81 protein-coding genes and 1 tRNA gene (2 of these 82 running past the window's edge) are annotated in these 115343 nt (G+C 43.4%); 36 read left to right on the top strand and 46 right to left on the bottom strand.

Features of this window, described 5'->3' with window-relative positions; translation table 11 throughout:
- A protein-coding gene (gene ppc, locus J0L60_02720; GenBank protein ID MBN8545022.1) for a phosphoenolpyruvate carboxylase crosses the window boundary here: on the top strand, positions 1-1148 show its end. Its footprint begins 1615 nt before the window's first position; 1148 of the gene's 2763 nt are visible here — the last part of the coding sequence; its start codon lies off the left edge, out of view; it ends in the stop codon at positions 1146-1148.
- On the opposite strand, the gene J0L60_02715 is transcribed toward ppc, so the two are convergent.
- Both J0L60_02715 and J0L60_02710 read right to left on the bottom strand, forming a co-directional pair.
- The gene (locus J0L60_02715) at positions 1149-1637 is read right to left on the bottom strand and encodes a dCMP deaminase family protein (GenBank protein ID MBN8545021.1); all 489 of its coding nucleotides are present in this window, start codon (positions 1635-1637) and stop codon (positions 1149-1151) included. It abuts the gene before it with no gap.
- 252 nt (positions 1638-1889) lie between these two features.
- Positions 1890-4238, bottom strand: coding sequence for an ammonia-forming cytochrome c nitrite reductase subunit c552 (locus J0L60_02710; protein ID MBN8545020.1), 2349 nt, complete (start codon positions 4236-4238; stop codon positions 1890-1892).
- Between the two features lie 272 nt (positions 4239-4510).
- Here J0L60_02710 and J0L60_02705 point away from each other — a divergent pair, with 272 nt between their 5' ends.
- Together J0L60_02705 and J0L60_02700 are read left to right on the top strand one after the other, a co-directional pair.
- Positions 4511-4990 (top strand): hypothetical protein, encoded by a 480-nt coding sequence (locus tag J0L60_02705; protein MBN8545019.1) that lies wholly within the window; start codon positions 4511-4513, stop codon positions 4988-4990.
- A 123-nt stretch (positions 4991-5113) separates the two neighbouring features.
- Positions 5114-6022 (top strand): hypothetical protein, encoded by a 909-nt coding sequence (locus J0L60_02700; GenBank protein ID MBN8545018.1) that lies wholly within the window; start codon positions 5114-5116, stop codon positions 6020-6022.
- 77 nt (positions 6023-6099) lie between these two features.
- Here J0L60_02700 and mgtE read toward each other — a convergent pair whose 3' ends face one another.
- A complete protein-coding gene (mgtE, locus tag J0L60_02695; protein MBN8545017.1) occupies positions 6100-7479 on the bottom strand; it encodes a magnesium transporter in 1380 nt (459 codons plus the stop codon).
- Positions 7480-7806: 327 nt separating this feature from the next.
- Here mgtE and J0L60_02690 point away from each other — a divergent pair, with 327 nt between their 5' ends.
- Positions 7807-9897 carry a T9SS type A sorting domain-containing protein gene (locus J0L60_02690; GenBank protein MBN8545016.1) on the top strand — a complete coding sequence of 697 codons (2091 nt, stop codon included), beginning with the start codon at positions 7807-7809 and terminating at the stop codon, positions 9895-9897.
- Between the two features lie 356 nt (positions 9898-10253).
- Positions 10254-10325, top strand: a tRNA-Lys gene (locus J0L60_02685).
- A 60-nt stretch (positions 10326-10385) separates the two neighbouring features.
- Here J0L60_02685 and J0L60_02680 read toward each other — a convergent pair.
- A complete protein-coding gene (locus J0L60_02680) occupies positions 10386-10658 on the bottom strand; it encodes a hypothetical protein (protein MBN8545015.1) in 273 nt (90 codons plus the stop codon).
- Positions 10659-10909: 251 nt separating this feature from the next.
- Here J0L60_02680 and J0L60_02675 point away from each other — a divergent pair, with 251 nt between their 5' ends.
- From J0L60_02675 to J0L60_02650, 6 genes are all read left to right on the top strand, one after another.
- Entirely contained in the window at positions 10910-11131 is a 222-nt protein-coding gene (locus J0L60_02675; protein ID MBN8545014.1) for a DUF433 domain-containing protein, read from the top strand.
- A 206-nt stretch (positions 11132-11337) separates the two neighbouring features.
- Positions 11338-12396 (top strand): serine hydrolase, encoded by a 1059-nt coding sequence (locus tag J0L60_02670; protein ID MBN8545013.1) that lies wholly within the window; start codon positions 11338-11340, stop codon positions 12394-12396.
- Positions 12397-12456: 60 nt separating this feature from the next.
- Positions 12457-13485: a D-cysteine desulfhydrase family protein gene (locus J0L60_02665; GenBank protein ID MBN8545012.1), complete on the top strand. Its 1029-nt coding sequence runs from the start codon at positions 12457-12459 to the stop codon at positions 13483-13485.
- A complete protein-coding gene (locus J0L60_02660) occupies positions 13482-14594 on the top strand; it encodes a beta-lactamase family protein (GenBank protein MBN8545011.1) in 1113 nt (370 codons plus the stop codon). Before J0L60_02665 ends, J0L60_02660 begins: the two co-directional genes overlap by 4 nt.
- Positions 14595-14996: 402 nt before the next feature.
- A complete protein-coding gene (locus J0L60_02655; GenBank protein ID MBN8545010.1) occupies positions 14997-17609 on the top strand; it encodes a T9SS type A sorting domain-containing protein in 2613 nt (870 codons plus the stop codon).
- A 226-nt stretch (positions 17610-17835) separates the two neighbouring features.
- Positions 17836-20190, top strand: a complete 2355-nt coding sequence (locus tag J0L60_02650) for a T9SS type A sorting domain-containing protein (GenBank protein ID MBN8545009.1) — start codon at positions 17836-17838, stop codon at positions 20188-20190.
- A 64-nt stretch (positions 20191-20254) separates the two neighbouring features.
- On the opposite strand, the gene J0L60_02645 is transcribed toward J0L60_02650, so the two are convergent.
- The 5 genes from J0L60_02645 to J0L60_02625 form a co-directional block, all read right to left on the bottom strand.
- Positions 20255-20539, bottom strand: coding sequence for a hypothetical protein (locus J0L60_02645; protein MBN8545008.1), 285 nt, complete (start codon positions 20537-20539; stop codon positions 20255-20257).
- Positions 20539-21609, bottom strand: coding sequence for a hypothetical protein (locus J0L60_02640; GenBank protein MBN8545007.1), 1071 nt, complete (start codon positions 21607-21609; stop codon positions 20539-20541). The genes J0L60_02645 and J0L60_02640 overlap by 1 nt, the downstream gene beginning before the upstream one ends.
- Positions 21610-21622: 13 nt before the next feature.
- On the bottom strand, positions 21623-22060 hold the full coding sequence (locus tag J0L60_02635) for a hypothetical protein (protein ID MBN8545006.1): 438 nt from the start codon (positions 22058-22060) through the stop codon (positions 21623-21625).
- A 106-nt stretch (positions 22061-22166) separates the two neighbouring features.
- The gene (locus J0L60_02630) at positions 22167-23807 is read right to left on the bottom strand and encodes a T9SS type A sorting domain-containing protein (protein ID MBN8545005.1); all 1641 of its coding nucleotides are present in this window, start codon (positions 23805-23807) and stop codon (positions 22167-22169) included.
- A 118-nt stretch (positions 23808-23925) separates the two neighbouring features.
- Positions 23926-26052 (bottom strand): TonB-dependent receptor, encoded by a 2127-nt coding sequence (locus J0L60_02625; protein ID MBN8545004.1) that lies wholly within the window; start codon positions 26050-26052, stop codon positions 23926-23928.
- Between the two features lie 184 nt (positions 26053-26236).
- On the opposite strand from J0L60_02625, the gene J0L60_02620 reads away from it, so the two are divergent.
- The 9 genes from J0L60_02620 (at position 26237) to J0L60_02580 (ending at position 37247) form a co-directional block, all read left to right on the top strand.
- Positions 26237-27583 carry a sigma-54-dependent Fis family transcriptional regulator gene (locus tag J0L60_02620; protein ID MBN8545003.1) on the top strand — a complete coding sequence of 449 codons (1347 nt, stop codon included), beginning with the start codon at positions 26237-26239 and terminating at the stop codon, positions 27581-27583.
- A gap of 252 nt (positions 27584-27835) precedes the next feature.
- Positions 27836-27913: a K(+)-transporting ATPase subunit F gene (gene kdpF, locus J0L60_02615; protein ID MBN8545002.1), complete on the top strand. Its 78-nt coding sequence runs from the start codon at positions 27836-27838 to the stop codon at positions 27911-27913.
- Positions 27914-27920: 7 nt separating this feature from the next.
- A complete protein-coding gene (gene kdpA / locus J0L60_02610; protein MBN8545001.1) occupies positions 27921-29624 on the top strand; it encodes a potassium-transporting ATPase subunit A in 1704 nt (567 codons plus the stop codon).
- A 5-nt stretch (positions 29625-29629) separates the two neighbouring features.
- Entirely contained in the window at positions 29630-31666 is a 2037-nt protein-coding gene (gene kdpB / locus J0L60_02605; GenBank protein ID MBN8545000.1) for a potassium-transporting ATPase subunit KdpB, read from the top strand.
- 9 nt (positions 31667-31675) lie between these two features.
- Complete coding sequence (gene kdpC, locus J0L60_02600) at positions 31676-32245, top strand: potassium-transporting ATPase subunit KdpC (GenBank protein ID MBN8544999.1); 570 nt, start codon at positions 31676-31678, stop codon at positions 32243-32245.
- On the top strand, positions 32246-33391 hold the full coding sequence (locus tag J0L60_02595) for a sensor protein KdpD (protein ID MBN8544998.1): 1146 nt from the start codon (positions 32246-32248) through the stop codon (positions 33389-33391).
- On the top strand, positions 33372-35207 hold the full coding sequence (locus J0L60_02590; GenBank protein ID MBN8544997.1) for a PAS domain S-box protein: 1836 nt from the start codon (positions 33372-33374) through the stop codon (positions 35205-35207). Before J0L60_02595 ends, J0L60_02590 begins: the two co-directional genes overlap by 20 nt.
- Positions 35208-35322: 115 nt before the next feature.
- The gene (locus J0L60_02585) at positions 35323-36588 is read left to right on the top strand and encodes an AAA family ATPase (protein MBN8544996.1); all 1266 of its coding nucleotides are present in this window, start codon (positions 35323-35325) and stop codon (positions 36586-36588) included.
- Between the two features lie 2 nt (positions 36589-36590).
- Positions 36591-37247 (top strand): TIGR02646 family protein, encoded by a 657-nt coding sequence (locus tag J0L60_02580; GenBank protein MBN8544995.1) that lies wholly within the window; start codon positions 36591-36593, stop codon positions 37245-37247.
- Positions 37248-37292: 45 nt separating this feature from the next.
- On the opposite strand, the gene J0L60_02575 is transcribed toward J0L60_02580, so the two are convergent.
- The gene (locus tag J0L60_02575) at positions 37293-39341 is read right to left on the bottom strand and encodes a T9SS type A sorting domain-containing protein (protein ID MBN8544994.1); all 2049 of its coding nucleotides are present in this window, start codon (positions 39339-39341) and stop codon (positions 37293-37295) included.
- Positions 39342-39485: 144 nt separating this feature from the next.
- On the opposite strand from J0L60_02575, the gene J0L60_02570 reads away from it, so the two are divergent.
- Positions 39486-40022 (top strand): dihydrofolate reductase, encoded by a 537-nt coding sequence (locus J0L60_02570; GenBank protein MBN8544993.1) that lies wholly within the window; start codon positions 39486-39488, stop codon positions 40020-40022.
- On the opposite strand, the gene J0L60_02565 is transcribed toward J0L60_02570, so the two are convergent.
- The 12 genes from J0L60_02565 to J0L60_02510 form a co-directional block, all read right to left on the bottom strand.
- Positions 40023-40406, bottom strand: a complete 384-nt coding sequence (locus tag J0L60_02565; protein ID MBN8544992.1) for a RidA family protein — start codon at positions 40404-40406, stop codon at positions 40023-40025.
- A gap of 59 nt (positions 40407-40465) precedes the next feature.
- Complete coding sequence (gene uvrA / locus J0L60_02560) at positions 40466-43297, bottom strand: excinuclease ABC subunit UvrA (GenBank protein MBN8544991.1); 2832 nt, start codon at positions 43295-43297, stop codon at positions 40466-40468.
- Between the two features lie 536 nt (positions 43298-43833).
- Positions 43834-44784, bottom strand: coding sequence for a hypothetical protein (locus tag J0L60_02555; protein ID MBN8544990.1), 951 nt, complete (start codon positions 44782-44784; stop codon positions 43834-43836).
- Between the two features lie 123 nt (positions 44785-44907).
- Entirely contained in the window at positions 44908-45273 is a 366-nt protein-coding gene (locus tag J0L60_02550) for an MmcQ/YjbR family DNA-binding protein (GenBank protein ID MBN8544989.1), read from the bottom strand.
- A 50-nt stretch (positions 45274-45323) separates the two neighbouring features.
- Positions 45324-46070, bottom strand: coding sequence for a hypothetical protein (locus J0L60_02545; protein MBN8544988.1), 747 nt, complete (start codon positions 46068-46070; stop codon positions 45324-45326).
- 127 nt (positions 46071-46197) lie between these two features.
- On the bottom strand, positions 46198-46455 hold the full coding sequence (locus J0L60_02540; protein MBN8544987.1) for a hypothetical protein: 258 nt from the start codon (positions 46453-46455) through the stop codon (positions 46198-46200).
- A 157-nt stretch (positions 46456-46612) separates the two neighbouring features.
- Positions 46613-48565, bottom strand: coding sequence for a response regulator (locus J0L60_02535; protein ID MBN8544986.1), 1953 nt, complete (start codon positions 48563-48565; stop codon positions 46613-46615).
- Between the two features lie 15 nt (positions 48566-48580).
- A complete protein-coding gene (locus J0L60_02530; protein ID MBN8544985.1) occupies positions 48581-49021 on the bottom strand; it encodes a response regulator in 441 nt (146 codons plus the stop codon).
- Positions 49022-53620, bottom strand: a complete 4599-nt coding sequence (locus J0L60_02525) for a heavy metal translocating P-type ATPase (protein ID MBN8544984.1) — start codon at positions 53618-53620, stop codon at positions 49022-49024.
- A gap of 235 nt (positions 53621-53855) precedes the next feature.
- A complete protein-coding gene (gene cydB / locus J0L60_02520; GenBank protein ID MBN8544983.1) occupies positions 53856-54884 on the bottom strand; it encodes a cytochrome d ubiquinol oxidase subunit II in 1029 nt (342 codons plus the stop codon).
- Positions 54885-54886: 2 nt separating this feature from the next.
- Positions 54887-56248 carry a cytochrome ubiquinol oxidase subunit I gene (locus J0L60_02515; GenBank protein ID MBN8544982.1) on the bottom strand — a complete coding sequence of 454 codons (1362 nt, stop codon included), beginning with the start codon at positions 56246-56248 and terminating at the stop codon, positions 54887-54889.
- A gap of 172 nt (positions 56249-56420) precedes the next feature.
- On the bottom strand, positions 56421-58034 hold the full coding sequence (locus tag J0L60_02510) for a peptide chain release factor 3 (protein ID MBN8544981.1): 1614 nt from the start codon (positions 58032-58034) through the stop codon (positions 56421-56423).
- Positions 58035-58401: 367 nt separating this feature from the next.
- Here J0L60_02510 and J0L60_02505 point away from each other — a divergent pair, with 367 nt between their 5' ends.
- Genes J0L60_02505 through J0L60_02475 form a run of 7 tightly spaced genes read left to right on the top strand, consistent with a single transcriptional unit; the run spans position 58402 to position 64909 of the window.
- The gene (locus tag J0L60_02505) at positions 58402-59280 is read left to right on the top strand and encodes an ATP phosphoribosyltransferase (GenBank protein MBN8544980.1); all 879 of its coding nucleotides are present in this window, start codon (positions 58402-58404) and stop codon (positions 59278-59280) included.
- A 7-nt stretch (positions 59281-59287) separates the two neighbouring features.
- Positions 59288-60571, top strand: coding sequence for a histidinol dehydrogenase (gene hisD / locus J0L60_02500; protein ID MBN8544979.1), 1284 nt, complete (start codon positions 59288-59290; stop codon positions 60569-60571).
- Positions 60568-62244: a histidinol-phosphate transaminase gene (gene hisC, locus J0L60_02495; GenBank protein MBN8544978.1), complete on the top strand. Its 1677-nt coding sequence runs from the start codon at positions 60568-60570 to the stop codon at positions 62242-62244. The genes hisD and hisC overlap by 4 nt, the downstream gene beginning before the upstream one ends.
- Positions 62241-62837 carry an imidazole glycerol phosphate synthase subunit HisH gene (gene hisH / locus J0L60_02490; protein MBN8544977.1) on the top strand — a complete coding sequence of 199 codons (597 nt, stop codon included), beginning with the start codon at positions 62241-62243 and terminating at the stop codon, positions 62835-62837. Before hisC ends, hisH begins: the two co-directional genes overlap by 4 nt.
- A complete protein-coding gene (gene hisA / locus J0L60_02485; protein ID MBN8544976.1) occupies positions 62831-63547 on the top strand; it encodes a 1-(5-phosphoribosyl)-5-[(5-phosphoribosylamino)methylideneamino]imidazole-4-carboxamide isomerase in 717 nt (238 codons plus the stop codon). Before hisH ends, hisA begins: the two co-directional genes overlap by 7 nt.
- Positions 63537-64292, top strand: a complete 756-nt coding sequence (gene hisF / locus J0L60_02480; protein ID MBN8544975.1) for an imidazole glycerol phosphate synthase subunit HisF — start codon at positions 63537-63539, stop codon at positions 64290-64292. The genes hisA and hisF overlap by 11 nt, the downstream gene beginning before the upstream one ends.
- The gene (locus tag J0L60_02475; protein MBN8544974.1) at positions 64289-64909 is read left to right on the top strand and encodes a bifunctional phosphoribosyl-AMP cyclohydrolase/phosphoribosyl-ATP diphosphatase HisIE; all 621 of its coding nucleotides are present in this window, start codon (positions 64289-64291) and stop codon (positions 64907-64909) included. The genes hisF and J0L60_02475 overlap by 4 nt, the downstream gene beginning before the upstream one ends.
- A 48-nt stretch (positions 64910-64957) precedes the next feature.
- Here the strand turns inward: J0L60_02475 and J0L60_02470 are convergent, their stop codons facing one another.
- Entirely contained in the window at positions 64958-65974 is a 1017-nt protein-coding gene (locus J0L60_02470) for a pirin family protein (GenBank protein MBN8544973.1), read from the bottom strand.
- Between the two features lie 50 nt (positions 65975-66024).
- Positions 66025-66753: a DUF255 domain-containing protein gene (locus J0L60_02465; GenBank protein MBN8544972.1), complete on the bottom strand. Its 729-nt coding sequence runs from the start codon at positions 66751-66753 to the stop codon at positions 66025-66027.
- 157 nt (positions 66754-66910) lie between these two features.
- Between J0L60_02465 and J0L60_02460 the strand changes: the two genes are divergently transcribed.
- On the top strand, positions 66911-67381 hold the full coding sequence (locus J0L60_02460; protein ID MBN8544971.1) for a tryptophan-rich sensory protein: 471 nt from the start codon (positions 66911-66913) through the stop codon (positions 67379-67381).
- 53 nt (positions 67382-67434) lie between these two features.
- On the opposite strand, the gene J0L60_02455 is transcribed toward J0L60_02460, so the two are convergent.
- Entirely contained in the window at positions 67435-69219 is a 1785-nt protein-coding gene (locus J0L60_02455) for a phosphoenolpyruvate carboxykinase (GTP) (protein ID MBN8544970.1), read from the bottom strand.
- Between the two features lie 195 nt (positions 69220-69414).
- Between J0L60_02455 and J0L60_02450 the strand changes: the two genes are divergently transcribed.
- From J0L60_02450 to J0L60_02435, 4 genes are all read left to right on the top strand, one after another.
- Positions 69415-70185, top strand: a complete 771-nt coding sequence (locus tag J0L60_02450) for an ABC transporter permease (protein MBN8544969.1) — start codon at positions 69415-69417, stop codon at positions 70183-70185.
- Positions 70186-70598: 413 nt separating this feature from the next.
- Complete coding sequence (locus J0L60_02445) at positions 70599-71732, top strand: hypothetical protein (protein ID MBN8544968.1); 1134 nt, start codon at positions 70599-70601, stop codon at positions 71730-71732.
- Positions 71726-73234, top strand: a complete 1509-nt coding sequence (locus J0L60_02440) for an AAA family ATPase (protein ID MBN8544967.1) — start codon at positions 71726-71728, stop codon at positions 73232-73234. Before J0L60_02445 ends, J0L60_02440 begins: the two co-directional genes overlap by 7 nt.
- Before the next feature lie 346 nt (positions 73235-73580).
- Positions 73581-78503, top strand: coding sequence for a hypothetical protein (locus J0L60_02435; protein ID MBN8544966.1), 4923 nt, complete (start codon positions 73581-73583; stop codon positions 78501-78503).
- 44 nt (positions 78504-78547) lie between these two features.
- Here the strand turns inward: J0L60_02435 and J0L60_02430 are convergent, their stop codons facing one another.
- The 20 genes from J0L60_02430 to J0L60_02335 all read right to left on the bottom strand — a co-directional run bounded on the left by J0L60_02430 (position 78548) and on the right by J0L60_02335 (position 106251).
- On the bottom strand, positions 78548-81730 hold the full coding sequence (locus J0L60_02430) for a hypothetical protein (GenBank protein ID MBN8544965.1): 3183 nt from the start codon (positions 81728-81730) through the stop codon (positions 78548-78550).
- Between the two features lie 934 nt (positions 81731-82664).
- Positions 82665-83852 (bottom strand): aminopeptidase P family protein, encoded by a 1188-nt coding sequence (locus J0L60_02425; GenBank protein MBN8544964.1) that lies wholly within the window; start codon positions 83850-83852, stop codon positions 82665-82667.
- A gap of 92 nt (positions 83853-83944) precedes the next feature.
- Positions 83945-84898, bottom strand: a complete 954-nt coding sequence (locus J0L60_02420) for a PhoH family protein (protein MBN8544963.1) — start codon at positions 84896-84898, stop codon at positions 83945-83947.
- Between the two features lie 106 nt (positions 84899-85004).
- A complete protein-coding gene (locus tag J0L60_02415; GenBank protein ID MBN8544962.1) occupies positions 85005-85697 on the bottom strand; it encodes a LysM peptidoglycan-binding domain-containing protein in 693 nt (230 codons plus the stop codon).
- Positions 85698-85712: 15 nt separating this feature from the next.
- Positions 85713-85970, bottom strand: a complete 258-nt coding sequence (locus J0L60_02410; protein ID MBN8544961.1) for a hypothetical protein — start codon at positions 85968-85970, stop codon at positions 85713-85715.
- Between the two features lie 99 nt (positions 85971-86069).
- Positions 86070-86759 (bottom strand): DNA repair protein RadC, encoded by a 690-nt coding sequence (gene radC, locus J0L60_02405; protein MBN8544960.1) that lies wholly within the window; start codon positions 86757-86759, stop codon positions 86070-86072.
- A 9-nt stretch (positions 86760-86768) separates the two neighbouring features.
- Positions 86769-87932 carry an ABC transporter substrate-binding protein gene (locus J0L60_02400; GenBank protein ID MBN8544959.1) on the bottom strand — a complete coding sequence of 388 codons (1164 nt, stop codon included), beginning with the start codon at positions 87930-87932 and terminating at the stop codon, positions 86769-86771.
- Entirely contained in the window at positions 87895-88806 is a 912-nt protein-coding gene (locus tag J0L60_02395; GenBank protein MBN8544958.1) for a tetratricopeptide repeat protein, read from the bottom strand. Before J0L60_02395 ends, J0L60_02400 begins: the two co-directional genes overlap by 38 nt.
- On the bottom strand, positions 88803-90341 hold the full coding sequence (gene guaA / locus J0L60_02390) for a glutamine-hydrolyzing GMP synthase (protein MBN8544957.1): 1539 nt from the start codon (positions 90339-90341) through the stop codon (positions 88803-88805). Before guaA ends, J0L60_02395 begins: the two co-directional genes overlap by 4 nt.
- Positions 90342-90437: 96 nt before the next feature.
- Entirely contained in the window at positions 90438-90821 is a 384-nt protein-coding gene (gcvH, locus tag J0L60_02385) for a glycine cleavage system protein GcvH (GenBank protein ID MBN8544956.1), read from the bottom strand.
- Positions 90822-90836: 15 nt separating this feature from the next.
- Positions 90837-92183 carry an acetyl-CoA carboxylase biotin carboxylase subunit gene (gene accC / locus J0L60_02380; GenBank protein MBN8544955.1) on the bottom strand — a complete coding sequence of 449 codons (1347 nt, stop codon included), beginning with the start codon at positions 92181-92183 and terminating at the stop codon, positions 90837-90839.
- A 30-nt stretch (positions 92184-92213) separates the two neighbouring features.
- Positions 92214-92681 carry an acetyl-CoA carboxylase biotin carboxyl carrier protein gene (accB, locus tag J0L60_02375; GenBank protein ID MBN8544954.1) on the bottom strand — a complete coding sequence of 156 codons (468 nt, stop codon included), beginning with the start codon at positions 92679-92681 and terminating at the stop codon, positions 92214-92216.
- Positions 92682-92707: 26 nt separating this feature from the next.
- On the bottom strand, positions 92708-93271 hold the full coding sequence (efp, locus tag J0L60_02370) for an elongation factor P (GenBank protein MBN8544953.1): 564 nt from the start codon (positions 93269-93271) through the stop codon (positions 92708-92710).
- Positions 93272-93482: 211 nt separating this feature from the next.
- A complete protein-coding gene (locus J0L60_02365) occupies positions 93483-95651 on the bottom strand; it encodes a T9SS type A sorting domain-containing protein (protein MBN8544952.1) in 2169 nt (722 codons plus the stop codon).
- A 38-nt stretch (positions 95652-95689) separates the two neighbouring features.
- On the bottom strand, positions 95690-96973 hold the full coding sequence (locus J0L60_02360; protein MBN8544951.1) for a T9SS type A sorting domain-containing protein: 1284 nt from the start codon (positions 96971-96973) through the stop codon (positions 95690-95692).
- Between the two features lie 153 nt (positions 96974-97126).
- Complete coding sequence (locus tag J0L60_02355) at positions 97127-99193, bottom strand: T9SS type A sorting domain-containing protein (GenBank protein MBN8544950.1); 2067 nt, start codon at positions 99191-99193, stop codon at positions 97127-97129.
- Positions 99194-99234: 41 nt separating this feature from the next.
- Entirely contained in the window at positions 99235-101301 is a 2067-nt protein-coding gene (locus J0L60_02350; GenBank protein MBN8544949.1) for a T9SS type A sorting domain-containing protein, read from the bottom strand.
- A 47-nt stretch (positions 101302-101348) separates the two neighbouring features.
- Entirely contained in the window at positions 101349-103514 is a 2166-nt protein-coding gene (locus tag J0L60_02345; GenBank protein ID MBN8544948.1) for a T9SS type A sorting domain-containing protein, read from the bottom strand.
- Positions 103515-103640: 126 nt separating this feature from the next.
- Positions 103641-105716 carry a T9SS type A sorting domain-containing protein gene (locus tag J0L60_02340; GenBank protein MBN8544947.1) on the bottom strand — a complete coding sequence of 692 codons (2076 nt, stop codon included), beginning with the start codon at positions 105714-105716 and terminating at the stop codon, positions 103641-103643.
- A 10-nt stretch (positions 105717-105726) separates the two neighbouring features.
- Positions 105727-106251: a T9SS type A sorting domain-containing protein gene (locus tag J0L60_02335; GenBank protein ID MBN8544946.1), complete on the bottom strand. Its 525-nt coding sequence runs from the start codon at positions 106249-106251 to the stop codon at positions 105727-105729.
- Positions 106252-108239: 1988 nt separating this feature from the next.
- Here J0L60_02335 and J0L60_02330 point away from each other — a divergent pair.
- Together J0L60_02330 and J0L60_02325 are read left to right on the top strand one after the other, a co-directional pair.
- On the top strand, positions 108240-110228 hold the full coding sequence (locus J0L60_02330; GenBank protein ID MBN8544945.1) for a WG repeat-containing protein: 1989 nt from the start codon (positions 108240-108242) through the stop codon (positions 110226-110228).
- A gap of 86 nt (positions 110229-110314) precedes the next feature.
- Complete coding sequence (locus J0L60_02325; protein ID MBN8544944.1) at positions 110315-111835, top strand: T9SS type A sorting domain-containing protein; 1521 nt, start codon at positions 110315-110317, stop codon at positions 111833-111835.
- A gap of 79 nt (positions 111836-111914) precedes the next feature.
- Here J0L60_02325 and J0L60_02320 read toward each other — a convergent pair whose 3' ends face one another.
- Positions 111915-114683, bottom strand: a complete 2769-nt coding sequence (locus tag J0L60_02320) for a T9SS type A sorting domain-containing protein (GenBank protein ID MBN8544943.1) — start codon at positions 114681-114683, stop codon at positions 111915-111917.
- A 282-nt stretch (positions 114684-114965) separates the two neighbouring features.
- Between J0L60_02320 and J0L60_02315 the strand changes: the two genes are divergently transcribed.
- Positions 114966-115343 carry the 5' portion of a hypothetical protein gene (locus J0L60_02315; GenBank protein ID MBN8544942.1) on the top strand. 270 nt of this gene lie beyond the right edge of the window, so 378 of the gene's 648 nt are visible here — the first part of the coding sequence; it begins with the start codon at positions 114966-114968; the stop codon falls past the right edge of the window.

Here is a 115343-nt window from a genome sequence, read left to right as displayed (position 1 = left end):
ACGATTTACAGGAATCAACCTCAATTCTTAAAGAACTCTTTGATCTGAGAGTCTTTCGAAGACATCTAAGGCTAAGGGGCAGAGTACAAAAAGTGATGATTGGCTACTCCGACAGCAACAAGGACGGCGGAATCGTAACTTCCAATTTCGAACTCTTCAAGGCTCAGAGAGGTATTTCACAACTTTGCAGCGAATATAAAATAGAGCCGGTTATTTTTCATGGCAGGGGAGGCAGCATCTCCCGCGGTGGCGGTCCTGTTTATGATTCCATTATGGCAAATCCTCAAGGAACGCTTCAGGGGAAGATTAAAATAACCGAACAGGGTGAAATGATCTCAGCAAAATATCTCATCCCCGAAACCGCCTTGAAATCACTCGAAATTACCACCTCAGCCGTTATACTCAAAACTGCGGAACCTGCTCCGGACCCGCAGGAAGAACTTCTGAGGAATCAGAATATCACCCTTTTTGATAAGATATCAGCCTCGGCATATAAAAAATACCGCTCTCTGGTCGAGCATCCCGGGTTTACGGAGTATTTTCGCTCTGCAACCCCCATTGATGTCATTGAACAACTTGAGATCGGTTCCCGACCGGGATCCAGAAGAGTTACCGGTGACCTCTCGGCTCTCAGGGCAATTCCCTGGGTTTTTGCATGGACACAAAACCGGAACACAATTTCAGGCTGGTTTGGATATGGCTCGGCAATTGAAGATGCCATTATTAACGAGGATGCTTCAGAAGCTGAACTCGTAAAACTCTACAACAACTGGGATTTTTTCAAAGTCTTGACGGAAAATGTAGAAATGGTTCTTTTTAAGACGGACATGATGATCGGAAGGGAATATTCTCTGCTGGCAAAAAGTCCGGCAGCACCGGAAATATTCAGGATGATTAAGGATGAATACGACAGGTCGGTAAGTGCCGTTCTTCTTCTCACAGGTGAGAAATATCTTCTCGGCAACAATAAAAACCTCCAAAGAAGGCTTCAACTTCGGAATCCCTATATTGATCCCGTAAGTTTTATTCAATTAAGGTTTATCCGTGAGTGGCGAAAAGGGAACGATCATGCAGAAAACGACGATCTCACGACACTTCTTCGTTCGACCGTGAACGGTATTGCAGCAGGAATCAAAAATACGGGCTGATTAGTGTTCACCTTTTTCGGAGAGATTCAGTTCGAACCCGGGAATATACTGTTCATATTCCACCCCCGCCAGATCCAGCAGTTTTCTTGATGCGATCCAAATCGGGTCATCGTGATATTTATCCGAGGCGTAGATTACTTTTTTTATCCCGTTCTGTATAATTGTCTTTGTGCATTCGTTGCAGGGGAAAAGAGTGCAGTATAAAACACAATCGTGAACAGATTTATTGGCGTTGTAAATGGCATTTTCTTCGGCATGTACTACAAACGCATACTTCGATTCCGTAAAGCCACCACTTCTTGACCATGGAAGTTTCCCCTCGTCGATCCCTCTCGGGAAACCGTTGTATCCCAAACCCACAATTACCTTGTTCTGATCAACAATTACTGCACCTGCCTGAGTGTTCGGGTCTTTCGATCTCATCGCCATCAGGTATGCCATCTGCATAAAACATTCATTCCACGATATCGGGTCACGGGGTTTTGTCATCTGTAACTTCCATTTTTTTATCACTAAATTTAACTGTTATAAGATCAATTGCAAAGGGATAAAACCTCACAAGCCTCCGGAAATATCAAAGCAGGATAATAATAAAGCAAAGCGTTCATCACATTACTGCATTATTGCATTATTGGATTACTGCATTAAAAAAAAAGCTGCCCCCTTTTCAGAGAGCAGCTTCAAAAGATAGGGTAGAATGTATCAGATCAAAAATAATACCTGATACCTAATACCTAATACCTACTTCATTACCACCATTTTGCGTGTGATAACCTGGTTGCCGAACTGTAAGCGATAGAAATAAACGCCTGATGAAAGACTTGTAGCATCAAAAGCGATGTCATATCTTCCGTTGGTCATTTGTTTGTTTACAAGTGTAGCAACTTCAACACCGGAAACATTGTAAACTTTCAGGGTAACCATTCCGTTTTCAGGAATTTCGAAAGTTATCTTTGTTGAAGGGTTGAACGGGTTAGGATAGTTCTGACCAAGACTTAAAGTATTAGGCAGAGTAATCTCAACTTCGATTTCTTTGGTGTAGGTGGTTGTTCCGTCGAGGTCAACTTGTTTCAGTCTGTAGCTGACTTTTGATGAGTTCAGTTTTACAGCTTCTTTATCGGTATATGAGTAGTTTGTTATTTCGGTTGAGTTTCCTTTACCGTTAACAAATCCGATAGTTGCCCATTCGCCGTTTTTGGCTTTTCTCTCAACCGAGAATCCCTTGTTGTTGGTTTCGGTTGCGGTAGCCCAGTTTACTGTTACATTGTTATTAACAACAGCAGCACTGAAGTCAGTAAGTTCTACAGGAACAGGTCCGCCGAGAGCAGCGATTGATCTCTGAAGAACACTGATAGCAAATTTAGGATTATGAATTCCTCTTGAGTGATCATAAGCGATAAGCTGGTAGTTCCAGTATGCTTTTCTTTCAGTAAGGTTGTTGTTTGCGTTGATCATTGTGTAGGAAATTGAATCGAGACCAACTGGTGGTAACCAGATTCTAAGGGTTCTAATGAGACCGTCAACTTCAACCTGGAATGGTTCGACCTGTCCGTCCATGTCATAATCAACTGAAGCAATGATTTCTGCAAATGAGTTTATGTTGCCATGGCATGATTTACATGCTGTGGTGTTGTCATATCCGGTTTCAGGATTGTTCATTCTCCATGTATGGCTTCCAACTTTGTCTTTGTTGGCTGCGGTTGTGTCTTTAGCCATGTGGCAGGTAACGCACGCACCGGCAGTCGATTTGTGTGCAAGACTTGACGGGTAAGCTGATGTGAATACAGCAGCATTCTGACCAAGAAGGTTGTCTGTCTGTGATGAGTGGTGAGGTCCCCAGGTAGAGTTAACTGTACCTGCAGGAACATAGGTAACATTGTCTCTGCGTGCTTTGTGGCAGTTCATACAAAGTTTGCCTTCACCTGTAACAACAGCTGAATAGTTAAAACCGTTGCCAAGAGTATCACCAACAGTTGGTGTATATCTTAAGCTGGCAGTGTTTGTTGTTCCGTGAGGATCGTGGCACATTGAGCAGCCAAGATCTGTCTGGTTTGCTTCAGTCCAACCGGTTGTGTTGGTTGTTCTGCCGTATGAGTAGTTGATGTAACCTTTTGCATCGTGGCAACGGATACAGTTACTCAATGAGTTGTTCTGTGAGGTAGTTCCCTGTGCAAATGAGTTCGACCATACTGCTACTGAGTGTCTTGTTACAGCAAACTGATTGTAGGTTCTGTAATAAGGCGGTGAATCATGGCATCTCATGCAAGCGCCTGCTTCATAGTTGATGGCGATGTTTGCTGTGCTAGGAGCTGCAGCGTGCTGGCTGCCTGCACCGTGGCACATTTCGCAACCAACATTGGCTGTATTAACAAGTACGCCACCATTAACTGCTCTAAGGGTATCCCATTTCAATGGATTTGGAGGTCCTGAATAGACATATCCGTTTGCAGCGGCCAAATCATCAAATCCACCATTTACTGATGCGAGATTATGATCTGTTCCGGTTGTATGGCATTTCAAACAGTAAGCAGCAAATGATGAAGGACCGGTGGTCATCTCTTTTTTAAGTGCGAGACCGTGTTTCGAGTCTTTCCATCTGTTGAAAATGCCGCTGAAGGTTGGGTTTGAAGAGTGGCAGGTCATACATTTTGGGAATGTACCGGCGATACCGTCAAATCCACCAACACCAACATAATTACCGGCTACAAATGTCATTGTGGTGTCATGTGTGCCGCCTGTGGTGGTGACTGAAAGATTAACTACATAGTTACCAACTACATCTGGCTTCAAGCCAACCATTGTCGGCAGAAGATTTTCGATTGTAGCTGTGGAACCAGCGGGTTTATTTGTCAATGTAAAAGTGAACGCCGTGATCGGTAATGTATTTGCAATATTTCTTGGTGAGAAATAGAAATAAGTACCATTAGCGGTAACTTTAGCTCCGGAAGAAACGGAGTTGGTGCTCAAACCTAATGTCGTCAACCTTGCTTCTGACATTGGCTCGGAAAAGATTTTTGCTCTGGGTACTTGCGCGTACACTGCTGCGGTAAATGATACAGCTACCAGAATGAAAAGTAGTTTTTTTAGCATTTTTGCCTCTATAAATTAAAGTGCTGGTGTAATTAAGCAATTCTCGTGCCAATGTTGAATTTTTATGCATATGTGCTGTAATGGCTTGTTTTAGTGTATAATTTTTTTACAAACAGGAAAAAATTCTAATAATGAAGAAAATTTTTTTCAATAATTGGAAATTTTTATCTGATTTGAGAATGTAAGTTGTAACACGGGTTGTTTTGTTATGAGGAACATCTTTGCAAGATTTACCTTATGTATATTATGATATCAAAAATCAGGAATTTTCCATGACACATTTTACCCGTTTATTACTCCTGTTTTTCGTGGTCTTCATACCGGCCATTCTCGCTCAGGAAACCGTTCAAATCAAAAACTTTGGTGAACTTCTCTCCACTCTTGACAAGGGAGCCCAGGTCAGGGTTGTCTTTCATTATGCGAAATGCCGGCTGGTGATCGATTCCACTGAAGAAAAATCTCCCGATGTAACCGGAGGAATGGGAATAGATGAGTTCGAATACTTCCCTGCAGGTTCGATCAAAAACCCCAAAGGGTACCTCGCATTCAGCAAGGCCGTACTCATCTCCCACAGAAAATATGGATATGTCACCAATTATGTGAAGTGTCGCGTCTTCGAGGATAATTCTGTTGAAGTAAATGCCCGCTACATCACTCCTGATAAATTTGAAACCGTGATGAATGAAACATTTCATTGCACTATTTCCAATGGTGAGAACGGCGAGGGGGTGCTTTTCTTTACACAGGATTGATTCTGTTTCTGTCGAAGGGTAAAAATTTGGTGAATTTAAACCATTTTAATTCAGGTTTTATCTAACAGACAGAACAACAATTATTTAATATCTCTCACACAATAAGAAACGGAGACGCTTTCTATGAATAACAGATTAAGAGCACTTTTCGCCCTGCTACTGGTTATCCCCTTCTTCCTGATGATTTCGGGATGTAAAAAAGGTGAAAATCCAACTGAAGTGCAGGTGGAAGCCGCAGCAACGCAGGACGCAGCAGCATCAATAGCAGCCTCACTGGCAATTAACGACGGCGGAGCTCTCGAACAAATGTCTGACATGATGGCAAGTGCTACAAAAGAAGGACTGCAAAACGAGGTGGTTAACTCTCTTTTTGGTTTCCGGAATGGCTCTGTAAATGTTGAAAAGGTCTATGACTCTCTTACAGGCTGGTGGACGGTAACCGTAACCCGCACAAAAGGCGACCCTAACGGACTCTATCATGCAAACTATGTTCGCGTGTATAAACACAGATTCCTGAACAAAAACGGCGTTTTTCAAAAACACTATATTGTCGATCTGAACGGTACACCTGATACTGCCTACTCTGTAAATCAGGAAATTGTCAGCGGAACCGGGGAACTGGTAAGACCGGGCGTATCCCGCAAGCTTCTCACTCTCTCTGCCGGATGGACCACAACAGACGCCAACACTTCCATTGTCACAGTTAATACACTTCCGGCCTCCCCTCTAAGAAGAGCCGTCTCTGATACCATCACCAGAGGAAATGCCGTCCGCACACTTAACAACAACCTTACATTAAACTTTACCAATGTTAAGGGGCCAAGAATAAGGACACTAAACTGGCATCGTGCAATAAGCGGAACAATCACCGGCACCTACACAGCAACAGTTACATTTCTGAAAGGTGAAGTTTACAGAGAAAAAGTTATCAACCGGGAAATAAACATTACTCTCGGCGGTGATAAAATTCAAATGAATGTCGGTGGCACCAAATTCCTCCTCGATCCTGTAACAGGTGAGCTGACACAATAAGGAAATTTTAGTTGAATGGAAAAGGCGGGCTGCAAAAAATGTGGTCTGCCTTTTTTATTTTGGGTGTTACCCCGGTATTAAAGAAGTGTACCCCTGAGGAAAAGGGCGGCACAGGTGAAGTAGATGATTATTCCCGTCACATCCACAAGTGTGGAAACAAAGGGGGCTGACGAAGTAGCGGGATCAAAACCCAGCCTCTTAAGCAAAAGCGGCAACATTGCACCCACAAATGTACCCCAAAGAACAACCCCGATCAGGGCACTTGATACACTCAGTGAGATTAAAAACCAGTAATCGAGATGACTCAGGTTCAGCACCTCAAGTATGGCAATTCTGAAAAATCCGATTACGGCAAGGATCAGTCCGAGAAAAAGCCCCGTTATGAATTCTTTTTTCATCACTCCCCACCAGTCACCTATCGATATTTCACCAAGTGAGAGGGCACGGGTGACAAGAGTGGCTGCCTGCGATCCTGAATTACCCCCCGAGGCAATAACCAGCGGAATAAAGAGGGAAAGCACAAGTGCCTTTGCAAGCTCCTCTTCGAAAATTCCTATCGCAGACGCTGTAAGACTTCCGCTGACAAAAAGTACTGCAAGCCAGCCGACCCGTTTTTTTATCATCTGCGGAATTGTAGTGTCTACATATGAATCCTCCAAAGCAGAAACGGCACCCAGTTTCTGGATATCCTCGGTAGCCTCTTCTTCAGCAACATCCAACACATCATCCACGGTAATGATGCCAATCAGTACACCGTCTGAATCAACCACGGGAATCGAAAGTTTGTCATATTTCTTGAAAACCTCTACTGCCTGTTCCTGATCTTCCGAAGCGCTAAGACAGACAAAATTGTTATCCATCAGATCATACACCTTTTTGTGAAGTGGATTCAACAGAAACTCCCTGATTCTGATGTCATCCACGAGCTGCCCTCTTTCATTCACGACATAAATCGTGTTCAGGGTTTCAGAATCCTCACCGTTTTCACGAATGTAGTCCAGCACTTCCTTTATCGACCAGTCTTCCTCTACTGCTATGTAATCGGGAGTCATCAGACGGCCGATAGAGTTTTCGGGATAACCAAGCAACTGTTTTGCGACTGCCCTTTCCTCGGTTGAGAGGAGGGACATCAGTTGTTTTGTAATGCTTGCCGGAAGTTCTTCAAACAGTGCGGTACGATCATCAGGCGACATCTCGTTCAGGATGTTCGAAACCTCTTCATTCCCCATCGCTTTAAGAAGATTCATCTGATCTTCAATCTCAAGGTATTCGAATGTTTCTATCTCCACATCTTTGGGGAGTACTCTGAAGAAAACGGCACAATCGGTATCGGGAAGGCAGGAAATGAGGTCAGCCAGGTCTGCAGGAGTCCATTCATCTATAAGTTCTTTAATCGGCGAGAGATTCCTTTTACGGATTAACTCGCTGATCTCGGGCTGGAGTATTTTTCCAATCATAGCTTCTCCTGCATTTTTTTGAGAAGACGGGAATTAGTTGGCTGCTGTTGGTGATTACACTGGTATACTGATATCAAATTTTTTCAAAAACAGACTCTAAAATTAAGGAATTTCGGGGCTACTAAAAAGTCAATTTGAAGTTATTTTTGTATTTACACTTAGTATAATACCAGCTAATTATCATTAGGATTTTAATAAAAAATTTCCGATACTTCAATAATTGATTTTTTTCGATAGAATTAACGGACTTACGAATTTTATTTCGGCATCAGGATTGATGCGGCACAAAATGACTATTGAACATCACTTTTTTTAGGCAGGTAAAAAATGAAAGCACAGACTTCACTTCTATTTATACTCACCCTCTCATCCATTCTTAATGCCCAATGGTTCTGGCAAAATCCGCTTCCTCAGGGAAACTGGCTTTTCGATGTAAAGTACACAAATCCGGAGACCGCGTTGGCGGTTGGTGCTGATGGCACAATAATAAAGACTACCAATGGCGGCGAGAATTGGCACAGGATGGAGGCGAATACAGGTTATTATTTGCATGGCTTGTTTACATTAAACTCACAAATCAGTTTTGCAGTGGGCGACCATGGAACCTTCCTTAAAACCACCGATGGCGGCAGTTACTGGGAAGTTTCGGATGCAATTGTGAATAAAGACCTGATTGATGTTTTCTTCATAAACGAAATGACGGGGTGGGCAACAGGGTGGGGAGGTGTAATCATGAAGACGACTGATGGCGGAACCTCTTGGAGCACTTTCCGTAATCAACCGGAGATCAAGCTGGAATCAATTTTCTTTATCGATCAGAACACAGGTTGGGCAGCCGGACAGTCAGGCTATATCCTTAAAACAACTGACGGTGGTAATTCCTGGCAGACACAAACCACAGGGACACTGGAGACTTTCTATTCGATACAGTTCTTCGGTTCACAAAATGGATGGGCGTGCGGAGGTGGTGCCGGAACGATTATGAAAACCACGAATGGTGGAACCTCCTGGACCAGGATAACCACGGGTTCGACCCGGTATCGTATGGCGCTCCAATTCATCGATTCCCTGCACGGCTGGGCTCTAAGCGACAAGTTCAATGTGTCAAGAACCACCGACGGCGGTAATACATGGAATGAGTCAATAACAGGGGGCACCTGGTTCCTGAGAGGGATGCATTTCGCAAATTCATCAACAGGATGTGTAGTCGGACAGTATGGCCAGTTGTTTCTTACCTCCGATGGAGGAGCAACCTGGAGCTCCAAACCACGGGTTACTTCTGCCACACTTTACTCGTCTAGTTTTACCGATTCCCTTAACGGCTGGATGGTGGGTCTGGGCGGGACTATAATCCACACATCCAACAGCGGATCAACCTGGGAGGTCCAAAACAGTGGCACAACTCAACCTTTGAGGGCGGTACAGTTCGTGGATAACATGAATGGATGGGCTGTCGGAGGAGAGGGTTATGTCTGGAATATTCTTAGGACCACTAATGGGGGTGTAAGCTGGTCACTACAGGAGAATACCACTGAATACCCTTTACATTCATTGAGTTTTGTTGATTCTCAGACAGGATGGGTTGCCGGTCACTCTGGAAAGATAAGGAAAACCACTGACGGGGGGCAAACCTGGATCCCCCAATTCAACGATACTACAAGTTCAATAATGGAGATTAGATTTATAAACAGTCAGACAGGTTGGTGCATCGCGGATGGCGGAGTGATCTACAAGACAACCAACGGGGGAGGAAACTGGCAGGGGATCTATGTTGGAACCGTGACAATGTACTCTTTTTGCTTCGTAAATGAACTAACAGGTTGGGCATGTGGTTGGAATGGTACGATTCTGAAAACAACAAATGGAGGTATCTCATGGGTTCGTCAGCATTTGGAACCCGGACTTTTGCTCGAATCGATCGATTTCGCGGATGAGATGTCTGGTCGGGCAGTCGGTGCAAATGGAACCCTCTTTTTCACCACAGACGGGGGTGACACCTGGGGAAAACAGAATAGTGGAACGACATACGCATTTTATACGGTAGAAATGTTTGATCGACAGACAGCATGGATTGCAGGGTCTTACGGCTCCATTCTGAAAACCACTGACGGAGGTGGTGTGGTTTCTGTTGACGAAATTGTAACATCCACACCGGTCTCATTTGAACTCGGGCAGAACTACCCAAATCCATTTAATCCGGAAACCATTATCTCTTACACACTACCTGTCACCGGTGAAGTAACAATAATTGTATATAACACTCTCGGACAAAAAATCGCCACACTTGTTGAAGGCATACAAGAAGCAGGCAATCACCGGGTCACCTTTAAGGCAGATAACCTGCCAAGCGGGGTCTATTTTTACAGGATGGCATCGGGAGGGGTGAGTTTAGTGAAGAAGATGGTTGTTATGCGATAGCATTGAAAAGATTCCTTATTGTTAATGGTTTGTGTTCACAGGAGCAGTCGGGAGATATCTTCTAAAATCGCATTATATCGTCCAAATTTCCGGCTATGATGCTTCTCGAATTCTATCTTTTCCCCCTTTCAAATTGAACACTTCAATCTTTTGCCACTATTTTTTCAAATAGACCTCTTTAAATAACGACTGACGCTAAAAAAACATTTTGAATTTATTTTCCATGTGCTTATATTTGTAAGCTAATTTTGATTTTTTATTCAAAGTTGTAGTTGGGCACGTAGCTCAGGGGTAGAGCATTCCGATTTATCGGAAGCGTCGGTGGTTCGGGCCGAAAAAGTTTTTTATTGTTTGTTGGGCACGTAGCTCAGGGGTAGAGCATCTGCCTTTTAAGCAGAGGGTCGGTGGTTCGAGCCCACCCGTGCTCACAAGAAAAGCCTTCAGAGAAATCTGAGGGCTTTTTTGTTTTAAATACCTCAACTATCCAATTATTTGAAGTGGTGCTTGGGATTGGTTTTTCGCGAAAACTTATGTTTGGGAGGTTCGCGCTCGATTTCAACATTATCAGAATCCTCTGTTTCAGAATTCTCATCTACCCGTGATTCATCTTCGAAAGCAACCAGATCGGGATTAATCGACATGTTCTCGATAGTTTCGGGGTCGAGATAAGAGTCTTTCTGCTTCCTGAAGAGAGCAATACTGACGGGTGGGACAACTATAAAAAAGACAAGCGTTACGATTATTACAAGAGAGTCGCTCATATTAAACCGGGAAGATTACGAAATTATACTATCCAAAATTAAAAATAAATTAGTAGATCTACTAATTTTTATACAGAATTAACACTAATTTAATGATGAATGGTAGCAACCAGGCCGAAACCAGCGGGTTCTGCAGAGGCTATTCTGTCGGGAGAATCCAAAGAGGATTAAATCAATTACTGTGTATTTTTTATATTGTATCTGAAATTTAGTGGTTTTGGATGTAATTTAATTCAATACGAGACTTGAAAATGAAATATGATGATATCATAACAATTCAGAGCGAAAAACGATTTGGTAAACCTTGTGTGAGAGATACCAGAATCAGCGTCTATGATGTATTGAGCTGGCTTGCTTCAGGAATGACAATGCAGGAGATACTTGAAGATTTTCCTGAATTAACCCATGACGATATTCTGGCGTGTCTGGCTTTTGCCGCTGAAAGGGAACACCGAAAAAAAATCGCGATATGAAATTACTAATCTCAGATTCTACTGAATGAAAAAGGGCACATCATTTCATTTCTAAGTGATCTTGAGGATCAAACGAAACATTGCCCCCTCCTCCCCTCCTGGATTGTATTACAAAAAATATTTTGTAATTTTAGTCATCTTTAAATTTTATTATGTTTGACCGGATGAAGCGATATCAGCTTCGTTCACAAACAAGAGATGAAAAAATGAAAAATCTCATTAATTCAGTTAAAATTTCCCTTCTTTTTCTTTTTGTGATCCTCAATTTATCCTGCTCAAAGGAGAACTCCTCCAATCCTGTAGAACCGGTGGATCAGACAAAACTTGACGCAGCTTTTTCACGGGCAGCCGGTATGACAAATCTTAAAAGTCTTGTTGTCTCCAGAAATGGAACGATAGTAAAAGAGGCGTATTTTAACGGTGGCGGCGCTGATCTTACGCATGATGTAAGATCTGTAACAAAAAGTGTGGTTGCCATTCTGACGGGAATTGCAATCGATAAGGGATTGATTAAATCTTCAGAACAGCCAATCGACAGCTTTATCAGGCCCCTGGTTCCCGATCTCTCAACTGAAAAAGGGAACATCACCATTGGCCATCTCCTCTCGATGAGCAGCGGTTTCGAGTGGAATGAGCTAAATTCTGAATTCGGTTACAACAACTGGGTGCTTGCTGAAAATCAGGTTCAATATCTTTTTGCAAAGCCGTTAACTTCGTTACCGGGACTGACTTTTACTTATAACTCTGCAGCTTTGCATATCCTGTCGGTGATTATTTCCCGTGCTGCCAAAATGCAAACCCTCGAATTTGCAAATATTCATTTCTTTGAAAGACTTGAAATGGGTGCGAGAAACTGGCAGACAGACCGGCAAGGTTACAACAACGGTGGCGCCGGATTGGAACTTACGCCCCGCGAGATGATAAAAATCGGAAATTTGATTCTCGACAAGGGTGAGTATATGGGACGAAGAATAGTCTCTCAGGAATGGATCACCCGATTGAAAGCTCACCAGATTTCCATTGCAGACAACACGATGAATTATGCAAACGGATACGGATTTGGCTGGTGGACTGGGGAAGGTTCAAAAGGGAAGTATGCTTTCGCGAACGGTTGGGGAGGGCAGTTTATCGTGGTTGTACCGGACTATAAACTGGTGATCGTGGCGACCAATAAATGGAGCGGTGTTGGATCCTCTGTTGCGAATCAACAGTGGATGGCAACCATGAACCTCATTATGTCGGATGTCCTGGGGGCTTTTAATTGAAATCCCTCCCCAGTTCTTTTTATTTTTGACTGATCATTTAACAATTATTCAGAGATCAAAATGTTTGAAAAAATAAACAGACTCCCGTTGGCCAATCTCCCAACTCCACTGGAGCCCGCCGAAAAACTTGCTGCACATCTCGGGCTGAAGTCTTTTCTTTTTAAGAGGGATGATCTGACTGGTCTGGCGATGGGGGGCAATAAAGCCAGGAAACTTGAATTTGAACTCGCAAGCATAGTTGCAGGCGGGTATGACACAATAATCACGGTGGGAGGACAGCAATCGAACCATGCAAGAATGACCGCCGCAGCCTGCCGGAAACTCGGAATTGATGTCAAACTGGTTCTCGGTGGAAAAGATTTTACTGAATTTAAGGGGAATCTGCTTCTCGATACCCTTTTTGGTGCCGATATCAGATATATTTCCGGAAGTGATGAGGATGATGATCTTCAGACGCTTCAAATGAAGTGGTGCGACGAACTGAAGGCAGCCGGTAAAAAGCCGTATGCGCTTCCTCTCGGTGGCTCAACTCCCCTCGGAACGCTTGGATATGTAAAAGCCATGGAAGAGTTGAGAGGTCAACTCGAGGATGACAAGGTGCAGATATTTTGTCCCGTTGGTTCATGCGGAACTCTTGCCGGAACTGTTTTGGGAGTTGCACTTTTCCTGCCCGGAGCAGAGGTATATGGAATCAGTGTTTCCCGTACTAAAGAGGACATCTACAGAAGGACAAGGGAATTGATGAGGGAGGCTGCCCTGTTAATCGATGCTGACCCTGCCCTGTCGAAAAGAGAGTTTTTTGTCTATGACTGTTACCACGAGGAATACGCAAAGCATATCAAAATTGCGAAAGATGCAGCGGAGGTTTGTGCCATGCTCGAAGGGATTATAGTCGATCAGGTATATACCGGCAAAGCTATGGCGGGGCTGTTTGATCTCGCGGTTAAGGGGGTGTTGAACAGGGAGGAACCTGTGATATTCCTCCACACCGGCGGGATGCCCGAGGTGTTTTCAGATACACTCTTGTATGGAGAATACGAAAAATGCCGGAAGTACAGTGTCGAAGAGGTACAGGAGATGAAAAAATGATGTGGAGACGCTTCCCGGGTTTCGGCATGATTTTATTTTCTGTTATAATTCTTTGGACTTTTGGTCTTGAAACATACGGACAAGACTGGAAATCCACCCGTGAAATAATAGCCAAAGTAGACAGCATGATACCGGCATTTCAAAAAGAGTTTAAGGTGCCCGGAGTATCTTTGGTTCTTATCAGGGATAACAAAATAGTATATTCGCGCGGTTTTGGAGTAAAGGATGTGCAAACGAATGAACCCGTGACAGATGAAACGATGTTTGAAGCCTGTTCGATGACGAAACCTGTGTTCTCATATCTTGCGATGAAGCAGGTCGAATCGGGAAATCTTCGACTTGATACTCCGGTCTGGACGATTTTTGACGATCCCGCATTTCAGGGGCAGGAATTAAGAAAGAAGATTACGGCAAGGATGCTCCTCTCACACACTTCCGGTCTGCCCAACTGGCGTCAGGGTGATGATGAAGAGAACGGTTATCTACCCGTTGAGTTTGAACCAGGCACAAAATTCGGCTACTCGGGTGAAGGGATGTATTACCTTCAAAAAGTTGTCGAGAAAATAACCGGAAAATCTCTCGAAGTGTTGGCAAAGGAAACTCTGTTCGACAGAAATCTGATGAGGAATTCGAGTTTTGTGTATCTACCCGAATTTGAGACAAGGCTGGCTTCGGGTCACGACACTTCCGGCAATTTCAAGCAGAAAACCTCGTACAAGAGAGCAAATGCGGGCTATTCCCTCTACTGTTCAGGGAGGGACTACGCTTTGTTCCTTCTGGATGTGATGGCGAATGACCGTTCCGGTGGAGATGCCCTCGCGTCAGGGTATATCGATCAGATGCTCACTCCCCAAATAAAAGTAACGACCAGAGAACCACAGGTCAGGCCCGGTAAATCAAACGGCATTGAGACCTTTCGTGGGCTTGGCTGGGTAATCGATTCCACTCTCGAGGGGGATATCTGCTACCACAGCGGTGCCAATGGTTCAGGATTCAAATGCTACTCGCAGTTTAACCGCAAAAAAGGTTCAGGAATTGTTATTATGACAAACAGTTCAGGCGGTCTCGGTGTTTGGGATAGTGTGATAAGAGCGATAGGGGATATTTAAATGAAATTTTATTGACCGGGTCAAAAATAATTCAGTAAATGTGATCAATAATACTTGTTTTTTTATAATTTATAATTATTTTTACTCCCGGGTATTTATTTCACTTGCCCGTGGTTTATGGTGGAGTTTGTATAATCGTGAGGGTTATTTTCCGGAGAAACCTGTTTAACCCGTTGCACTTTTGGGTGCTTTCTTCTCCAAATGCTTTAGTCGCCTTTCTAATCATCATCATCTGACCGTGGTGGACAGTCTTATCTGCAATTTTGCAAAAACTGTTCTTCCCGTCTCTTGTTTTTAATCTCCAATCCCTAACTGTGTGTCATCGACCATCAATTTTTATTGAGTGATGACTTTTTTCGTGGTGAGACGACAGGGGTGCTCGCTTAAGAGAAGGAGAATAAAATGAAAAGAATTTCACTGATTTTGTTTGTACTGTTGGCTTTTTCTGGTCACCTGCTTGCGCAGATCGGCGGTTATGCAGTCGATTTGGATGGCACCGATGACTATATCGACCTGCCTGACGGAGTATATTTCGATGACAATACCTATACTATTGAAGCATGGGTATACCTGCGGGATGCCGGATTTCAAAAGCGACTCATTGACTTTGCCAACGGCCCCAGTTCAAACAATGTGATTCTCTCGTTGCGGGGGACTAATGAGTATCCCCGGTTTGAAATTTACAATAACAATCTGTTCACAAGCGGGGTTTCGGGAAATACACAAATACCCCTGAATCAATGGACGCACATTGCGTTGGCTTGTTCCAGCGGGTATGCCAGAATGTATATGAACGGATTGCTCATAGGGGAAGTTGCAACAAGCGGTCTAAGGGCTATATCCCGTTCATCAAACTTTATCGGTAAAAGTAACTGGTCTGGCGATGGAAGCGCGAATATGAAAATAGACGAGTTCAGGTTCTGGAAAACGGGCAGAACTGCCGAAGAAATAAAAAGGTACATGTATAAAGAACTGACCGGTAGTGAAGACAGCCTTCTTGTTTACTACAAAATGAGTAACGGTTTGGGAACCACTGTTTCTGATAATAAAACCGGCGGTACTACCGATGGTAACCTTGTCAGCGGTCCGGTCTGGAAAGCCTCAGGTTGTTTCGCGGATCCAACGCATGCAATTGATTTTGACGGAGCTGAATACATTTCTGCAACTCTCAGTACTGCCATTGGATCATCTTTCACGGAGGAAGTATGGATCTATCCAACTGATGCATCGTTGCAGTATCGCGGTATAATTGGCTATCATCCGGGGTCACCACCCTCCAGAACTCCAAGTATTTATACATACGGACTGAATGTTCACTTTGGATTTGGTAACGGCACCACCTGGTACAGCGAACTTACCACCAGTAATCCACTCACAATGAACCGGTGGAATCACATTGCAACTACTTTTGATGGCACCAATTACCGTTTGTATGTAAACGGGAAAGAGGAGATGAATTATACAGGTGCCTCGGGTAAAACGCCGGTAAACACAACAGACTTCAGGATAGGGATCGTAGATAATTATTTCCTTGGTAAGGTGGATGAAGTTAGAATCTGGTCGGTTGCCCGCTCGGCTCAGGAGATCAGGGACAATATGATGCGTCCCCTCAGAGGTGATGAAACCAACCTGAAGGCATACTATCGTTTCGAAGAAAGAGAAGGCACTACGGTTTATGATCTCTCTTCAAACGCACAGAACGGAACCATGGTAAATATGGAACCGGCAACTGATCGTGTGACTTCCTATGCTTACAATACCTGGATCGGTTCTGAAAGCACTGCCTGGACAAACTCTGCGAACTGGAGTCTCGGTACCGCTCCTGATAACACTCAAAATGCAGGTGCCTACAAGTGGAATCTGGGAAACGAATTGAATTTTAGTGGCACACCGGCAGTAAACAATCTTTTGGTCTCTTCAGGTTCTGCGCCTGTACTTGGTTCGGCTCTCTCCATAGCCGGGAATTTTGTACTCGAAAGCGACCTCAACCTCAATGGACAGCAGATTTCTCTTGGATCCACAGGATATCTTGTTGAAGGATCAGGCAGGCTCTTCGGAACCACCGGGAGTATCTCTGCAAGCAGGACCCTCTCCAACATCACTTCCGAGAATGTTGCAGGACTTGGAGCTCTAATCACCTCGTCGGCAAATATGGGATATACTACTATCAGTCGCGGGCACTTCTCGAGGATTGCTCACGGTACAGGGAGTGTGTTGAGATGGTATGATATTACTCCGACAACCAATACCGGTTTGAATGCCACGCTTGTTTTTAACTATAATTCACTCGAACTTGGTTCCGTGACCGAAAGTAAACTCGTCCTCTTCAAGTCAACAAACAGCGGTACTGACTGGACTAAAATGAATGGTACTGTGGATGTGGACAATAACAAGGTTACACTTACAGCAATTGATGCTTTTTCTATTTGGACTGCTGCTGATTCAGACAATCCTCTTCCTGTTGAACTTGTGAATTTTTCTGCATCTGTAACCGGAATAAAGGTATTTCTGAACTGGGAGACAAAAACAGAGATCATGAACGCCGGTTTCGAAGTGGAAAGGAAAACTCCGGGATCACAGTGGCAGAAGATCGCCTTCATTGAGGGTCACTACACCACCAACTCTCCAAAGTACTATTCCTTCACCGATCAGCCTTCTGTAAACGGTACCGTTTTCTATCGTCTGAAACAAATTGACACAGATGGCAGTTTTGAATATTCTGCAGAAATAAAAGTTGAATTTGGATTGCCGACAGAGTTTGCACTCTATCAAAACTTCCCGAATCCTTTCAACCCTGAGACTGTAATCAGTTACGCGATGCCCGTGACCGGTGAGGTGAATATCTCGATTTACAACGCTCTTGGAGAGAGAATCATTACTCTGGCTGATGGCGTACAGGAGGCAGGCAACTATAAGGTGAGCTTCAAGGCGGAAAACCTTCCGAGCGGGTTATACTTCTGCCGGATGACATCCGGGAAATTTACTTCCACACGCAAAATGATGTTGCTCCGTTAAAAAATATTTTCCTTTATCAACACCTTTTCCGGGGTAGATTTTACATCTGCCCCGAAGAAGTTCCTCCCTTTTCGTTCTATTTATAACCTTAATAAATAATAACCTGATCAGGTTAAATAAAAAATACCACTTTAGGAAACCGCAAAATAATTTTTTGTGTTTTGTATATTGCATATGTAAATTCGTGGTCGTTTTTAACCTGTTTTATTAATCAAAAGGAATCAAGATGCCAGGAGCAGCACTTCGCCTTTTATTACTTTTCACACTATTTAACAAAATTATTTTTCCCCAGTTGGCCGGAAGCGGAACTGAAAGTGATCCTTTCTTAATCAGCGATGCGGGCGACTTTAATTATATTCGCGAAATCGATACCACAGGAATATGGTTTTACAAACAAACGGTGAATCTTGAATTGCCCGGTTCAGGCTCAATGGACATCCGGGGGACATACGATGGAAATAATTTTACCGTTTCCAATTTTGCCAGTTCTCTCTTCGAAAATGTATCAGGTACAGTTAAAAATTTGAACATCGTTCTTGCAACGGGTTCTGTTTTTGTACACAGTGTTTTGGATGGAGGGAAAGTACAGAATTGCACCGTAACGATACCGGATAGTGTGGGAATATACTTCGGGGGTATCGCGATAACTTCAGCAGGATTAATTGAGGACTGTAGAGTGATAATGCTGGGTAGCGGACACATTACCGGCACTGAAGTTTATAGCTCAGGTGGAATTGTCGGGAATCAGATTGGCCCCAATTCCGTAATCAGGCGATGTTCCGTGACAGGAGGCAAAATTACGGGCGGGCTTACTCGTGGAGGCATCGCAGGTGAAGCTGTAAGGATAGAACAATGCCTGGCGCTCACAAATGTTGAGGTTGGTCCTCTCTCAGGAAGCTACTCGGGAGGCATCGCGGGGAAACTCCTCTCTTCAACCTCTCCCGCTTTCAACGGTTTAATCGAAGATTCATATTTCAGAGGGGCAGTGACAGGTTACAATGGCACTGCAAGCTTCATCGGCCAATTCCGTGGTGGAATTGTCGGCTACGCGATGGAAAATACTTCAATAATCCGGTGCTATACTTCATCCTCTCTTATGGCCCGGTCAAATTCAGCGCCCGCAGTGGGGTTTGTCGAAAACAATGTTACCATTACGGATGTTTTATGGGACGCTGAAGTGCAGGGCTACTTCAATCAACTCAGGGCTTTACAATTCGACGGCATTGATGATCATGCGATTATTCCTCTCGATCTTACTGCTTTCCCCGAAGAGTTTACAATCGAAGCGTGGGTTTACTGGGCAGGCGGCGACCCGGGGCAGAGGGTTTTTGATTTTGGAAACGATACAAGCGGGTATATGTATTTCACTCCTTCATACGGTGGGAATCCCAGGTTCGCAATCACGACAAGCGGCGTTTCAGGCGAACAGGGGATTAATGCTTCCGCACCTCTTGCACAGAATACCTGGAACCACATCGCGATTACCATAGACACTCCCTCAACTACAGCAAGACTATATATCAATGGCGTGTTAGCGGATTCAAATGAGGCACTTGCACCACGACCTTTTAATTTGGGAGCCACTTTCAATAATTACTTTGGGCGTTCACAATTCGAAGCCGATCCATACTTTAACGGAATGATCGATGAGGTGCGGATCTGGTCTGTGGCGCTCAACAAAGATACTATTAATGAGTGGAAGTATCGATACGTAACCTCAGATCACCCAAATTGGGGAAACCTTGTTTCTTACTATAAATTGAATGAAACATCCGGCACAACCATTGTGAATCAGATCGACCCGGTTTTGGACGGTACGCTCTTCGGTGAACCTGCATTCACAGCCGACCTCGGTGCCGCTCCAGTAGACCGCGGAGTAGCTAAATGGACCTCGGAAATGAAAGATCAGAGTGTTTTCATTGCTGCGAACTATAATACTTCTGTCTGGTCAAGAGAAGAGGGCTATAATGATGGCTACATGTATCTCTTGTGGGAAAAGAACGGGCTTAACCCCCTGCCGGTCGAGTTGATATCATTCACAGCCCGCGCGACTGCCGCCGGTATCACCCTCAACTGGGAAACCGCAACTGAAATCTCCAACGCAGGTTTCGAAGTGGAAAGGAAAACACCGGGATCACTTTGGCAGAAGATCGCCTTCATTGAGGGTCACTACACCACCAACTCACCAAAATACTATTCGTTCACCGATCAGCCTTCTGTAAATGGTACCGTTTTCTATCGTCTGAAACAAATTGACACAGATGGCAGTTTTGAATATTCTGCAGAAATAAAAGTTGAATCCGGAATCCCTCAAGAATATTCATTGAGTGCAAACTACCCGAACCCGTTTAATCCGGCAACAACGGTTGATTACTCCTTACCTGTTGGTGGATTTGTGAGTGTAAAACTATACAACTCACAAGGCAGGGAAGTTGCAACGATTTTTAATGAGTCTAAAGAGGCAGGATACCATAGTTTCACGATAGATGCAGCAAAATATTCCCTTGCATCAGGTGTTTACTTCTACAGAATCTCGGCAGGCAATTTTACCATGACCAGAAAGATGCTCCTTTTGAAATAGTTTCATATGATACCCCGTGCAGGTATTTTAAATGCCTGTTCGGGGGCATTCAGCTTCACTAAGACTACAAATCTTTCGGAAGTTTTTGGATTATCCTGTCGAATACACGCTCCCTGAGCCATTTATATTTTGGAACAAAATTAATCAGGACTCCCGAAAGAATCAGAATTACACCAATAGCAACAACTTTTGTGCTGATAAATATTCCCAAAGCAACCAGGGCAATAGATGGCAGATAGTAAATCATAAACTCTACAAATCCTCTAAGCATGATTACTGACATTTTCCATAAAACATATAAAATGCCAATACCGAGAAGAATCCCCAAAGATATGAGTACCGCTTCCATTATGCTGCCTCCAATCCCCGGACAATATTGGATATCATGTTCAGTTTTTTAATAAATGCTCTCAACTCACTTTTTGAATAAAGTTTGACGCTTACCTCAGTTGTTCCACCCGGGTAGTCGATTTGAAACAGCTTGTCTTTTCGTAAAAAATACAGTATCAGATAAAACACTCCTGCAAAAAAGAATGGAATAAGAGGCCAGGAGAGTCCCAGACAAATTATAGCCCGGATCAGATAGGGAGTAGGTTTATATTCGATGAATCTGGCTCCCCTGATATCTTTAAGCTCCACTATCTGGCTGCCTGAAAGTCTGAGCCCGCCTTTATACAACCTTCCATATGCGTAAACTCTTTTGTTTGAAACAACCATTATATTTTTTGAGAGACTCCCCTTTAGCAGTCCCGTTATGTATCCCTCGCCCAAAGCGAAGACAGCTCTCTCGTCCCAATCGTGCAACATTTTTCGGATATTAACATCTGAGGGAAGAGAGACAGAATCTGGAAACACCCTGTCGATTGCAGGGTTGCTGTTCCCTTCGGCCATAATTGATCTCTCAATGAAGACACAATGTTGAAAATCATATAACTCGGCCGCAGAGAAAAATTTGGCAAGGGTGGCAATTGACCCGCCGGGGTATTCAACAATAAACATTTTCTGTTTCCCAAAAAATGCGTCAAATAAAAAACCAATTGAAAATTGAATAAGCAGGATGGTAAGCGCTATCACTACCACATGCAAACCAAAATTACGATGGAAATTGTTGCTTAAAGAGAGAGCTATACCGGCTATACCAAGAGGGAAAAAAATCAACCCCAGTATCTTGCGAATCCAAAACTCTGTAGTAACAAACTTTACACCGGTGACTTTACGAAGGGGGACAATTTTATTCTCTGTCGCCCGATTCAGAGGCAGGGAAAATTGTACACCCCTGAAGTATATTCGTTTGTCGGTAAGGATTATAAAAGTGGAAGCCAGTGACCCGTCCATCAATGAGGCAATATAGCCTTGTCCGACTACCTTGATGATTCTTTCTTCAGGGTCGAGTAAAACCTTTGAAAAATCTGTCGCCATTGTTTCCCCGCAGTTACCGGTAAGGTTGCCGGCTGTCTTGAAGTTTGTAAATGGCCTTTTGGAACTCCCTTATCTCTCTCGGATCATACCAACTTGCTTTTACGGCGACATATCCACCCGGGTGCTCAATTATGAATAGCCTCTTGCGAAAAAGAAAGTAAAGAATCAAAGGAATGATCAAAAAGAATAAGATCAAAAGCCGCGGATTGCTCAACTGGACATACCTGGTACCCGTGATATCGGCAACATTGATTATCGATTCCGAATAAAAACTTTGTCCAAACAGGTTGAAGACCCGCCCCTTTTGGTATACTCTCTCGTTACTAAGCAACAGAACCCCGTTGCTTATATCTCCCTGCAGAATACTTGCGACATAACTCTGCCCCAAGACAGACACAAATTGCTCGTTCTGTGTGACAAAAATCTTATTAAGTTGTTCATTTGTAATCATATATCTTCCGGAAAATATTTATGCAAAGTTTTAACTTCCTGAAGAGAATATAGAATGAAAAGAAGCTTATTCGGAAAAAATGGGTTTATGCCGGAAAATTAACTCCCTACTTCAAAAGCAAAATCTTCTGCACCAGTCTCTTGTTCCCGGCGAAAACCTGCACGAAATAGACTCCCGAGGGGAGACCTGATCCGTCTATTGTGAAGTGGTGGGTGCCCGGTTCTTTTGTTCCGTTGAAAATGGTTTTGATGAGTGCTCCGCGGCTGTCATACAGGGTAATCTGAAGATCAGATGATGCAGGGATATCGAGAGTGAATCCAGTTTGCGGATTGAAGGGATTTGGTGTTGCATTTCCCATTCTGAAATCTGCCGGGGTTTCTAAAGAGTTTTCTTCGATTCCGACTGTGGAAAGGGGGATTTTAATTGTTTGAATCTGATAAATGCCCGAGCGGTTGTCCATCCAGAAAGGATGAAGGGTGTTTTGCCGGTAAACTATTGAGATGTTGTCTCCCTGATATCCCTGTCCCAATCCGCCAATCGGGGTTGGCTTAAAATTTCTGTCTGAAATCTCATACTCTGTCCATGTGGTACCATGGTCGAGAGACCTTGCAAGAAAAACGCCTGCGGAGTCAGAGGTTGTCGCTCTGTCATCGTAATAAATCACATTGATCCCGCCGAACTCATCCACCGTCATCGCAGGAAAGAACTGGATTTTACCGTTGTTTAGCGGATCCTGATTTACTCGAATTCCACCCGACCAGGTAGCTCCTCCGTCCGTCGAGCGATTAAATATGATATCGGGATCAGACCCCGCCACAGAAGTGTTTTTTTGGGTGGTGATTACATAAAGCCAGCCGTTTGACACTCCGCCCGAAAGATCGATGGCAAGCTGGGGATTGCTGTTTACTCTAATATTCTGTTTTGTCGGGAGTACCCCCTGAATACCATTGGTTACAAAAGCGTTTTCGGTTACAGTCCAGGAAGTGCCACCGTTGGTGGATTTTGCAAAACCTGTGTATTTTTCCGTAAATGGTGAGACAGATGTAACCGCTGCCCAGACTGCATAGACCACTCCGGAGTTATCAACCACAAGTCCACCCCCGTAGTTTCTGTCAGTTGGAGAGTTGATTTGTTGTATTGCCGACCAGTTTTGTCCACCGTCATCGGAATAAACAAAAACCAAAGGGTAAGGGGGGCTGTATCTCACCCATGCGACATAAATTCTTCCATAATAAGGACTTGCCGGAGAATTATCGGAAGCAAGCCACGCCCTTTCGAGTTCAATATTTGTAATTGATTTTGCATTCGACCATGTCCTTCCCTGATCAGTTGATCTGTGCGAATAAAGTCCGTAAAGGGGTATTTTACCGTTTCGGGTCAGGACAAATGTGCCGTTTTTATCGATAACCACCCCCGGGTCACCACCGTGAAAAGCTATCGAGGGACCACCCGAACAGGTATCGCTTCCGAAAAAGGAGGTTCCACCATTGGTCGAGACATATATACCCTCACTGACAAAAAACTGCGGGGAAAAACTGATGGCATTTGCTGATACAAATATCATGTCAGGGAAGTTGTGATTAACGGTAGCCACGACTTCAGTTTGTGTGACTGCAGAAGGAAATATAGGATAGTTGGGGATACCCAAACGGGTATAATTTTGAGCTGAAACAACGGTTAATAAACATAGAAATGCAAAGAGGTGGAAAACCTTCTTAAAAAAGTATCCGGTATGTATAAGTGACATTTAATATTCCGTTATTTTATAAAAACCGCAGAGGACGCAAAGATCGCAAAGGGGCACGAATGCCCCTCATACGGAAAATTACTGCATTACTACATTATTGGATTACTGCATTACTGCATTAAAACCTGTATCCCATTGTAAAAGATATAAACGCATTTCTTGGTTCACCGAGTTCATAAAATCTGGCAGAAGTTGAATTTATGTTAAGGAAGGCTGCGTATCTTTTATCGAGGATATTATTTACACCACCCGAGAGCATGAAATTGAGATTTTTAACCTTGAGATCGAGACCAAGAACGGAATTCAACAGAGTGTAGGAGGGGTTGCTTTCCGAATTTGCATCGTCTGTGTACATGTCAGAGATATGCACTACAGACCCCTTAACAAATCCTGTAAGATTTTCAGTCAGGTCTTTGCTCCATGCTGCCGAGAAGTAGAAGTTGTGCTTTGGAACTGAGGGCACAATCTTACCCGAGAAATCTTTATCCTGGGTTACAAAGTTACCTTGATTGTCCAATTTAATCACTCTCGCAGTATATGTATCGTAGTTGAAACTGCTGAAGGTGTAGGAAAACTTGAACACAAGAGCCTTTAAAATGGCTGTTTCAGCACCAAGTTCGATACCCGTTCTGTTGGTTTTTGCAGAATTACGATAGAAAACACTTCCCAAAACTTCAAAAGGAACAATTTCATTATCGATCATGATATTGAAAAAAGTACCCTCGAAGAAGAGGTAGTTGAAGAGTCCCTGAGAGAAAATCAGGTTTCCCTTGGCACCAAACTCAAAGTTTTTTGACTTCTGTGCCTCGAGATCAGGGTTGTAGATTTTTCCCTGGTTCGAACTTGTCGGATAGTTGTCAAGTTCGTTGCCGGCAGGGGAGTCGAAACTTAGCCCGTATGAAGTATAAAGGGAAAGATATGGTGTCAGTTTATAATTCAGAGCGAGTTTGGGTGTGAATGCCTCATATTTTTTTCTGTCATCCTGCGAACCCAAAAGCCTGTTCTTAGCCGCAAATGTTACATTATCATATCTGCCCGTCAGAAGGAGAGCAAATTTGTCAGGGATAAGTTCGAATCTTTCCTGGAGGAAGAATCCTGCATTCTGAATCGTTTCATCGACCAGGGTGAGGAGATTGTCACCTTTCATACCGTTGATGTTGTTGTATTCTTCGATAGGACCTGTCTGGTAGAAAAGGTCGCCGCCGACTGAGAAGGTATTGCTGAATCCGGCGATTTTTGACTTGTTGGTATATCTCGTCGAAGCTCCCATCCCGTAGCGGTTGAAGATTCTGACGGTTTTTTGGGCTCTTTCGAAATATTTAAGTGTGACATATCCCGTTATTTCAAATTCGTTGTTCCTTTTTTCATCAAACGAAGTCTCGAATTTGATCCCCAATCTTCCTTTGTTTGAGAGTCTGTAATAATCATAGTCTTTTTCGGTCTTCGCAGCCTGGTACGGGTCGAGGTCAAATTCCGATTTTTTCAGGGAACCGGGGAGTTTGATTGTTCCCGTGGCGGAGTAACCAAAGAGAGAAAGTTTTGATACTTCTGTCAATTTTGTTTCAAGGACTGTATTAAGGATATTCCAGAAATCCTCGGAATGTTGTCTGTAACCCGCAAAGTTGTGGTAATTATATGAAACCATAAATTTTGTATCATCCGATTTTACACCGAGTTTTACTCCATTTCTCCTTAGACCGAACTCCCCGAATTCATTGAACTGTGTGACAAAAGATGAGGGGAAATTGATCTCATTGATGAAGTTCACCACTCCCCCGGGGGCATTTGTATAGAGAGATGAAGCACTTCCGCGAACAAGTTCTATTGATCCGATGGAATTGAAGTCGATTGCCTCGATGCGGGTTTGTCCGTCGGGTTCCGACTCGGGAATACCGTCAAGCAAAATTCTTATACCTCTGATTCCGGAGTTGGACCGGCTTCCAAATCCTCTGATTGACATTCTGACATCATGGTTTCCGTAGCGGGATTGCATGAAAAGTCCCGGGACACCCGCCAAAACCTCATTTACAGATGTTTTTTTATCGAATGTGTATGCACTGTTGTCCATTCTGTAAACAGGGTAGGGGATATCAATAATTTTTTCACCGACTCTAGTTGCGGTGATGACAACATCATCGAGGCGGTATTTCATCTCGATGGTGTCTTTTGGTGCTTTGGTTTCTTTTTGTGCAAAAACTGCACTTAAACCAAGTACAAAAATGACTAAAAAGAAGAGTTTTTTCATTTATTTTACTTTCATAAAAAAATATTGTGCGGAATTAAACTTAAGTATATTTTGTGAAATTGAGTTTGAAGTGAACAAAAAATACCCTGATTTACGGGAGAATTTTAGTGACGAAGATTGGAATTCATTGTAAATTCAACAAAAACCTGTAATATTACCGTTAAAAAAAGAGATAATCAGAAGCATGAAGAAAAAGATACTCGTCGTTGATGATGAAGTCGAACTGAGGAAGTTGATTGTAAAACTTCTGACACTCGAGGGATACGCTGTAACACAGGCAGACAGTGGAGAAGGTGCTTTGGATTTGCTGCAGAAAGAGGAGTTTCCGGTTGTACTCACTGATTTGAAGATGCCGGGTATGTCGGGACTTGATCTCCTGTCACGGGTAAAGACGATCGACAGCACTATCGAAGTGATTTTGCTTACCGCTTATGGTAATATTGAAGACGGTGTGGAATCGATCAAAAGAGGTGCTTTCGATTATATAACCAAGGGTGATGAGGACAACAAAATTCTTCCCGTGATCGCAAAAGCTTTTGAAAAGATCGAATTAAAAAAGAAAATTCATCATCTCGAACAAAAAATCGGTTTGGGGCACAATTTCGATTCGCTTACGGGCAGCAGCACTGCGATTCAACAGATCAGGGAAATGGCAAAAAAAGTGGCTGCTACCGATGTCCCCGTTTTGATCACAGGTGAGACAGGTACGGGGAAGGAGATTCTTGCCCAGGCAATTCATAACGGAAGCAACCGCTCGCAGGCTCTATTGCTAACAATAAACTGTTCCGCCATACCAAAAGACCTGATTGAATCGGAGCTGTTTGGGTATAAGGCAGGTGCTTTTACGGGTGCAGCCAAAAACAAAAAGGGGCTTTTCGAGGAAGCCCATAACGGTACGCTATTTTTGGATGAGGTGGGTGAACTTGAACCGCTTGCCCAGGCTAAACTTCTAAGGGTGATCGAGACAAACTCGTTCATTAAGACAGGCGATACCCTCCCCACGCATGTGGATGTAAGGATAATTGCTGCCACAAACAGAAATCTTGAGGAGGAGATCGTCAAAGGGAATTTCCGTGCCGATCTCTATTACAGACTTAGTGTTTTCAGCATGATAATACCGCCACTTCGGGAGAGAAAGGAAGATATCAGGGAACTTGCTCTCGAGATCACCAACTCTCTATGCTTCAAAATGAACCGCCCAAAAGCTGAAATGGAAGAAAGGTTTCTCCGTCAGCTTGAAAACTATTCATTCCCCGGGAATATCAGGGAGTTAAGAAATGTAATTGAAAGATCGCTCATCCTTTCCACTGACGGGAAATTGAAGGAAACCCACCTCCCGTTCGAGCTTATCTCTGCAGCACCTCCCGCACTGGAGACCGAAAATCTGGAGCTGGTGGAAAAGGAACATATTCTCAACATTCTGCGAAAATTTGACAACAATAAAACACGCACGGCAGCAGCTCTTGGCATCGGTGTGGCCACTCTCTACCGCAAACTGGAAAAATACGGAATAGAAACAGACAGCGACTAACCCGGCTCCACCCTCTCATTTTAACACGGTTACCCTCTCATTTTGATAGGGTAGTGTCACCATATCCATCTAAAAACCCCCATTTACACCCCTTTTTACATTAAATATCATTCTGGCACGCTTTTAGCACATACATCGTAAAAACGAGGTAATGAAATGGAAACTTTTGTATTGCTGTTTGCCGGGATGGTTTTTTTCCGGATGATGAAACTTCTCGTTGTCTTTTTCAATAAACTGTGAGGAGAAACCAAAATGATCGCTCTGCTTGTCCTGAGTATTATGCTGTTGCTCTATCTGTTCTATGTCCTGATTAACCCGGAAGAATTTTGAGGCAGTTGTGTACACCGATATCATAACAGTAATTCTGATTTTTGTCTGTTCAATTGCAGCGGCTTACCCTCTAGGGAGATACATCAGCCATGTATTCAAAGGTGAACCTGTGTTCACCGACTTTCTGAAACCGTTAGAAGAAAGAATCTTTCACTATGCGGGAATTGACGCCCTCCACGAGATGGGGTGGGTGGAAAACTCAATGGCTCTCCTTCGGATAAATTCATTTTTCTTCATCTTTGCTTTCCTCGTGCTGATTTTTCAGGGGGAAACAGGGTTGTTGAATCCTGCGAATATCGCATCGATGGACCCGTACCTTGCCTTCCATACCGCTGTCAGTTTTGTGACAAACACAAATCTCCAGCACTATTCAGGAGAAGTAAATCTGTCGTATCTGTCACAGATAGTCGTGGTATGTTTCCTTCAGTTTGTTTCGGCAGCCTCTGGTATAGCAGTGTTTGCTCTTCTGCTTGTTGGTCTTGTCAAACGGCACTCGAAGGGGATGGGCAATTTTTATCTCTTTTTTGTCAGAAGTGTAACTCGAATTCTCCTTCCACTTTCCCTCGTGATGGCGGTGCTGCTGATTCTTGCCGGTTCCCCGAACAACTATTCACCCCCCGTACAACACAATGGTTTGGAGCAGGACAGTATAACTGTGGCGATGGGACCCGTTGCAACAATCACCTCAATAAAGCAAATCGGAACAAACGGCGGCGGATATTATGGAGCAAATTCTGCTCATCCTTTTGAAAACCCGAACTCAATCACCAACTTCCTTGAGAATTTTGCAATTTTACTCCTTCCGATGGCACTGGTTTTCACATTCGGTTTTTATTTAAATCGGATCAGGATGTCGATACTCTTTTTTGGAGTGATGACTCTCCTTTTTATCGTTTTTGCTACGGGTGCAATCGGGATCGAATCTGCCGGTAACCCTCATGTTGCTCAGACGGGAATCAGTCAACCACAGGGAAACATGGAAGGAAAGGAAACAAGATTTGGGTCTGTTCTCTCCGCTCTCTGGGGAGTCTCAACCACCTCCACTTCCAACGGGTCGGTCAACTCGATGCTCGACAGTCATATACCGGGAGCCGGTGCCATTTATATGGTAGATATGATGATCAATGCGATTTACGGAGGTGTCGGGGTGGGGATGCTCAATTTCTTCCTTTTTATCATAGTCGCCGCTTTTATCGCCGGACTTATGGTCGGGAGGACTCCCGAATTTCTCGGCAAAAAAATTGAAGCCAAAGAGATAAAAATTGCGGCGCTGGTCATACTTTTGCATCCGATTCTGATACTGACCGGAACAGCAATTTCTTCATATGTGGCTTCTGTTAATCCGGGCACTGGCTGGATCAGCGGCTCATCCTTTCACGGATTTTCACAAATGCTCTACGAGTTTACTTCAGCGGCGGCAAACAACGGCTCGGGATTTGAGGGACTTGGTGACAACACCGTTTTCTGGAATCTCACCACAGCGGTTGTTATGCTTTTGGGGAGATACATCCCGATTATCGGTCCGCTTGCCATCGCGGGATCGCTTGCCTCGAAGAATACGGTCCCTGAATCCGAGGGAACACTGGATACATCGGGACTTGCCTTCGGTGTTATTCTTTCAGGAGTGATCATCGTGATTGCCGCACTTTCATTTTTCCCGGCTCTGACACTTGGTCCGATAGCTGAATATTTATCACTTCTCAGAGGGTAATCGCCATGAAAACAGAGAAAAATCTGAAACTGTTTGAAAAAAAGATTGTCATCAATGCCATTGGAAATTCGTTCCGGAAGCTTGATCCGCGCATAATGATGCGAAATCCTGTGATGTTCTCGGTTGAAGTGGGGACAATCGTGATGATGGTTATAACCCTGATACCCGTTTTTAACGGAACTCCCGAGAGGGGCGATTTTATCTATAATTCTGTAATCACTTTTCTTCTTTTCCTTACTATTCTCTTCGGAAATTTTGCGGAATCAATCGCTGAAGCAAGGGGAAAGGCACAGGCTGAATCACTGAGAAAAACAAGAGAGGATACCCCCGCCAAAAAACTCGAAAGAGACGGCTCGGTAACGATAACCAGTTCTACAAACCTCGTAAAAGGTGATATTTATGTGGCTGAAGCGGGTGATACGGTTCCCCTCGATGGTGAAATTATCGAAGGCATTGCTTCACTTGATGAATCTGCGATAACGGGTGAGTCTGCCCCCGTGGTAAGAGAAGCCGGAACAGATCATTCAGGGATTATCGGAGGAACAACCGTGCTTTCCGACAGAATCGTCGTCAGAGTTACCACGGCCAAGGGAGAGTCTTTCCTTGATAAAATGATTCAACTTGTCGAGGGAGCCGGAAGGCAAAAAACACCCAATGAGATTGCGCTGACACTACTTCTTGCAAGTTTTACCATTGTTTTCCTCGTGGTAACTGTGACTCTGCAGCCTTTCAGTCTGTTCGCAAAAACCACCGTCACAATTACATCACTCATTTCACTCTTTGTTTGTCTCATCCCAACAACCATCGGGGGACTTCTTTCAGCGATCGGAATTGCGGGGATGGAACGCGCGCTTTCTGCCAATATTATAGCAAAATCGGGGAAAGCCGTCGAAAGTGCCGGTGACATCGATGTGGTGCTTTTAGACAAAACAGGAACCATCACCATTGGTAACAGAAAAGCCACAGCATTTCATCCATCCAAAGGACACACGGTTGATGAACTTGCACTTTACTCCCGGTTAAGTTCTCTTGCCGACCCGACCCCCGAGGGAAAGTCGATCGTGGAACTTGCAGGAACTACCGGCGGCAACATTTCAACAGATGACCTCAAAAATGCAGCTTTTGTCCCCTTCAGTGCAGAGTCAAAAATGAGCGGCATCGATCTGGAGGACGGAACAGTAATCAGAAAGGGTGCTGCCTCTGCAATTCTCAGGTGGGCAAACATCACCGCCGAAGATGCCGATGTGATGTCGGAATGTAACGGTATTTCGCAGAAGGGGGGCACACCATTGGTGGTTGCTGTTAACAAAAAAATTATCGGGGTTATTCAGCTTCAGGACATTATAAAACCGGGAATAAAGGAAAGATTCGACAGGCTTCGCAGCATCGGTGTAAAGACTGTAATGGTTACGGGTGACAATGCCCTTACTGCAGGGTACATTGCAGGCAAGGCAGGTGTTGATGATTTTATTGCAGAAGCTACACCCGTCGACAAACTGAACTACATTCTGAATGAGCAAAAAGAGGGAAAACTTGTCGCGATGATGGGCGACGGTACAAATGACTCTCCAGCTCTCGCACAAGCGGATGTCGGGGTCGCTATGAATTCGGGTACTCAGGCAGCAAAGGAAGCCTCAAATATGGTTGATCTCGATAATGATCCCACAAAACTGCTCGAAGTGATTGAGATCGGCAAGCAACTTCTTATCACCAGAGGAAATGTCACTACATTTTCAATTGTGAATGATGTCGCAAAATATTTCGCAATCGTTCCGGCTCTTTTTTCAACGGGTATTCCCGCTCTTTCGGCACTTAATATAATGGGACTCCACTCTCCCGATTCAGCCATACTGTCGGCAGTGATTTTTAATGCGTTGATTATTCCCGCACTTATTCCGCTTGCACTAAAAGGTGTAAAGTACAAGCCTCTGGGAGCCTCTTCTTTGCTCACCAGAAATCTGTTGATTTACGGACTGGGTGGTCTGATCGTTCCCTTTGCGGGAATCAAAATTATCGACCTGCTGGTTTCTCACCTGTTTTGAGAGGATGATATGAATCGTTTAGTTAATGAGATAAAACTTAACCTGATTTTGTTCTTTTTGCTCGCAATTGGTTTCCCGTTTGTTGTGTGGCTTTTCGGTCTTGCAACACCGGAGAATGCAGCAGGCAGACCCGTTCACAAAAATGGCACTACTCTTGGGTTTGAAAATATAGGACAAAAATTCACAGCCGATAAATACTTTTGGGGAAGACCTTCCGCCACAGGTTACAACGCATCTGCATCAGGAGGTTCCAACAAACCCGTGGCAGATTCCCTTTATTTGAAGACGGTGAATCACCGGCTCGAGGAATTTCTGAAGCGGAACCCGGGAATAACAAAAGATGAGGTACCTTCCGATCTGATAACCGCATCAGGAAGTGGAATTGATCCCGATATTTCAGTTCAATCAGCCATAATTCAGATAAAAAGGATTGCCAAAGCGAGAAATCTGCCTGAGGAAGTGATTATGAAAATTGTAGTAGAGAATATCAAACAGCCGTTCCTGGGTATATTTGGAACACCCTGTGTAAATGTGCTGAAATTGAATCTTGCGCTCGATGAGACAACCGGAGGCAGGTAAATGGCTGAAGTTAACGACCCCGTTCACTATTTCCTGAATCTGATTAAGAAATCGAAGAAAGGAAAGCTTAAGATCTACATCGGTATGGCTGCCGGTGTGGGGAAAACCTACCGTATGCTGCTGGAAGGGAAGGAACTGCTCGAGAACAACATTGATGTTACTGCCGGTTATATCGAAACCCATGGGAGGAAAGAGATCATTAAACTGATGGCTGGCATCCCGATTCTGGAGAGGAAAAAAGTGTTCTACAAGGGGAAACTCCTCGAGGAATTTGACCTCGAAGCGGTGCTGGTTCAGCGACCCGACATAGTTCTCGTTGATGAACTTGCCCACACTAATGCTCCCGGATCAAAAAACAAAAAAAGATGGCAGGATGTCCTCCAGTTGATCGAAGAGGGAATCGGAGTAATCACCACAGTAAACATCCAGCATATTGAAAGCCTGAATGAACTCGTGGAAAAAATCACCGGTATTTGTGTCGAGGAAAGGGTGCCCGATTTGCTCCTGCAGTCAGCCGATGAAGTGGTCAATATTGATCTGGCTATTGAAGACCTGATTGACCGTCTGAAAGAGGGAAAAATTTACGACATCTCCAAAGTCCCGACGGCACTTCAAAACTTTTTTCAAAAAGACAAACTCCTTCTTCTCAGGGATCTTGCCCTGAAGGAGGTGTCCCACCAGGTCGAAAGAAAAATAAGAAGTGAAATCCCCCTTACACACCGGCAAAAAATGGGCGCTGTAGTTTCCGCAATCGGTACAAACCATGTCTCCGCAAAAAGGGTTATCCGAAGGTCATACGGCATCGCATCCCTCTACAATTCAAAGTGGTACTCAATCTATGTGCAAACTCCCGATGAAGATCCACTTAGAATAAACCCGGGCGCTCAACGGCATTTGATTAATAATTTCAGACTTGCAACAGAACTTGGCTCGGAGGTGGTGGAAGTGAAAAGCAATGATCCTGCTCTGGAAATTGTTAATTTTGCCGTGTCGGTTGAAGCTTCTTTGATCGTCATGGGTGAACCCTCATTCTCGATCCTTTACAGATTGAGATTAAACAATTTCTTCAGACGGCTCACAGGTCTGACAGGCAAAAAAAACATTGACATTTTACTGGTGGCATCAAATGATCACGATAAAAAATAAAATCACCCTCGGTTTTGGCGTCCTTTTTGTCATTATCCTCCTTTTGGGTGTGGCTGGTATTGCGTTTATAAATCACCTCGCCACCAAATCGAGAGGAACAATTGTAGACAATTATCACTCGGTAAGCTATACTGTTTCGATGATGGAAAAAATGGATGAGCTTCATCGCTGCAATTCAAAATTTTTGTCTTCAGAAGCCCCCGATTCCGTCGAATTGAACAAATTCAAAAAAGCAAATTCCGAATTTGAAAGATTGCTTGCCTTGGAATCGCAAAACATTACCGAATCAGGTGAAGCCGGTCTCGTTGCCGGTTTGCAGGAAAAATACAGGAATTATCTTTCGGAATCTGCTGAAACTGAGGGAAAAAACCTGAACAGGAATCAAAAAAGCAGAGTGCTCGACAGTCTGAAGGCGGAGGTCAACAATTCCATTTTGCTGATTTACAAGCTGAACATGAATGCAATCCTTGAGAAAAACGATAATCTTGTCTCAACTGCGAATGATCTGACAGTTTACAAGGTGATTGCGGTTCTGATTAGTGTCATTGTTTCCCTTGGGTTTATATTTTATTTCCCGAAGCAGATTATCGAACCTTTCAGAGTGCTTACCCAAAAAATGCAACTGATAATAGAGGGGAAATACCATCAAAGACTTGAAAATGTGACAAAAGATGAAATCGGGGTATTGACTACTGCATTTAACAATATGGCAGAAAAGCTCGAATCGTATGAGGCACAGCATTATGACGAGATTATCTTTGAAAAGAAGAGAATGGAATCGCTCGTCGAGTCATTTGAGGATGCTGTTTTTCTTATTGATGAGAACAGAAACCTTGCCCTGATTAATAAAAAATTCCTTAAGCTGACAGGACTGAAGCATGAAGAAGTAATCAACAGAAACATCGAAGATATTGCATTAAGGAGCGACCTGCTTCGGCAGATTCTAAATAATATTCCAATCTCAAAAAAAGAATCCGAGGTGGATCAAAACCCTCTTCGTATAGTGCTGGATGATGATGAATACTTCTTCAAGATGGAAACGGACGAGATACTTACATATTCCGCCTTCCTGAAGAAAGAAATCTTCATCGGAACAATGGTAATGTTAAAAGATGTGACTCAATTTCAAAAACGGGACGCCGCCAAGACAAATCTGCTCGCAACGGTATCACATGAGTTAAAAACACCTCTCTCCTCAATAAATCTCTGCCTCAAGATGCTGAATGATGAGCGAACAGGGGAGCTTAACCATGAGCAGAAGGAGTTGATTGTATCACTGCGAAATCAGAGCAACCGCCTCTCGAGAGTGATTAAGGAACTGCTCGATTTCTCTCAAATCGAAACCGGAAACATTAGGCTGAATATAGGCGTGATTGATCCTGCCAATGTGCTCGAAATGAGTGCAATCGCCCTGATGATGCCCATTTCTGAAAAGGAAATCGAATTAGTTACCGAGATCGAGGATGATCTTCCGGGAGTATCAGGCGATATCGAAAAATCCGTTTTTGTTTTTGTAAACCTGCTAAATAATGCCATCAGATACTCACCCAAAGGTGGGGCGGTCGTTTTATCGGTCAGGAGGCTCGATGGTTTTGTGGAATTCGCCGTAAGAGATTCCGGACCCGGCATATCTCAGAAGGATCAGGAAAAGCTGTTCAAACGGTTTGCCCGCATAGATCCCAAAGACAAAAGCGGCTGGGGTCTTGGCCTCGTAATCGCGAAAGACTTCGTCCAGGCTCAGGGCGGAGAAATTTTCGTTCAGAGTGACCCCGGCAAAGGGAGTTGTTTTTCATTCACTTTGCCGGTGGTTGGGTAAAGGGCAACAGAGACAGGGAGAAAATCCGTTGCAACCCGATGAATTTAACTTAACTATTGGTAAATTAGGTGCTTATCTTACATTATTTTTTGTTTTTCCTTTCTCCGGAGAGTAGATGTTATTAAACTCACTTTATTTGAAAAACTTCCGTGGCTTTGCAGAGCGGAGATTTGAATTTAAACCCGGTATCAACCTCGTAATCGGTGTTAATGGCTCCGGCAAAACTGCCCTTTTGGAAGCTTGTGCCTGTAGTATCGGTGCGTTTCTTCATGGATTCAAGGAAACGGGTTCGAGGAAAATAAAGAAAGATGATATTCGTTTAGAGGGCAATACCAATGGGAAAACAACCTGGGAGCGAAAATATCCCGTAATAATAACTGCTCAAGGTTCGGTATCAGACTACCAGGGCATCGAATGGACAATTGAGAGACAAAGCAGCCAGGGAACTCAATCAAACAAAAATGCCACTCAGATTATCAACATAGCTCGTGGTTTGGACAATGCAGTACGAAATGGTGGATTGGCCATACTCCCTGTTTTAGTCTACTATGTAAATGGACGCTTATGGCTAAATCAAACAAATGCCTTTAAAGATGTCTCAGATGGCGAAAAGCCTTCCCGGTTTGACGGTTATAGAAATTCACTAGGAGCATCTTGTACTGCAAAATCTCTTCAGAACTGGTTTATCACTCAAGAGTGGGTATCATTTAACTCCGGCAAGGAATCCGATGTTTTGGAAATGGTAAAATCTGCAATACTTGCAACGATTGATGAGGCTCTGAAAGTTGGATATGATCCTGAATTAAAAGAACTGTCGATTACTTTCAATGATGGACGGTGTCTTCCATTCTCTTATTTGAGTGACGGGCAGCGTGAAATAATTGCTTTAGCAGGTGATATTGCGGTAAGAATGATGAAACTGAATCCCCATTTGGGTAAGGATACTTTGAATAATACTCCCGGTATAGTCCTTATTGATGAAGTGGATCTATATCTTCACCCAAAATGGCAGAGAGATATTTTAAGCAAACTGAGTAAGATCTTCCCTTCTGTTCAGTTTATCTGTACAACACACTCACCTCAGATAATTGGAGAAGTAACACCGGAGAGAATAATAGTTCTCGATACCGGTAATCAACCGGCGTACTCATTCGGTCTCGATTCGAATACCATTATTGAGGAAGTCATGAATGCTCTTCCCCGTAATAAAAAAGTGTATGATCTGATCAACAGGGCTAATGTTGCAGTTGCCGAAGAACGATTTGAAGAGGCAAAGCAAATTTTGTCAGAGGTTGAGGCATCACTTGGTACTAGAGATGAGGAAATCAGAAGACTGGAAGCAATAATCAGAAACCTTGAAATTCTAAATTCAATGGAATAATAATGCAATTTGTCGATAAAGGTATTGCCCCAATCGAACTACAAAATTGGATTAGTGCAAATAAGGGTATGCCCAACTGCCAGTTCAAATATTTGGAAGGGGGAGTGAAGGAGGTAATTAGAGACAGATTATTAAGTGAGCAGTTCTATATTTGCTGTTACACCGGTCTCAGATTGTCTGTGAACAATAATCACATTGAACATCTGATTCCTCAGTCAGACAGCCTTGCCCGGAACATGCCTCTCGAAACCGTTGAGTATAAGAATATGGTTGTTTGTAACAACTCCGAGGAGTTTGGTGCCCGATATAAAGCGGACTGGCCATCATCCACAGAGGTACACCTGTTTGTAAAACCCGTTGACCCGACATGTAGAACGAGATTTGTTTATAAAAAGAACGGAAAAGTTGAGGCAATGGACACAGACGCCGCCGCAACAACAACTATCGAAAAACTTAATTTAAACCACCCAAAACTTTCAAAATTAAGATTGGATGCTATAAACAATCTGTTCCTCTTCCCTCCCAAAAAGGATGTTGACTACAGAAAATTTGTTAGAAACAGCATCGGAAGATTCTCAACTCCCGTCGATGGTAAATATCATGAGTTTTCCTTCGTGCTGACCCAAATACTCACAAAAAAGCTAAATTCTCTAAAGTAAATTCTGTCTCTTAATCACGATTGGTTCATAAAAATAATCACCCCCTCATTTCCCTAAAACAAACTTCCCGGTCAGTCTTTTTATGCCACCTACCAATCCTGCGGCTTCGATCGTATAGAAGTAAACTCCCGACGGCGATTGTGACATGTCCAGACTGATATCGTGCATTCCTTTTTGTGTCAATCCTGCTTTATGGGATTTTACGATTTCTCCTGTGGCAGACCATACATTTAGTGTGACAAATGCCGTTTCGGGGAGGGTGTACCTGATTACGGTCGAGGGATTGAATGGATTCGGGAAGTTACCGAGCAGTTCAAATGATGAAATGTTAGAGAGTTCCACTTCCACAGATTTGGAGTAGTTGTGAGTTCCATCGAAGTCGGTTTGATTCAGCCTGTAAGAAACCTTTCCAAAGAGATTTTTTGCGGAAATGTCGGTAAACGAATACTCCTTCTGTTGAGTTGTGGTTCCTGAGCCTGCAACTGTCCCGATTTCTTTCCAGGATTCATCTGATCCGATTTTTCTTTCTATTCTGAATTCCTTGTTGTTGGTCTCGGATGCCGTTGTCCAAGTCAGTGAGACACCTCCATTTGTTGCAGTGGCGGAGAAAGATGTCAGCTCGACAGGAACGGGAGTCAACTGATTCAGGAATACCACAATCGGAGTGCGTGCAGTACCAACTGCCAGATCGAGCATACCGTCACCGTTCACATCACCGTAGGCAATCGAGTTAAGGGAAGATGCACCGATGTATGTCCATGAGGGGGTGACGGGAAGTGTACCGCCATTGTTCAGGTAGATTTCCACCCTCGGAGGGGAGAAACTTACGGTTGAAACATCGGGATATCCGTCATTATTCACATCATTTACTATCAACTCCTGTGTTCCGGGATTGGAACTCGCCTGCGATGTCCAAACGGGAGAAGAGCCAAGCGTTCCTGCGTTGTTTTTATACATTACATGTTGATTGGTGTTTCCGCCAATCACAAAATCAGCGTATCCGTCGAGGTCAAAATCGCCCCAGCCGCACCCTTTTTGTGAGATTGTGTTTCCGACTGTCCATGCAGGAGTTCCCGACATTCCTCCGAGGTAGTTTAGGTAAACTCCTGACGCGAAATTCACCCACTTCGCGGCACCCAAATCCCCCTTTTTCACATAAGTATAATCAACGGAAATGCTGCCACCCTGCGGAAGGGCGCCACCGATGGAGACAAACGCACCAACGGGGTCGTAACAGTAATTAAATACTTCCACTCCGTTCACCTTAACCGTATGAACTTTCACAACGGGTGTTTTTGAGAGATGAACCGCCCCTTTTCCCGTTTCGGAGATGATGAAAGACTCCTGCACTCTTGTAAGGTCGCTTTTGTCGAGATCGGTAAAAGCAACAGAATTGGTGATCATCCCGTCATTCGAAGTGTAGGTCGGGGATGTTGTGTAGCCAGTTCCCTGGTTGATGTAGTAGAAAATTGGTTTATACGGATCGGAAGTGTTGCCCTGATTTCCGACTGCCAGATCGAGAAGTCCGTCGCCGTTGATATCACCGAAAGCGGTTCCTACTGTCCATGCCTGACCGGCAAAAGTGAAAGAAGGCGTAGTCGGTACTCCGGTTCCACTGTTTAGATAGATGGTTGAGGGTGCATAGCCGCCGTCACCGTTTCCGGAGAAGAGGTCGGGTTTTCCGTCGTTGTTGATGTCTGCCCACTTAATGTCGGTTGTTGATCTCGAGTCAGCCGAGTACCAGACGGGATTTACGGTAAGGACACCGTTGTCGTTTCTAAAAATCAGATTGTTATAGTCAGGAATAGGGGGGAACGAGTTGCTGAAGTAGCATCCCGCTGCGAGATCAAGGTCGCCATCCATGTCAAAATCGCCAAATGCAAGACCCCCGATTTGCCTTTCAAGTCCCGCTGTCCAGGCAGGCGTTGTTCCAAAAGGAGCCTGTGGAGTCCGGTAAACCACCGGTTGCAGGTCGCCCTTTTCATATTTATTGATTGATCTGCCGTCAGGACTGATATCGATAATTTTCTTTAAATCCTGTGAGACAAGAGAAACGGTGAGCAAAAGAGAAATGGCAAGCAATTTTAAAAACATTTTTTCACTCCGGGGAAAAGTTATTGCAGAAAATTACAAAAAATTCCCGACAGTTCATATATCTTTATAACCGTTTGTGGAATCCGGCTCAATTGGAGATGCTTAATAAATTAAATTACATTCAAAAATCAGAGGAATTTCAGATTGAAGAAAATAAAACTGTATATCGCAGCAAGTATGGATTGTTACATTGCAAGACCTGACGGCGATCTTGACTGGTTGACGAAGGCACCGAATCCCGATGGAGATGATTTTGGCTACAATTCACTCCTCGAGACCATCGATACCACTTTAATGGGGAATGAAACTTATAAGTGGTTGTTGAAAGAGGGAATTGAAGATCCGTATCCCGGCCTGAAAAATTTTGTTTTCAGCCGGACCAAAACAGAATCCAACAACTTTGTCGAGTTTGTAAATGATGATCCTGCCCTTTTTGCTTCGGAGTTAAGGAAAGGGGAAGGGAAGGATATTTTTCTGGTGGGCGGCGGTGCAATAATATCCTCCATTCTTGCAGCGGGACTGATCGATGAGATACACCTCACTCTTGTACCCGTCTTTCTTGGACAGGGAATTCCCCTTTTCCCTTCACAGATGAAAGATCTTAAAATACTCTACAGCACGGTTGAAGTACACAAATACAACAACGGTTTTATCTCAATCAGAATGAGAAAAGAGGAGTAATCAGCCGCCGATAATTGCGGTAGCTTCTATTTCCACCAGCATGTCGGGATCGACGAGGGAACTTACAGCAACCAAGGTTGAGGCGGGTTTGATCGCACCAAACACCTCACCGTGGGCTCTCCCGACATCTTCCCACATCGAAATATCAACCACATATATTCTCGTTCTTACAACATCGGTGATCGAGGCGCCCGCATCGATCAGTGCCTGCTCAATTTTCTTGAGGATAATTTTTGTCTGGTAATAGGGTTCGCCAAGACCTCTTACTTTTCCCTCCGACACAGATGTGGTGCCCGCCACTTCGACTACATTTCCTATGCGGACTGCCCGTGAATAGCCCACAATATCTTCATATTTGGCACCTGAGGAGATATTCCTTCTCATAAATCAACCTTTGCTAACGGTAAATAATGGTTTGATAAAATTTGCATCTGAATTTTTGCTCAATTTACTTTTTCCCAGCCCGAATCCTGAAGGTACGGCTTCAAATATTTTCCCGTCCACGATTCACGACATGCGGCAATCTCTTCGGGGGTGCCCGTCGCCACAATGTAGCCTCCCTTGTCACCTGCTTCGGGTCCGAGGTCGATCACATGATCGGCACACTTGATTACATCGAGATTATGCTCAATCAGGAGAACGGAATTGTTGTTTTCGATCAGCAAATGGAACGACTTCAGCAGTTTTGAAATGTCGTCAAAATGCAAACCCGTTGTCGGTTCATCAAAAATAAAGAGGGTATGCCTGTTGTCTTTCCTTTGGCTGAGGTGAAGTGCAAGCTTTATTCTTTGTGCCTCACCACCCGACAGCGTGTTAGCGGGCTGACCGAGTTTCATGTAATCCAGCCCCACATCCGAGAGGACCTGAAGCGGTTTTGTGATTTTATTGTAACCCTCGAAGTGGTGCAACGCCTCATCAACTGTCATTTCCAGCACTTCCACGAGATTTTTACCCCGCAGGGTGATGTCCCTTACTTCCTTTTTGTACCGTGTACCCTTGCAGTCCTCACATTCGAGGTAAATATCGGCGAGAAACTGCATCTCAACCTTGATAAATCCCTCTCCCTGACAGGTTTCGCATCTGCCACCGGGGATGTTGAAGGAGAAAAAGCCGGGTGAAAATCCTTTTTGCTTAGCCTGATGTGTAGATGAAAATGCCTCTCTGATATGCTCAAATGCCTTCACATAGCTTGCAGGGTTTGAGCGGGGTGATTTCCCAATGGGCGACTGATCAACAATCTCTATCGAATCGAGATATACTTCGCCTGTTATCGAGTCGCATTTCCCGGGGTTCGAGACGGCGCCGCCGAGGTTTTTCGCAATGTTTCCGTAGATTACATCGTGCACAAGCGTACTTTTCCCCGAACCGCTGACACCCGTAACCACAACAAATTTGTTCAACGGTATCTCGACATCAACATCTTTCAGGTTGTTCTCTCTCGCTCCCTTCACGACAATGGAAAAACCCTTTTCCGTGTTTCGTTTCGCGGGGATCGGGATGCTTTTGGCTCCCGAAAGATATGCACCTGTCAATGATTTTGGATTCGCGAGTATCTCACTATATGTACCCTGAGCAACGATCTCGCCACCGTTCAAGCCCGCTTTCGGACCCATATCCACGATAAGATCTGCACTCTCCATCATTTCTGAATCGTGTTCAACCACAAGAACAGAGTTGCCGATATCCCGCAGGTTTTTTAATATTTTTATCAGGCGGGAATTGTCGCGGGGATGAAGCCCGATCGACGGTTCGTCAAGAACATAGAGAGTGCCGACGAGTGCCGATCCCAGAGCAGTCGCAAGGTTGATTCTTTGCGATTCACCCCCCGAGAGGGTCGAGCTCACCCTGTCCATCGTGAGGTAACCGAGCCCCACATCATTCAAAAATGTGAGCCGTTTAATCAGTTCTTTTAATATTCTGTCGGCTATCTGACTTTCATAATCGGTAAGCTGAAGCCCTGAGAAGAATTTCAGGCTCTGCTCTATCGGCATTATCACCACTTCGTGAATCGATTTTTTATCTATCTTTACCTGAAGTGCTTCCCTCCTTAGCCGGGTGCCTTTGCATGCGGTGCAGTTGGTGTAACCCCTGTACCGGGCGAGGAAAATCCTGATTTGCATCTTGTAGTTGTCTTTTTCGAGCTCATCGAAGAAAGCCTGCAGCCCCGTAAATTCGGGTGCGCCGCTGACTATCAGGTTTACATGCTCCTCACTCAGATATCTGAACGGTTCATTTATCGGGATGTTATATTTCTTCGCTGCTCCGATAAGTGCCCTGTTGTAATGACTGAATTTGGGACTTTTCCACGGGGCAATTGCGCTGTTTACTATCGAAAGGTTGTCATTCGGAACCACAAGATTCATGTCGATTCCGTACATTTTTGAGAATCCCTGACAAACGGGACATGCACCGAACGGGTTGTTGAATGAAAAGAATCTCGGCTCCGGCTCCTCGTATCTGATTCCGCAGCATTCGTAAAATGTATTAAAATCATACTGCTTTGATGCCGGATTGCCGGAATCTTCGGAGGTGGAGTCATCCCCTGAGAGAATCACCCTCAATCTTTGTTCACCTTCTTTAAAGCACATTTCTATTGAATCAGCAAGTCGGTCGCGCATCTCCCCTTTTTTGATTTTGAAGCGTTCTGCTATGACCGTAATTTTGTCTTTGTCATCTGGAAGCGGGGTTTCGTCGGCAAGTTCGTACATCTTACCATCGAAGAAAACCCTGAAAAACCCTCTTTTTCTGATAAGGTCGATCTCTTCAGCTACACTTCTTCCCTCGTGTTTGTGAAGAGGAAATCCCAGGAACCACTTCCCGCCTTCCTCCTGAGTTTCGAGGAAATCGCAAACCGTCGAGGTGGATGCCCGTTTCACTTCCTTTCCGCAGACGAAACATTCTGTCCTGCCGATTCTTGCAAAAAGAAGACGGAGATAATCGTAAACCTCGGTAGTTGTGCCGACTGTCGAGCGGGTGTTTTTCGAAATGGTCTTTTGTTCAATCGATACGGCGGGTGAGATGCCCGTTATCAGATCCACATCCGGTTTATTGATCCGTTCAAGGAACTGGCGTGCATAAGAGGAGAGGGATTCCACATAGCGTCTCTGCCCCTCGGCGTAAATCGTATCGAACACCAAGGATGATTTACCCGATCCGCTAACTCCTGTAAAAACAATAAGTTTCCCCGAAGGAATCTCAAGATCGATATTCTTTAAGTTATGTTCTCGTGCGCCTTTTACAACAATGTTCCGGTCTTTGGCTTCGTGCTTCTTCATTCAAGTATATGCTAAATCTGTAAAAATGTGACTTTAAATTTACTTATAAATAGCAACAAAATATGAGAAGAAATGGTTTGAAGGCTGAGGGATGAATTTCTGAAGGCTGAATGAAGAAGTCAGAAGTTTGAGGTATTAACTATGATCTGCCCTGAATCTTTAATTTCGGAAAAGGAGCGACAATCGTCTCGATTGTCCCACCGACAAACCCAAAACTAAAAAATATTTTTTTGAATTTTCCGGAGAACTTCAAATTCACTTACTATTCCTGTGTATAGGATATAACATCTGGTCTGATTCCGCAAAAGGTATCGTTTTTTACAATAACATTAACTTATTAAATCAATCTTAACCATTTGGGGTCCGTTTATGATACTTATATTAAAAATAATTGAGCATCTTCTGTCTGACATTCAACCTTCTTCTAAGATTTTGAGGATTTATGACGGATCAGGTCCTTTTGGGATTCATCAAGTTCCTGATGTATCTCTTTGTATCGATGACTCAAAAACTACTTTTCTCCTGATCAGGTAAAACTATTCTTCTTCATCTTCGTAATCTTCGAAGAGGTCGATCTCTTCGATAAATTCTTCGACTACCCAATCGGCGCTGATGTTGTTGCGATTGCAGAAGGGCTCGATATAACTGTTCATTACCTCAATAAATTCATTGATGGTTTCCACAAGAGCTTGCATCTGCTCACTGAACAGCACCTTGTTATCCGCCGGATCAAATTTTTCACGGAAAAGCAGGATATCTGTTAATGCTGTTTCGTACTCACTTATCGGATCGTACATAACCTCTATGAGTGCATTTAAGATAAGTTCAGGGTTTTCTTTTTCGATTTCCCCGAGTTCGTTAAGTAATTTTTCCGATTGCTCAGTGCTTTCGGGGGTTGGGTTGGCTTCAGCTTCTTCGAGGAGATCCAGCAATTCGTTATGCTTTTCGGCATGTTTTGTTAAAAGTGCCTGCTCCTGCTTTTTTGTCATTTTTACTTTTTTAAACTCGTCAGCGGGCAGTTCCAGTACGGGTGAGAGGGGAGACAACTGATTGTAAAGGTCGCTGCTTTCAAGTTTCGAAGTGAACTCTTGAAATGTGAATCCATGCCTGTCAAGAAAAGGAATAAGCTCTTCCTTTCGATATGCCTGCATTGTGCTTAAAGTAACCAGAAAAAACTCACTAAACTCTTTTAGCAAATCAGCAGGTTTTTCCTCCAAATTGAAATAATACTCCATCAGGAGGTTGTACATGTTCGATCTGAGCGCCTGAACGGGAACGATGAGAGTGTCAAATTCCTCTTCAAGGAACTCACTCAGAAGCGGTTTCTCAATGGCTGTCAGTTCCTGCTGCAGTTTTGCAAGTTTTTCAGGGACGGAAGTGTCGCCACCCTTGCTCTTTTTCCCTTTACTTTTATAAGTGCTTCTTAGAAGTTCGACATATTCAGTTCTCTTCTCGTATGAAAGTTCCAGTGCCCTTTCGAAATCCATTTTTTAGTCCTTAGTCCTGCAGATTGCATTTTTGAAAAAATATTAATAATTAAAAGGGAAAATACGGACAGTTCAATTAAGTTTTGAGGATTTTATAAAAGAATTGAACAATACCATCCTGATTCAGATGTCCGTCTCCAGGCGCTTCAATTCCTCTTTTAGTTTTTTCGGAAGCGACGCAACGATTAAATCGTATGAGTGGTCAATCAGTTCGAATATGAGATTGAGCGGAACGGTGCCATCGAACGAGACGGTGTTCCAGTGCACCTTGTTCATGTGGTAACCGGGGGTGATGCCTTCGTATTCCTCCCTCAATTCAACCGCCCTCTCAGGATCACACTTCAAGTTTATACCTTCAGGAGGCGTGAGAGAAATGATCGCAAAAATCTTCCCCATCACTTTGTAAACGGGTGAATCTGCATCAAAAGGAAGGCTTTCTTCCACTCCCGGCTTTGTAAGGCACCGGTCTCTTGTTTGTTCGAGGATCATGATTTTATCCAATTTAAACAGTGATTAGCACTATATATTGTCAATTGCTTTCAAGGCTCACCTTTCATAATTCTGTCATTTAACCCTGTCTCTGAAAGAAATTCCATAATTCTTTTTCTTGCGCCTCTGCGTCCTGCATATCTGAGCAACGAGCTTAAATTGATCGGGTGCAAGGCGAATGCTGATTTATAGATGGTGATCAATTCTGACCCTTGAAACGGGGTAAATATTATATCTTCGACGAACAGATCGACCAGGATCTTTTCCAGACTGGGGACTGAAATACCCTCTTTAAGTTTGAGAGGTGCCTGTGTGACTCCGGCCTTGATTACAACAGGGTCATTACAGTCAGTGATGTACAGGTCGTACTCCTTTTTTCCGGGATTAACAAACAAGTTATCGAATGCATCTTTAAGAAAATTAAATATCGTGAAAACCGAATCGCGTTCCACCTCCAGAATTATCATGAACCTCGCAGTTTGATGAAGTGAAAAGCGCCCAAGGTTTCTGGTGTCCCAAAGAGAGAACTCAAGTTCAGGAAAGTTTTCTCTCAGATATTTCGCAATAGCTGGTACAATTTCATAGTTCTCAATTTCAAAGGGGGTTCGGTTAGATCTGATATACACACCAAATCCGGCTCTCTCAAGGAAACCGTTTCTGATAAGATTCCGGATCTTCCAGTTAACATTCGAATTGGAAATACCCGGAAATTTATCGCGAAAAAAGGAGACAAGGTCTTTCTTGCTCAGAAAATTCGTGTTGTTCGGCAGATCATATAAAGTGATATCGTGGTTCATATGTTTATAAAATGAATAAGGACAAAAATACTGTATTTTGTCAATAATATCAAATTATTGACGAATTACAGAAATTCATCAATAAAACATGGTAAATATTGTGCGAAAAAAGACCGGGATGCGTGTATTATTTAAAATGCCTTTTTGGGTTTCGGTCTTCGGGTTCTTTCTGATCGTCGGGGTTGAAGAGTTCGTAGGTTTCTGTTGTCTCCTGCCCGGTTGCCTCGGGATCATCGACTTTGAAAGGTTCATTTTCCGGAGGATTTTCGCTTGGGTCACCGGATTTAAGGTTTCGGGTTCGTTCTTTTCTTTTTGAAAGGAGCAAAAAAAGAAGGGGGGTAACAATAATGGTAAGAAATGCCAAAGCGGCAAATGTAATAATCATTGTATTTACAAGCTGATTTGATAAAACAGACTGTAAACTTAATTAGAATTTCATAAACTTACAAACAAAACCGAAAATATATTCGGATATGTAAATTGTTTGTCGCGGATAAAGAGTCCTGATGACACTTTGAGTGACTCACATGAAATCAAAAATTTTACATCAGAGCTTTCTCCACAATTTCCACAACTTCAGCTTTCCGGTAAGGTTTTGAAAGATAATGGGTACAACCTCCTCTAAGGAATTCAGCTTTGTCGTTCCCCATGGCATACGCCGTTACTGCAACGATGGGAACGCCTTCGTATTCGGGCAGCTTTTTGATCTCCTTCACCACATCCAGACCGTTCATACCCGATCCGAGATTTATATCCAGAAGGAAAATGTCATATTTTTTCGATTTGATCATTTCGGCAGCTTTTTCACCTGTTTCAGCCGTGTCGACATCGCAAATTTTTCTAAGGAACAACCCCATTACATCAAGATTTATTGGATCATCTTCCACATAAAGTGCAACGGGTCTATGCCCCGGTTTGTCCGAAGACATTCTTGGCGAAAGGCTTTCAGTTGCCAAATCTGGAGGAGTCGTTTCCGCCCTGCCTGAATTGGGAGGGGTTTCCGGGAATTTAACAGTGAAAACAGAGCCTTCACCCACCGCACTCTCGACTGATATGACTCCATCCATCAGTTCAACTGTTCTCTTTGTGATAGTAAGTCCGAGTCCGGTTCCTTGATAATAACGGGATTTCCCTTCGCTCACCTGACGGAACTCTTCCCAAATCAGGTCGAAGTTGGTTTTTTCTATTCCAATTCCCGAATCTTTAACTTTCAGGTAAACCCATCCTTTACCGTCAATCTCTTCCTTTCCAATCTCGATGCCAACATTTCCCTTTTCTGTAAATTTGATGGCATTATCAACGAGGTTATAGAGGATCCTGTTGAGCAGCCGCTCATCCACACGGGAGAAAAGTTGCTCATTGTGAACAACCGTATCCAGTTTCAGATTTTTCTTCTCGATCTCAGGGATGAAGTCATCGAGGCTTTGCTTCACCAGATCGACTATATCGACATCCTTGGCAAACACAGCGAGAGTTTCAGCTTCCGCTTCAGAAAGATCTAGAATGAAGTTGAGCGTTTCGCTCAATCTTTTACCCGAATCATAGATTCCCTGCGACATGCTGACTAGATCAGGGTCATCCAGGGTGGAAATCAGAATCTCTGAATAGCCCAAGATGCCGTTCAGCGGGGTCCGAAGTTCATGATTCATATTCGCAAGGAAATTCGATTTCATCCGGTTCAGGGCTTCAGCTTTGTTTTTTGCTTCCAGAATCTCTCTGGCAGCCCGTTTGCTCTCGGTAATATCCCTGAGGATAACCATGGTAAATATTTCACCGTTCATCTCATAAGTGGAAACATGAACATCCATCTCGAAAGAGGTGCCGTCTTTTCGCAGCCCAAGGGTTTCATAACCGGAAGGTACACTCTCTCCGGCGTTTCTTTTTGAGATGTATTCATGGATTTTTTTCCTTTCCTCCGGCGCAATCAGATTTTGGACGGGTACGCCGATTAACTCGTCACTCGATTCGTAACCAAAGAGTTCCACATACGCAGGGTTCACTATAATATGAATGCCGGCCTTTGAGACACCAATCGCGTCTACAGAGTGCTCAAAGACATTTCTAAACCTTTTTTCACTTGTTTCTTTGGCTTCTATAGCTTCCCGTCTTTGCCTGCGAGATTCAGCCTCTTTCAATTCCCGTTCTATGGCAGGTATCAATCTTTGAAGATTCCCCTTCATTATGTAATCCTGAGCTCCCGATTTCATTGCCATCACCGCCACTTCTTCACCAATATTTCCTGAGATGATAATGAAGGGGACATCAGGGTCAAGCTCCCTCACCGTCCGAAGAGCTGCAATTCCATCAAACATCGGCATTGAATAGTCACTAAGAACAATATCCCAGTGTTGCTGTTCGAATGCTTTAAGCAGGTCTTGTTTAGTTTCTACCTGGGAAAATTGAGGTTCATAGTTGCCCTGCCTCAGTTTCATGAGCAACAGTTCCCTGTCGTCCTCTGAATCCTCGACAATTAAAACGCGGAGTGGGATTTTCATACTTTTACCGGATTATTACTTATTGAATGATTTTGTAGGTGATTCATTGAGCATGAGCCAGTAAATTCCGATATTGCTTGCCACTTCAACAAATTTCAGAAAATCAACAGGTTTCCTTATAAAACTGTTGGCACCAAGTCCATAACTGGCAAGAATATCCTCCTCCTCATTTGAAGAGGTGAGAATGACAACAGGGATGAAGCGGGTTTTTTCATTCTCTCTGATTCTTTTTAATACTTCCAAACCGTCAATTTTCGGGAGTTTCAGGTCCAGAATTATCAAAGCCGGCATGTCTGCATCGTTGTTTTTTCTCTCGAAAAGGTAGTCGACTGCATCCTGTCCGTCCCGAGCCACATCAATTTTGTTCGTTATGTTGTTTTTTTTCAGGGCTCGAATAGTCAACAATTCATCATCAGAATTATCCTCAACCAGCAGAATTGTTTTAGTGAATGACATTTAGTGCTCCTTTTCAGAGTTTAGAGTGAAATAAAAAACGGTGCCCTCTCCCACTTTGCTCTCAGCCCATACATCTCCTCTATGGCGACGGATAATGCGTTGAACTGTAGCGAGACCCACACCGGTTCCGCTGAATTCATCGGATTTGTGGAGGCGTTGGAAAGGTGTAAAAAGTTTATCTATATATTCCATATTGAAGCCGGCGCCGTTGTCCTTAACGAAATAGGTTTTCCTTTTCTCGATTGTCGCCAATCCGAATTCAATAGTTGCTTTTTCTTTTTTGGAGCTGAATTTCCAAGCGTTGTTCAGCAGGTTTTGAAGTACGGCTTCTATCAGGGTGGGATCCGCCAGGTCGGTCATGTCAGGAGTGATTGAAATGTCCACAATTCTTCCCGGCTCGCGCTCTTTCAATTCCTGACAGATTGCCGAGGCAATATCCGAAAGGTTTACCCTCTTCAGAATCATTTCAGCCCTTGTAACCCGGGAGAGATTTAGCATTTCGTCGATCAGTTGCCCCATTCTCTGGGCATTGAACCGGAGGCGGTTCAGATACATTTTTCCCTGATCGTCAAGGTTTTCGGAGTAATCCTCGAGTAGAGCCTGACTGAATCCGTCAATACTCCTCAGGGGTGCTCTCAAATCGTGAGAAACAGAGTAACTGAATGACTCGAGCTCCTTGTTGGTGGCTGCAAGTTGTGAAGTCCTTTCCTCCACCCGATGCTCAAGCTGTTGATTCAGCTCTTTTATCTCATTTTCCGCTTGAATTCTTGCAGTCAGATCGACACCACATGAATAGTTTTTTTCACCGAGTGTAATGAAAGTCCAGGAGATGTTTCGCTTTGTACCGTCCTTGCAGGTGACAATCGACTCGAAAGGAGGGATTTTCGTTTGTGTGGCGATGGCATGATCCACTTTTCTTATCCATTCTTCCGAAATGGCTTTTCTATACTTCTCATCAGGATAGGCAAGAGGCCACCAGTCGTTTCCCGACCCGACTTCTTTCTCGGTATAGCCAAACAGCTTTACGAACTCTGGATTTACATATTCGGTTATTTGTTCGATTCCCGTTGAAAGATGGATAGCTACAGGAATTGTTTCGATCATTGTACGGAACTGTTTCTCGCTCTCCCTTAAGGCTATCTCAGCATATTTCCTTTCGGTTATGTCGTTACCCTGTGCGATGGTTGCGGTAATTTCCACATCATTTTTGTCGAGTATATTTGCAGAATTCCAAAGGACCGTTCTGATCTCGCCATCTTTTCTGAGGATTTCAATTTCAACGGATTCCCACCTCTCACCCTCGGAAGTCTTTTTAATCAATGCGAGAGAGTCGGCTGCAGTCTCTTTTGGGAAAAGGAAATCGAGATTTTTGCCGATAACTTCTGTGCTGGAATAACCGCTCAAATTTTCGAACGCGTGATTGAACCGGGTAATCGAGAGAGCGTTATCCCAGACAATAATCGGGGCATTTGCATAATTAAAAAGGTTTTCGAGGTACTCGTTGGTTTCATGAAGTGCGGATTCGGCTTTAAGCCTCTCCCTTATCTCATTCACAAGGTTTTCGTTCGCAACGAGGAGTTCGGCGGTTCTCTCAGCGACCCTCAGCTCCACCTCATTATAGGCTTTTTGGAGCTCGGTTTGAGTGAAAATAAGTTTTTCCTTTTCACTTTGCAGTTCGAGATTCAGTTGTCTCAATTGCTCGGGACTCGGGATGGCAAGCAGTTTTGGCAGGATGGGCCAGACAATGATGGCGGTGGAGACAGATATCACGGCGCATGCTGCATCCACTGTTGCCTGCCACCAGTCAACCGACCACCACAAACCGATAATATGGACAACATGCGTGGTTCCGCATGCAAGAATAAACAATCCGAACAGAACAAGAATCCAACTGAAGGGGAGGTCTTTTCGTTTCCTGATAAAGACTACAAGAAAAACGGGGATCGATGCGTAAGAAATCGCAATGAGGCCGTTTGAAATAGCCATCACCATCATAAGAAGTGGTGTCATGCCGTTTTCGATCACATTTTTTATTTCCATTTCGCTCTTCGACATGGCGAGCATCGGAAGGGTAATAAGAACTGCGAGAGAAATTGTCGGAAGTGCAAGTCGTGGTATCAGTTCAATCGATTGTTTTGCGATCGATTTTGGAGGTTCGAAAGTCCTCACTTTATATCCCTTTAACCGGAGGCTGTTTGTAACAACAAAGATGGAACTGAATGCCATTGCACCGGCGGCAAACATCGGACTGAGGAGTCCGAATCCAGCAACAGGAATAAGGGCGATGTTATAAAAAAGTGCCCAGATAAGATTTTGAACGATGGTTTCGGAAGTGCCGCGGGAGAGGGAAATTGCTTTGCCGATGCCTGTGAGCTCACCACTTATCAGAGTGATTCCGGCAGCTGCGATGGCGATATCGGTTCCTGTTCCTATTGCTATTCCGACATCCGCCTGAGCGAGAGCCGGTGCATCATTAATTCCGTCACCAACCATTGCAACAACGGGGGAGGAGTAATTCCCGAGTGAGCGAGTATTCTGCATTTCCTTAATTGCATCAACTTTACCACCGGGGGGCACTTCAGCTATTACCCTTGTGATCCCAACCTGTTTTGCAATTGAGTTGGCGGTTGATTTGTTGTCGCCTGTTATCATCACCACTTCAAGACCAAGTTGTTGCAGTTCGGCAATGGCTCCTACTGAACCCTCCTTTATGGTATCAGCCACGGCAATAATACCAATTACTTGAAGCGGCAGGTTATTCACCAGGTCGGAAACGGTAACAGTCATCACAGTCTTTCCATCCTCTTCGAGAGGCAGAATCTGCTTTTCCAGTTGCCTCAGGTCCAGACCGTCATTCCTCATCATACGGGAGTTACCGATCGAGATGGTTTTCTCCCCAACCAGCGCTCTTACACCAAAACCGGCAAACGCCCTGAACTTTGACGGTCGCAAAGGATTAAGATTTCTTTCCTCAGCGGCTTTCACAATTGCTTTGCCGATGGGGTGTTCCGAACCCCTCTCTGCACAGGCAGCGAGATGCAGCACCTCGCTTTTTGTGTATCCGTTCAGGGGAATAATATCCTTTACCTGCAATTCGCCTGTGGTGATGGTACCTGTTTTGTCGAGCACAACAATATTAATCTTGCTCGCCTTCTCCAGAATTTCGCTGTTCTTGAAGAGAATTCCGTTTTCCGCCCCCTTTGAGGTACCGACCATGATAGCAGTCGGGGTTGCCAGCCCAATTGCACAAGGGCATGCGATAACAAGAACTGCAATCGCATTTATCATCGCTCCAGCCCAATCGAGTTGAGCTACATAAATCCATCCCGTGAAAGTGAAAAAAGCGAGAGCAATTATTAACGGTACAAAATATTTGCCGATTTCATCTGTCAATTTTTGGATTGGTGCCTTGCTCCCCTGTGCCTCTTTTACAAGCCGGATTATATGTGCGAGGGTGGTGTTTTTACCCACATTTACAGCCTCGAATTTTATCAACCCTTCACGGTTGATGGTACCGCTAAAAACCTTATCACCGGGACCTTTGCTAACGGGCATCGATTCTCCCGTTATCATCGACTCTTCAAATGCCGACTTGCCTTCACACACCACTCCATCGACAGGTGCCCTCTCACCCGGTTTCAGAAGCACCATATCCCCAAAAACCACATCATTTACATCAACGGTCATCTCTGCACCGTTCCGAAGAACAGTTGCAGTTTTCGACTGCAACCCAAACAGAGATTTTAAAGCATCAGTGGTTCGGCCTTTGGCTTTTGTTTCGAGATACTTCCCGAGTCTGATAAACGCAATTATTGTTGCTCCCGTCTCAAAATACACATTCGGGCTTTTTATGATGCCGAAAACCACCAGAAGGCTTGAGAAATATGCCACCGAAGAGCCAAGAACAATGAGGACATCCATATTGGCTCTTCCGAGCCTGAGACTGTGGTATGCACCGGAATAGAACCTGCCTCCGACATAAAACTGAACAATGGTTGCAACAGCGAGCATCGCATAGAGATCGTATTCAAATCCCGTTACCTGAAAATCACGAAGCATGCTGTAGATGATGAGCGGAATGGTAAAAATCAGACCCGTTATCATCAATCGTTTTTGTTTTTTTAACTCAGAAGCACGGATTTCAGATTCAACATCCTTAAATTCTTCAGTTTCATTTGTTTTTACAAGGTCAAATCCTGCTTCACGGATCAGAGAAAGGAGTTCAGAAAGATTGGTCATTCCGGGGAAGTATTCAAGGATTGCTGTTTCGGAAGTGTAACTGATATTTGCGGCTACCACTCCTTCATGGGACTTGATGAGTTTTGCGAGGTTTAATGCATCGGTTTCATCAGCCATTCCGGTGATCACCACCTCCACTTTGGCGGTCGAGACACCATAACCAATGCGCTTGATGAAAGCAATGATATCGTTTTCTGTCAGAAGTCCGGCATCGAAGGAGAGATGAAGGTTTTCGTTTGCATAATCGACGCGGGCTTCGAGTATGCCTTTTAGCTTCCCGAGGCTCATCTCAATGCCTGACACACAGTTCGTGCATGTCATTCCTGTCAGAGGCATGATAACATTCTTTATGTTATGCATATTTATAACTTCCGGGGGTTTTATTGCTGTGATGTACCGCCTGCCACAATGCCCTAAACAACCTGCAAAGGATTTTTCAGAATTACAATTTAAACTATGAAAAATTCATTTAATTTGCAATCAAATAATTACAAGTCTAATATTAAATGAGGTCAAACTAGTTGTATGTTTAATATTATGCCAGGCAGGTAGTGGTTTTCTGCTACAAATGAATTTTATGACTCTGAAAATCTTTTCAATAACTCATATGATCAAGTTTCACTTTACCCCTGAAAACCCAGTAAATGCTGATCGTATAGGCGAGTACAAATGGAATTCCAATGATCACCATGGTGAGCATTGTATCCAGTGTTTTTTCGGAAGAGGCAGCGTTGTAAATCGTCAGATTATATTCGGGTGAAATTGAAGAGATAAGAAAGTTGGGGAAAAGACCGACTGCAAAAAGAGCCATAAGGCTAAGAATTGCTGCCGATGAAGAGAGGAAGGCAAAGAAATCCTTACCGCGGTTTATCTCGCGCGGGATGTTGGCAATTGCGAGCATGTTCAGAATTGCGAGTGCAAAAAATGACGGGTGCTGTCTGAATGGTTCAACCATGTGAGGGATGTAAATGAGGGTTGCCATAGTTGCGGTCACATATGTAATCACAAAGAAAATTATTGTATTGTTTATCCACCCGCGCACCTGTTTCTGAAGTTCGCCCTCTGTTTTCATGGCGAGGTATATTGATCCATGCATCATGAAGGCGGCGAGGGTTGTCAGTCCGACAAGAAGGGCGTAAGGATTCAACATGTCAATGACACTGCTGTAAAGTTCCTTGTCTTTCCCTATCGGTAAACCGAGAATTACATTTCCGATTGTTATGCCGATGAGGAGGGAGATCACCATACTGGAGATTGAGAAAGCCCTGTCCCAGCCTGCGCGCCAGTGTTTCCCTTCGCTTTTACTCCGCACTTCAATCGAGACCGCCCGAAAGATCAGTACAAAAAGCAACAGCATAAAAGGGATATAGAACCCCGAGAATGCAGTGGCATATACATCAGGAAATGCGGCGAAAAGGGCACCACCTCCCGTGACGAGCCACACTTCATTGCCGTCCCAGACAGGTCCGATTGAGTTGAGGAGAATCCTCCGGTCGAGATCCGATTTGGTGAGGAGGTGAAGAGACCCTACACCAAGGTCGAATCCATCGAGAATACCGTAACCGGACAGCAGGACGCCGATCAGAATGAACCATATTGTGTTTATGTCTAATGTAAATTCCATCGCTACTCCATCAACCTTGGTTTTTCGCTGAGATCAAGTTCCATTACATGATCATCGGGCCCGTGTTTTATCTTCTTGTCTAACAAATAAAGGAATACAACAAAAAGACCCGCATAAATCAGGGTAAAAAGCACCAGAGAAAAGATAATGTGCTCTGAGGTGACCACTTTCGACAAGCCGTCTGAAGTCTTCAACAAACCGTAAACAACCCATGGTTGTCGACCGATTTCGGCTGTGTACCAGCCCAGTTGATTGGCAATCTGAGGAAGAAGTACCGAAACGACGAGAACTTTAAGCCAAAGCACCGAGGTGAAGAGCTTCCCCCGCCAAAGAAGGAAGAGGGAAATAAGCACGAGACCGATCAGGGTAAACCCGATAGCCACCATCGTATGATAGGTCTGAAAAGTCATTTGTACGGGAGGAGTTTCACCCTTTGGGAAACTGTCGAGTCCCCTTATTGGAGTTTTTGTATCTCCATGAATCAGGAAACTTAACATTCCCGGTATTGCTATGCCCGTGACAGTTTTGTCTTTTTCATTCACCCAGCCGAACATGTAAAGGTCACCCGGGGCGAGGGAGTCATAATGAGCCTCGAATGCTGCGAGTTTCGCGGGTTGATTTTTTGCCACTCCCTGAGCGCTTGAGTGCCCTGTAAAAAGCTGGAAAAACACACCGAAAAACGCAACACCCAGTGCAATTTTCAGTCCTGCTTTTGCAATGTCTTCATGTCGATTTTTTAACAGATAGTAGGCACTCACCGAAACCACAAGAAAAGCTCCCGCGAGAAATGATCCGCCGAGAGTGTGGGAAAGCCGGTCGACGCTTGAGGGATTAAAAACCATCGCCCAGAAATCTGTTATTTCTGCTCTGGCTATACCCCCGTTCTCCACAATGTGATATCCTGCGGGGGTCTGCTGCCATGAATTTGCAACCACTATCCAAACGGCACTAAGCATTGAGCCAAGCGAAACCATACAAGTTGAAAAGAAGTGTACCCGGGGGCTCACCCTGTTCCACCCAAAAAGAAGTATCGCCAAAAATCCTGATTCGAGAAAGAAGGCAAATATTCCCTCGGCAGCGAGGGCGCTTCCAAAGATATCACCTACAAATCGCGAGTAGGTTGACCAGTTGGTACCAAACTCAAATTCCATTACAATTCCGGTGGCAACCCCCATTGCAAATGTGAGTGCGAATATCTTCACCCAGAACTTTGTCATTATCTCATACATCTTGTTCCCCGTTTTCAGATACATACCCTCCATGATCACGAGGATAATTCCAAGACCTATACTAAGTGGTGGATAGATGTAATGAAATGAGATTGTAAAAGCAAACTGGAGTCGAGCCCAAAGTTCAGTTGTCATAACTGTGCCGGATGTAATGAACCAAATATTAAAAAATCATACAATTAATCTAAAATTATGTTTAAATATAGGAAATATTGAGGTATGGAATTGTGTTAAAACGGGGTTGAAATAATCGAGGCTCTCAATTCATCAAATCGAGAGCCTCAGGAGGAAAAATCAGACGGATTACTTAAGCAATCTTTTCCATTTCAACGGTCTCGGAGTTGTGTTCGATGCTGAAAAGAAACTGCGCTTTTGGATTTTTATCCTTTGCCAGTTCAAGCTGATAGACCGATTCGGCAAGAAATGTGAGGTTTTTGTGTTTGTCGTGGAAAAGATTGTGGGAGCGAAGCCGCAGCAATTCTGAAATGTCGTCGATGGAATCATATTTAACCCAGCAGGCTCTGTAATAGTTTAGCGGTCTAAATCGGCAGTCCGCACCATACTCGTTGATCAGGCGATACTGGATAACATCAAACTGGAGTTCGCCGACAGTGCCGACCACTTTTCTGTTTGTCGAGGTCTGCAGAAATACCTGTGCCAGACCTTCATCGGTCAATTGCAGAATTCCCTTCTCCAGTTGTTTCGATTTCAGCGGATCATTGAGGACAAGTTCCTTAAAAATCTCAGGCGAGAAGGAAGGAATTCCCTTGAACATGAACTTCTCCCCTTCGGTAAGCGTATCGCCGATCTTGAAGATGCCTGAATCATAAAGGCCGATAACATCGCCGGGGAATGCTTCCTCAATCAGATTTTTGTCCTGTGCCATAAAGGTTGCAGGATTAGCAAATCTGATATTCCTGTCGAGACGGACATGGTGATAAAACTTATTTCTCTCGAATTTACCCGAGCAAACGCGAAGAAAGGCGATTCTGTCGCGGTGTTTGGGGTCAAGGTTCGCGTGAATCTTGAATACAAATCCGGAGAAATTGTCACTTTCGGGTTCAATTCTTCCTTTTGTGGAATCGCGGTGTCTTGGGTTGGGTGCAATTTTAATAAAAGTATCGAGCAGTTCCCTGACGCCGAAATTATTGAGTGCGCTCCCAAAAAAGACGGGGGCCAGCGAACCGTTCAGATAGTCCTCTTCAACAAAATCACCGTAAACGCCGTTGATAAGGTCGAGTTCATGATCAAGTTTTTCAGCGTCTTTCCCGAAAAGTTTTACAAATTCGGGATCACGGGGACCTGCGAAAGTCTCCACATCCTTTTCAACTGTTTGTTTGCTCGGACTGAAGAAGTTGAATGTATTTTCGAAAATATTGTAAACTCCCTTGAACTCTTTTCCCATACCGAGAGGCCAGCTAAGGGGTCTTACCCTGATATCAAGTTTTGCCTCTATTTCATCCAGCAGTTCAACGGGGTCGCGACCTTCACGGTCAAGCTTGTTTATAAAAACAATCACGGGGGTTTCCCTCATCCGGCAGACTTTCATCAGTTTTTCGGTCTGCTCCTCAACACCTTTTACGCAATCGATAACAAGAATTACGCTGTCGACCGCTGTCAGGGTTCTGTAGGTATCCTCGGCAAAATCCTTGTGACCCGGAGTATCGAGAAGATTGATTTTCTCCCCTTTGTAACTGAAGTTCATCACCGATGTGGTTACAGAGATGCCGCGCTGCTTCTCTATCTCGAGAAAGTCGGAGGTGGCGGTTTTCTTAATTTTGTTTGATTTTACCGCTCCTGCCACCTGAATGGCACCGCCAAAAAGGAGGAGCTTCTCGGTTAAAGTCGTTTTTCCCGCATCGGGATGGCTTATAATTGCGAAAGTTTTTCTGCTGTTTATCTGTTTTGATATACTTGTCATTGTTTGAAGTTAAATTGCTAAAAAGGGATAAAAAAGTTTTATAAAAGGAAGTGGCGGAGCCGCCGGGCTCTCAAATCGGAGTGGAGTCGTGGAATTTTTTGTAAAGCATGCGTAAATATAACAAATTTGGGGGAAATTTGAGGCTTTGGAGCACTTCTTGAGTGGACATCTCCTTCGTAGAAAAATAATTCCCCTTGACATGAAAGAAAATTCTTATATTTTTACAGCATGATTTTTGAAAACTTAACCAACATTCATCACCATCATCATTTAGCACACGGTATGTGTCGGCGGTGATCTATGTTGTTTTTGATAACTAAAGAGCCTCGGCACAGCGCCGGGGCTTTTTTTATTTTAAAGGACTCTGATGTTTCCCCTCAATAATGGCAACTTAAAAATCGCGGTTCAGAAAAAAGGAAGGCTCACTGAAAAATCGATTGAGCTCCTGAATATGTGCGGACTCGGGATAGACAACTATACCGACCGCCTCTATATCTCTGCTACCAACTTTCCTGCGGACATTCTTTTCCTCAGGGATGATGATATCCCCGAATATGTTCAGGATGGCGTTGCCGACCTTGGTATAGTCGGTGAAAATGTAATAACTGAAAAGCCTGTATCGATAGACCTGAAGGAAAAACTCGGTTTCGGGAAGTGCCGTATTATGATCGCATACCCCGATTCGATGCAAATTGATGATGTTTCCGGGCTTGTCGGAAAGAAAATCGCAACCACATACCCCTCAATTCTTGGAAGATTTCTTTCTGAGAACGGTATCGAAGCAAGAATCATTGAGATTTCCGGTTCGGTGGAGATCGCTCCCGCTCTCGGTATCGCCGATGTAATCTGTGATATTGTCTCTACAGGCAACACACTCAAACTGAACAAATTAAAAAGGGGCTTTACTGTTTTTGAGTCGGAAGCCGCACTTATTGCATCCCCGGCGTTACGGGACAATCCGGTAAAAGAGCAACTCGTCTCCGATCTGTTGAAAAGAATAAGATCGGTGATTACTGCAAGAAAATCGAAATACTTGATGATGAATGTACCTAAAGCTTCACTTGAGGAGGTAATTAAAATGATTCCCGCTTCAAAAAGTCCGACTATTCTTCCGCTTTTTGATGAATCAACTGTCGCAGTTCATGCAGTTGTTCCGTCAGGATACATCTGGGAGGTACTCGACCCTCTTAAAAATGCGGGGGCTACGGGAATTCTGGTTCTGCCAATTGAAAACATGATACCGTAAGGACTGTATGAAAAAAATTGATGCAACAAATCTTACCAAAGATATTCTCGGCGGAGTGACTGCCAGAACGGGACTCGATATCTCATCTGCCCGGAAGACAGCGGAAGCCATAATCTCCGAAGTAAAGTCAGATGGACTAAAGGCAGTAATTAAATATGCAGAAAAATTTGACAGATTCAGAAGGGTTAGTATCCGGCTCACTAAAGACGAGATCGAGGATGCGATTAAGGGGCTTGACTCACGGTCAAAAAATGCGATTCAGTTGGCTTTTGATAATATTCTTGCATTCCACAAACCGCAAAAACCCGTCGATTATTCCGTTGAAACAGCAGAAGGTGTTTTGTGTGAGAGAAAATTTATTCCGATTGAAAATGTTGGGTTATATATTCCCGGTGGTTCTGCTGTGCTCCCTTCAACCGTACTTATGCTTGGGGTGCCTGCCATGATTGCAGGGTGTAAACGGGTTGTATTGGTTACTCCCGCATCTGAAAAAGTTGAGCCTGCTGTATTATACGCCGCAAACCTTTGCGGAATTTCTGAAATATACGCGGTCGGTGGTGCCCAGGCTGTTGCGATGCTTGCTTACGGAGTGGAAGGAGTGGATAGAGTTGATAAAATTTTCGGTCCCGGTAATCAGTTCGTTACTGCCGCAAAAATGGCAGTCTCGACAGACGGCTCAGGTTGCTCCATCGATATGCCGGCAGGTCCGAGCGAACTGTTGATAATTGCCGATGAAACAGCCGATGCCCGGTTTGTAGCTGCAGATCTACTTTCACAGGCTGAACACGGGACTGATTCCCAGACAATTCTTCTATCCACCTCTGAAATGCTTATTGATGAAGTGGAACAGGAACTTGCCCAACAGATGTCCCTTCTCCCAAGGAAGAAAGAAATGGAAGGCAGCCTTTCCAACAGCCGGCTGGTGAAGGTGGCAAACATTGAAGATGCGTTTACGATTTCCAATAAATATGCCCCCGAGCACCTGATAATCAACACAAAAGATGCACGCATGCTAAAGAGTAAAGTCATAAATGCGGGATCGGTATTCATTGGTCAGTGGTCTCCCGAAAGTGCCGGTGATTACGCTTCAGGGACAAATCACTCACTTCCCACATCGGGTTATGCCCGCGCAACGGGAGGTGTAGCTGTCGAATCATTTATGAAAGGAATTACTTTTCAGGAACTGAGCAGAGATGGATTGAAAAGGATTTCCGAAACAGTGGTCACACTGGCAGAAATTGAGAAACTGGATGCCCACGCTGCTGCCGTAACAACAAGGATGTCACTATGATAAAAACGATTATTCGAAAACACCTCGTGGATGTTAAACCATACTCATCCGCACGGGACCTCTATAAAGGAGAAGACTATACATTTCTTGATGCAAATGAAAATCCACTTGCATCGATGAACGGACTTTCCGACCCCGACCTTTGCAGATACCCCGACCCCGCTCAAACTGCCCTTCGGGAACGGCTTGCAGCGTATCTGCAAATAAAAAGCGAAAACCTTTTCTTCGGAGTGGGAAGTGACGAGATAATCGACCTTCTGGTAAAACTGTTCTGTGATCCGGGTAAGGACGAGGTTTTGACCATTACACCCTCTTACGGGATGTATGAAACAGTCTGCAATATCCATAATATCAGAATCAAAACCAGTGAGCTGGAAGAAGATGGATTTACGCTGAATGCCAATAAACTCCTTGAAATGGTAACAGATTCGACTAAAATTATTTTCCTTTGCTCACCCAACAATCCAACTGGCAATCTTTTGGAGCGAATGGAAGTAATTAAGATAACAGAAAAGTTTCGCGGTCTGGTTGTGGTTGATGAAGCATACATCGGTTTTGGAAATGGTGACGGGTTTATAAAAGACTCGATAACAATCCCAAACCTCTGTGTAATGAGAACATTTTCAAAGGTTTATGGTCTTGCCGGTGCCAGAATCGGGTATCTTTGCGGAAATACGGAACTCGTGGATTACCTCTTCAAGATTAAGGCACCATACTCGATCAACAAGCTGACCGAAAAGAAACTCCTTGAAACGATCGACAGGATTCCTTTTTTTGCAAAATCTCTCGATGAGATAGTTAAACTCAGGAAATACCTTGCCGATCTGCTGGTTCAGTTCCCCGCAGTTGAAAAAGTGTTTCCATCCGATGCCAACTTCCTTCTTGTGAAGGTGCAGGATTCCGGTTTTCTATGCAGCGAGCTGGCTAAAAGAAAGATAATTATCAGGGATCGTTCCTCACAATCACTGTTGAAGAACTGTGTAAGGATCTCCGTCGGTACAAAGGAGGAAATAGCCCTCCTCATAAGTGTGATGTCGGAAATATACTCTTTTTACCCTGAAATCACCGGGTTTGATAATCCCGCTCAAAACGGCCGTTTTGCAGTTACACAAAGAAAAACAAAGGAAACCGACATTGCGATTGAAGTAAGGCTTGATGAACCCGGCAATTCACAAATCTCAACCGGAATCGGATTTTTTGATCACATGCTCGACCAGATTGCAAGGCACGGAAATATCGGACTGAAAATAAAGGTGAACGGTGATCTCGGAATTGACGAACACCACACTGTCGAAGACACCGGTATAGTTCTCGGTGAGACACTTCTAAAAGCACTCGGAAACAAAGCAGGAATACAAAGGTATGGATTCTGGATTCCTATGGATGATTCCGAAGCAAGCTGTGCAATCGACCTCGGTGGAAGAACACATCTTAAGTTTAAGGCAAAGTTTAAGAGGGAGTTCATCGGTGAGTTTCCTGCCGAACTGGCGGAGGAGTTTTTCAGAGCCATGGCATCCGGAATGAAAGCAAACATCGTTATAAAGGCAAGCGGGAAAAATGATCATCATAAAATCGAAGCGATATTCAAAGCATTTGCAAAAGCATTAAATGAAGCTGCCCGACTTGACGAGAGAACTCAAGGTTCCCTCCCCTCAACAAAGGGGGTGTTGTGACAGGAATTATCGATTATGGTGCAGGCAATACTGCGTCGGTGGGTTATGCCCTCTCCCGGCTTGGTGCTGATTTCATTGTTTCTTCCTCAACTGATGAACTCGAAAAATGCGACAAACTGATTCTCCCCGGGGTTGGCTCCGCCCGCTTTGCGATGGAGAGTCTGAGAGAAAAAGGACTGGTCGATCTGATGAAGGGCTGGAAAAAACCGTTTCTCGGTATCTGCCTTGGGATGCAACTGCTTGTTGACCACTCTGAGGAGGGGGATATCGATTGTCTCGGTGTCATTCCGGGGAAATGCATTCTCTTCGACAGGGGTAAAACAAAGGTGCCTCTGATGGGGTGGAACAAGGTGACTTTCAAAGATCCATTTGGACTTTTTAACGGATTAAAAAGTGGTGAATGGTTCTACTTTGCCCACTCGTATTACCTTCCCGTCTCATCGTTTACGATTGCTGAATCTGAAAACGGCGGGCAATATTCAGCGGCGATTCAGAAAGACAATTTTTTTGGCGTTCAGTTTCATCCCGAAAAGTCATCGACACAGGGAAAGCAAACGCTTCAAAATTTTATTGAAATGGAGGTAAAATGTTAGTCATTCCGGCAATGGATATCCTTGACGGGAAAGTGGTTCGACTCGTAAAAGGAGAATTTGACTCCGTCACCACATATTCCTCTACACTCGTTAAGGTTGTGGAAAAATTCGTTGAGGCAGGATTTAACAGGCTTCACATCGTGGATCTCTCAGGCGCAAGGGAGCGAAAACCCCGGATTATGAACCTTGTCAGGGAGATAAAATCTCTGTTTCCTGTGGAAATTCAGTCGGGCGGTGGAGTAAGAACGCTCGATGATGCACTTCGGGTTTTGGAAAGCGGAGTGGATTTTCTTGTCGCAGGCTCCATTTCCGTGAAAAACAGAGACATTTTTGAAAAAATTACAAGTGAGATTGGTGCAAACGCAATTATTTCCGCGAGTGATTCGAGAGACGGCATGATTGCTGTTGACGGCTGGGAATCGACTTCGGTTATCAGACTTGAGGATCAAATCAGCTACTGCCGGTCACTCGGAATAAATTCATTCCTTGTCACCGATATCAGCAAGGACGGGACCCTCGAGGGGACAAATCTGTCACTCTATAAAAAGCTTGTTAAAGATTTCCCCGGCATATTCCTGATCGCTTCGGGTGGGGTAAAAGACAAAACCGACCTTCAACAATTAAAAGAAAGCAATGTCCCCTCTGTTGTGGTCGGGAAAGCGTACTATGAAAACAAAATCACCCTCGAGGAGATGAAAGATGCCTGCTAAAAGGATAATCCCCTGCCTTGATGTCAAAGAGGGAAGGGTCGTAAAAGGAACAAATTTCGTCGGACTTAAAGATGCGGGTGATGCCATTGAACTCGCAGCCCTCTACTCTGACAGCGGAGCTGACGAACTGGTATTCCTCGACATCACCGCAACACTTGAGAGGAGGAAAACAATCTTCGCTTTTGTGGAAGAGGTTGCAAAAGCAATCTCAATACCTTTTACTGTTGGTGGAGGCATTTCGGAATTGTCTGACATTGAAAAACTGTTGAGGGCGGGAGCCGACAAGGTTTCATTGAACAGTTCGATTGTACGAAATCCCGGATTTATTACCGAAGCAGCTTACAGATTCGGGAGTCAGGCAGTTGTTGCCGCAATTGACATAAATCTTGAAGGCGGACAGTATCCCGTTTATGTTAGCGGCGGGAAGAAGAAGACAGATTTTGACGGTTTTATTTGGTGCAAAGAGGTGGAAAACCTTGGTGCGGGAGAGATACTTCTCACTTCCATGCACTGCGACGGTACAAGAAAAGGATTCGATATCGATTTCTTATCCCGTTTACAGGGTGAAGTGAATATCCCCGTTATTGCATCAGGTGGAGCAGGGAACAAGCAGCACTTCCTCGATGCCTTCGAAAAAGCGGGTGTGGATGCCTGTCTCGCTGCAGGATTGTTCCATTTTGGTGAACTCGCAATCCCCGAATTAAAAGAATTTTTAAGAAAGAATGGAGTTGAAACAAGATCATGAAAAACAGAATTTTTGAAACAGGTTTATTGGATTTTAAGAAAATGGGCGGTCTGATCCCTGCCGTAATCACCGATTACCATTCAGGGCAGGTTCTTATGGTAGGATTCATGAACAATGAGGCTGTCACACAGACGATCTCAACAGGAAAGGTAACTTTTTTCAGCAGAACGAAGGGGAGACTCTGGACCAAAGGCGAAGAATCCGGAAATTTTCTATTTGTGGAAGAGATCATCCCTGACTGTGACAATGATACGCTCCTGATAAAAGCAAAACCGGCCGGTCCTGTCTGTCACACAGGTTCACACACCTGCTTTGGTGAAAATGAGGCAATCCCGTTTGCTTTTCTTGACAGGCTTTTCTCGGTAATCGAAGAGAGGAGAGAGAAGTTGCCGGAGGGGTCTTACACCACTTCCCTTTTTAAGAGAGGGGCAGACAGGATTATCCAAAAAGTGGGTGAAGAGGCTGTTGAGGTGGTAATTGCGGCAAAAAACAGGAACAAGGAAGAGATAAAAAACGAGTCGGCAGACCTGTTGTTTCATCTGCTTGTTCTTTTGTCGGAACAGGGGATCAACCAGGGCGAAGTGATTGAAACACTTATGGCGAGACACGGCAGGTAGAGACTCAAAAGAATCTCTACCTTCACAATATCGTGAGTAAAAACGGGATTATTTTATTTCTTTTCTTCCGTCGATATGCTCGGCAAACCGTTCGACATCTTTGGGGAAAACATTGTCGCGCCTTTCCCAGGGCCAGCCACCGAATTGAGTCTGGTCAAAATCGACAAAAGCTTTAGTTATTTCGGCTTTTGTATTCATAACAAAAGGGCCATACTGATATACCGGTTCATTTATGGGCATACCCTGAAGCAGAAAAATGAAGCAATCTGTTTCGCCTGCGGTAATCTTTACTGAAGAATCGGCTTTTAACTGTACTGCAGTATATTCATTTACAAGTGTTTCTTCCACGAGGATGGATGCTCCTCTGTAAAAGAAGATGACTCTGAATGCGTTTTCAGAGGCTTTGGGTATCTCCCAGACCGCTCCGGGCTCCATTTTAATTGTCCAGATTGCCACTTCATTTTCCGGATTTGCAGCCCACGAATCAGGAGCCGGTGCGGGTGCCTGAACATCGCCAATTCTACCAGCTATCAGGTTGATTTCTGTTTTAAGACCTGTCTCATCCTTTACGGTTACAACGGGAATTTCATCCGCCCACAACATTTTAAAGTAAGGGGGAGCCATTTTCTTTTCGCGCGGAAGGTTTAACCACACCTGGAACAGTTCGAGAGGATTTTCCTTATCCTCGTTGATCAGAGGAAACATTTCCGAGTGCTGAAGTCCGCTTCCTGCCGTCATCCACTGAACATCGCCGTTACCGTATCTGCCGGCCTGTTTGTGAGAGTCGGAATGATCAACAAATCCTTGCATCACCACAGTAACAGTCTCAAATCCTCTGTGTGGATGTGCCGGAAACCCGGGAACTGATTCACCGTGATACATCCGCCACCCGTCTTTCACCACAAAATCCTCACCGAGGCGTCTTCCCTCAAGGGAAGCTGCAGGACCCATTTCACCATTTCCGCGGGGATAGTGGTCGTTGTGATGTGCGCAAAAAATAAACGGATCCAAAACGGGCCATTGAAAACTAAGCGGTACGACTGCAATTATCGGGTTTGTTTCCATATTTACACTCTTTTTTGATTAATCACGAAATATAACTTCTAAAAGCATGTTTATTCTACTCTGAGATACTGCTGCACTATTTCCTGAATTTTTTCCTGTCCTTTTGGGCTCAGTTCGTAATTTTCACGGTCGTTAAAGTAGGCGAGAATTTCACCAGCAAGCCAGAAGAGGCTATCGGTTTGCTCAATCTCTTTTACAGTATTTACTGCTTTTGCTTCATCCCCCTCCACTTCAAAATAGACAAGAGCGTATGCAAGTTTCAACGATGAATTCATTCCCTGTTTTGCAAATTCGTCAAGAGCCTTGAGGTATTTCATCGAGCCGTAATTTGTTTTGAAAGCCTCTCCGCTAAGAATGAAGGGAAGTATCTTTGTCGCAAATTCTTCCTGCTCAATATATCCGGTAATTGTTTGAATAAATTCACCCTTGGAAGTATAGAAAGCAGTGGCTGGATAACCCGAAATCTTAAATGATTTGCCGAATTGTTCAGGAGTGAATGATTTTCCCGCTATTGAAATGTTGCCGTCGGTCTCAGGATTGTATTTGATGCATACAAAGTCCTTGTTAAGCAAATCTATAACATTTTGCTTGCCGTATGTGGCTGTATCCATAACCTTGCACCAGCCGCACCATTCAGTGTAGGCATCGAGTAGAACAGTTTTATTCTCCTTTGCTGCTTTGGCAAATCCTTCAGCGGGGGTGTACCACTTCAAAGACTGGGGAATCATAACGCCGCTTAAGAGAAGAAAAAGGACGGATATCCTGATGTAAAATTTCATTATTTACTCCATTTGGGGGGAAAGCCGTTTAACCGGCAAAAGTGTTTAAATTAGTGTTGCAATTTACCTTTTTTATACCTTTACCACACTATAAGGTTCCATCGGCCACACCATGTCAAGGTAAATAGAAGAAAAATGTTTAGAATGGAAGATTAATATGAATAAGTTTCTCAAAATACTCGTTGCTGTCTCAATTCCCCTTCTGGTTGGAAGTATAGCCGGACTCGCAACCACGCCAAACATAAAGTCGTGGTATATGTATTTGAACAAACCCGTTTTCAGCCCGCCTAACTGGATTTTTGGTCCAATGTGGTCTTTGCTGTACATTCTTATGGGAGTTGGATTATACCTGATCTGGGAATCAGAAAAGGGTGGATTGCGAACCAGAGCCTTGAAAGTCTTTTTTATCCAACTGGCATTCAATTTCGCATGGAGTTTCATCTTTTTTGAGTTCCGTCTCATCGGAGTGGCTTTTTTCGAGATTATCCTCGTTTGGATTTCGGTACTTGCGATGATTCTCACCTTTTACCCCGTAAATAAAAAGGCAGCACTTCTGCAAATTCCGTACATTCTTTGGGTTACTTTCGCTTCCGCGCTTAATGGAGCGATCTGGATTTTGAACAAATAAAAAAGCTGCCCCCGTTTAGAAGGCAGCTTTTAAGATCATCTGTGGTTAACAAATCAAAGTTTGTTATACATTCCTTCAACTTTATCGAGAACGGCATAAAGTTCTTTTGGAACATGTCCTTCGAATGAGTCGAAATATTTTCTGATGCTTGCCATCTCTTCGAGACCGTCATCTTTGTGGATCTCGAACAGTTTTGCAACTCTTTCCTCTGAAAGATCAAGGCCTTCGACATTGATTGTGCCCGGTTTTGGAAGGAATCCTTTGGGGGTTTCAACCGCAATGTCAGCACCGTCAACTCTGTTGAAAATCCACTCGAGAACACGAATGTTTTCGCCGTAACCCGGCCAAATGAACTTTCCGTTTTCATCTTTTCTGAACCAGTTCACATAGAATATCTTCGGAAGCTTCGTTTTGTCAGCTTTTTGTCCTGTTTCGATCCAGTGTTTGAAGTAGTCACCCATGTTGTAGCCGCAGAAAGGAAGCATTGCGAAAGGGTCTCTTCTGATCTGACCGACAGCACCAACTGCCGCAGCGGTAGTTTCTGATGAAACCGTAGATCCAAGGAAAGTACCGTGATCCCAGTCGAAAGCTTCTGCAACGAGGGGAACAACCTTTGCTCTTCTGCCGCCAAAAAGTATGGCTGAAATCGGCACACCGGCGGGATTTTCCCATTCAGGGTCTATCACAGGGCACTGTCCTGCAGGAGCTGTGAATCTTGAATTGGGGTGAGAGGAAGGTTCAGGTGACTCAGGTGTCCACTCCCTGTGCTTCCAGTCGGTCAATTTTGCCGGCTTTTCATCCGTCATTCCTTCCCACCAAACATCGCCGTCAGGGGTGAGAGCAACATTCGTAAAAATCGAATTTTTAGTTGCCGAAAGAAGGGCGTTGGCATTTGTTTTATTCGAAGTACCGGGTGCCACACCGAAGAAACCGTATTCAGGATTAACTGCATACAATCTTCCGTCAGGCCCAAATTTCATCCAGGCAATATCATCGCCGACACATTCAACTTTCCATCCGGGAAGTGAAGGGGTAAGCATTGCGAGGTTCGTTTTGCCGCATGCACTCGGGAATGCTGCAGCCACATATTTCTTCTCGCCTTTTGGGTTGGTAATTCCAACGATGAGCATATGCTCGGCAAGCCAGCCCTCATCTCTAGCCATTACCGAGGCTATTCTGAGAGCAAAACATTTTTTACCGAGAAGAGCGTTTCCACCATATCCGCTTCCAAACGACCAGATTGATCTTTCCTCAGGGAAGTGAACTATATATTTGGTAGTGTTACAGGGCCATGGAACATCCTTTTCACCCGATGCGAGGGGTTTTCCTACTGAGTGGAGGCAGGGAACAAATTCACCGTCACCGAGCTGATCGAGGACTTTCTGTCCCATTCTTGTCATAATTTTCATGTTGCAAACCACATAAGGTGAATCTGTAAGTTCCACTCCGATGTGTGCAATGTTGCTTCCGAGAGGTCCCATGCTGAAAGGAATTACGAACATCGTTCTTCCCTTCATGCATCCATCAAACAACCCGGTAAGAATATTTTTCATTTCGGCAGGAGCCATCCAGTTGTTAGTGGGTCCTGCGTCTTCTTTCTTTTCCGAACAAATAAAAGTTCTGTCTTCAACCCTTGCCACATCACTTGGATCTGACATGCAAATGTAACTGTTGGGCCTTTTTTCATCGTTTAACCTGAGAAAGGTACCGTTTTCCACGAGTGATTTAGCCATTTCATCATATTCTGCCTCCGAACCGTTACACCAATATACATTGTCAGGCTTGCAGAGTGCAGCCATTTCGTCAACCCATTTCAACAGCTTTTTGTTTGTCGTCATATAAATGCCTCAAATTGTTTCATTATTTTACAGTTTATAGTTATTTTTACGCTCTATAAACGGTAATTAATAAATATTAGTTAATCTTCCGCGTATGTTAGTTATTATTTTCTAACATTCAAAACTACAAATATTAATACATTTTTCAAAAACACGATTGCACAGCAACATAATTTGAAACGATAAAAGCCCTAAATGACCAGACTTGTAGCCCTTCTGGGAAAGAAGACAATCGATTTTGTATCTGAAATTGGTGAAATTTCACTCCTTCTGATGCGAATCATCTTTTTCTTTCCCAAAATCATCAAAAACAGAAAGCAAGTGCTGTTTCAGATGGAGCATATCGGTGTTGGCTCGCTGCCGCTGGTTCTTATCATCGCGGTTTTTACAGGAGCTGTTGCCGCATGGCAAGCTGCATATCAACTTAAGGGAATTGCACCCGTCTCATTTCTTGGTGCCGCAACGAGCAGAGCAATTATCACAGAACTGGGTCCCGTTCTCACCGGAATTGTAATCGCGGGAAGAGTTGGTGCTTCAATAGCAGCAGAACTCGGCACAATGAAAGTTACCGAACAAATCGATGCGCTCGAGAGCATGGCGATTAACCCGATAAGATTTCTGGCCATGCCCCGTTTCCTCGCATCAATCGTTATGCTTCCCATACTCGCACTTTTTGCTTCCTTCATCGCCGTTATTGGAGCATTTCTCGTTTCAAACTACTTCCTCGGAGTCTCGGAAGCTGTCTTTTTCCATTCCGTAAAACAGTATTTTCAGCTTTATGACCTCTTCACCGGCTTAATTAAAACCGTCTTCTTTGGAGCTGTCACAGCCCTCATCGGTGTTCACAACGGTCTCCGAACCTCCGGTGGCGCCGAAGGTGTCGGCAATGCAACCATTCGTTCTTTTGTCCTTTCCGCCGCTCTCATCCTTATCCTCGACTATGTCCTTTGGATGCTGCTGTTCTAGAGCTATGAACTGTGATCTATGAACTATAAGCTGATTTAACCCGTATTTTCGGAAAAGGAGCATGAGTCAGGTATGATCTATGGTCTATGAACTATAAGCCGGCTAAAACTCTTATTTTCGGAAAAGGAGCGACAATCGTCCTCGATTGTCCCAACGACCAATTCCCCCAAAAGCCCTCCGGGCGACATATGGGTAGAAACTGCCATGATCTGGGATCTATGAACTATTAGCTACCCAAAAACTCTCATTTTCAGAAAAGGAGCGACAATCGTCTCGATTGTCCAACCGATAACTTTCCATTTCACCGAAAAAAATAATACCAGATACCCAACACCTCATACCTGAAAAAACCTGTTGCCTGAAACCAAAACTTTTCCTAACTTCGAGGGCAGATTAATTAATTTCAGGCTTGCATGGGCACCGGAAACAAAGATCCTCTTGATCTCATTTTTTTCACTAATGATGAAAACGGGTCTCTTCTCGATAGGTTCAGAGAAGTATTAAGAACCACCAAATATTTCGACATCCTCGTTGGCTATTTCCGTGCCAGCGAATTCTACAATCTCTATGAATCGCTGGAAGATGTTGAAAAGATAAGAGTGATTGTCGGGCTAAAACTCGATGAACATACCCGGGATGTGCACCGCCATGCAACCACCACGGAACAAATAAATTTCAGATCAACCCCTCTCATAAAATTCGACTATAAAAAAGAACTCCGCGACGATATTCAATCGATCGAAGATAACTTCGAAACCAATACCGGCTTAAAAAAATTCATCGAATTCTTTCGATCCAGCAAACTGGAGATGAAAGTTTATCGCCTTCAAGTAATTCATGCTAAAGTATATATCCTCAGAAAATCAGAAGATGATGAAGACCTAGGAAGAGTTATAACGGGATCAAGTAATTTTTCCTATTCGGGCCTGCATGAAAATCTTGAATTTAATGATGAGCTGAAAAAAGGTTACGATGTCCGTTTTGCACTCGATAAATTCGAAAATCTGTGGGCACAGTCAATCGACATATCGGAAGACTTTGTTCAGACGGTAATGGAAGATACATGGGTAAACGATTCAATCACTCCTTATGAATTCTATCTGAAATTCCTTTATGAATATTTCAAACTCGATCTGAGTTATGATTACAATCTAATCAGGGATAAGTACCCCGAAGATTTTATCGACCTCGAATATCAGCGTCAAGATGTCGTTAATGCCATAAAGATAATTGAAGAACATGGTGGTGTATTTATTTCGGATGTGGCGGGGCTTGGAAAATCCTACATCGCCTCAATGATTGCAGGACAGCTTGAAGGGCACACCCTAGTTCTGGGATCACCCGTTTTGCTTGACGAAACTAATCCCGGTTCGTGGAAAAATGTTATGCGCGATTTTAAAGTACAAGCTACATTTGAATCAATCGGAAAACTTGACAAGATTGATGAAAATCGATTAAGACGAATAAAAAATATTATAGTTGATGAAGCTCATTCCTTCCGGACAGAGACAAATAAAACCTATGAACTACAGGCACAAACATGCTAAAAACTATTACTATAAAGAATTTCCGCGGAATCGATCACATCGAAAAGCTTGAATTTGATCGATTCAATATTCTCGTCGGTGACAATGGGACCTCCAAAACCACTTTGCTCGAAGCTATAAATTATTGTATATCACCCGGATATGTTATGCGTAGGATTAAGCATACCGATTTTCATAATGGATGTGATGAACCCATAGAAATAATTGCGTGTTTTGAAGATACATTTGAAGCTAGTATTGATTACAATTCTGAGAATGTCAATTTTCATGCCATCGGATTGGAATTAAATGTAAAAAAAAGAGAGAGAAAGGCACATAAGAAGTTATTCTCAGAACCTGTTACCATCAGTCATGTGGTTATTCCCCAAATATCACAGGCTAGTAGTGGTTACAAAATAGAGAAAGAAGATGGAAAAAGTCAATTCATTCATCAACGGGCATTGTCGTTATCTCAAACGGAAATCTCAAGTCTTCCAGTATCGTTCTATTATGGTAAGGAGCGGGATCGGCAGATACATCATGGCTATAATACTGCTTTTTCAACTGTAGTAGAGGATCTAAACTGGAGATTTTTACGGAGTCTACGAAAAGAAGATATTAACAATGATGAAGAACGAGCAGATCTTAGAACTTCATTAAATGATTTGATCTCAGAAATTGCTCAACGCACAAAATTAATGGAGTATACGGTCATGGTGGAATTTCAAAATCGCACAAAGTTTTTCGAAATTGACCCTATTGAATTGACCTTGATAGACCTTAACGCTCCTTATGAAAATGCTATTTTCACATCACCCAAAGATTTCCTGTCACTGCCGATTAGAAATCTCGGTTCTGGTTATGAAATGATCATATCGCTGATCTTTCTTGAGACATTGGCTTCCTTATCGAACGAAAAATTGGTCATACTTATTGATGAACCTGAACTGCATCTCCATCCAAAACTGCAAGAAAAATTGGCAGAATATCTTTTGGAACTGACAGATGAAACAAAAGGCCACCAAGTTTTCGTTACTACACACTCCCCAGTCTTTTTCAAGCACTCTGTTAATCAAGAAGGTGTGAAGACTTTGATCACAAAAAAAATCCCCGGCGGTCCTACTATTTCATACAACGAAATCCAAGTTATATGTGGGCTATTCCCTTGGAGTCCGTCTTGGGGCGAGATAAACTTTCTTGCATTTGAATACCCTACTATCGAATTTCATGATGAGTTGTATGGTTATCTTCAGGAGTGTACTCAAAATTATAAGGAGCAGGCTATGGAGAAATACATCTCTGAGTCAAGATATGCTGAAAAACCAAGAATCTGGAGAAGAGAACAAAATGGAAAACCTATCGAGGAATATTCGGTTTCTTTGCCGGTATTTATACGCAATAAGGTCCACCATCCGGAGAATTCGTCAATGAAGAATGATATTTTCACATCAGATGAGCTAAAGACTTCAATCGAGATACTAATAAATCTAATTCGAGAACAAAAGCAAGTTACAAAAGAGTAACAATTTAATTGACTTAAAATAATTAGAGTTGATTTCAATTTGCCATACCCAGAATGAAAACCCGTTGTCAAATAAAACGAGGAAAAAGATAATAACCGTGCTCAATCACTCGAGCGTCAGATTGACCGGATGCTTTATCGTTTGTTCCAACTCTCTGAGGATGAGATAAGGCTAATCGAATTGAAAGCAAGTGAGATTAAAAAATAGCTAGCTGACAGATACAAACGGGAAAATCGGAAACAGAGCTGGTGGGAGATGGTCGGAAGGTAATTTAATTTGAAACAATAACAAAATCTGAATTTAATTTTTATGACCCTAATTTATCGAAAATTAAAAAGGAATTGAAATGAGACCAATACAGCAATTTCATATTGGTAACATAAACCAAGTCTCGAGTTACGAATACTCCGTTGATAGGAGCAATATTATCGATTCAATTTTGGGAACCTTTAATTCTCAAACTAGAATCGTTGCCCTAGGGGGTGAAGATGGTTGTGGTAAGACAGTATTTGCAAAGCAATTTAACAAAAAGCAAGTTAATAATAGTGTATTAATATCGGTAAACGGAATAAATCTCCTGACTACTGATTTAAACTACCTTACTTGGGATTTGATCTCACAAATTTGTGTGATCTGTCAGAAACAAATGCCGGAGGATGATGGTCGCACTGAAGGTATATTGGCAAAGTATATAGGTTATCTTAAACACCACTTGAAGAGCAGAAATATAAAAGACTTTTTCGTTGTTGTAGATGGTTTTGATCAAATACAACCAGAGGTTGCAGAACGAATTAACCACATCATATATTTCTTTTTCAACCTTACTGTTGATACGGTAAACTACCTTCTAATCGGGGATGCTGAACGAAATAAAAAGTTGTTTGAGAAGTTGGGTTGGCAAAATTCTACGCGTACTATTTTGAGCAATTTTTCATACGATGAGACAAAAAAATTCCTTGAAGAGCAGATTGATTATGAGGAATCTCTGTTTGCAAATATCTATAGAATAAGTAAGGGGAATCCAACTACAATTTCTACCCTCTTAAGAGTGATGAAGAGAAACTATGAAATTGACTTTCATTCAAATCTTCAAAATGGGATTGAACTTGATAAACTATATGCAATAGAATACGAACTGTATAAAGAAAGATTTGAGGAAATAGACGAAATTCTTTCAGTTTTAGTATTCGGCGATGTCAGCATGAGATTGGAGCAATTACTAGGCGTAACAAAAATATCGAATGGGAAATTTAACGAGATACTAGATTTCGCAGCGATACTTGAAGTTAAAGATGGTATCGTTGCTTTTAAAAGTGATTCATTTGCCAGATTTGTCCGAAAATATCTCAAACATCTCGAAAATAAAGCACTCAAAAGTATTGTTTCTTATATAAATCAAAATCCTAATGATAGTACATTAAATGGGTCTCTTATAAAATATAATCACCGGATTGGTAACAGTACTGAAGTAGTAAGATTACTTAGTCCGTCTTATTGTGAACAAATGCTAGCTGATAGCAGATCATATAATGCATTAATCGAAAACATAGAACTAGGACTCGAAAATGTCTCAAAGGAGGAGACACCAAAGGATTCTCTAAGGCTTGCTCTATTAAAAAGTATCCTCACAGATCGTACTAGACTAAGTTTATTGACTCTTGAAATGTTATCATGTCTCGCATTGGATGATTTGAATTCAGCGTTAGTAATAGCCTTGAAAGTAAGTACAATAGAGGACCGTTTCAAGCTATTAACGCTATTGGCAAGTCGATTAGCAAGTGAAAATAAGATTATTCCCGAAGAGATTAAGATCCAAATTAATGAACTTTTCTCGCGCATCAACTTTAGACCAGATAATAATCTTATTGACCTGATCAGACTAACTATGGATTTCAGTATTGAAATAACTTTAAAACTGATTAACATTCTCAGAGAGAATTTAAATGATGACGATGTCGTTGATTCAATAATTTCAAAAATTACGGTTGATAAAATTTCAGCGGGTTCACTTGGTTCTTTGAGGAACGACGCTCCTTTGTTAGAAAATATTAAAAATCAGGATATAAGAAATTTTTTGGCTGACCTAGGCACTATCCAATCGTTTGATGATGACGACTTCCTTAGGTTGTTCAATTCATCAGAAGACAGATTTGCAAAAATCACAATTATGAGGCTTTGGATCAGATCTACAAAAGAAAGGAAAAATTTAGCAAAAATAATTCAAAAGTCTATTGAGTTTGCAATCGACAGTACCGAACTTGTCCTAAATGCGTCAATACTTAATGATCTAACTCTCCCGATCGATCTACTCACAGAGAAGGCAGATTTTGAAGAGTTAAACCTACAGATTACTCGTTTGTTAGAAGCACCAAATACCCGTAGACCTACCATAGATTACATTAGATTAAGAGTCAGATTTATTTACACTTCTTCTCTGTTTGAGAATAAGTTAGTAATCAACGATTATCAAGAAATCCTGGATGTAACCTCCGAGATTTATGATCTTCCGACTCGACTACATGGATATCTGATTATTTTACGGAGTCTGGACAAATATTCTCAACTTCATAAAACTGCAGATGTTAAAAATCTAAAAGATAGGATCATTGGATCGTTTTTTGACCAACTAGAGATAGGTTTGCGTGAAAGTGCAGTGCACGAAAACATTTATAATTCTTTTTTAGAAGAAATAATCACCTTGGAAGAAAAATACATTCTAATGTTTTTCGAAAGAACTATCCCATTTTTAACCGAGCAGCGTGCTAATGACTTATATCTCTCCGTACTAAAACTTTATCTATCCCGGGATGCTTCCGAATTAGTATTCGGCATTATCAGGTATCTTTTTGAGAAAATTAAAAAACAGTCAGATAAAGAAACTGCAGCATTTCTGATATTAAGAGGGATGTCCCAAGAAGAGGAGATAGATTCAACCCTTCGAAATTCCTGCATTCGATTGGCGGAAAGTGTCGTACAGAGAAGTCAAAACACAGAATTTCTACTGAACTCTTATGCTTATCTATTGATTCTAAACAAGGATGCAGATTGGTTGGTCAAAAATGACTACCAACAGGCACTTATAAACATAATCTCTCAAATTCCCTGTGTTCATTCACAAATAGTCGTGAATTACAAAGTATCTAATCTTTTGGTTCAATCGAATACAGAGACTTCAAAGAAATTGCTCACAAATGTTGAAGACTTGAAAAGGAACATTGAGAATCATAGCTTTGTTGCTTTATCGGTAATCGATAAATTGCTGTCTTTGTTGGTAAGGTGTCTACCTGGATTGGATAAAAATCCATTAGTATTTGATGATGTTCTGAGTTTCTTGAAAAACAATATCAGCAAGGTGCCGTCAGAGTATTCCCAGTTGGCCATTTATGTCTTAATTGCAGAGCGCCTTTATCTAAATGATAAAATTGTAGAACTCAATCAGATCGTCCAAGATCATATATTTAGGATTCTTGATAATAATGCTTCAAATCCAGCATTCAAGGATCTTTTCCGTCAAGCAGCGAGAGTTATCTACTTGACTAGTCCCGTACGCTTCGAAAGTGATTTGACAAAAATTAAAGACAAGGAGGTAAAGAAACAAATAGTTAACAGTGTTATTGGATTCATGATGAATAGGTGTCCAGGTGATGATAAGTGTGAAATTAAGAAAATGGATAGAAAACTGAAGTATAATACAATCCTGCAAATACTTAGTTTGATTAAGTATCACTCTGAGGACTATGCTATCACAGGAATACTGACACCTCTTCTAGATAGTATTGCGAAAAACAAGTTAGACTACACGAAAGAGCAATTAATAGATATTCATACTAAAATTGACACTATCATAGCTAGTAAGCTTCCAGATACTCGGAATATAAAACATGAAGGATATGTCATTCTTCTAAGGTCTGTGCTATCTAGAATCTATCCAAAAAAAAATAAACTAATTCTAGAAGATCTCCGAAACTTAAATAGTCTAGCAAATAATATCCCAAGCAAATCTGATTTGGCATTCGTTAAATGCACTATTCTTGAATCCGTTGGCGATGTGGAGAAAGACGATTCTTTCATTCGAGAATTAGTACGGGACATAAACGACCTTATTGAACAGATACCAGTATTCGAAGAGCGGATGGAGCGGCTCGAGGTTTTCTTGAATGTACTATCAAATATAGATCGAGCAAAATCAAAATCATATCTCAAAAATATTTTTGACTCCCTTAAAAATTCGGAAGAAGCATATCTCGAAATTCAAAAAGAGTTTATTGATCTGGCCTACAAAATTGATAAAAATTGGGCTGAGAAGTTAGTAACAATTTATGATGATGATCCGGCTCGAGCTAAGTTAGGCAAATCTCTAAAAAAACACCTGAACCACATACGCGTTGTTGCGGATTTTGAGAATTCTAAGGAACAGAAACTTCAGTATCTCCCGGAACTCTCGGAGTTCCTCCTTCGGAAATTAAATTCAGGAGTGTTTACCCCTAAATCCTTTAAGTACTTAAGAGACTATATAATATTAGCCTCTAACCTACCATTTGATGAAGCGAGTATAGTGTATACTTTTGTCATTCAGAATCTTGTAGTGAAGTATAAAAATACCAATGAAGCAAATACTTTATTAGTTGAAGTGGCGAAAAGTCTTATGTCAAATTTGAATCTTGTCAACTTGATGGAAAGAGAGTATCAGGCAGATATTCAACAAAAAGAAATTGGTTCGCTAACTCAATCAGGCACTACCATGATTAACTTGGGTGAACGTCAAAAGGCATTAGATACAATTGTTGGTTGGTTTACAAGTAATGAACCTCAGGAAATCATCTTGATTGATCCCTATTTTGAACCAAAAAGTATCGATTTTTTGAAATTGGTTAAGGCTCATCTTCCTAACAGCTCGGTCAAAGTCCTAACTAGTGTAAACAAGAAAGATGAAAATTTTGAAGATCTTCGAGATACGTATCAAAACTTATGGCAAGAGATCTGCGACGAGGAAGCGCCGGATAATGAGATTACTTTTGTGAATAAATTTGATTATACCGGTACACCATTGCATGACAGGTGGTTGGTTTCACCGGATACTATGAGCGGTATGTCATTGGGTACATCATACAGTTCGCTTGGAATTAATAAAATCACATCTATTTCAATTTTAGACATCGGTGCTGTGCAAACTATCATTAATGATTTTGTTACACCATTTTTAGAGAAAAGAATAAAAAGACTGAGCGATAATTCAAGATTAATTTACAGGACTACATCAGTGTTCTGATAATTTGAGTAGGGGAGGATAGATAATCATCCCCTACCAAAAATTTATTGAATATTCAAGATAACGCCCAATCTCATGGCCTCAAGAATATGACCAATGGTGATCTGCTTCTGTTCAAAGTCATTGTCGACCCAAAACTGGGTATCCGTTTCTTTTAGCAGATCGAGTTCTCTTTGGTAATATATGATCACTTTTTTATAATCGTTAGGTCTTACCACGATGGATATCTCATTTCCTCTGTAGAGTACATTAGTCAGGGTGGTGATTGAGTCGCGTTTATAATGACTCAGGTCGTAATCAGAGTCCCTTGAAAGCTTACTTATCACATTATCAGCAGCACGGTTTAACAGATTCTTCACCCAACTGAACCTTTCATAGGGGCTGTAGTCCTGAATACTTTTACCAAACCTGAACCTGGAACGAAGTATCTGGAGTCCGGCTTCATCGAACACCCCGGAGGAGAGCATCAACTCGTTAAGGTCTTCCACCTCATATTCCCGCTCCTGAATTTCACCTTGGAATATTGAGGTTTCGTTTTTACTTGTCTCCGAAACTAAATTAACACCGGCTGATCTCTGAATTGATTCAATAAGTGTTCTTACGAAAACCGGGTCTTCCAAGATTTCGGAGGTGATGGATTCACCGATAATTTCCTCTAATTTCGAAAGTGTTGCAGCGCGATCGATGGAATCCCTAATAATTTTATCACTCAGCAGTCGCTCTTTTTTACCAAATATTTCAGAGAAGAATTCCTCAGAAATATCACTGTTGTCAACGAGCCAGCTATACAAGCGTGTGTAGGTCTCCTGATCTTCAGGTGTCCTCTCAACCGACTTAAATACTCGCTTTACAACCTCATTGAATTCGTCGAGCATGCCCTTATAGTCCAATACTTCCATAAAACCGCTTGGTACTTGTACGAAATTATGGAGTAAACGGCTTCTGAGAGGCCAACCAAGTGCTTCCAAGATCGAGATTAATTCCTCATCAATTCCGCCATCTATACTGAGATCACCCGGCATTTGGAAGTCACCATTCTGATCCGGAAACATTGCAATTTTACTCAAATTGATATTATTTGAGAAATCTGTACTGTCAATAAATGATATGAGATCTGTCAGGTATTTGTAGGTATCATCATGTGATTTATTAATGTCGGAAGCAAAATTTCCTATTGATTTAGATGTAGCTATCTCATTCGTCAGCAGCCTGAACAAACGGTTGTCGGATTCTTCCCATAGAGAATTATCGATGATACTTACTGTTAGGGCGGTGGGGAAGTTTGACCTTACAAAGGTTGTGAGCTTAAAGATTTTATCGCGATATTTCCTGAATTCATCATTATTCTCGGGAAGAAGAGAGGTGAGATAAAGGACCAAGTCAATTTCGCCCGTACTCTTTCTCAAATGGTTGTTTAGTTTATCAATCAGATCGGAGTTCTTCAGCGCTTCAAAATCAGTCCAATCGCTGATTGTATAATTTTTAGAGATGAGAGTGCTTCTAATATCATTATTGATCATTGCAAGGGCATCTTTTAACGCTTCCTCAATCTGATTATCGCGCTTCAACAGGCTATATGGCTGAAATTCATTATTTTGATTAACAAAAACTTTAATACTGCAATTCCGATTGAGAATTTGAACCGAAGTTGTCTCATCTGATTTGAGTAATTCATAGTAATCATTTAACCACAATATTGAACATGGATTAATCAAATTCTCTTCCAATTCAGATACTGTCTTGGACTTAGCGAGCATTTCTGATAATTCGAGAAGATCGAGTGTGAATTCAGAATCTCTGAGGATCGAAATCCATTCTGGAAGTTCTTCGATTGCAGGTAGACTGTAAGGTGAAATAGGGGCGTAGTTTAGATTTGTCAGCAAGTGATACAAGCTTAGTCTAAGTTCTGCTGATTTGGCCGCCGGCACAAAAACACAAACATCACCTGCTTGATTTTTAGCGGGGACCAAGTCTCCAACTATATTCCGTATAAGGGGGGTAGTAAGAAACATTTCCTTAATAACTGAGTGGATATTTTCAAGGACCCAAACTTTATCAAACCAATCAAACTCTTTGGGTTTATGCATCTTCGCCAAATTGTATAAAGACCCGTATTTATTTCCCGAGCACAAGTCAAGTAACATGCCGAACATCTCCACGCCCTTCAGCATTAAGGCTTTGTTTTCATTAGTTTCCTTAGTGTCGTTATCTCCCAAAAATATCCCATCCCTGGGTTCGGTCGGATTAAAATGGGGACTATTAATGACAAAAGGTAAACCAAAGGTTTCCGAACCCAGCAACGGGAAATCACAGAATATTTTTGGTAAAGATTCGTCCATGGCCTTAATACAGTAATTGCCTAAATCGTCCAACTCCAACTCCACAGCAATTGCCACATCATCTTCATCAAGTTTAATGAAATATCGCTTTTTCACTTCTCCCTGATATTTTTCATCAATTGTGTAGATGGAAATATCGTTGTCGGGAATGATTCCATTCCGTACATACGATATTCCGGTATGCTGTACGCTTACTTCACCAATCGAGTCAATAAAAAGTAGTGTATATGGTAAACACATTGACAGATCTGAAATGCCGTTCTTGGCGTAATTCAGCCCTTTTTCGGTAAGGTGATAAGTAAAAGATGTATTGTATTCTTTCGGGTTTAAATCAATGAATTCGGAGGTTTCTATCAGCCCGTCTAAATCTCTAAGGGCTTGGTCGACTTTGGTTACCATTTCCTCAAGGGACTCTGCATCACGGTCCATGTTGATGGAAAAAGATGAAAAGTTGTCATCACCGATATCAACGATGCCATTCACTGTTATTGTTTTGGAGAGTAAATGAGTTGAAAGAAACCCTGTTCCGAATTTGCCGGTTGTCTTGGAAGATTCGATACGGTCCTTGCTTGAGACTTGTTTGACGAGATATGTGATCTGATCAATGTTGAAGTTTTTACCGTTGTGTTTGAATTTTAGGTAGGACTCCTTTTCGGTTTCGAGATCAACGGTTATATCAACAGGTGTTTGATCGTAAGAAAGATCTTTTGCGTTTTGAATCAACTCCCAGATCCATCGTCTCGATGAATTTGAATTGACTGAATTATACAGCTTAGTTAACGCATCAAATATTTTGCTCGCAGTCTGTTTCTGATCAGCTTTACGTCTCGCGTTCTCGAGCATTTCCTTGATAAGTAATTTTCTTGTGTCTTTGTCGTTGAGATTCATTGGTGTCCTGTTTGATTTTTGATGTTCATATTCTGATAGAGTATCGAAACATGGTTTTTTCCGGATGGTTATAAAATTTATTTGCTCTCTAATTGGCAATAAACCGAAAGGACATCCTGTTAGTCCCGCAAAATCATGTTAATAGTGTTCAAGACATTCTTTCACCCATATGCCGCCCGGAGGGCTTTTAATGCTGTTAACCATTGGGCAATCTTTTCCAATTTTATCCTGAGGTGAATTCGCGGGATTTGCGGTTGACAATCGAGACGATTGTCGCTCCTTTTCTGAAAATGAGAGTTTTCGATCAGCTTAGAGTTCATAGATCATAGCTGTTTCTACCCATATGTCGCCACAAGGGCTCTCTTGGAATTGGTCGATTTATTCTACACATGCCGCCCGGAGGGCTCCCTTTAAATTAGTCGTCGGGGTTCTAACTATATGTCGCCACAAGGGCTTTTAAGGTTGTTAACCATTGGGTAATATTTTCCAATTTTATCGTGAGGTGAATTCCCGGGATTTGCGGTTGGACAATCGAGACGATTGTCGCTCCTTTTCTGAAAGTGAGAGTTTTTGGTCAGCTAATAGTTCATAGATCAGAGCTCATAACTACTCTACACACATGCCGCCACAAGGGCTTATTCTTAAAATTCTTTCTCATCATGAATATCGTGTTCAAAACATTTCACCACAAAGGCTTTCAAACCCGGATGCCGAATCCTGAGAATCCTCTAATCCTGTAAATCCTGATTCAGACAGCGAGTTGATTTATGTTGCTTATCGGCAGGACAATCGAGACGATTGTCGCTCCTTTTCCGAGAATAAAAGTTTTAGTTAGCTTATAACTTATAGATCACAGTTCATAGCTGACTCTTGAGGGTGTACCAATAAAAAAGGCTGCCCCATCTGAGACAGCCCCTCCGAATTCCTGAGAAGATCACTTAAGGAGGTATAACTCTTGTTGCCTTTCGCTTAGCCAGTCGATGCCGGTATCGGTGACGACCACTTCTTCCTCAATGGTTACGATTCCGTGATTTTCCACATAGAGGCGGGGTTCTATGGTGAAAACCTGATTTTTCTCGAGAGGGATGAAGGGAAGGTTTCCGTATTTTTCCCATGCTGGGAAGAGGCCCGGACCTGCATCATGGGCAACTCTGCCGACCTGGTGGCCGAGTCCGTGAGGGTATTCATCATATCCGTTTTTGGTGATATGTCCACGGGCAGCGGCGTCCACTTCAACTCCGGTGACTCCCGGTTTAAGGGTTTCGGAGGCTTTGGTTATTGATGTTTTGAGGACATCAAATCCGCGTTTTACTTCATCAGGAGCATCTGTTTCGCCATCGCGGAGGATGTACCATGTGCGTTGGAGATCGGAGCAGTAGCCGTTGTAGTTGATCCCAAAGTCGATGTTGATAAGGTGTCCGCCTTCGACTTTACGGTCTGTTGGTCCTGCGTGTGCACCGGCTGTGTCGGGACCCGTAAAGACTGCGGGACAACTGTCAGCTTCCCATGCAACCTGATAACCTCTGTCATTGGCTCTCGAGGTCATGAAAGCTGCAATTTCCTTTTCGGTTCTTCCTTTGGTTATGAATTTTCCTGTCTCATCAAAAATTTCAAGGGTAATTCTTACAGCCTCTTTCATGATCTTCAATTCTTTTTCAGATTTTCTTCCTCTAAGTGAGGACACTATATCTTCAGAGGATACAAGTCTTTCTCCATACGGTGTTCCTGCAAAATGGTCGAGAAGGACATGATACAGACCGAGAGTGAGTCCGTCGGCAAGGTTCATGCTTTTCGAAAAATTGATCGCTATTTTCTGTGGATCAACCGATTTCACAAACTCGAGAAGCGGTTCTCTGATCGATTTAACATATCCCGTAATATCTTCAAATGTCCCCATATCTTTGAGGTTTTGAATATCGAGTGAGCCGAGGATGGCTTTTCTGTGCCCCTGTTTGGTCAGGATAAACGCCGACTGCCAGGTAACATTCACTCCCGCAATGGTATCGAGCACAGGATCATGAATTGAGGCGCTCTCGCGAACAAAGGTCAGCCACATGTCGATGTTTTTTTCTTTCAGGATATCAATCGCCTGAAGCTGTTTTTCTAAAATTATGTCTTTCATCTTTATTGTCTCCGGTTATATGTGTAAGAGGTGCTCCTGCTGGGTAGTGGCGGGTTACCGCAAACACCGACAGGGATGCACTTCAAAATCTTCTAATTGTCGTAATATTTTTCGTATGCTTCTATGATATCTTTCACAAGGCGGTGCCTTACCACATCTGCCTTTTCAAAGAATGAAAATCCGACACCTTCGATACCGCTCAAAATTTCCTGTGCTTTTACGAGACCGCTGACTGTCTTTACAGGCAAATCAATCTGTGTTATATCACCCGTTATGATAGCTTTCGACTCTGTACCGAGACGGGTGAGGAACATTTTCATCTGCACATCGGTAGTGTTTTGGGCTTCATCGAGGATGACAAATGCGCGGTTTAGGGTTCTTCCACGCATATAAGCTAGGGGGATTATCTCGATAATTCCTTTTTCAAGGTATGCTTTTACTCTCTCTGAAGGGAGCATATCCTCGAGTGCATCGTAAAGGGGACGGAGGTACGGATCGATTTTCTCTCTGAGATCACCCGGAAGATAACCGAGTTTTTCTCCTGCCTCCACAGCGGGACGGGTGAGAATTATCTTTTTTACGAGATTCTTCTTCAATGCCGCAACTGCCAATGCGACTGCCATGTATGTTTTTCCTGTACCCGCCGGACCGATCGCGAAACAAATATCGTTGGTCAGAGCGGTTTTAAGATAGACAAGCTGGCCGGGAGTGCGTGCTTTGATAACATCATCCTTCGTGTAGAGGATGATCTTGTCAAAGTCTTCATCTCCTTTTGCCTGCTTTCCGTTTCTTGTGAGTTCAAGGATAAGCTTTACATCCTGCTCCTTGAGCCTTCCGGAGGTGTTTATTGCATAGATCATTTCCTTAATGATCTTTTCAATTTTCTCGACCTCGTTTTGGATACCTTTGAGGATGAGCTGATCGCCGCGAACGATTATCGCTGAATGAAAATGTTCTTCGAGTATCTCGAGATGAATATCATTGGGTCCCAGAAGTTTCTGCAGATCGACGCCTTCAAGGGAGATTTTCTTTTCAAATTCTGACATGGATTCCTGTATTAAGTTTAAAATATAAAAAGCCCTTAATACCTGAGTATCAAGGGCTTTTTTAGAATAATCGTCACAAAATAAGAATTAAGCGACAAAGCGACTATTAAGGAGCCGGTTTGTAGTTTCTTCCCATTTTGGAAACAGTGTTGATCTCATCAGCTGTGAGGTTCGGAATGGTATAAACCTGATTTGGGAAAATCAAGTCAGGGTTGTTTCCGATAACTTCCTGGTTGGCTCTCCAAATTGCAGGCCAAGCAGCGCCTTTACCGTAGTATTCGCCTTTTGAAGCGATGCACCACAGGCAGTCACCTTTAACAACAGTATACTTCTTCACTTCAGGAACGACGATAACATCAAGGTCTTTTTTCCATTTAGCCATTAAGTCAGGCAAATAAACATGAAGTGTGTTGTAGAACTCAGGAAGAGCCGAGAGTTTGTTTGACTGGAGTTCTTTAAGTTCAGCTTCTCTTGCTGAATAAGGCTCTTGTCTTTTCTCAATCTTGCTTTTAAGTTCATTGACTTTCATTGCGAAAACCGAAACATCACCAGCGTTGGCGCCGAGTGATTTGTAAAGGTCATCCAAACAATCTTCGTAGCTCTGGATACCATCGAGTTGCTTCTGAACATTGGCAACATCTTTGTTGAGCTGGTCTACGGTTGAGCTGAGATTCATTTCAACTGCTTTTAATGAATCCATCTTGGCTTTGTATTGATCGCAGCTAAGATCTCTCTGGGCGAAAAGTGAACCTGAGAGAAGCACTAAAGCGAAAGCAGCAATTTTCATTGAAAATTTCATTCTTTTTCTCTCCTGTTACTTTTTGATTTTGTTTAAGTTCTGGTTGACTGTATTCTTCAGCTGATTGCATTCTTCAAGCTTTTTCTGCTTGGCTGCAATCTGTTTGTTAAGATCGGCTTTCTTGCTATTCAATTGTGAAATAGTAGATTGCTTCTGATTAACAGAGTTCTGAAGAGCATCTAAAGCTGCGTATTCCTGATCGCTTACACTGCAGCAACCGGCAAAGAATACTGTCGATAAACCGACTATAGCAAGCATTTTACTTAGCTTCATAGGCTTCTCTCCTTTTGTTTGAGTTGTTTGTTACTTATTGAAAAATAAAATATAGCAAAGGTACGAAAATTTTAAACTTTGAACAATTAAAATATGCAATTAATCCGAATTTAAGATGCCCAGATTGGAAAAACTGACAAATTTTGTTCCTGCGACGATAATATGATCAAGAAGTTTGATATCAAAGAGTAAACAGGCCTCTTTTATCTTTTTTGTGATTCTTCTGTCTTCAATGCTTATATCGGGGGAACCACTCGGGTGGTTATGACTTATTATAATCGATTTGGCGTTATGGTCGAGACATCTTCTAATGATTTCCCTGACATCGACGAGGCTAAAATCGAGAGTCCCTTTGAAGAGTACTTCAATTTTAATCACTCTTCCGCTTGTCGAGATGAATGCGGCCATGAATTTTTCCACCGGCTCATTTTTCATGTATCGGATGAAATGTTCTGCTATTAAATCAGGGCTTGTAATTTTCCCTGTCACATAATCTTTTTCAGTAGTCTGAACTCTTTTTGCAATCTCAAAAATGGCAGAGAGAGTAATTGCCTTGTCACTTCCGATTCCGGAGAAAGTATTTTTCAGATAACCCGGCGATTTGGACGAGAGTTCATTCAGACCTCCGGAAACTTCAATAATTTCGCGGGAGAGCTGTAAAACCGATTTCCCTTTTGTCCCTGTTCTAAGAATGATTGCCAGCAATTCCGAATCGGAGAGGGCATCAATTCCCTTGTTCTTTGCCTTTTCTCTCGGTTGCTCGTCTTTCGGGTGATCTTTTATCGACATGTCAACGGATTATATTTTCAATTTGAGGAAAAGGCTGAACTTTCCAAAATTATATTGTAAAATATTGAGAGAAAGGTTTGTTCTCCGGGTATCGAGTACTATTTTCCCTTTTATGCCGTCATAATCGATACCGCTCTGCACCTCATTCAGGAATGCACCGGGGTTGAAATTGTTTTTCGCAAGAAATTTGATGAGCATCGAAGTGGCGTCAAATCCGTAAAGTGCATTGCGATCAAAAAGATAACCCGTGAGTTCATAAAATTCCTTGTTCATTCTTTGATAATCAGGTTGAGTCATATCAAGAAAGTAGTCGGAATCTATGTACATTGATGAGAGAAACGGCGCCGGTTCACTAAAAACATCACTGAGAAGCCAGTCCTGATTGCCGTAAACATTTTTGGTAAAAGGGAGATCTCTTAGTTTTTCATTCAGAAGAGCCGCATTTTTCACATCGCTTACGGGGAAATAGATGCCGTCAAGTTTCTCATCGGCTTTCTCGATTTCCTCGATTATCGATTCAAATTTTGTATCCTTCATATTGTAGGTAAGGGAAAGTGTCACCTTCCCGCCGAGTCTTTCAAATTCCTCTTTAAAGCTTTCGGCAAGCTGGTTGGAATACCCCTCTTTTAGATAGACAATGCCGATTTTAGAGAGTCCGTGATAATTTCGGGCAAAACTCGCCATTATTTTCCCCCTCGTGGTAAAGGTAGGATTAGCCTGAATTACCAGATTCGACAATTGAGGGAGAGCGTCATCCGTGGCAGTCGGAGAGATAACCGGCAGACCGAGGTCGGAGAACACTGCAATTACATCACGGGAATCCTTGCTGGAGGTGGAACCAATTACCCCGCTCAGACTTTTATCAAACGACAATTCCCGCTTTATGGAAGCAATTACGCTACTGTCGCTTTGGGTGTCCCTGATTAAAAGTCCCACTTTGATTTCGCTGTTCTGATTGAAGAGATGCACAGCATACTTGATACCCTCGAGTACCTGATAAGACCTTCTTTCCAGATACGGCTTCCCCTTGTCAGTAAGTGGAAGAAGTACCGCTATATTGAACGACTGCTTTTCGGGCTGAGGATCATCCTGTGCGGGAGCCACCATATTGGCAATAAAAAGAATAAATAAAAATTTATATATCCTTGACAAGCTCATTATCTCTTCTTTCATTAAGTTCTTTTAGAACATCATTAGCAAACCGGTTGTCGGGATTCAATTTTAATGCCGTTTCAAGGTATCCGGCTGCTTCTTTATACCTGTTTCTCATCAGCAGCACCTTGCCGAGATATGCATATATCTTCGATGAGGGTTCAAATTCCTCTATGTATTTTTTGCAAAGGGACTCCAGTTTCGAAAATTCACGGTTTTTGTCGTAAATCTCGACAGCGAGTTCGAAAACCAGACGATTGCCTGTACCCAGTTCTATGGCTATTGAAATCTGCGTGGATGCGTGCGAATTCATCCCGACTGACAAATAATAAGCAGCCTGGTAGAAGTAAACCTCAGGATTTGTCGGTGCTAGTTTTATCGCTTCCTCAAGATAGGGGAGTGCGACATGTGCCTGGTTCATCTCAAAATAACATCTTGCTATATAGAGATAAGACTCACCAAGAAAGGCGGAGTTCTTTTCAAAATTTACAAAACCGGTAAGATGTGTCGCCGACTCCCTGAACCTTCCGGTATGGAAATATGCCAGACCGAGGATAAAAAACGCAATTGGCTCGGCTTCTATCTCCACCCCGTTCAACACGGCAATCGATTCCTCCCACATCTGATACTTAAAGTAGAAGTGACCCGTAAAGAGTTTCACTTCCAGTTCATCGGGCAGATGCTCCCGGAGTTCGTCCATAATCTTAAGGGCGGAATCCATTTTCTCCATATTCTCATAAATCTCAATGAGACGGAACCAAGCTGTGGTATCATCAGGAAAATCATCTATAATTGCCTGATAAAGTTGAATGGCATGGAGGATTTTTCCACCGCCTTCAAATTCCTGAGCCCTCTTTAAACGATGAGTAAGCTCAAATTGTTTCTCGTTTTTCATTCCCACTCTATCGTTGCCGGCGGTTTCGAGCTGATATCATAAACAACCCTGTTTACGCCTCTTACATGATTAATGATTGAATTGGAGACATCGGCAAGGAAATCGTGGTCGAACCTGTACCAGTCGGCTGTCATTCCATCCACAGAAGTGACCGCTCTTAGAGCCAGGACATTCTCATAGGTTCTTTGATCACCCATAACACCAACTGTCTGCACAGGCAGCAGCACCGTAAAAGCCTGCCAGATTTTATCGTAAAGGTCATATTCCTTTATTTTGGCGATATATATCTCATCGGCGTTCCGGAGAATCTCCAGTCTCTCCTCCTGAATGTCGCCGAGAACTCTTACTGCGAGTCCGGGACCGGGGAAGGGGTGCCTTTTTATCAGGTCTTCGGGAATGTCGAGAGAAAGCCCGATTTTCCGGACTTCATCTTTAAATAGTTCACGAAGCGGCTCAATGAGTTTCAGGTTCATTTTTTCGGGTAGTCCGCCAACATTATGATGGGACTTTATCGTAACCGAAGCCCCTTTTACGGGAACTGATTCAATTACATCGGGATAAAGCGTGCCCTGAACAAGAAATGAAGCGTTTTCAATCTTTTTTGCTTCCTCTTCGAATACCTCGATAAAAGTATGTCCGATAATTTTTCGTTTTTCCTCAGGGGACGACACACCGGCAAGTCTCTCGAGAAAGAGTGATGCGGCATCCACATGGATTATTTTCAGTCCGGTTCTTTCTCTTAACAGCTTTACAACCTTCGCGGATTCGTTTTTCCTCATAAGCCCGTTGTCGATGTGGACACAAACAAGGTTTTCACCGAGGGCTCTGTGGACAAGCACTGCTGCCACAGTTGAATCTACTCCTCCGCTCAGTGCACAAATTGCAGTGGAACCACCCGCCTCGTTCTTTATTTTTGCGATGCTTTCATCGATGAATGCGCCCGGATTCCAGTCAGGTTTGCAGCCGCAAATCGAAAAAATAAAATTTGAGAGGATATCCTTGCCGTATCCGGTGTGGTACACTTCGGGGTGGAACTGAAGGCCGTAGACAGGTTTGTCATCCGAGACAATGGCACAATTTTCTGTATTAGGGGATGATCCGATTTTTCTGAATCCATAGGGAAGTGTCTTTACATGATCGCCGTGGCTCATCCATACTGTTGATTCAGAGGGAATCCCTTCAAAAAGAGGATTTTCCTCCAAAACATTAAATATCGCTTTTCCGTACTCTCTTTTGTCGGCTTTTTCGACTATTCCGCCAAGAGTGTATGAAATCAACTGCAATCCGTAACAGATTCCCAGTACAGGGATGCCCATCGAGAAAATTTCCTCATCAATCATCGGAGCACCATCATCCTTTACTGACATGGGACCCCCCGACAGGATAATCCCTTTGGGGTTGATCTCTTTTATCGTTTCAGGAGAAATGGTATGGGGATGAATGAGCGAAAAAACAGATAACTCCCTGACCTTTCGGGCGATCAGTTGAGTATACTGAGAACCAAAGTCGATTATGAGAATCGATGATCCGGTCATAGAGTTTGAAACCTGGTTTATAAAGTGTTTGGATAAATTAAAAAAGAGGCTGTCTCAATTAATGAAACAGCCCTGGGGAAAAACAATCTTTAGAGACTATGCTCCGACAAGTTCACCGTAAGCTGCAGCATCGAGCAGAGCATCAAGTTCGGCAGGATTTGCAATCTCTATCTTTATCATCCAGCCTTTGTCGTAGGGGTCCTGATTAATGTTTTCAGGCGAATCGCCGAGAGAGGAATTAATCTCAACGATTTTACCGCTGCATGGTGCATAAAGTTCGCTTACTGTTTTTACGGCTTCGATGGTTCCGAAGTTCTCGTCAACGGAAAGTGAGTCGCCTTCAGCTTTAGTGATATCAACAAAGACCACATCGCCAAGCTCACCCTGGGCATAATCGGTAATTCCGATATAGCCGGTGTTGCCTTCAATGCGAATCCATTCATGTTCTTTTGTATACTTTAAATCAGATGGAATATTCATCTTGTCTCCCGGGGGTTAATTTTTGTTTTTAGGTTTAAAATCTTCGAGGAACGATGTATCAAAGTCACCCGAAATAAACCTTTCGTCTTCTAAAACATCAAGGTGGAAGGGAATTGTAGTCTTGATCCCTTCGATAATGAACTCACCCAGAGCCCGTTTTGCTTTCTGAATCGCTGAGGTTCTGTCTTTGTCCCAGACTATCAGTTTTGCTACCATCGAATCGTAATACGGAGGTATGGTGTATGACTGGTAAATGTGGGAGTCGATCCTTACTCCGAGTCCACCGGGGAAATTGAGAGATTCAATTCTTCCGGGTGACGGTCTGAAGTTGTTATCGGGGTCTTCTGCGTTGATTCTGAACTCAAAAGCGTGACCTTTGGGTCTGTTGTTGGGAGGTTCAATCACAAAACCGGCGGCAGCGAGTATTTGCTGCTTCACGAGGTCTGTTTCATAAACCATCTCGGTTACGGGATGCTCAACCTGAATTCTGGTGTTCATCTCCATAAAATAGAAATTTTTGTCTTTGTCCAAAAGGAACTCTACGGTACCGACGCTTTCATAATTGATCGATTTTGCGGCTTTTACAGCAGCAGCACCCATCCTGTCGCGAAGTTCCTGATCGAGAGCGGGGGAGGGGGATTCCTCAATTAACTTTTGGTGTCTTCTTTGTACTGAGCAGTCTCTTTCACCATAGTGGTAATGGTTGCCGTGCTGATCACCAATTACCTGCACTTCGACATGCCGGGGATTCAAAACGAGTTTTTCGATATAAACATCACCGTTACCAAAGGCTGCTTCGGCTTCCGCTCTTGCTGTTATGAACGCAAGATTAAATTCCGACTCCTCACGAACGACACGCATACCCTTTCCACCACCACCCGCAGAGGCTTTTATGATTACGGGGAATCCCATAGCAGTCGCTATTTTCTGAGCTTCTGCAGGATCATCAATAATGCCGTCACTTCCGGGGATAACGGGGACATTGTGCTTTTTCATCGTGTCTTTTGCGACAGCTTTGTCACCCATCGTGCGAATCATTTCAGCGGTTGGACCGATAAATTTTATTCCTGATTCGGCACAAATTTCAGAGAAATTGGCGTTTTCAGCTAAAAATCCGTATCCGGGATGGATGGCATCGGCACCTGTTACATTTGCGGCTGACATAATCACGGGCACTTTCAGATAGCTATTGCGGCTTTCTGCGGGTCCTATGCACACAGCTTCATCAGCAAAAGTTACATGGAGTGAATTTTTATCGGCTTCCGAGTAAACTGCAACGGTCTTTATTCCGAGTTCCTTGCAGGCTCTGATAATCCGAAGGGCTATCTCACCACGGTTGGCTATAAGTATTTTCTTGAACAATCTTTACCTCAAATAAATAGTTGACCGTCTTTAATCGGGTTTAATAAGGAAAAGTAATTGTCCATATTCAACAGGCCTTCCGTTGTCAACCATTATTTTGGCAACTGTTCCTGAAATGTCGCATTCTATTTCGTTCATCAGCTTCATGGCTTCAACGATGCAAAGCACAGAACCCTGTTCCACTCTGTCGCCAACCTTTACATAGGAATCGGCATCAGGAGCGGGTGAACGATAGAAGGTGCCAACAATTGGCGATTTAATTTCATGCAGTTTTTCGTTGGCAGCCGGCGCAGACTCAGGTGCAGGGGCCGGGTGTTGGGCAACCGGATGAGGTGCAGGAGCATGCTGCGGAGCGCCAACTGTGTAGTTTACAGCTCCGGGGGCTGCACTTCCATATTTGGAAATGTAGATTCTCGACTCTTTCTCTTCGATCTCGAGTTCAGAGATTCCGCTTGTTTCTACCAGCTTGACAAGACGACGGATTAAATTAATATCCATGTTTAACCTGTGTTATATTAAAAAAATTAAGATTTAACTCTTTCCATATAGTCACCCGTGCGGGTATCTATCTTCAGAAGGTCATCTTCGTTAATGAAAAGTGGAACCATTACTGTGGCTCCTGTTTCCATTTTCGCAGGTTTTAACGCATTTGTTGCAGTGTCACCCCTGAATCCGGGTTCTGTTTCCACCACTCTAAGAGCTACATGTACCGGAAGTTCAACGCTCACGATTTTTTCGCCATCCATAAGCATATCAACTTCGGTACCCTCTTTAATAAACTTTATTCCGTCACCAAAAGTGGCAATCGGTACATTCATCTGATCGTAGGTTTCGTTGTCCATACAGACAAGTGATTGACCATCAGCATAAAGGTATTGGAATTTCCTTCGCTCCACCTTAACTATATCTATCCCTTCGCCTGATCGGAATGTATTGTCCAATACTCTCCCTGTGGTGAGACTTTTTAGAGAGGTACGAACAAATGCCCCTCCCTTGCCGGGTTTCACATGCTGAAACTCTACAACTGTAAACAAGTCGTTCTTAAATTTAATTATTAGTCCATTCCTGAGATCTGATGTATCAGCCATAGTCCTTTTAACATTTGTTGGGGAAAAAATAAAAACTGAACTTGCAAAATATCAATTTAACGGGAGAGTACAAAAAGATTAGCGATGAACTATGATCTATGAACTATGAGCTGACTCACTGGATATAACTCATAAGTCTTCAAAATAATACCTAATACCTAAAACCTAATACCTGTAAAAGAGATATATGGGTAGAAATCCGGCACCTCCTCTACTTCCCAACCACCATCTTTATCGCCGATGAATAATTCCCCGCCTCGAGCCTGAAAACATAAATACCCGAGGCAACACCCTTCGCATCAAACTTCACCTGATGATTTCCGGCGGTCATGTCACTTTTCAGAAGTGTGGCGACCTCTCTCCCAAGAATATCATAAACCACTCCTTTCACAAATCCCGCTTCGGGGAGTGAAAACCGGATTACCGTTTCAGGATTGAAGGGGTTTGGGTAGTTTTGGGAGAGGGAGAAGACAGCCGGATCTTGTGGTGGGTTTTCAGATTCAACAGCGGTTGTGACGGTATCGGAAATATCTATCCGGTAATACGCACCCCGGTCTGTCTGAACCATTAAGATCGTCTCATCGAGGAATTGCAGGTTCCGGATATTTTCGACAAAGTTGTAATCAAAGGTTCTCCAATACTGCCAGTTCCTGTGCTGATATTTAACAACATTGCTATTGCTGAAAGCCAACAGTCCGTTGGGGCTAATGGCATAGTACCCATCTCCGGCGAAGGTGTAAACGGGCACCCATGTTGTTCCAAAGTTTGTTGAAGTGAACAAATATCCACCTGTTGTCAGGAGGATCGTACCGGCTTCAGTTGCAGTAACCTCGTAAATTGGTCTACCGGGGCGAAGCAGCAATCTCCATGTCCGGGCGGTGTCGTATGAAACCAGAAGTGAGTCGGATGTCGCGGCGAGGATCATCTTCCTTGAATTAATTGCAGCAAGGTCTACCACTTTCCCGGGGGCCATTACCATCCTTCTGCTGAAACCTGTATCGACTTTTGAAATGATTCCAATCTGGTAGTACCACCCCAACTCGGTTTGCACATAAGAATAAATCATCATTGAATCTCCCATTGAGGTCAAATCATAGGTTAAGCGAGCATAATCTTCCTGAGCGTTTACCCACGAGGCCCCAAAGTTGGTTGTAACTACGATGAAAGTGTAATCGACATATGACGGATTTGGCGGGAACTGCGCTCTGGTGTTAAATCCCACGACACCTAGCCCAATTGGTGAAAGGGTGACATAGCTTACATATTCCGGAGCACCGGGTGGAGGCCAGGTGAAACCATCCGCCCATGTCATGCCGCCGTCTGATGTGAAGTTACCACGGGTTGTAATGGCATGGAGGGTATCACAAAAGGCTGCCCTTGGGGTAGGCACATATGCCTCGGAAATCATTTTTCTGCTTAAATCAGGTCCCGAATAGCGATAAATGTATCCATAATCCCCAACCAAATAAGCAAGTGTGTCGCTTAATGTCACAAATCCTCTGGGGGAACCTTTGAGATAAGTACCGAGGTTTTTTGCCATCGTCCAGTTTAACAGGTCAGCGGTAGCTCTGTAAAGAGTATCAAGTCTGATATTTGGAACATACACGGTACCGTTACCCAATCGGACTGCCTGACTGATGTTTAGATTACGGGGCGATTTAGCTCTGTAATTCCATGTTAAACCCAAATCGGAAGATGTAACTACGGAATCCGAAGAAGAAAAGAATGAGATGTTGCCGTCTCCATGATCGAGGAAATTTCCCTGTTTGGAGTAGTAAACAGGTATCCAGGAAGTCCCGAGATCGGACGAACGATAGATACAATTACGGGTACTGATTATAAGAGAAGAGTCGGGTGAGATATGTATGTCTCCACCAAGGTATTCGGGGGGTGTAGCCATGTTTGATTGAGTCGCCCAACTGTCAGTGGTTCTCAACAGATGTTTTGCGGACTCGGCATAATAAACAGCAACTCCGACTTTCTCATTCGCAAATACCATTTTTGAAAAAGTGAATGCAGGTAATGCCCCCGAAAGCAAAGATTTTACCGAAAAAGTAATTCCGCCGTTGTATGTAATGAAGAATTCACCCTTTGTAGATGTCCCTGCAAATGTTCCTTCCGACAAATACACAATATTTGAGGGGGGATTTGTGGTTTTAAGTGTGAGATCTTCTGTCCATGTTATTCCGTTATCACTGCTGTAAATCAACCCTGTCGGCTTCATTGCTGCAACAATTCTGCTGTCACCAAGTTTTGTGACATACATGATGTCCCTTGAAGTGGGACGAGGTGCTATTCTTCTCACTGTGTGATCAAGCGTCTGTGCAGTTATTGCACACGAAAGAATAGAGAGCAACAAAAACAATTTCAAATAATACACTTTCAATTCCTCATATTTGTTTATCCTTGACTATGACCCTACTTTCCAACCACCATCTTTATGGTCGAAGAATAATACCCCGCCTCGAGCCTGAAAACATAAATACCCGAGGCAATTCCCTTCGCATCAAACTTCACCTGATGGTTACCTGCCGGCATGTCCCGTTTCAGAAGTGTTGCAACCTCTCTGCCGAGAATGTCATAAACTACCCCTTTCACGAATCCCGCTTCGGGAAGTGAAAAACGAATTACCGTTTCAGGATTGAAGGGGTTTGGGTAGTTTTGGGAGAGGGAGAAGACAGCCGGGACTACCTCCGGATCTTCAACGCCGACAACAGGTGGGGCGATCTTCACGGTTGAATAGAGATGGTAATCGCTTGAAATGGCGTAGCCCTCACCTTCGGGGGTGATCTCAAGCCATTTAATCTGTTCCTGAGTGTTCAGTTTGGTATAAGTAAAGGTTAGCCCAAAATCCCGTGAAGTGGCGATGTAGCCGGAGTCAGAGCCGGCATAAATAATGGAATCACCCGATTTCCTGGGTGAAAACAGGTTTCTCGGGTTGAGATAATGGACGAAATTATCTCCTCCGTCTGTACTTATTTTAAGAACACGGTTTGACACCACAGCGAAAACCGCAGATGGGCGCATTACAACGAGTCCTGTCCAGTTAGTATAATTATAGAACGAGCTGTCGGTGATCCATGTTGCACCGTCATTCGTGGAATGTGCCACAAGTGTTCCCAACACAGGAGCCGGATTGCCCTGAGACAGAATTGACCCGAATCCCCAAATTGTGCTGTCAACACGGTCGGTCCGGAAGATAACCCCGGGGTGTAGATATGTGGGAGTGTACTGCCAGGTCATTCCACCGTCAGTTGTTTTCCCGAGTGAGATCTTGAATCCGCTCGACTCTGAACTTGTATTAAAAGTAATCCCTTTAAGCGAGTCGGTAAAGAAAATATTCGCGTCCGCGCCGCCACCCGGCACGGGTTGCCAGGTTAGACCACCATCAGTTGTCGAGATGATCGGACCATCATTTACCAGTATGCCGTGGGTTCTTGATCTGAATCTGACCTGTGCGTTGCCGTATGTCTTAGAGATTATTTTGGTCCAGGTGTAGCCCCCGTTGGTGGTTTTATGAAGCCCGTTGCGGTCGGCTACGAAAATGTAATGTGAATCTACCACTGAAATGGAGGAGACGATATAAAACTTGGTCGGGCTTCTGTAGAACCATTCTTTTTGGGCATAGGAATTGGTGAAAAACAGAAGAAGAACTATCGGGAGCCATAACCGACCGCGATACTCCATTAAGAAGGGTAACAAAGAAGTTTCCAAAACTACCTGCATAAAATTATTTTACCTGTAAATTTATGATTTTCTGTGATCTCAACAAAAAGTACATCACGGACCGAACCCAACATTTGTTCAAATGGCACAACCATTCAAGGTTGTACCATTGCTCCTTGTCTTCGTTGGTTATTTATTAACCACCATCTTTATCGCCGAGGAATAATTCCCCGCCTCAAGCCTGAAAACATAAACACCCGAGGCAATTCCCTTCGCATTAAACTTCACCTGATGATTACCCGTCGGCATATCACCTTTCAGAAGTGTGGCGACCTCTCTGCCAAGAATGTCATAAACGACACCCTTAACATATCCCGCTTCGGGAAGTGAAAATCGGATTACCGTCTCCGGATTGAAGGGGTTGGGGTAGTTTTGGGAGAGGGTAAAAGATTTTGGTATCTCGATTCGTTTGTCTTCAATTCCTGTAAAAACATTACTCTCAGGAGACTCTTTTATCACGGTTCCTTTATCGCCACCAATGAAAACTGTACCACCCGGGGTTTGGGTCATAATTCTTAAGTGGGTGCTGGTAACTGGTTCGTTCAACTGCCAGGTTAATCCCCTGTCCTGGGAAGTATAGATACGCCCGTACAAACAACACATTATCGCTCCGTTTTCACCATCTCGCATCAGATCTCGTATCGTAGAGGGTGCAGTCAGGACGAGACTCCAGGTCAGCCCACCATCACGGGTGATGTAAGTTCTGGTCTCCGAAAAGCCGATTCCTTCAGTCTCATCGAAAAAGAAAAATTTGTAAAGACCTCCGGGAAATGAAAATTGCGATACATTCCAGCTATCCCCGCCGTCTGTAGTCTTCCCAATCTTATTGCTTGAAACGAAGTAACCAGTCAGTGAGTCGAGAAACTGAATAGTACTAATATTTGATGTAACAAGGGAGTTCAAGTACGACCAGGTTGCACCGCTATCAGAGCTTACAACCAGTCTCCCGCTTGAGCCACCTGCAAAAACTCTACCATTGGGAGCAACATAGACTACTTGCAGTCCATACATTGACCATGTTTTCGTAAAAGTGACTCCACCGTCAGTAGTCCTGAAAATTGAGTCTGACGCTATAAAACATCCAACTTGTTTATCAATAAAACTCATTTCATAGATCAAAGGCAGATTTGTACTGACGACACTCCAGTCATAGCCACCATTTGTGGTTTTGCTCAATCCCCACCCGTATCCGATTAACCCTGTGGAATCATCAAAAAAGTCGATGTTCAATATGTTTTTATCTGTTGTTGAAGACTGGCGGTACTGCCAGGTCGCACCAAAGTCGGTGGTGCTTTGGAATGCCCCTGCTTCTCCGGAAGCAAACCAGACATTTTCATCAAAGGAGGATACATCGAGCAGAATTTTTTCGGGACCGGGTGTGAACGAGTTCCAGGTTATACCCGAGTCGGAAGTCTTCATAATATATCTAAATTCACCTGCTATCATTGCCCTGGAATTCCTGCCGTGAATCCCGTGTATTGAAGGGATATAAGCCGATGGTTGAACAGGCATCGACCATGTTTCACCACCGTCTGTCGTTTTGAATCCACCACCTCCGTGTCTTGATGCAATTCCGTTCATTGAATCAAAGAAGTGGACAACATCCAGTTGGTGCCAACCCAGCACCGGCAGAATCACCGGCTTGCTCGAAAATGTCTGCCCGCCATCAGAAGTCGAAACCAAAAAGGAATCAGCCAGAATGAACATCCGGTTCATATCAAGAATTGAGGCTGCATGAAATTTCCGTTCCGGAACAGTAACTGATATCTGCCACGATTCACCACCGTTTGTAGTGCGTAGCACAAAATTTTTATCCGTGACAGCGGCAAAGTTCAAATCATCAAACATTCTGACTTTGATAATTTCGGCATCCGGAGAGTTATAAATCTTCTCCCAGGAATCGCCTCCGTCAGTTGTTTTGATAATAGCTCCACGGGAAGAGAGCAACCCTTTGTTTTCGTCACAGAAGTCACCATCGAGGAAGTCCTGTCGAGTTGCCCAGATTTTGGTCGTCCAGGATGCTCCTCTGTCAGTCGTTATCCCGAGAAACCCGGACTGTCCGGCAACAAGTGCCTTGGATGATGTAAGCGCACATACGGTAGTAAGATTATAAGAAGTAGGTGCAGGCGCTATTTGCTCCCATTGAGCCATCATTTGAATGGATAAAATCAACAAAATAAGAGTCAGTTTTTTCATTGTAAACACCATCTATGAGTTTTCTTAATTAGTTCTTCACTCTATTTATTAACCACCATCTTTATCGCCGAAGAATAATTCCCTGCCTCAAGCCTGAAAACATAAACACCTGAGGCAATACCTTTTGCATCAAACTTCACCTGATGGTTACCCGCCGTCCAGTCGCCATTTAGAAGTGTGGCGACCTCTCTCCCAAGAATGTCGTAAACAACTCCTTTCACCAATCCTGCTTTGGGAAGTGAAAAACGGATTACCGTCTCCGGATTGAAGGGATTTGGGTAGTTTTGGGAGAGGGAGAAGTTTACAGGAAGAGTGTGGCTTTCATCCTCGATACCAACAAAGATATTGCTGCTTTCCGATTCCTTCAGAACAGTCCCTTTATCACCTGAGACATATAATGTTCCTGCGTTGGTTCTAAAAATATCAGAGAGGCTTACGGATGTGATTGGTATGTCCGACTGCCAACTCATCCCACGATCATGACTTCTCAATATCTGTCCAAGATAACTGCACATAATCGCGTCCTGATCCCCGTCCCTGACAATGGTTCTGAGAAAATTTTCTGCTGTTTTAATCAGTACCCAGGTTCTTCCGCCATCAGAAGTGTGGAATATTTTCTTATCCTCTATTCCAACACCTTCCAATTGATCGTAAAAAACAAATTTTTGCAGATACTGATTTGCAGAAGTTGAGTTAACTTGCCAGGTCTCTCCACCATCGGTTGATTTACCAATCTGGTCTGTTGCGACAAAAAATCCCGTTAAGGAGTCAAGGAAATAGATATGCCTGATCCTCTTTGTTGTGTTGGTGGTTATGTTTGTCCATGTTGCACCCCGGTCAGCGGATTTAATCATGGTTCCGGAAGGTCCCGCAACGAGCACTTTTCCATTTGGCAAAACACAAAAAACAGAATTGCTCGAAAAACTGTAAGGAGAAGAGAGCGTTACCCCTCCGTCTGTGGTCCTGAAAATATTCTCATAATCGAGAACCAGTCCATTTTGCTCATCAAAAAAATGTATGGAAGGTATCATCGGTAGATTGTCGTTAACAGCAATCCAATCGTTCCCTCCGTTCGTTGTTTTCTTAAGTCCGTTTGTATACGCAATATATCCAATTTCTTCGTTCAGGAAGAAAATTTTGTTTATTCTTTTATCTGTAGTAGAGGGTGGAAAATAGTTCCATGTGGCTCCAAAATCGGTGGAACTCTGGAAGGCACCACCACTTCCGCAGGCGAACCAGATGCTGTCCCTGAAACATGTTACATCATACAGAAATTGGGTCGGAGCCGGGGTGAAGGAGCTCCATGTACTCCCAATGTCAGAAGTCTTGAGTACAAATCTGAACTCACCTGTAATCATTACTTTTTCATTGACGCCATGAATTCCATAAATTCTTGGTGAGTAGATTGAGGGAAATTCAACCAGGTTCCAGGTGTGTCCGCCATCTGTTGTCTTGATGCCGCTTCCACCCATTTTCGTGACGACACCATGTTGAGAATCTGCAAAATACACTACATCAAATCTTGTTACTCCCAAAGGCGGGAATGTGGTCAGCCAGGAGGAGAATGTTGTACCCCCGTCGGTAGTTACCACAAAGCTGGTATCCGCAAGCAGATACATTTCGTTCATACCGTTCAGGGATGCAGCATGGAACTTCCCTTCAGGTATTGTGGAAGACCGTTCCCATGTTTGTCCTCCATTTGAAGAACGGATTAAGTAATTCGAATTGGAAACGGCAGCATAATTTTGTGTGTCAAACATCTTAACTTTAATTATATGATCATTGTCCGACTGATAAATTCTGACCCACGATTCCCCGCCATTGGTTGTCTTAAGTATGTTCCCTTCAGTTGACAGTATCCCGATGTTTTCGTTGTAAAAATCGCCATCCAAAAAGTCTTCTCTCGTCGAGTGTACCTTTGCCTCCCATTTGATTCCGCGATTTGTTGAGATTGCAATTACACCACCCTTGCCCGCAATAAGCACTTTATCAGGTGAGAGAGCACATACCGTTGTCATGTCATAGGCTGTAGGAGCAGGTGCAATTTGTACCCATTGTGCCATCAAGGGGAATGTTAAGAATAACAAAGAGTTAATCAGCTTTTTCATGGCAAATGCCTTAATATTTTGTTAACAAAATCATTTTTATTTCTAATCTACTTCCCAACCACCATCTTGATTGCCGAGGAATAATTCCCCGCCTGAAGCCTGAAAACATAAACACCTGACGCAATACCCTTTGCATCAAACTTCACCTGATGATTACCGGCCGGCATATCACTTTTCAGAAGTGTGGCGACTTCTCTGCCAAGAATGTCATAAACGACACCCTTAACATATCCCGCTTCGGGAAGTGAAAATCGGATTACCGTCTCCGGATTGAAGGGGTTGGGGTAGTTTTGGGAGAGGGAGAAGTCCTTAAGGGGGGAATCATCTTGATCAACCGACACAACAGACGCAGTATCCATAATACGGTATTTGAAATAGTCTCCACGATTATTCTGTACCATAAGAGTGTTTTTATCGACAAATTGAAGATTCCAAACTTCATTTATCAGATCATTGTCCAGTTTCTGAAAAGTTTGCCAGGTTTTGTGTCCAATCTCTACCCGGTTTGAAGATGAGTAAGCAAGAAGTCCTGTCGGACTCACGGCAAAAGCCCCGGGCCAGGCACCGTTTGGATATCCTTTTGACCATGTAACGCCAAAGTCAGTTGAATAGTATTTATAGTTATCACCACACCCGACAATAAGTCCTGATTCAAAAGCTTTTACATCTGTGAAACTGGTATTCGCCCCGGATGCAAAGAGTGTTTGCCAGGTTTTTGCCGTGTCATAACTGACCAATATGGAATTGTTAAAACCGGCAAGCACCATGTTTTTGGAATGGATTGCAGCCAGGCCGGTTATTCCCATAGTCAGTGGAACAGTTTTAACCGACACTCCTGCATTTGTCCAGTGAATGACTCTAATTTCATAATTTTCACCCGTGTTTTGTTCCCTTTTAAGCATAGCAACAATCACGGAATCTCCAAAAGAGGTGACCGCTTTTGTGTGGAAATATTTTTTTGATTCCTTCTTAATCCACGAACGACCCTGGTTGGTTGTTATATTGATGTCTGAATAAACCGTAAAATTTGGATCCGGTATAATCTGATATCGCCAGTTAAAACCGATCAGTCCAAGACCACTCTTCGTGAGGGTCAGATAGCTTCCCCAATCTATATAATTATAAGGGTTGCTTGTGTTCCCCTGCCATGTTTGACCACCATTCGAGGTGTAAAGTCCAAAAGTATTTATCCCCCATAAAGAATCGGTGAAGAAAGCCTTTGACGGCAAAAATTGATTGCGTGTAATCATGGAATCGTTAAGCTGTGGACCTGTATGTCTCAATATCGAACCTCTGTTCCCCGCGAGAATTGCAACAGTATCTGAAATCGTTGTAAACGCGTTCGGAGTGCTGATAAATGATCCAAGCCAGGCAACTCTGCTCCAGGTCAGTAACCCGTCAGTGGATTTGTAAAGTGCGCTGAAGTTCTCCCTGGGTACATAAACTACCCCATTAGACATCTTAGAAATAAAATGGACTTCGAAATTAAAAGGTGTTACAGCAGTAAAAGACCAGGTGTTACCTCCATCGAGAGAAGTCCTGATAGTGTCATAGGAGGAAAAAAAGGAAATTTTGCCGTCCCCGTGGTTGTAAAACTGTCCGTACTGCGAATATAAAACGGTATTCCATGTGTGTCCGCGATCTGTCGAGCGGAGTAGTCTTTGACTGGCGGAGAGAAGAAGAACAGAGTTATCGACCATCAGACTACTGTTACACCAAAAGTCAGATGCGGGATAAATTCTTGTCCAGGTCTGCCCACTGTCTGTCGTTACCCAACTATAAGTTTTGTAAGTGTAAACACCGACAAATCCGTGCTGAGAGTCACTGAAACTTATATCCGCAATTGTGGCAATAGGATCCATATTTTGAAGCACCATTGTTGAAAATGATGCTCCTCCATCAGTAGTCTTAATGAATTCCGAATTACTTGTGATACCATAAAACACATCGGGTGATAATTGAACAATCTTCATAATCGCCCCCTTAATATTGGGGTAGTTTACTTCTTGCCAGGTTAAACCTTCATCGTTGCTGATGAGCAACCCCGTCGGACGCAAGCCGGCAATCAACCGACCGTCCTGAAGTGTGGTCATAAACAAAATATCCTTGTATGTTGGTTTGGGAGCAATCAATTCAAAATTATGTTGCAGTGATTGTGCCCATGACATCAAAGGGAAAAATAAAATCAAAAAAATAATTCTCAAATAATACATCTATCCTCCTGTATGGATAAGTCGTTTTCGGGTTAATCTAAAATTAATGAACCCGTATTGTTAAGCGGAACTCTTAAAAATCCGAAGCCCGGAGGTTCTGAAGTTCTGAAGTTCCGAATCTCTCCCCTACTTCCCAACCACCATCTTGATCGCCGAAGAGTATTTCCCCGCCTCAAGCCTGAAAACATAAACACCTGAGGCAATACCTGTTGCATCAAACTTCACCTCATGATTTCCTGCGGTCATGTCACTTTTCAGAAGTGTGGCGACCTCTCTGCCAAGAATGTCGTAAACCATCCCTTTCACAAATCCCGCTTCGGGAAGTGAAAAACGGATTACCGTCTCCGGGTTGAAGGGGTTGGGGAAGTTTTGGGAGAGGGAGAAACCGGTTGGAAGACCGGCTAAATCTTCATCCTGAACAGCGGTGATACCGGTAAGTTTGTGGGTTCCGCCGCTAACGGTGGAAGCCCAAATCTCTCCGAAGGGTGTTATATAGAGTCTGGAAATCCGGGTGTCAATCAGTCCGTAGCTTATGTTTTGCCAGGTCTCACCTCCATCGGTGGAGGAGAAAGCACCATCAGTCGCACTTCCTGAGATTAGTCTTCCATCTGCCGTTCTTACGAGATGATACGGTTTCAACAGAGTGGACGCTCCCTTGATTACCCAACTGTCGCCCCTGTCGGTGGAAACATAAACTCCGGGTTTGTTGTAGCAGATGGCAAATATCGTTCCCTCGGGTGAAGTGGCAATTTCATTGACCAGTGGAATAGTCTGGGTTCCTTCTTTCCATGAGACACCTCTGTCATGCGAGCGAACCACATTGGTTTTTGTCGCAAAATAGATAATACTGTCCTGGGAGAGTATTAATCCGTCATAACCAATGGAGGCAGTTGAATAAGCGGCACTCCAGCTTACTCCGTCATTGGTTGACTTGAAAATGCCTCTCGCATTTGAAATTCCAAAAAGCAGGCCTCCCGAGAGTTCTATAATATGTTCGAAATCTCTGGGCAGGTTACCTGCGGGAGTCGAGTACCAGTTGAGACCCAGATCCTGTGAGCGATAAAGTTTATCATCACAGCTCACAAAAAGAGTCCCGGAACTTGCGGATGAAACACCCCTTGATGTGTAGGAATTTGAGGGGAACAGGCCATTTGTCCGGTTTACCCAGTTTACACCATTGTTTGATGAACCCATCACCCCGAAGTAGGGGAAGGAAGCAAACATCCACCCTGAGGGGTGAGTAGTATACTTGTCAGCCTCGTATGCCGGAAGTCCTGCCGCCTTTGCTGTCCATGTTACACCATAGTCGGGGGAATAATAGATACCTCCATATCTTGAAGCAGCATAAAGTCCGTTTTCACCGTCTTTCACAATTGAGAGGAAATTTCTGTCGCCGTCGCCAAGGACCTGAGACCAGGTACTGCCTCTGTTCGTGGATTTCCAGATCCCATATGGAGTCGACACAAAAACGCCGACACCCTTGATTCCGGTTACACTGTATACAATATTTGTGAAGAGGCCTTCGGTCACATCTTCAAATGTGTATCCGCCGTTGGTCGATCTGGAAACTCCTTTATTTGAGGATGAGATGTACATCAGGCCGTCATCCTCAACATAGATGGATGTGGCGGAGAAATCGGAACCAAGATTATTAATCCCAACCCACAGATTCCCGTGATCGGTTGAACGGGTCAGGTATGGATCACCAACAGCATACATCTTTCCATTCACTTCGGGAGAGACTACATTTCCTGAACTTCCTTTTTGGATCCAGGTTTTCCCGCCGTCGATTGAGTGGGTTAAACCGCCACTGACCTGAGCGAACAGTTCCCCGAATGAGTTTTCAGCTATGCAACTGGCAGGACCGAAGGTTATATTGGACCGCCTCCAGCTTGCACCATTATCACTCGAATAGATAAGCCCGTAATTACTTCCGGCGATAATGTTACCACTGCTTCTGTGCCAGTAAAGATATGATACATAGTTGCTCGTCGCCCATGAGGTCTTAAAATATGTTGAGTCAGGCGATTTTTTTAATATAGCCATTCCCGAAGCCCCCGAGGTCCCTGCAAAGATATCTCCTGTTGAATTCACACAGAGATGAAATATTGTTCTGTAAGGAAAACCGGTCATCGGCTCCCACTTTATTTGAGGAAAAGCGGTGGAAACAATTAAAAGCGATAGAATAATATATAATTTCATTTCCCCCTCCTTACCTGATCAGGATCATTTTTTTTGTCGTGGAAAACCCGGAAGTTGAAAGTCTGTAGAAATAGACTCCGCTCGAGAGTGATTTTGCATCAAATTCAACAACATGATTACCCGCAGGCAAGTCGGCGTTTATAAGTTCAGCAACCTCCTGCCCGAGTAAGTTATAGACCTTCAGGTTCGTTTTCTCTCCCGCAGGCAACGAAAATCTTATCGTTGTTGAAGGGTTAAAAGGATTAGGGTAATTTTGTTCGAGAACAAATTCGCCGGGAACCCCGGAATCAAGCTCCTGAATTGAAGTTGTACTGTCGTTAAATGTGATTTTGTAATAAAATCCTGAACTCGAGTTAGTCCACATATCTGTAATTGAAGATTGGGCAAACAATTCAGTTCCGCTTACAAACTGAATATTGGCGATGGCGCCAAGGAATTTGTAAGGTACAGCTATCCATGTGGAAGCGCCTGGTCGCGCATACCATATTTGATTAGGAGTTGTGCCTGCAACTATCCCGCCCTGACCGAGTGACATCCTAAAAAATCCGCTACTGAAAACGGGGTAGTTTCTTCCCCATGTTTCACCGTAATCGGGGGATGAAAGTAAAGAATTATATGTGTAAACAGAAAATGCAACTCTACCATCTGAATTCGCCATCAAATCAGAGAAGCCTGAAACATTCGCTTCTTCGAACAGCTTTACCCATGTTCGGGCAGTATCCTTGCTTCGATAAACAGCCTGGTCGGTAATTCCATATATAATTCCCGGATTGGATATTGCCACAACCTCGGAAAGTTTCAGGTCAAGTTCCTGATCGGTAGATGTTATCACTCCTCCCGAGAACCTGATCAACTTTGTTTTCTGAAGTGTACCAGTTGTATAGTATTTTACCATAATTACTGCTATAAGAGAGTCACTTATTTCCAGTGCACCAATGTATTTGTGACTCGAATCAGAATAAATTTTCTGCCACGATTTTCCACTGTCTTTTGTTGCATGGATATACGACCTGTAACCGGTCAAGGTATAGTAGTCAAAGGTCATTACCCCGAAACCCGACTTTGTCAGTGCAATATGGTGGTTATCTTCAAAAAAGCCAACACCATATTGTGCCTGGATCCAGTTTTTACCTCCATCTGTGGTTCTGGCACCACCGGTTGTTATTCCTGTTTTTGAATCCCTGAAATATGCCACAGAAGGTCTTAAATGATTTTTCGATATCGGAACCAAATTTAAATTGGCACCCGAAAGTAAACAGATTGTCCCTTTTTCTCCCGTAATAATCCCGGAGCTGTCAGAGATCATTACAAAGGAGAGAAAATATCTGACAGGTCCATCCAAATAGAGAGTTTTTATTTTCGTAAATGTTTTACAGGTGTCGGTTGACCTGTAGATTGTACTGGTCGCTCTGTTTAATGCATAAATGTTGCCATTTTGCAGCATTACCATATCTTTTGGATTGATGTCAAATTTACATGTGTCTATCGCAGTCCAGGTCAGGCCCCTGTCTGAAGAGATGTAAACAGAGTCATTTTTCACGGGCATGATTACCGTTGAATCATTGAGTCTGAAAAAATCTGAAGACTTCTTCGTGAAAGTGTCGTGCCACCAGATTCCTCCGTTTGTTGTTCTTCTGACCTTGTTGCCGTCGTTGAATATCCAGATTTTCCAGGAAAAAATTTCCACGGCACCTTTCGAAATTCCGGATGCCAAAGTTTTCCGCTCCCATGTAAATCCGGCATTGGCGGTAACGAAGTATTCGATCTCGGAGGTTGAGTTATTCCGCTGGAAACAGATAATCCCGTTAAGTGAATCTGAGAAACTCATATACGGGGTCATATAATCAACGGGGTAGAGTATTTTCTGGGTAAAAAACCTCACGCCACCGTCAGTTGTGAAGAAGAATTCCCCCTGTTTTGTGATGCCGTACCATCTTTGAGGTGAAAAAATTTTAAGATCGCATACAGCATTGAAAGACGGGGTACTTTGTATTTTATACCAGTTTCTGCCTGCATCATCTGTTCTAAAAATACCCGATTCCGAAAGTGCTGCTATATAAGATTCTCCGCTTATATGCCTTAATACGGAAACATCGGAGGAAGTGGGAAAAGGCGCCAGTACCTCAGTGGAAACATTCGGGGGCTGGGCATTTAAGTCTGCGAAAAGCAGGATGATAAAAATTGTGAATAGTATCTTTTTCATAGTTCCCTCCAAAAGGAAAACCATAGTTCTTTTTTAATCGGTCTAAAAATTGCATGGAAACTGGCTGTTGACAAAGGAGTCAATTCGGCGGGTTGATAGCGGTATGTAGTTGACAACATTTCTCCCTCCCTGGAGGAACTATTTAAGAATCAACAAGAAAATAATTATAAATAGTAATAATTGTTATTAGAATGTACAAAAGAATTCGATAAGAAAAAAATACATTCGAATCGGTGAATCGTGATTATTGCAATTTTTTATTGCGGTTAATATATTTGCTGAAATTTTTTATTGAATTTGAAATCATTCGCCGGAGAGTTATGTCAACCCTCAAAAGACCTGGTTTATTAATCCTTTTTATCTTTTTTTTATTTAACATACTCGAAGCCCAGGAAAAATATCAGGGGCCCATACCCGTTTTAGTCCAGAAGGACAGTAAGTGGATCTATCGCGACAGGGAGGGGAACCGCGCTTTTAATGACGAATTCAAAGAAGCATGGTTCTTTAACGATGGACTTGCTGTGGTAAATCAGTCCGGCTCTTACAAGTATATAGACCTGACAGGTAAACCGGTGATAAATGTTTCTTATGAGAAGGCGGGTGATTTTAGCGAGGGACGAGCCGCCGTAAAAATGGCAAAAACCGGATACTTCTACATTAATAAAAAAGGAGAGAGAGTCTGCGAAAAGGAGTATCAATCTCTCGGTAAGTTTGAAAACGGTGTCGGAATCGGATATCGTGATATCAAATATTACCTGATCGACGCGACCGGGAAAGAGATAGCAGGTTCTTTTGACTATGTTGACGGGTTCCGGGAGGGGATGTCATGGTTCAGCATTAACGGGCAATTCGGATTCGTGAATAACAAGGGTGAGATTGCGATAAAACCGGTTTACAGGAACGCCCGCGATTTCATCGACGGCTGTGCATGGGTGCAGAAGCAGGACAGTACATTTTGCCTGATTGACACCAAGGGGAAGGAAGTAACCCCTGCAAAGAAATATGTTAATCCGATACGGTTTCCATATCAGACAAATTATCTGATCGAGGATACTAAAGAAGGTTCAACGGTTAAGTCGAGGGACGGGAAGGTGCTTCTTAAAACAAAATATAAGATCATTCGGTGGCTGCAAAAAGATCTGTTTGTCGTCAATGATGGAAAAGGTGGTGGTGAAGGGGTGATCGATATCAATGGGAAGGAAGTGATAAAAGCCGGCTGGACAAACATTAACGAGTCGAAGGGGGATTTTGTTATCGTACGGAAGAACAATAAATACGGAATCTACGGGCTGGATGGTAAAGAAATCATTCCGGTAAAGTACGACTTTTCCTGGACCATCCCGGTGGGAACATTTATGAAAGAAGGGAACAATTATTTCCTTTACCATGAAAAACAAAAAACACTTGGTAAAAGAGTTTACCATGGTCTGCCTGATGTGCCATGGCAGTTCACCGTTCCGGAAGGATTCGGATTTGTTCAGACACTCTATCTGAAATTCTTTATAGATATAGAAGGAACAGAATATGTTGTCCGTGATGTGTATCTTGAAAATTATAAGGGGCCCAACGGCAAGATCGCGCTCAAAGATGCCTACACGGGGGACTTGTACTCGGATTTTGTGTATGACAAGGTCGGGATAAAGGGGGAAGAGATGCTCCCGGTAATGAAAGACGGGAAATGGGGCTTCTACAGTCTGGAAACCTATAAAGAAACCGTACCATTCATTTATGATGAGGTTGGAGCGTATTCGTTTTCACACGGCCTCTGCCCCGTGAAGAAGAACGGCAAATGGGGTTATATCGATAAAACCGGTGTGACAAAGATCCCATTTCAATTCGATGAAGCGAATACCTTCAACTCGGGAGAGGCGATAGTAAAGATCGGCAAGAAAAAATACATCATCGACCTGCAAGGGAAAGTTATAGGACAGGATAATTATTACTCTGACCCCTGGGCTGAAAGGCCGGAATTCAATGGTAATACGCTTTCGGGCAGTTACAATCTGGAATACTATCATGTTATCGATTCACCATATTCCATCCCCGTGAAAGGCCAAAAATCGCAGGAACTTGACGAACCTGTTTCAATCAAAGTTACTCAAAACAGCATTTCAACGCGCTACTACCATTTCATCGTTGAAAGCAGTGGTTATCATAATGGACAGCGGGTATATAACCTCGAGAGAAACTCCGGCAACAACACTTATTTGTCGTTCGTTTTCTTCGGCAACGGAGAAGACAGGTGCGCATTCATGACCCGCGATGGAATGGTTGTTTACGCTACGGGGCCGATGCAGTTCGGTAAATAATGGTTGCTACAGCGGGCACTTGACAAACAGAAAATATTTGTTATATTTCCGTTGCCCGGAAAATTTTTGGGCAGAAGGAGCACACCATGAAACAGCTAAGATTTGTTTTTTTGGCTGTTGTGTTTTCCGCTTTTAATATTGTCTCACAACAGCTTTTGTCAATCCCTGTCATGAATGGACAGGCGAACCACTTCAGACTCCACACAGAGCACAGCCAATTCACAGATATTGCGAAGTTAATCTCTGATCAGTTATATCGCTATTCCTTCAGGGGAGAGCGGGTACCGGAAAAACCAGCTTCATCAAATATCTATCTACCCCAGGAAGTCACGGTAAATCTGAAGAGCGGGACAAATGAAAAATATTATTTCATCTACAACAGCGTGGGTCACCTTACAGGTGAGTTATATCAAACATATCAGAACTCTGCCTGGGTAAATCATACACAATACACATTTACAAACAATTCTGCAGGCAACAGGCTTACTTCCCTCCAACATCAATGGCTAAACAACGCATGGCTAAATCACTATTATGATACATACACCTACGACAGCCAAAACCGCCTTACTGAATTGACATCGCAAACCTGGATAAATTCGGCATGGGTCAATCAAAACAAAATGACAACGGTTTGGAGCTCCGCCGGTAATCCTCTAATAATGACCTTCTACATGTGGTTGAACAACGCATGGGAATATCAGATGAGGTTCACCTACACCTACAATTCCTTCGGGCAACCCCTGACCATGCTAATGGAGAACTGGATTAACAGCCAATGGTTTCCCCTTCACCGGAGTCTTTATACTTACACAGCGAATGGTCATCCGATGATGCTTTTGGTAGAACATTATGAAAACTCCATGTGGATATCCGATCACAGAAGCCAATATACATGTGACGGCACGGGATGCATCGTCACCGAGTTGCAGGAAAGTTATGACGGTTCTGCCTGGCTAAAGGATGCTCTCTACAGCAATACTTATAATCCTGCCGGTTACCAGACTGTCCAGATTATGCAACTCTGGAGCAACAACGCATGGGAAAACAGTTCAAAAATCACCTGGGGAAGAACGCAATGGGGAAGTGTCGCCTCATTTCTTCTTCAGGGGTCGGATGGAATTGTATGGTATGATCAGGAGAAGTCTGACTACACATTTGATGTCCATGGGAACGGACTGACCGGTGCAGGTTTCAAATGGCAAGCCAATGCCTGGGTTGAAAGCGATATGTTCCTTGAGTTGTCATATAATGGAAGTGTGGGTGACGGTGGTTACTACGGTTACACATACTCAGCCGTTTATCAGTCTTTCACTGATATCAGCGATCTTTCACCTGCTCCGGAGACTTTCAAACTGTATCAAAACTTCCCGAATCCGTTTAATCCTCTCACGGTTCTTCGATATGAACTTCCCGTCGCCGGAAATATCACAATGACGGTTTACAATTCCCTCGGAAAGAAAGTGAAGGAGATTCTTAATGCTGAAATGCCGGCGGGAAACTATGAAATGGTGTTTGATGGTGAAAATCTTTCATCAGGAGCATATTTCCTTCGGATGGATGCAGCCGGATTTTCAAAGACCATCAAACTCTTGCTGCTGAAATAGTTTTAACCGGATACAAATCACGGGGTTGAAGATGAGTCAGAGCTCACTTCTTCCCCCTGATTTGTGATAGTGCGTCAGGTTATCTGACCAAAAGCATCTTTCGTATCAGTTTCAGCCCCCCTGAACTGAGGGTGTAGAGGTATACTCCGGAAGAAAGCTCTGTTGCATCGAATACTGCGGAATGAACACCGGATTCACGGAATCCGTCCATCAAAACTGCCACCCGTTCACCTTTTGAGTCGAAGACTTCCAGTTTTACATTCCCCGAAAGAGGTAGAGAAAAACGGATGACAGTTGCAGGATTAAACGGGTTGGGATAATTCTGTTCGAGGATAAAATCAGTTATTTTGGCGGAAGAAATTTCAATGGTGCCGGAGTGGGTAAATGATCCGTCACCGTCTATCTGTTTAAGGCGATAGAGATATTTTTCACCCGGGGTAATTGAATGATCCTCGAATGAATAATATTTCGGTGAGTTGCTGGTTCCGTGTCCCTCGATGAAGACGATCTTCATCCAGTCAGACACAGCGGTTTTTCTCTCCACTTCGAAGCCGTTGTTGTCGATCTCTGTCGCTGTTTGCCAGTTGAGGTGGATATCTTCATCATGAAATGCCCCCGAAAACGAGACAAGCTCAACGGGAAGCGGGTTATCGGAGTCGGTGAAGACCGCAATTCTTTTCGCAGTACTGGAACCGTTGTAAGTGATGAATGCCCCGGAAACCACAAAACCTTGTGAATTCCAGGATGGAATAATTGCATAAACCGCATCGTCGAGTCCCGTGCCTAAAGAGGTCCATCCGGATCCATCCCATTTGGCGACCGAGACTGAAGAGAGCCCCCCTGCAGTATAGAAGTTGCCGGCAACATAAACATGGTTGTTGATGAGACAAATACTGTATACAAAGTTGTCCACCCCCAAGCCCATTGAAATCCATGTCGAACCATTCCATCTTGCAATGTGATTCGCACCCGTTCCACCTGCTGTAGTAAATGTACCTCCTGCGTACAAATTTGAACCCGATATTTTAATGTCACTCACCGAATTATTCATCCCGCTTCCAAGAGGAGACCAGGAGGTTCCATCCCACTTGGCAATATAGTTTACTGAAGTTGTGCCCGACAGAGTAAATTCTCCTCCGGCATAAATGTCACTGCCGGATGCCGCGAGAGCATATATGGTGCTGTTCAAACCATTTCCAAGAGGAGACCAGGAAGTGCCGTCCCACTTGGCAATCATTTTTGCAGAATTACCAACTCCGCCTGCTGTATTGAAAGACCCCCCAACATAAAGCGAACCATCCACCCAAATGAGGTCGTACCCGGTGCCCTGAATCCCTCCCCCAATACTGCTCCAAAGAGAGCCGTTCCATTTTGCAACAGCCTGAGTCGTTATTCCACCTATTACCGAAAATCCACCACATACATATAAGTTCACTCCGTCAGTAGCAAGTGCCTGAACACTTGAATTTGCCCCCGAGCCCAGAGGTGACCAGGAGGCTCCGTCCCACTTTGCAATATTACTTGCGGGTACACCATCGATCGAAGTAAAAACACCTCCCACATAAGTGTCGCCCCCGATAATACACAGAGATGTAACCAGCACAGTTGAGTTGCTTGCATCGAAGTGGTGGTTTGTGAACTGGAAAATTGTACCATTCCAGGTAGCGATGCTGTAAGTAAAATCACCTCCGGCGATAAGTTGTGTAGGAGTGAATGCGAGAGCATGCACATGGTTTGCCAATCCCGTTCCGAGAGCTGACCAGCTCGCCCCGTTCCATTTTGCAATATTGTTTGCAGGTACGCCACCCGTGCTCGCGAACTGTCCGCCAACATACAGATCGGTACCGTCGGTAGCAAGTGAATAAACCCAACCCGAGGCGCCGGTACTTAGAGCAGTCCATGCGCTGCCGTTCCATTGTGCCACATAATTCACTGTTGTGGTGCCTGACATGCTGAAGGTACCACCTGCATAGAGTGTGCCGTTCAGATAAACGAGTGAGGTCGGGGTGTTATTAAACCCGGCACCCAAGGCACTCCACCCCGAGGAAGAGTTCCACTTTGCAATCCTGATTGCTGAGATTGAGTTCGCAGTTGAAAAAGAGCCTGCAACATAAAGATCTGTAGCAGAGAAGGTCATGGCAGTAACGACAGCATTTACGCCGTTATCAACACCCTCCCAGCTCGATCCATTCCATCTTGCGATCCGGTTTAACGGGGTTGCACCCGAACCCGTAAATTCTCCACCTGCATAAAGTGTGGAATTGAATATTGTCAGGCAATTAACATAATTATTAAGTCCGGAACCCATAGCTGACCATGAGGTGCCGTCCCATTTGGCAATTCTGCTTGCTGATATCCCCCCGGCTACGGAAAATCCTCCTCCGCAGTACAAGTATGTACCATCATGTGCAAGAGCTCTCACGAGAGAGTTCATGCCTGAACCCAGTCTGCTCCAACTCGAACCGTCCCACTTCGCAACATTTTTGCAGATGAGACTTCCTATCGATTCAAACTGACCACCAACATAGATATCGCTTCCATTTACAAGAATCGCGTTTATTTGAATAGATATCTGGCTTCCCTCAATACCGGTCCCGTTGCTAAAATTACTCCAGTTTATAGCTGAAGTTGGAGACTCGATCCGGGTGTTATTTGTAAAATACGGTTTTCCGGCTTCATCAAGTTTCATTTTATATCCGGAAACGCTAAACGAACCGTTCTGCCCGCTTTTAATTGAACCGTCAGAATTCAATACTGAGCCGAGTCCTTCACCGGCTGAATTCTGAGAAAAGGAACTGCCGACAGCAAAGATCACAAGGACGGAAATCCTGATCAATTGTCTTGTCATGGAGACTCCATTTATAAATCTTGTTTGCTTTCAAAAAAGCATATATCTGTAAGAAGGAGGTACAAACTCGCACAGGACGGTTTGCCTCAGGCAGGTTATTTCGGTAAGGTTTAGTCAAAAACGGGAGGGAACCGTTTTCACGCCCGTAACTTAAGCATTATTTTAGAGAAAGTCAATAGTCAGGGTAAATTTTTGTCACTTTAAAATATTAGTGTATATTCGCCCGAAAATTTGAAAAGTTTGTTCACCCTCTTTTTTTTACAAATCCGGATCAACAGCCGTATGAAAAAATCGATTTTAATGGCGTTTTTGTTTTTTCTGCCTTCACTTTATTCACAGATTCCTGCGGAACTCTTCTTCGGAGATAAAAAGGCAACCCTGGATGTTCTTTTCTTTAAACCATTCAGAGATTCGGAGGGGAAAAACAGCGATTGGGTTCTGTTTAATCGCGGAAAGGTCACACTCGACTACAAAATGACCCCCGATGACAATAAGCCGTTCTTTGTTGCGATGCAGGCGGTAAGCTACAGCCCCCCTTCACTAGGCGGGTTCGGCCCTGTTGCAGTTTCGTTGATTACGAATGACGGAATGTACCCGAAACTTGGGATGCAGTATGTAAAAGGGACGAGCGACTTTTTATTCTTCGGCTGGCTGATTTGC

The organism is Ignavibacteria bacterium (assembly GCA_017302895.1).
GTDB lineage: Bacteria > Bacteroidota > Ignavibacteria > Ignavibacteriales > Ignavibacteriaceae > UTCHB3.
This window is presented reverse-complemented; position numbering and strand designations above follow the sequence as displayed.

Coding starts and splice junctions, on each gene's coding strand:
- J0L60_02715 (MBN8545021.1), bottom strand. CDS start 1,637: ATGACAAAACCCCGTGACCCGATATCGTGGAATGAATGTTTTATGCAG.
- J0L60_02710 (MBN8545020.1), bottom strand. CDS start 4,238: ATGCTAAAAAAACTACTTTTCATTCTGGTAGCTGTATCATTTACCGCA.
- J0L60_02705 (MBN8545019.1), top strand. CDS start 4,511: ATGACACATTTTACCCGTTTATTACTCCTGTTTTTCGTGGTCTTCATA.
- J0L60_02700 (MBN8545018.1), top strand. CDS start 5,114: ATGAATAACAGATTAAGAGCACTTTTCGCCCTGCTACTGGTTATCCCC.
- mgtE (MBN8545017.1), bottom strand. CDS start 7,479: ATGATTGGAAAAATACTCCAGCCCGAGATCAGCGAGTTAATCCGTAAA.
- J0L60_02690 (MBN8545016.1), top strand. CDS start 7,807: ATGAAAGCACAGACTTCACTTCTATTTATACTCACCCTCTCATCCATT.
- J0L60_02680 (MBN8545015.1), bottom strand. CDS start 10,658: ATGAGCGACTCTCTTGTAATAATCGTAACGCTTGTCTTTTTTATAGTT.
- J0L60_02675 (MBN8545014.1), top strand. CDS start 10,910: ATGAAATATGATGATATCATAACAATTCAGAGCGAAAAACGATTTGGT.
- J0L60_02670 (MBN8545013.1), top strand. CDS start 11,338: ATGAAAAATCTCATTAATTCAGTTAAAATTTCCCTTCTTTTTCTTTTT.
- J0L60_02665 (MBN8545012.1), top strand. CDS start 12,457: ATGTTTGAAAAAATAAACAGACTCCCGTTGGCCAATCTCCCAACTCCA.
- J0L60_02660 (MBN8545011.1), top strand. CDS start 13,482: ATGATGTGGAGACGCTTCCCGGGTTTCGGCATGATTTTATTTTCTGTT.
- J0L60_02655 (MBN8545010.1), top strand. CDS start 14,997: ATGAAAAGAATTTCACTGATTTTGTTTGTACTGTTGGCTTTTTCTGGT.
- J0L60_02650 (MBN8545009.1), top strand. CDS start 17,836: ATGCCAGGAGCAGCACTTCGCCTTTTATTACTTTTCACACTATTTAAC.
- J0L60_02645 (MBN8545008.1), bottom strand. CDS start 20,539: ATGGAAGCGGTACTCATATCTTTGGGGATTCTTCTCGGTATTGGCATT.
- J0L60_02640 (MBN8545007.1), bottom strand. CDS start 21,609: ATGGCGACAGATTTTTCAAAGGTTTTACTCGACCCTGAAGAAAGAATC.
- J0L60_02635 (MBN8545006.1), bottom strand. CDS start 22,060: ATGATTACAAATGAACAACTTAATAAGATTTTTGTCACACAGAACGAG.
- J0L60_02630 (MBN8545005.1), bottom strand. CDS start 23,807: ATGTCACTTATACATACCGGATACTTTTTTAAGAAGGTTTTCCACCTC.
- J0L60_02625 (MBN8545004.1), bottom strand. CDS start 26,052: ATGAAAAAACTCTTCTTTTTAGTCATTTTTGTACTTGGTTTAAGTGCA.
- J0L60_02620 (MBN8545003.1), top strand. CDS start 26,237: ATGAAGAAAAAGATACTCGTCGTTGATGATGAAGTCGAACTGAGGAAG.
- kdpF (MBN8545002.1), top strand. CDS start 27,836: ATGATCGCTCTGCTTGTCCTGAGTATTATGCTGTTGCTCTATCTGTTC.
- kdpB (MBN8545000.1), top strand. CDS start 29,630: ATGAAAACAGAGAAAAATCTGAAACTGTTTGAAAAAAAGATTGTCATC.
- kdpC (MBN8544999.1), top strand. CDS start 31,676: ATGAATCGTTTAGTTAATGAGATAAAACTTAACCTGATTTTGTTCTTT.
- J0L60_02595 (MBN8544998.1), top strand. CDS start 32,246: ATGGCTGAAGTTAACGACCCCGTTCACTATTTCCTGAATCTGATTAAG.
- J0L60_02590 (MBN8544997.1), top strand. CDS start 33,372: ATGATCACGATAAAAAATAAAATCACCCTCGGTTTTGGCGTCCTTTTT.
- J0L60_02585 (MBN8544996.1), top strand. CDS start 35,323: ATGTTATTAAACTCACTTTATTTGAAAAACTTCCGTGGCTTTGCAGAG.
- J0L60_02580 (MBN8544995.1), top strand. CDS start 36,591: ATGCAATTTGTCGATAAAGGTATTGCCCCAATCGAACTACAAAATTGG.
- J0L60_02575 (MBN8544994.1), bottom strand. CDS start 39,341: ATGTTTTTAAAATTGCTTGCCATTTCTCTTTTGCTCACCGTTTCTCTT.
- J0L60_02565 (MBN8544992.1), bottom strand. CDS start 40,406: ATGAGAAGGAATATCTCCTCAGGTGCCAAATATGAAGATATTGTGGGC.
- uvrA (MBN8544991.1), bottom strand. CDS start 43,297: ATGAAGAAGCACGAAGCCAAAGACCGGAACATTGTTGTAAAAGGCGCA.
- J0L60_02555 (MBN8544990.1), bottom strand. CDS start 44,784: ATGGATTTCGAAAGGGCACTGGAACTTTCATACGAGAAGAGAACTGAA.
- J0L60_02550 (MBN8544989.1), bottom strand. CDS start 45,273: ATGATCCTCGAACAAACAAGAGACCGGTGCCTTACAAAGCCGGGAGTG.
- J0L60_02545 (MBN8544988.1), bottom strand. CDS start 46,070: ATGAACCACGATATCACTTTATATGATCTGCCGAACAACACGAATTTT.
- J0L60_02540 (MBN8544987.1), bottom strand. CDS start 46,455: ATGATTATTACATTTGCCGCTTTGGCATTTCTTACCATTATTGTTACC.
- J0L60_02535 (MBN8544986.1), bottom strand. CDS start 48,565: ATGAAAATCCCACTCCGCGTTTTAATTGTCGAGGATTCAGAGGACGAC.
- J0L60_02530 (MBN8544985.1), bottom strand. CDS start 49,021: ATGTCATTCACTAAAACAATTCTGCTGGTTGAGGATAATTCTGATGAT.
- J0L60_02525 (MBN8544984.1), bottom strand. CDS start 53,620: ATGCATAACATAAAGAATGTTATCATGCCTCTGACAGGAATGACATGC.
- cydB (MBN8544983.1), bottom strand. CDS start 54,884: ATGGAATTTACATTAGACATAAACACAATATGGTTCATTCTGATCGGC.
- J0L60_02515 (MBN8544982.1), bottom strand. CDS start 56,248: ATGACAACTGAACTTTGGGCTCGACTCCAGTTTGCTTTTACAATCTCA.
- J0L60_02510 (MBN8544981.1), bottom strand. CDS start 58,034: ATGACAAGTATATCAAAACAGATAAACAGCAGAAAAACTTTCGCAATT.
- J0L60_02505 (MBN8544980.1), top strand. CDS start 58,402: ATGTTTCCCCTCAATAATGGCAACTTAAAAATCGCGGTTCAGAAAAAA.
- hisD (MBN8544979.1), top strand. CDS start 59,288: ATGAAAAAAATTGATGCAACAAATCTTACCAAAGATATTCTCGGCGGA.
- hisC (MBN8544978.1), top strand. CDS start 60,568: ATGATAAAAACGATTATTCGAAAACACCTCGTGGATGTTAAACCATAC.
- hisA (MBN8544976.1), top strand. CDS start 62,831: ATGTTAGTCATTCCGGCAATGGATATCCTTGACGGGAAAGTGGTTCGA.
- hisF (MBN8544975.1), top strand. CDS start 63,537: ATGCCTGCTAAAAGGATAATCCCCTGCCTTGATGTCAAAGAGGGAAGG.
- J0L60_02475 (MBN8544974.1), top strand. CDS start 64,289: ATGAAAAACAGAATTTTTGAAACAGGTTTATTGGATTTTAAGAAAATG.
- J0L60_02470 (MBN8544973.1), bottom strand. CDS start 65,974: ATGGAAACAAACCCGATAATTGCAGTCGTACCGCTTAGTTTTCAATGG.
- J0L60_02465 (MBN8544972.1), bottom strand. CDS start 66,753: ATGAAATTTTACATCAGGATATCCGTCCTTTTTCTTCTCTTAAGCGGC.
- J0L60_02460 (MBN8544971.1), top strand. CDS start 66,911: ATGAATAAGTTTCTCAAAATACTCGTTGCTGTCTCAATTCCCCTTCTG.
- J0L60_02455 (MBN8544970.1), bottom strand. CDS start 69,219: ATGACGACAAACAAAAAGCTGTTGAAATGGGTTGACGAAATGGCTGCA.
- J0L60_02450 (MBN8544969.1), top strand. CDS start 69,415: ATGACCAGACTTGTAGCCCTTCTGGGAAAGAAGACAATCGATTTTGTA.
- J0L60_02445 (MBN8544968.1), top strand. CDS start 70,599: ATGGGCACCGGAAACAAAGATCCTCTTGATCTCATTTTTTTCACTAAT.
- J0L60_02440 (MBN8544967.1), top strand. CDS start 71,726: ATGCTAAAAACTATTACTATAAAGAATTTCCGCGGAATCGATCACATC.
- J0L60_02435 (MBN8544966.1), top strand. CDS start 73,581: ATGAGACCAATACAGCAATTTCATATTGGTAACATAAACCAAGTCTCG.
- J0L60_02430 (MBN8544965.1), bottom strand. CDS start 81,730: ATGAATCTCAACGACAAAGACACAAGAAAATTACTTATCAAGGAAATG.
- J0L60_02425 (MBN8544964.1), bottom strand. CDS start 83,852: ATGAAAGACATAATTTTAGAAAAACAGCTTCAGGCGATTGATATCCTG.
- J0L60_02420 (MBN8544963.1), bottom strand. CDS start 84,898: ATGTCAGAATTTGAAAAGAAAATCTCCCTTGAAGGCGTCGATCTGCAG.
- J0L60_02415 (MBN8544962.1), bottom strand. CDS start 85,697: ATGAAATTTTCAATGAAAATTGCTGCTTTCGCTTTAGTGCTTCTCTCA.
- J0L60_02410 (MBN8544961.1), bottom strand. CDS start 85,970: ATGAAGCTAAGTAAAATGCTTGCTATAGTCGGTTTATCGACAGTATTC.
- radC (MBN8544960.1), bottom strand. CDS start 86,759: ATGTCGATAAAAGATCACCCGAAAGACGAGCAACCGAGAGAAAAGGCA.
- J0L60_02400 (MBN8544959.1), bottom strand. CDS start 87,932: ATGAAAGAAGAGATAATGAGCTTGTCAAGGATATATAAATTTTTATTT.
- J0L60_02395 (MBN8544958.1), bottom strand. CDS start 88,806: ATGAAAAACGAGAAACAATTTGAGCTTACTCATCGTTTAAAGAGGGCT.
- guaA (MBN8544957.1), bottom strand. CDS start 90,341: ATGACCGGATCATCGATTCTCATAATCGACTTTGGTTCTCAGTATACT.
- gcvH (MBN8544956.1), bottom strand. CDS start 90,821: ATGAATATTCCATCTGATTTAAAGTATACAAAAGAACATGAATGGATT.
- accB (MBN8544954.1), bottom strand. CDS start 92,681: ATGGATATTAATTTAATCCGTCGTCTTGTCAAGCTGGTAGAAACAAGC.
- efp (MBN8544953.1), bottom strand. CDS start 93,271: ATGGCTGATACATCAGATCTCAGGAATGGACTAATAATTAAATTTAAG.
- J0L60_02355 (MBN8544950.1), bottom strand. CDS start 99,193: ATGAAAAAACTGACTCTTATTTTGTTGATTTTATCCATTCAAATGATG.
- J0L60_02350 (MBN8544949.1), bottom strand. CDS start 101,301: ATGAAAAAGCTGATTAACTCTTTGTTATTCTTAACATTCCCCTTGATG.
- J0L60_02345 (MBN8544948.1), bottom strand. CDS start 103,514: ATGTATTATTTGAGAATTATTTTTTTGATTTTATTTTTCCCTTTGATG.
- J0L60_02340 (MBN8544947.1), bottom strand. CDS start 105,716: ATGAAATTATATATTATTCTATCGCTTTTAATTGTTTCCACCGCTTTT.
- J0L60_02335 (MBN8544946.1), bottom strand. CDS start 106,251: ATGTCACTCGGTCAGGGCGGGATAGTTGCAGGCACAACTCCTAATCAA.
- J0L60_02330 (MBN8544945.1), top strand. CDS start 108,240: ATGTCAACCCTCAAAAGACCTGGTTTATTAATCCTTTTTATCTTTTTT.
- J0L60_02325 (MBN8544944.1), top strand. CDS start 110,315: ATGAAACAGCTAAGATTTGTTTTTTTGGCTGTTGTGTTTTCCGCTTTT.
- J0L60_02320 (MBN8544943.1), bottom strand. CDS start 114,683: ATGACAAGACAATTGATCAGGATTTCCGTCCTTGTGATCTTTGCTGTC.